At 58.6% G+C, this 112,467-nt stretch carries 102 protein-coding genes, 2 tRNA genes and 6 pseudogenes (2 of these 110 cut by a window edge); 47 read left to right on the top strand and 63 right to left on the bottom strand.

Features of this window, described 5'->3' with window-relative positions:
- The 3 genes from AC1ROI_RS02030 to AC1ROI_RS02020 all read right to left on the bottom strand — a co-directional run.
- Positions 1–363 carry the 5' portion of a TRAP transporter small permease gene (locus tag AC1ROI_RS02030; protein WP_102594151.1) on the bottom strand. The gene continues 270 nt to the left of window position 1, outside the view, so 363 of the gene's 633 nt are visible here — the first part of the coding sequence; the start codon lies at positions 361–363; its stop codon lies beyond the left edge, outside the window.
- A 67-nt stretch (positions 364–430) separates the two neighbouring features.
- Positions 431–1,426 (bottom strand): C4-dicarboxylate TRAP substrate-binding protein DctP, encoded by a 996-nt coding sequence (gene dctP, locus AC1ROI_RS02025; RefSeq protein WP_010460763.1) that lies wholly within the window; start codon positions 1,424–1,426, stop codon positions 431–433.
- A 259-nt stretch (positions 1,427–1,685) separates the two neighbouring features.
- Positions 1,686–2,156 carry a hypothetical protein gene (locus tag AC1ROI_RS02020; RefSeq protein ID WP_146012974.1) on the bottom strand — a complete coding sequence of 157 codons (471 nt, stop codon included), beginning with the start codon at positions 2,154–2,156 and terminating at the stop codon, positions 1,686–1,688.
- Positions 2,157–2,494: 338 nt separating this feature from the next.
- Between AC1ROI_RS02020 and AC1ROI_RS02015 the strand changes: the two are divergent.
- Positions 2,495–3,256 (top strand): annotated as a pseudogene (locus AC1ROI_RS02015) (sensor histidine kinase); the annotation flags it as partial.
- A 10-nt stretch (positions 3,257–3,266) separates the two neighbouring features.
- On the opposite strand, the gene AC1ROI_RS02010 reads toward AC1ROI_RS02015, so the two are convergent.
- The 3 genes and pseudogenes from AC1ROI_RS02010 to AC1ROI_RS02000 all read right to left on the bottom strand — a co-directional run bounded on the left by AC1ROI_RS02010 (position 3,267) and on the right by AC1ROI_RS02000 (position 7,750).
- Positions 3,267–5,465: an LTA synthase family protein gene (locus tag AC1ROI_RS02010; RefSeq protein ID WP_102594153.1), complete on the bottom strand. Its 2,199-nt coding sequence runs from the start codon at positions 5,463–5,465 to the stop codon at positions 3,267–3,269.
- A 326-nt stretch (positions 5,466–5,791) separates the two neighbouring features.
- Positions 5,792–6,026, bottom strand: a pseudogene (locus AC1ROI_RS02005) (methyl-accepting chemotaxis protein); the annotation flags it as partial.
- 128 nt (positions 6,027–6,154) lie between these two features.
- Positions 6,155–7,750 carry a lactate dehydrogenase gene (locus AC1ROI_RS02000; RefSeq protein ID WP_102594154.1) on the bottom strand — a complete coding sequence of 532 codons (1,596 nt, stop codon included), beginning with the start codon at positions 7,748–7,750 and terminating at the stop codon, positions 6,155–6,157.
- A gap of 376 nt (positions 7,751–8,126) precedes the next feature.
- On the opposite strand from AC1ROI_RS02000, the gene AC1ROI_RS01995 reads away from it, so the two are divergent.
- Both AC1ROI_RS01995 and AC1ROI_RS01990 read left to right on the top strand, forming a co-directional pair.
- Positions 8,127–8,200 (top strand) — tRNA-Cys (locus AC1ROI_RS01995).
- A 162-nt stretch (positions 8,201–8,362) separates the two neighbouring features.
- Positions 8,363–8,449: transfer RNA gene (locus AC1ROI_RS01990), tRNA-Leu, on the top strand.
- A gap of 86 nt (positions 8,450–8,535) precedes the next feature.
- Here AC1ROI_RS01990 and AC1ROI_RS01985 read toward each other — a convergent pair.
- Positions 8,536–9,372, bottom strand: a complete 837-nt coding sequence (locus AC1ROI_RS01985; RefSeq protein ID WP_102594155.1) for an NAD(P)H-binding protein — start codon at positions 9,370–9,372, stop codon at positions 8,536–8,538.
- Between the two features lie 155 nt (positions 9,373–9,527).
- Here AC1ROI_RS01985 and AC1ROI_RS01980 point away from each other — a divergent pair, with 155 nt between their 5' ends.
- Positions 9,528–10,247 (top strand): TetR/AcrR family transcriptional regulator, encoded by a 720-nt coding sequence (locus AC1ROI_RS01980; protein ID WP_102594156.1) that lies wholly within the window; start codon positions 9,528–9,530, stop codon positions 10,245–10,247.
- Positions 10,248–10,354: 107 nt separating this feature from the next.
- Here the strand turns inward: AC1ROI_RS01980 and AC1ROI_RS01975 are convergent, their stop codons facing one another.
- From AC1ROI_RS01975 to AC1ROI_RS01940, 8 genes are all read right to left on the bottom strand, one after another.
- Positions 10,355–10,639: a hypothetical protein gene (locus tag AC1ROI_RS01975; protein ID WP_010460748.1), complete on the bottom strand. Its 285-nt coding sequence runs from the start codon at positions 10,637–10,639 to the stop codon at positions 10,355–10,357.
- A 304-nt stretch (positions 10,640–10,943) separates the two neighbouring features.
- Complete coding sequence (locus AC1ROI_RS01970) at positions 10,944–11,174, bottom strand: hypothetical protein (protein ID WP_010460746.1); 231 nt, start codon at positions 11,172–11,174, stop codon at positions 10,944–10,946.
- 115 nt (positions 11,175–11,289) lie between these two features.
- On the bottom strand, positions 11,290–11,511 hold the full coding sequence (locus tag AC1ROI_RS01965) for a hypothetical protein (protein ID WP_010460745.1): 222 nt from the start codon (positions 11,509–11,511) through the stop codon (positions 11,290–11,292).
- Between the two features lie 72 nt (positions 11,512–11,583).
- Positions 11,584–12,624: a DNA topoisomerase IB gene (locus tag AC1ROI_RS01960; RefSeq protein WP_102594157.1), complete on the bottom strand. Its 1,041-nt coding sequence runs from the start codon at positions 12,622–12,624 to the stop codon at positions 11,584–11,586.
- 78 nt (positions 12,625–12,702) lie between these two features.
- Positions 12,703–13,782, bottom strand: a complete 1,080-nt coding sequence (gene modC / locus AC1ROI_RS01955) for a molybdenum ABC transporter ATP-binding protein (protein WP_010460742.1) — start codon at positions 13,780–13,782, stop codon at positions 12,703–12,705.
- Between the two features lie 3 nt (positions 13,783–13,785).
- The gene (modB, locus tag AC1ROI_RS01950; RefSeq protein ID WP_077747734.1) at positions 13,786–14,466 is read right to left on the bottom strand and encodes a molybdate ABC transporter permease subunit; all 681 of its coding nucleotides are present in this window, start codon (positions 14,464–14,466) and stop codon (positions 13,786–13,788) included.
- Positions 14,467–15,234, bottom strand: coding sequence for a molybdate ABC transporter substrate-binding protein (gene modA, locus AC1ROI_RS01945; RefSeq protein WP_102594158.1), 768 nt, complete (start codon positions 15,232–15,234; stop codon positions 14,467–14,469).
- 145 nt (positions 15,235–15,379) lie between these two features.
- Entirely contained in the window at positions 15,380–16,444 is a 1,065-nt protein-coding gene (locus AC1ROI_RS01940; RefSeq protein WP_083376631.1) for an NAD(P)H-dependent flavin oxidoreductase, read from the bottom strand.
- A gap of 237 nt (positions 16,445–16,681) precedes the next feature.
- Between AC1ROI_RS01940 and acuI the strand changes: the two genes are divergently transcribed.
- The gene (gene acuI, locus AC1ROI_RS01935; RefSeq protein WP_102594166.1) at positions 16,682–17,665 is read left to right on the top strand and encodes an acrylyl-CoA reductase (NADPH); all 984 of its coding nucleotides are present in this window, start codon (positions 16,682–16,684) and stop codon (positions 17,663–17,665) included.
- Here acuI and ada read toward each other — a convergent pair whose 3' ends face one another.
- The 6 genes from ada to AC1ROI_RS01905 all read right to left on the bottom strand — a co-directional run bounded on the left by ada (position 17,666) and on the right by AC1ROI_RS01905 (position 21,342).
- On the bottom strand, positions 17,666–18,730 hold the full coding sequence (gene ada, locus AC1ROI_RS01930) for a bifunctional DNA-binding transcriptional regulator/O6-methylguanine-DNA methyltransferase Ada (RefSeq protein WP_083376632.1): 1,065 nt from the start codon (positions 18,728–18,730) through the stop codon (positions 17,666–17,668).
- A gap of 88 nt (positions 18,731–18,818) precedes the next feature.
- Positions 18,819–19,499: a DNA oxidative demethylase AlkB gene (gene alkB, locus AC1ROI_RS01925; RefSeq protein WP_102594159.1), complete on the bottom strand. Its 681-nt coding sequence runs from the start codon at positions 19,497–19,499 to the stop codon at positions 18,819–18,821.
- A complete protein-coding gene (locus AC1ROI_RS01920; RefSeq protein WP_102594160.1) occupies positions 19,489–20,193 on the bottom strand; it encodes a 2OG-Fe(II) oxygenase in 705 nt (234 codons plus the stop codon). The genes alkB and AC1ROI_RS01920 overlap by 11 nt, the downstream gene beginning before the upstream one ends.
- A complete protein-coding gene (locus AC1ROI_RS01915; RefSeq protein ID WP_102594161.1) occupies positions 20,190–20,696 on the bottom strand; it encodes a methylated-DNA--[protein]-cysteine S-methyltransferase in 507 nt (168 codons plus the stop codon). Before AC1ROI_RS01915 ends, AC1ROI_RS01920 begins: the two co-directional genes overlap by 4 nt.
- Before the next feature lie 137 nt (positions 20,697–20,833).
- A complete protein-coding gene (locus tag AC1ROI_RS01910) occupies positions 20,834–21,010 on the bottom strand; it encodes a hypothetical protein (RefSeq protein WP_010460725.1) in 177 nt (58 codons plus the stop codon).
- A 29-nt stretch (positions 21,011–21,039) separates the two neighbouring features.
- Entirely contained in the window at positions 21,040–21,342 is a 303-nt protein-coding gene (locus AC1ROI_RS01905; protein ID WP_007946189.1) for a DUF1883 domain-containing protein, read from the bottom strand.
- Between the two features lie 212 nt (positions 21,343–21,554).
- Here AC1ROI_RS01905 and AC1ROI_RS01900 point away from each other — a divergent pair, with 212 nt between their 5' ends.
- Entirely contained in the window at positions 21,555–21,911 is a 357-nt protein-coding gene (locus AC1ROI_RS01900) for a hypothetical protein (RefSeq protein ID WP_083376633.1), read from the top strand.
- Between the two features lie 72 nt (positions 21,912–21,983).
- Positions 21,984–22,214 carry a hypothetical protein gene (locus AC1ROI_RS01895; RefSeq protein WP_010460721.1) on the top strand — a complete coding sequence of 77 codons (231 nt, stop codon included), beginning with the start codon at positions 21,984–21,986 and terminating at the stop codon, positions 22,212–22,214.
- A gap of 11 nt (positions 22,215–22,225) precedes the next feature.
- Here AC1ROI_RS01895 and AC1ROI_RS01890 read toward each other — a convergent pair whose 3' ends face one another.
- Positions 22,226–22,507, bottom strand: coding sequence for a hypothetical protein (locus AC1ROI_RS01890; RefSeq protein ID WP_010460719.1), 282 nt, complete (start codon positions 22,505–22,507; stop codon positions 22,226–22,228).
- A 139-nt stretch (positions 22,508–22,646) separates the two neighbouring features.
- Positions 22,647–22,835 (bottom strand): hypothetical protein, encoded by a 189-nt coding sequence (locus AC1ROI_RS01885; protein ID WP_102594162.1) that lies wholly within the window; start codon positions 22,833–22,835, stop codon positions 22,647–22,649.
- Between the two features lie 258 nt (positions 22,836–23,093).
- Here AC1ROI_RS01885 and galU point away from each other — a divergent pair, with 258 nt between their 5' ends.
- Both galU and gorA read left to right on the top strand, forming a co-directional pair.
- Positions 23,094–23,933, top strand: coding sequence for a UTP--glucose-1-phosphate uridylyltransferase GalU (gene galU, locus AC1ROI_RS01880; protein WP_010460715.1), 840 nt, complete (start codon positions 23,094–23,096; stop codon positions 23,931–23,933).
- Between the two features lie 132 nt (positions 23,934–24,065).
- The gene (gene gorA, locus AC1ROI_RS01875) at positions 24,066–25,424 is read left to right on the top strand and encodes a glutathione-disulfide reductase (protein WP_102594163.1); all 1,359 of its coding nucleotides are present in this window, start codon (positions 24,066–24,068) and stop codon (positions 25,422–25,424) included.
- Here gorA and AC1ROI_RS01870 read toward each other — a convergent pair.
- Positions 25,421–26,440, bottom strand: coding sequence for a DNA-binding protein (locus AC1ROI_RS01870; protein WP_102594164.1), 1,020 nt, complete (start codon positions 26,438–26,440; stop codon positions 25,421–25,423). The genes gorA and AC1ROI_RS01870 overlap by 4 nt on opposite strands.
- A gap of 178 nt (positions 26,441–26,618) precedes the next feature.
- Here AC1ROI_RS01870 and AC1ROI_RS01865 point away from each other — a divergent pair, with 178 nt between their 5' ends.
- The 3 genes from AC1ROI_RS01865 to ahpF all read left to right on the top strand — a co-directional run bounded on the left by AC1ROI_RS01865 (position 26,619) and on the right by ahpF (position 29,956).
- A complete protein-coding gene (locus tag AC1ROI_RS01865) occupies positions 26,619–27,557 on the top strand; it encodes a site-specific integrase (RefSeq protein ID WP_102594165.1) in 939 nt (312 codons plus the stop codon).
- Between the two features lie 150 nt (positions 27,558–27,707).
- The gene (gene ahpC, locus AC1ROI_RS01860) at positions 27,708–28,271 is read left to right on the top strand and encodes an alkyl hydroperoxide reductase subunit C (protein WP_010460707.1); all 564 of its coding nucleotides are present in this window, start codon (positions 27,708–27,710) and stop codon (positions 28,269–28,271) included.
- Positions 28,272–28,393: 122 nt separating this feature from the next.
- Complete coding sequence (ahpF, locus tag AC1ROI_RS01855; RefSeq protein ID WP_083376636.1) at positions 28,394–29,956, top strand: alkyl hydroperoxide reductase subunit F; 1,563 nt, start codon at positions 28,394–28,396, stop codon at positions 29,954–29,956.
- A 130-nt stretch (positions 29,957–30,086) separates the two neighbouring features.
- On the opposite strand, the gene gloA is transcribed toward ahpF, so the two are convergent.
- Positions 30,087–30,608, bottom strand: coding sequence for a lactoylglutathione lyase (gene gloA, locus AC1ROI_RS01850; protein ID WP_010460703.1), 522 nt, complete (start codon positions 30,606–30,608; stop codon positions 30,087–30,089).
- Between the two features lie 145 nt (positions 30,609–30,753).
- Here gloA and AC1ROI_RS01845 point away from each other — a divergent pair, with 145 nt between their 5' ends.
- Entirely contained in the window at positions 30,754–31,278 is a 525-nt protein-coding gene (locus AC1ROI_RS01845; protein WP_077747746.1) for a DUF4946 domain-containing protein, read from the top strand.
- A 176-nt stretch (positions 31,279–31,454) separates the two neighbouring features.
- Here the strand turns inward: AC1ROI_RS01845 and AC1ROI_RS01840 are convergent, their stop codons facing one another.
- The 3 genes from AC1ROI_RS01840 to AC1ROI_RS01830 form a co-directional block, all read right to left on the bottom strand.
- Positions 31,455–31,817 (bottom strand): histone-like nucleoid-structuring protein, MvaT/MvaU family, encoded by a 363-nt coding sequence (locus tag AC1ROI_RS01840; RefSeq protein ID WP_077747869.1) that lies wholly within the window; start codon positions 31,815–31,817, stop codon positions 31,455–31,457.
- A 232-nt stretch (positions 31,818–32,049) separates the two neighbouring features.
- Complete coding sequence (locus tag AC1ROI_RS01835; protein WP_102599419.1) at positions 32,050–33,582, bottom strand: EAL domain-containing protein; 1,533 nt, start codon at positions 33,580–33,582, stop codon at positions 32,050–32,052.
- A 116-nt stretch (positions 33,583–33,698) separates the two neighbouring features.
- Positions 33,699–34,571: a LysR family transcriptional regulator gene (locus tag AC1ROI_RS01830; RefSeq protein ID WP_102595495.1), complete on the bottom strand. Its 873-nt coding sequence runs from the start codon at positions 34,569–34,571 to the stop codon at positions 33,699–33,701.
- Between the two features lie 78 nt (positions 34,572–34,649).
- On the opposite strand from AC1ROI_RS01830, the gene AC1ROI_RS01825 reads away from it, so the two are divergent.
- Both AC1ROI_RS01825 and hppD read left to right on the top strand, forming a co-directional pair.
- Positions 34,650–35,588 (top strand): DMT family transporter, encoded by a 939-nt coding sequence (locus tag AC1ROI_RS01825; RefSeq protein WP_102595496.1) that lies wholly within the window; start codon positions 34,650–34,652, stop codon positions 35,586–35,588.
- Between the two features lie 249 nt (positions 35,589–35,837).
- On the top strand, positions 35,838–36,914 hold the full coding sequence (gene hppD, locus AC1ROI_RS01820; protein ID WP_010460695.1) for a 4-hydroxyphenylpyruvate dioxygenase: 1,077 nt from the start codon (positions 35,838–35,840) through the stop codon (positions 36,912–36,914).
- Positions 36,915–37,041: 127 nt separating this feature from the next.
- On the opposite strand, the gene rarD is transcribed toward hppD, so the two are convergent.
- The 11 genes and pseudogenes from rarD to AC1ROI_RS01765 all read right to left on the bottom strand — a co-directional run bounded on the left by rarD (position 37,042) and on the right by AC1ROI_RS01765 (position 47,280).
- The gene (rarD, locus tag AC1ROI_RS01815) at positions 37,042–37,923 is read right to left on the bottom strand and encodes an EamA family transporter RarD (RefSeq protein WP_010460694.1); all 882 of its coding nucleotides are present in this window, start codon (positions 37,921–37,923) and stop codon (positions 37,042–37,044) included.
- Between the two features lie 102 nt (positions 37,924–38,025).
- Positions 38,026–38,979, bottom strand: coding sequence for a D-2-hydroxyacid dehydrogenase family protein (locus AC1ROI_RS01810; RefSeq protein ID WP_102595497.1), 954 nt, complete (start codon positions 38,977–38,979; stop codon positions 38,026–38,028).
- A 13-nt stretch (positions 38,980–38,992) separates the two neighbouring features.
- The gene (locus AC1ROI_RS01805; RefSeq protein ID WP_010460690.1) at positions 38,993–40,018 is read right to left on the bottom strand and encodes an alpha/beta fold hydrolase; all 1,026 of its coding nucleotides are present in this window, start codon (positions 40,016–40,018) and stop codon (positions 38,993–38,995) included.
- 85 nt (positions 40,019–40,103) lie between these two features.
- The gene (locus AC1ROI_RS01800) at positions 40,104–40,538 is read right to left on the bottom strand and encodes a YqaA family protein (RefSeq protein ID WP_077747751.1); all 435 of its coding nucleotides are present in this window, start codon (positions 40,536–40,538) and stop codon (positions 40,104–40,106) included.
- On the bottom strand, positions 40,538–40,984 hold the full coding sequence (locus tag AC1ROI_RS01795; RefSeq protein ID WP_102595498.1) for a DUF411 domain-containing protein: 447 nt from the start codon (positions 40,982–40,984) through the stop codon (positions 40,538–40,540). The genes AC1ROI_RS01800 and AC1ROI_RS01795 overlap by 1 nt, the downstream gene beginning before the upstream one ends.
- Positions 40,985–41,176: 192 nt before the next feature.
- A pseudogene (locus tag AC1ROI_RS01790) lies at positions 41,177–41,596 on the bottom strand (methyl-accepting chemotaxis protein); the annotation flags it as partial.
- Positions 41,590–42,024: pseudogene (locus AC1ROI_RS01785) on the bottom strand (phenylacetate--CoA ligase family protein); the annotation flags it as partial. The pseudogenes AC1ROI_RS01785 and AC1ROI_RS01790, both read right to left, overlap by 7 nt.
- A 53-nt stretch (positions 42,025–42,077) precedes the next feature.
- Positions 42,078–44,480, bottom strand: a complete 2,403-nt coding sequence (locus tag AC1ROI_RS01780) for an aldehyde dehydrogenase family protein (protein WP_102595499.1) — start codon at positions 44,478–44,480, stop codon at positions 42,078–42,080.
- A 1-nt stretch (position 44,481) separates the two neighbouring features.
- Positions 44,482–45,612, bottom strand: coding sequence for a LuxE/PaaK family acyltransferase (locus AC1ROI_RS01775; RefSeq protein WP_102595500.1), 1,131 nt, complete (start codon positions 45,610–45,612; stop codon positions 44,482–44,484).
- A 21-nt stretch (positions 45,613–45,633) separates the two neighbouring features.
- Positions 45,634–46,875 carry an MdfA family multidrug efflux MFS transporter gene (locus AC1ROI_RS01770; RefSeq protein WP_083376647.1) on the bottom strand — a complete coding sequence of 414 codons (1,242 nt, stop codon included), beginning with the start codon at positions 46,873–46,875 and terminating at the stop codon, positions 45,634–45,636.
- 267 nt (positions 46,876–47,142) lie between these two features.
- Complete coding sequence (locus AC1ROI_RS01765; protein ID WP_010460667.1) at positions 47,143–47,280, bottom strand: hypothetical protein; 138 nt, start codon at positions 47,278–47,280, stop codon at positions 47,143–47,145.
- 157 nt (positions 47,281–47,437) lie between these two features.
- On the opposite strand from AC1ROI_RS01765, the gene AC1ROI_RS01760 reads away from it, so the two are divergent.
- Positions 47,438–47,626 carry a hypothetical protein gene (locus AC1ROI_RS01760; RefSeq protein WP_010460665.1) on the top strand — a complete coding sequence of 63 codons (189 nt, stop codon included), beginning with the start codon at positions 47,438–47,440 and terminating at the stop codon, positions 47,624–47,626.
- Between the two features lie 19 nt (positions 47,627–47,645).
- Here the strand turns inward: AC1ROI_RS01760 and AC1ROI_RS01755 are convergent, their stop codons facing one another.
- Positions 47,646–48,017 (bottom strand): hypothetical protein, encoded by a 372-nt coding sequence (locus tag AC1ROI_RS01755; RefSeq protein WP_010460662.1) that lies wholly within the window; start codon positions 48,015–48,017, stop codon positions 47,646–47,648.
- A gap of 244 nt (positions 48,018–48,261) precedes the next feature.
- Here AC1ROI_RS01755 and pvdQ point away from each other — a divergent pair, with 244 nt between their 5' ends.
- A complete protein-coding gene (pvdQ, locus tag AC1ROI_RS01750) occupies positions 48,262–50,607 on the top strand; it encodes a bifunctional acylase PvdQ (protein WP_102595501.1) in 2,346 nt (781 codons plus the stop codon).
- Positions 50,608–50,661: 54 nt separating this feature from the next.
- On the opposite strand, the gene AC1ROI_RS01745 is transcribed toward pvdQ, so the two are convergent.
- Both AC1ROI_RS01745 and AC1ROI_RS01740 read right to left on the bottom strand, forming a co-directional pair.
- On the bottom strand, positions 50,662–51,663 hold the full coding sequence (locus AC1ROI_RS01745; protein ID WP_010460659.1) for a FecR family protein: 1,002 nt from the start codon (positions 51,661–51,663) through the stop codon (positions 50,662–50,664).
- 96 nt (positions 51,664–51,759) lie between these two features.
- On the bottom strand, positions 51,760–56,598 hold the full coding sequence (locus AC1ROI_RS01740) for a dermonecrotic toxin domain-containing protein (RefSeq protein ID WP_102595502.1): 4,839 nt from the start codon (positions 56,596–56,598) through the stop codon (positions 51,760–51,762).
- A gap of 227 nt (positions 56,599–56,825) precedes the next feature.
- Here AC1ROI_RS01740 and AC1ROI_RS01735 point away from each other — a divergent pair, with 227 nt between their 5' ends.
- Positions 56,826–57,866, top strand: coding sequence for an Ldh family oxidoreductase (locus AC1ROI_RS01735; protein ID WP_102595503.1), 1,041 nt, complete (start codon positions 56,826–56,828; stop codon positions 57,864–57,866).
- Positions 57,867–57,962: 96 nt separating this feature from the next.
- Here the strand turns inward: AC1ROI_RS01735 and AC1ROI_RS01730 are convergent, their stop codons facing one another.
- Positions 57,963–58,280 (bottom strand): ElaB/YgaM/YqjD family protein, encoded by a 318-nt coding sequence (locus AC1ROI_RS01730; protein WP_010460652.1) that lies wholly within the window; start codon positions 58,278–58,280, stop codon positions 57,963–57,965.
- Positions 58,281–58,444: 164 nt separating this feature from the next.
- On the opposite strand from AC1ROI_RS01730, the gene AC1ROI_RS01725 reads away from it, so the two are divergent.
- The gene (locus tag AC1ROI_RS01725) at positions 58,445–58,696 is read left to right on the top strand and encodes a hypothetical protein (RefSeq protein WP_010460650.1); all 252 of its coding nucleotides are present in this window, start codon (positions 58,445–58,447) and stop codon (positions 58,694–58,696) included.
- Between the two features lie 9 nt (positions 58,697–58,705).
- On the opposite strand, the gene AC1ROI_RS01720 is transcribed toward AC1ROI_RS01725, so the two are convergent.
- The gene (locus AC1ROI_RS01720) at positions 58,706–59,614 is read right to left on the bottom strand and encodes a LysR family transcriptional regulator (RefSeq protein ID WP_042932031.1); all 909 of its coding nucleotides are present in this window, start codon (positions 59,612–59,614) and stop codon (positions 58,706–58,708) included.
- 85 nt (positions 59,615–59,699) lie between these two features.
- On the opposite strand from AC1ROI_RS01720, the gene AC1ROI_RS01715 reads away from it, so the two are divergent.
- Positions 59,700–60,623, top strand: coding sequence for a carbon-nitrogen hydrolase family protein (locus AC1ROI_RS01715; protein WP_010460647.1), 924 nt, complete (start codon positions 59,700–59,702; stop codon positions 60,621–60,623).
- A 155-nt stretch (positions 60,624–60,778) separates the two neighbouring features.
- Here AC1ROI_RS01715 and AC1ROI_RS01710 read toward each other — a convergent pair.
- The 3 genes and pseudogenes from AC1ROI_RS01710 to AC1ROI_RS01700 all read right to left on the bottom strand — a co-directional run.
- Positions 60,779–61,009, bottom strand: a pseudogene (locus AC1ROI_RS01710) (LEA type 2 family protein); the annotation flags it as partial.
- 29 nt (positions 61,010–61,038) lie between these two features.
- Positions 61,039–61,272, bottom strand: a complete 234-nt coding sequence (locus AC1ROI_RS01705; protein ID WP_010460643.1) for a hypothetical protein — start codon at positions 61,270–61,272, stop codon at positions 61,039–61,041.
- Between the two features lie 88 nt (positions 61,273–61,360).
- A complete protein-coding gene (locus tag AC1ROI_RS01700; RefSeq protein WP_010460640.1) occupies positions 61,361–61,858 on the bottom strand; it encodes a BCAM0308 family protein in 498 nt (165 codons plus the stop codon).
- A gap of 318 nt (positions 61,859–62,176) precedes the next feature.
- Here AC1ROI_RS01700 and groL point away from each other — a divergent pair.
- Positions 62,177–63,793 (top strand): annotated as a pseudogene (groL, locus tag AC1ROI_RS01695) (chaperonin GroEL).
- Positions 63,794–63,813: 20 nt separating this feature from the next.
- On the opposite strand, the gene AC1ROI_RS01690 reads toward groL, so the two are convergent.
- Positions 63,814–64,866 carry a phosphotransferase gene (locus AC1ROI_RS01690; protein WP_102595239.1) on the bottom strand — a complete coding sequence of 351 codons (1,053 nt, stop codon included), beginning with the start codon at positions 64,864–64,866 and terminating at the stop codon, positions 63,814–63,816.
- Positions 64,867–65,125: 259 nt separating this feature from the next.
- On the opposite strand from AC1ROI_RS01690, the gene AC1ROI_RS01685 reads away from it, so the two are divergent.
- The 8 genes from AC1ROI_RS01685 (at position 65,126) to polX (ending at position 73,970) form a co-directional block, all read left to right on the top strand.
- Positions 65,126–66,013 carry a universal stress protein gene (locus tag AC1ROI_RS01685; protein WP_102595240.1) on the top strand — a complete coding sequence of 296 codons (888 nt, stop codon included), beginning with the start codon at positions 65,126–65,128 and terminating at the stop codon, positions 66,011–66,013.
- Between the two features lie 32 nt (positions 66,014–66,045).
- Positions 66,046–67,809 (top strand): acetate--CoA ligase, encoded by a 1,764-nt coding sequence (gene acsA, locus AC1ROI_RS01680; RefSeq protein ID WP_102595241.1) that lies wholly within the window; start codon positions 66,046–66,048, stop codon positions 67,807–67,809.
- Complete coding sequence (gene pdhA, locus AC1ROI_RS01675; protein ID WP_102595242.1) at positions 67,806–68,789, top strand: pyruvate dehydrogenase (acetyl-transferring) E1 component subunit alpha; 984 nt, start codon at positions 67,806–67,808, stop codon at positions 68,787–68,789. Before acsA ends, pdhA begins: the two co-directional genes overlap by 4 nt.
- The gene (locus AC1ROI_RS01670; RefSeq protein ID WP_042932032.1) at positions 68,786–69,772 is read left to right on the top strand and encodes an alpha-ketoacid dehydrogenase subunit beta; all 987 of its coding nucleotides are present in this window, start codon (positions 68,786–68,788) and stop codon (positions 69,770–69,772) included. The genes pdhA and AC1ROI_RS01670 overlap by 4 nt, the downstream gene beginning before the upstream one ends.
- 46 nt (positions 69,773–69,818) lie before the next feature.
- Positions 69,819–70,937, top strand: coding sequence for a dihydrolipoamide acetyltransferase family protein (locus AC1ROI_RS01665; protein ID WP_102595243.1), 1,119 nt, complete (start codon positions 69,819–69,821; stop codon positions 70,935–70,937).
- An 11-nt stretch (positions 70,938–70,948) separates the two neighbouring features.
- Positions 70,949–71,227: an acyl carrier protein gene (locus AC1ROI_RS01660; protein ID WP_010460623.1), complete on the top strand. Its 279-nt coding sequence runs from the start codon at positions 70,949–70,951 to the stop codon at positions 71,225–71,227.
- A gap of 161 nt (positions 71,228–71,388) precedes the next feature.
- Positions 71,389–71,949: a nitroreductase family protein gene (locus tag AC1ROI_RS01655; protein WP_102595244.1), complete on the top strand. Its 561-nt coding sequence runs from the start codon at positions 71,389–71,391 to the stop codon at positions 71,947–71,949.
- 200 nt (positions 71,950–72,149) lie between these two features.
- Entirely contained in the window at positions 72,150–73,970 is a 1,821-nt protein-coding gene (polX, locus tag AC1ROI_RS01650) for a DNA polymerase/3'-5' exonuclease PolX (protein WP_102595245.1), read from the top strand.
- Positions 73,971–74,105: 135 nt separating this feature from the next.
- Here polX and AC1ROI_RS01645 read toward each other — a convergent pair whose 3' ends face one another.
- Positions 74,106–75,341 (bottom strand): acetate/propionate family kinase, encoded by a 1,236-nt coding sequence (locus AC1ROI_RS01645; protein ID WP_102595246.1) that lies wholly within the window; start codon positions 75,339–75,341, stop codon positions 74,106–74,108.
- A complete protein-coding gene (locus AC1ROI_RS01640; protein ID WP_256580115.1) occupies positions 75,338–76,648 on the bottom strand; it encodes a bifunctional enoyl-CoA hydratase/phosphate acetyltransferase in 1,311 nt (436 codons plus the stop codon). Before AC1ROI_RS01640 ends, AC1ROI_RS01645 begins: the two co-directional genes overlap by 4 nt.
- Before the next feature lie 413 nt (positions 76,649–77,061).
- Between AC1ROI_RS01640 and ppsA the strand changes: the two genes are divergently transcribed.
- Positions 77,062–79,488 (top strand): phosphoenolpyruvate synthase, encoded by a 2,427-nt coding sequence (gene ppsA, locus AC1ROI_RS01635; protein WP_102595247.1) that lies wholly within the window; start codon positions 77,062–77,064, stop codon positions 79,486–79,488.
- A gap of 65 nt (positions 79,489–79,553) precedes the next feature.
- Positions 79,554–82,055, top strand: coding sequence for an alpha-glucan family phosphorylase (gene glgP / locus AC1ROI_RS01630; RefSeq protein ID WP_102595248.1), 2,502 nt, complete (start codon positions 79,554–79,556; stop codon positions 82,053–82,055).
- A gap of 135 nt (positions 82,056–82,190) precedes the next feature.
- On the opposite strand, the gene AC1ROI_RS01625 is transcribed toward glgP, so the two are convergent.
- Genes AC1ROI_RS01625 through AC1ROI_RS01615 form a run of 3 tightly spaced genes read right to left on the bottom strand, consistent with a single transcriptional unit; the run spans position 82,191 to position 84,362 of the window.
- Positions 82,191–82,739, bottom strand: a complete 549-nt coding sequence (locus tag AC1ROI_RS01625) for a flavin reductase family protein (RefSeq protein WP_197678990.1) — start codon at positions 82,737–82,739, stop codon at positions 82,191–82,193.
- 52 nt (positions 82,740–82,791) lie between these two features.
- Positions 82,792–83,757 (bottom strand): ribose-phosphate diphosphokinase, encoded by a 966-nt coding sequence (locus AC1ROI_RS01620; protein WP_102595249.1) that lies wholly within the window; start codon positions 83,755–83,757, stop codon positions 82,792–82,794.
- A gap of 38 nt (positions 83,758–83,795) precedes the next feature.
- Complete coding sequence (locus AC1ROI_RS01615; protein ID WP_102595250.1) at positions 83,796–84,362, bottom strand: phosphoribosyltransferase family protein; 567 nt, start codon at positions 84,360–84,362, stop codon at positions 83,796–83,798.
- A gap of 347 nt (positions 84,363–84,709) precedes the next feature.
- On the opposite strand from AC1ROI_RS01615, the gene AC1ROI_RS01610 reads away from it, so the two are divergent.
- From AC1ROI_RS01610 to AC1ROI_RS01600, 3 genes are read left to right on the top strand one after another with little or no spacing between them, the layout of a single operon-like run.
- Positions 84,710–85,594 (top strand): universal stress protein, encoded by an 885-nt coding sequence (locus tag AC1ROI_RS01610; RefSeq protein WP_102595251.1) that lies wholly within the window; start codon positions 84,710–84,712, stop codon positions 85,592–85,594.
- Between the two features lie 57 nt (positions 85,595–85,651).
- Positions 85,652–86,359: a phosphoribosyltransferase gene (locus tag AC1ROI_RS01605; protein ID WP_077747781.1), complete on the top strand. Its 708-nt coding sequence runs from the start codon at positions 85,652–85,654 to the stop codon at positions 86,357–86,359.
- Entirely contained in the window at positions 86,352–87,008 is a 657-nt protein-coding gene (locus tag AC1ROI_RS01600) for a dienelactone hydrolase family protein (RefSeq protein WP_083376669.1), read from the top strand. Before AC1ROI_RS01605 ends, AC1ROI_RS01600 begins: the two co-directional genes overlap by 8 nt.
- Before the next feature lie 16 nt (positions 87,009–87,024).
- Here the strand turns inward: AC1ROI_RS01600 and AC1ROI_RS01595 are convergent, their stop codons facing one another.
- Together AC1ROI_RS01595 and AC1ROI_RS01590 are read right to left on the bottom strand one after the other, a co-directional pair.
- Entirely contained in the window at positions 87,025–88,392 is a 1,368-nt protein-coding gene (locus AC1ROI_RS01595) for an erythromycin esterase family protein (protein ID WP_042932034.1), read from the bottom strand.
- Positions 88,393–88,682: 290 nt separating this feature from the next.
- On the bottom strand, positions 88,683–89,213 hold the full coding sequence (locus tag AC1ROI_RS01590; RefSeq protein ID WP_083376670.1) for a GNAT family N-acetyltransferase: 531 nt from the start codon (positions 89,211–89,213) through the stop codon (positions 88,683–88,685).
- A gap of 224 nt (positions 89,214–89,437) precedes the next feature.
- Here AC1ROI_RS01590 and AC1ROI_RS01585 point away from each other — a divergent pair, with 224 nt between their 5' ends.
- Together AC1ROI_RS01585 and AC1ROI_RS01580 are read left to right on the top strand one after the other, a co-directional pair.
- On the top strand, positions 89,438–90,364 hold the full coding sequence (locus AC1ROI_RS01585; protein ID WP_102595252.1) for a universal stress protein: 927 nt from the start codon (positions 89,438–89,440) through the stop codon (positions 90,362–90,364).
- Positions 90,365–90,588: 224 nt separating this feature from the next.
- Positions 90,589–92,871, top strand: coding sequence for a heavy metal translocating P-type ATPase (locus AC1ROI_RS01580; RefSeq protein ID WP_102595253.1), 2,283 nt, complete (start codon positions 90,589–90,591; stop codon positions 92,869–92,871).
- Positions 92,872–93,068: 197 nt separating this feature from the next.
- Here the strand turns inward: AC1ROI_RS01580 and AC1ROI_RS01575 are convergent, their stop codons facing one another.
- From AC1ROI_RS01575 to AC1ROI_RS01565, 3 genes are all read right to left on the bottom strand, one after another.
- The gene (locus AC1ROI_RS01575) at positions 93,069–93,554 is read right to left on the bottom strand and encodes an LEA/WHy family protein (RefSeq protein WP_102599418.1); all 486 of its coding nucleotides are present in this window, start codon (positions 93,552–93,554) and stop codon (positions 93,069–93,071) included.
- A 57-nt stretch (positions 93,555–93,611) separates the two neighbouring features.
- Positions 93,612–95,084, bottom strand: a complete 1,473-nt coding sequence (locus tag AC1ROI_RS01570; protein ID WP_083376673.1) for a nucleobase:cation symporter-2 family protein — start codon at positions 95,082–95,084, stop codon at positions 93,612–93,614.
- 219 nt (positions 95,085–95,303) lie between these two features.
- Complete coding sequence (locus AC1ROI_RS01565; RefSeq protein WP_102595625.1) at positions 95,304–96,197, bottom strand: LysR family transcriptional regulator; 894 nt, start codon at positions 96,195–96,197, stop codon at positions 95,304–95,306.
- Positions 96,198–96,298: 101 nt separating this feature from the next.
- On the opposite strand from AC1ROI_RS01565, the gene AC1ROI_RS01560 reads away from it, so the two are divergent.
- Positions 96,299–97,390, top strand: a complete 1,092-nt coding sequence (locus tag AC1ROI_RS01560) for a polyamine ABC transporter substrate-binding protein (RefSeq protein WP_083376674.1) — start codon at positions 96,299–96,301, stop codon at positions 97,388–97,390.
- Positions 97,391–97,406: 16 nt separating this feature from the next.
- On the top strand, positions 97,407–98,366 hold the full coding sequence (speB, locus tag AC1ROI_RS01555; RefSeq protein ID WP_083376675.1) for an agmatinase: 960 nt from the start codon (positions 97,407–97,409) through the stop codon (positions 98,364–98,366).
- 76 nt (positions 98,367–98,442) lie between these two features.
- On the opposite strand, the gene AC1ROI_RS01550 is transcribed toward speB, so the two are convergent.
- A complete protein-coding gene (locus AC1ROI_RS01550) occupies positions 98,443–99,495 on the bottom strand; it encodes an aldo/keto reductase (protein ID WP_102595626.1) in 1,053 nt (350 codons plus the stop codon).
- Positions 99,496–99,695: 200 nt separating this feature from the next.
- Here AC1ROI_RS01550 and AC1ROI_RS01545 point away from each other — a divergent pair, with 200 nt between their 5' ends.
- The 6 genes from AC1ROI_RS01545 to chrA all read left to right on the top strand — a co-directional run bounded on the left by AC1ROI_RS01545 (position 99,696) and on the right by chrA (position 104,361).
- A complete protein-coding gene (locus AC1ROI_RS01545) occupies positions 99,696–100,412 on the top strand; it encodes a helix-turn-helix transcriptional regulator (RefSeq protein WP_010460583.1) in 717 nt (238 codons plus the stop codon).
- A 52-nt stretch (positions 100,413–100,464) separates the two neighbouring features.
- Positions 100,465–100,806, top strand: a complete 342-nt coding sequence (locus AC1ROI_RS01540) for a nuclear transport factor 2 family protein (RefSeq protein ID WP_010460581.1) — start codon at positions 100,465–100,467, stop codon at positions 100,804–100,806.
- Positions 100,807–100,833: 27 nt separating this feature from the next.
- Positions 100,834–101,952, top strand: coding sequence for a cell division protein ZapE (gene zapE / locus AC1ROI_RS01535; RefSeq protein WP_010460579.1), 1,119 nt, complete (start codon positions 100,834–100,836; stop codon positions 101,950–101,952).
- A gap of 18 nt (positions 101,953–101,970) precedes the next feature.
- Positions 101,971–102,552, top strand: a complete 582-nt coding sequence (locus AC1ROI_RS01530) for a DinB family protein (RefSeq protein ID WP_102595627.1) — start codon at positions 101,971–101,973, stop codon at positions 102,550–102,552.
- Positions 102,553–102,654: 102 nt separating this feature from the next.
- Entirely contained in the window at positions 102,655–103,146 is a 492-nt protein-coding gene (locus AC1ROI_RS01525) for a GNAT family N-acetyltransferase (protein ID WP_077747791.1), read from the top strand.
- Between the two features lie 6 nt (positions 103,147–103,152).
- Positions 103,153–104,361 carry a chromate efflux transporter gene (chrA, locus tag AC1ROI_RS01520; protein WP_102595628.1) on the top strand — a complete coding sequence of 403 codons (1,209 nt, stop codon included), beginning with the start codon at positions 103,153–103,155 and terminating at the stop codon, positions 104,359–104,361.
- 56 nt (positions 104,362–104,417) lie between these two features.
- Here the strand turns inward: chrA and AC1ROI_RS01515 are convergent, their stop codons facing one another.
- The 4 genes from AC1ROI_RS01515 to AC1ROI_RS01500 all read right to left on the bottom strand — a co-directional run bounded on the left by AC1ROI_RS01515 (position 104,418) and on the right by AC1ROI_RS01500 (position 109,301).
- On the bottom strand, positions 104,418–104,627 hold the full coding sequence (locus AC1ROI_RS01515; RefSeq protein WP_010460570.1) for a hypothetical protein: 210 nt from the start codon (positions 104,625–104,627) through the stop codon (positions 104,418–104,420).
- A gap of 96 nt (positions 104,628–104,723) precedes the next feature.
- On the bottom strand, positions 104,724–106,961 hold the full coding sequence (locus AC1ROI_RS01510; RefSeq protein WP_102595629.1) for a TonB-dependent siderophore receptor: 2,238 nt from the start codon (positions 106,959–106,961) through the stop codon (positions 104,724–104,726).
- Positions 106,962–107,163: 202 nt separating this feature from the next.
- The gene (locus tag AC1ROI_RS01505) at positions 107,164–108,909 is read right to left on the bottom strand and encodes a phosphoethanolamine transferase CptA (protein WP_083376679.1); all 1,746 of its coding nucleotides are present in this window, start codon (positions 108,907–108,909) and stop codon (positions 107,164–107,166) included.
- 209 nt (positions 108,910–109,118) lie between these two features.
- Positions 109,119–109,301, bottom strand: coding sequence for a DUF6026 family protein (locus AC1ROI_RS01500; protein WP_077747795.1), 183 nt, complete (start codon positions 109,299–109,301; stop codon positions 109,119–109,121).
- Between the two features lie 272 nt (positions 109,302–109,573).
- Between AC1ROI_RS01500 and gnd the strand changes: the two genes are divergently transcribed.
- The 3 genes in view from gnd to AC1ROI_RS01485 are tightly spaced (each overlapping or abutting the next) and all read left to right on the top strand, a layout consistent with a single transcriptional unit that may run on beyond the window.
- Positions 109,574–110,554: a phosphogluconate dehydrogenase (NAD(+)-dependent, decarboxylating) gene (gene gnd, locus AC1ROI_RS01495; RefSeq protein ID WP_102595630.1), complete on the top strand. Its 981-nt coding sequence runs from the start codon at positions 109,574–109,576 to the stop codon at positions 110,552–110,554.
- Complete coding sequence (gene zwf, locus AC1ROI_RS01490; RefSeq protein ID WP_102595631.1) at positions 110,551–112,074, top strand: glucose-6-phosphate dehydrogenase; 1,524 nt, start codon at positions 110,551–110,553, stop codon at positions 112,072–112,074. The genes gnd and zwf overlap by 4 nt, the downstream gene beginning before the upstream one ends.
- Positions 112,071–112,467, top strand: the beginning of a protein-coding gene (locus AC1ROI_RS01485) for an HAD family hydrolase (RefSeq protein WP_102595632.1). It continues 428 nt past the right edge of the window; 397 of the gene's 825 nt are visible here — the first part of the coding sequence; it begins with the start codon at positions 112,071–112,073; the stop codon falls past the right edge of the window. The genes zwf and AC1ROI_RS01485 overlap by 4 nt, the downstream gene beginning before the upstream one ends.

Below are 112,467 nucleotides of genomic sequence, written 5' to 3'. Positions count from 1 at the left end.
GAAAAGGCAGGCGATAATGCCAATGAACCGTTGCACCGGTTTACTGGCCAACTTGACCAGGGCGTCGACGCCGATATGGCCCGCGGTGCGCACGCCGTACGACAGCCCGAAAAATATCAGCCAGCCAAACAGGGCCTTGGTCAGTGAGGTGCTCCAGGTCATGGCTTGCGCCATACCCATGACGCCGTCGCCGATGGCGAACAGCGATTCGCTGGCGCTTTCCCAGCTCTCGGCGAGACGGTAGAACAGGGTGTAGAGGTTGTTGAGGACAACGTAGACGAATGTTACCAACGTCATGGCCGCCAGAAGGAAGACGATGAAGCCTTCCTCGAAGTGTTCCCAGATGCGCCGAAGAGCATTCATGGATGGCATCTCCTGTAGCGGATGGCAGGCAGGTGCTGCCAAGGCGGCAACACCTGTCGTCCACCGATCATTGGGCCTGGTTGGCAGCTTCAGCCGCGGTGATCAGCTCGGCGCCGATATCGCCTTCGAACTTCTTCCACACGGGCTTCATCGCAACGCGCCATTGGTCGCGCTGCTCAGGCGTCAGGATGATGATCTCGGTGGTCTTGGCCGCAATGATGCTCTGCTTGGCGTTCTGATTCAGCTGCTCGGCCTCTTTGTTCACATGGGCGGTGACTTCGACGAGGATCTTGTCCAGCTCGCCACGAAGCTCTGGCGATAAACCATTCCAGAATTTGGTGTTGGTGATCAGCATGTAGTCCAGTACACCGTGGTTGGATTCGGTGATGTACTTCTGTACTTCATGCATTTTCTGGCTGTAAATGTTCGAGTAAGGATTCTCCGCTCCGTTGACAACACCGGTCTGCAAGCCTTGATAAACCTCGGCGAAGCTCATCTTGCGTGGATTGGCGCGTATGACCTTGAACTGTTCCTCTAGCACGGCAGAGGCCTGCACCCGGAACTTCAACCCACGGGCATCACCCGGCACTCGGAGCGCTTTGTTCGCGGACAGTTGTTTCATCCCGTTGTGCCAATAGGCCAGTCCTGTGATGTTTTTGTCTTCCATGGACTTGAGCAGTCCCTGGCCCTGCGGGCTCAGCTGAAAGCGGTCAACGGCGGAGATGTCATCAAACAGGAAAGGCAGGTCGAACAGTTGAACGGTCTTGGTGTAGTGCTCGAACTTGGCCAGCGACGGTGCAATCATCTGTACGTCCCCGAGCAGTAAGGCTTCCATCTCTTTGCCATCGCCAAACAACGAAGAGTTGGGGTAGACCTCTACTTTGACCTTGCCGGGCAAGCGTTCTTCCACCAGTTTCTTGAACAGCAGGGCGCCTTGGCCTTTGGGAGTCTGCTCTGCAACGACGTGGGAGAATTTTATAATCACCGGATCAGCAGCCATGACCGTGCTCATGGTGCCAAGGGCAAGGGCGCAGGCGAGTGCTTTCCACATGGGTTTGAACATGGGGGGAATTCCTCTTGTTTTAGTTTTTCGTGCGATTCCATGCTCTGAAAAGCATGCGCACGGCGGACAAGAGCAAGTCTAGGCAGAAAACCGCGATTTGAAAGGCGATGACTGAATGTAGTTAGAAATCTTGTCTGTAAGAGGGTGTCGCCTTCGGAAACACTCTCTTACAATATTAACGCTTGGCGTGAATGCGCTAAGGGTTAGCGGCGTGTCGTGTTTAATCGGTTTCGGTGATTTCGGCGTTTTTATCCGGCGTTTATTGCATGGTCAACGTCAACTGATATGCCCCCTGGGCCCGGTTAGTACGGATGACCGTCACGACGCCACTGCCCATTTCAAGTTGCACGTTCTCGCCTTTCAGTATCGATTCGTCAATCTTATGCGGTATTGATAAGCCCAGCGCTCTCACCGAGAGGCGCTTGGTGGCTTTGATCATTTCACGCTTGGCATCATCGGCGAGAGAGGGCGACGCGATATCGATGATCAGACTGAGATGTTCAGGTATGTGGTCGGCGCCTTGAGCAACAAATCTAATAGTATTGCCGCTAGTACTGTCGGCGCGGATATCCCGTACAGGACTCGAACAACCTTCCGTCCCATCCGCGCTGGTCGACCATGTATTCGCGCGCAGTCGAGTATCGCTGTCAGGGCCCGAAAACACAGTATCTTTCGCAATCCAGCTAGGCGGACCAGCGAATCCAAAATTCGCTATCGCAACAATAGCCAATAGCCAATAGCCAATAGCATGGGCAGAAATTTTATAGCGTTTTCTCCAATGCAAATATATGGGCTAAGACATCCCTCCACGGAACAGATTTATTGTCCGCTGAAAATAGCATTTAATGGCTTCTACGATCGGTTGCCTGACTAACCTCTTAGTGTGACCAGGTAACACCTAAGAATAATTACTCGGCTTGTCTAAGCGCTTCGATAACGAAGGTGACAGCTGCAATTGTGCGCAGTGCCTTTGTATGGCGAAATTATACAAACGCTGTGAATTGTCATGGTTCAATGAGGCGATAGGAGCGCCGAATCTTTATGAGGGCCGCTCATTGAGCAAATGCCCAGTCGCAAGAAAACGCTTGTCAAAGCGAACAGCGTTATCGCAATGTCCAGGTGGAATTGGCGCACGCTAACCGTGTCGCGACGATGGGCCAACTGGCAGCTTCGATAGCCCATGAAGTCAGCCAGCCTATTGCCGCCACCGTTATGGGGGCTCACGCTGCGCTGCGTTGGATGGGCGCCCAGCCACCTAATCTTGGCGAGATAAAACAGGTACTCGACAACGTGATTAAGGATGCTCATCGCGCGGCCGAGGTTCTGGATCGGATCCGGGGGCATATCCGCAAGGCCCCGCCACAAAAGGGACCCGTAGACATCGCGAAAATCATCGGCGAAATGGTCGAATTCACTCGCAGTCAGGCAACCAGTAATGGTGCTTCGGTGCATACAGACATCGCGCAAGATTTGCCGTTAGTACACGGCGATCGTGTAGAACTGCAACAGGTGTTGCTGAATTTGATTTTTAACGCTTTAGAGGCAATGAGCAGCGTCAACGGCGGCGAGAGACAGTTACAGATCAACGCCGAGATGGAAGAGCAGGGCAGCGAGCTGGTGCAGGTGAGCGACAGCGGCCCAGGGTTCGCTGCAGGTGAAACCGAGCGGGTGTTCACCGCTTTCTATACGACCAAGGCGACCGGCCTGGGCAAGGGGCTGTCAATCTGACATTCGATCATAGAGGCGCATGGCGGTCGATTATGGGCAAGTTCGAATCAGCCCCGGGGAGCGATGATTCAATTCTCTCTGCCGCCTCATACGCCTGCCTGATCGGTCGCGACTAGCCCTCTGCCTTGTCGATATTCGTGGGTAGGTCGTCCTGCCCCGGTAACTCAGTAATTACACTGAAGTCACTCACCTCAACGGCCCCCAACCCGTAGCCCAGCAAGTGAAAAGAGAACGCCTTGCGCGGCTGCGGATTGTCGAAACTGAAGTGCATCTCCAATGGCTGATCCGCAGTGACAATCATTTCTGCGGGGAGGCCCAATGGGACATCCTGTTCCCGCTCCTTGGCCTTGAGCAGAATGTAGGCATCCTGTTGTGGATCTACCGAGCGCACGGTCAGACGCACGCGAGTGAGTGAGCCCTTTGGCATTTCCAGGTACTGCGCACCAATGAGGTTATCGGCCCAGTCATCCTTGATCGCTGTCTGAAGAGGGATGATGGCGGAACTGCCGAACTGGTAGTGCTGGTTCAAGGGTGTGCGCAGCAGCGAATGATCCAGCGCCGTCGCTCTGGCTGCGATTTGGCGGGCGCGCTTGCCTCCGTACTGACCAGTCAAGGTCGCATGTTCCGCGATGAAGCCTGGGCTGGCGTAATTCCGGCAGCGCTGTTGAAAGTCACACTCGGTCAAGGTGCCCTGACCATTGTGATAGCGCAACTTGTCGTTGGTGTACGACATGATTTCGCGGCCCGTTTCATAGTCGCGAAACAGGGAGCGACCGCTCAAGGCTGGGGGGAAGGGCAAGGCGAAATAGTCAAGTATCGAGGCACTCAGATCGACATGCCCGTAAACCCCGGACTTCACCTTGGGCAACTGATCCTGCTCGGGCGCGAGCATTAGATTGAAGCCCCAAGAGGACGCCAGGCGCACTCCATCGATACCGTGGGATTCATCCGAGGTGATCACCACCAGGGTGTCTTTCAACATTCCCTGACGTTCCAGGCCGTTGAGGAATTGCCCAAGCGCATCATCCAGATACCCGACGGCGGCCTGCTTGGGTGTGTCGTAGCGCTCCAGGTAGTCTTCAGGAGCCGAATAGGGCTGGTGGGTGCCAACGGTCAGTAGCGTCAGCATCCACGGTTTTTTCTGTTTTTTCAGCTGGCCAACGTACTCAAGGGCTCCTTCGAAGAAGGCCTTGTCGTCCTTGCCCCAAGGGAATTCCAGGTAGTTGCTGTTGGTGAACCATTCCAGTCCATGAGTGGCATCGAAACCGATGTGCGGCATGATTTTGTCTTTTGCCATGAAACGCAGGCCCGCACCCTGGAGATAGTGCGTGGCGAATCCGTTCTGGTGTAACTGGGCTGGCAGGCACGCTTGATTGCGTTCGCTCTGGGTCAACATTTCCACCCCCTTCGGCGTGCCGTTGTCCAGTTTGTCGTAATCGCCACACAGCATTGCATACAGACCGCGAATGGTTTGGTGGCTGTGAAGGACGTAGTCCGGCGTATTCATGCCGCGCTCTGCCCATCGACTGAGATTGGGCATGAGATTTTCCTGATAGCTGCTGTGCAAGGCTTCGCGATTCACACCCACGTAGGCGCCGGGAATACCTTCCAGTGCGATGATCAACACATTCCGCGCCCGCCCGGGAGCGGCGAGCAGTTTCTGTCCTTCCAGATCGAGTTGGGTGAGTCCCGCCATTTCTGGAGGGACATCGACAACATCACCTGCCAACCATTCTTCAGCACTTGACTGAACGTCTCCAACGCTCGCGGACAGTAACTGATGCGGGAGGTTGAACAAGCGCCAGGGGTCTTCGTCGGTGGGGTAGAGGTGTTGGGCACCCCAGTGGCCGATCAACAGCAGCAACGGTGCTGCCCACACACTGCGTGGTAAGGCTGGAGTAGGTTTGGAGCGGCCCATCCACTGCGTGATCAACCAGATCGCCAGTCCAAAGCACAGGGTGGCTGCCAGCCATGGCTGGGCGAAACCACCGCCGGCAGAGTTTTCCAGAAATTGAGGGTCAATCAAGTACTGCAGGTCTGTGGCGTTTGGAAACCTCCCGACCGCGCTGACGAGTTCAGCAGTCGCCAACGTCATAATTCCCCAAACCAGCAACACCGGCAGCGCTAACCACCAGGGACGACGATGCAGGGTGACGATGAGAAGACTGGCAATTCCCAGATCTGAAAGGTAGCCGAGTGGACTCGACCAACCCAGTGCCGCACGCAGGCATAGAGGCAAGATCAGGACCAATCCGATCAGCGCGACGAGGCGCGCATAGGGTTGTCGTAACCAATGACGGATAACGTTCACAAAAAGACCTTCCAGACATTAAAGCTTCATACAAGTGTGCTGAATGGTATCAAGCGATGGCAGGACTGGTCGGGACATTCGAATAGGAGGAGGGGTACTGAAACGGTGGGTAGCCTGGATATTGGCCTGCCGGCTAAAAGCTTCAGCTCTTAACCCCCGTTCCAGAGCCCTGAATGAAGGATATTAATGCCGGGTGATGGCCGTGAACATTAACTGTTTCAGGCTGTTTAACGTGTTCCGTCCGATTGCGGGCGGACGTGCGCACGGCCACAATGCAGGGTGACGAGAACGTTGTAATTCGCCACACTTTTGGCATTTTTCCGTGGTTAAACTATAAATCGAGTCACCATTCCACTTAGATCAACAGCCAGCCGTGACAACTCATTACTGGCCGCACTGGTTTGATTGGCACCTGCTGCAGACTGAGTCGACCAGATTACGATCAACCTCTCTAGATACTTGTGCCTGCTCCTCCGAAGCGCTTGCAATGACCAGATTTCGCTCGTTGCTCTGAGAAATAGACTCGGTTATCTGTGTTAAAGAATCACCCGCGGCATTTGCCAGGTATTTCTCCGCACCGTCCCGCTCAACAAGTTGGCTCATCGTGCATGCCGTCGGTAATAACAAGGGCAGGTCATAAATCTGCCCCAGACCTGGTATGAGTGACTCTCTCTCGCTCGGTTGACGGGTCAATCCTTGATTTCACTCGGATCGCTGACCAACATTACTTTGTCCTGGATAGCGGCCAAGGTGTATTCGAGAAATGACCTGCCTCGTCCCAGATTCGCCGCCTTATCCTGCTGCAGTGCCTGTTGCAGAACGACGAGAAGATTCTGCGTCTTCGAGGATGAGGCAGGCGTCAAATTGTCTTCTTCCAAATTCCCCTTTACGTATTTGGCAATGCGAGTGGACTGGCTTGCCGAATGGCTGATGGAAGCCTCGACCAACTCACCTTCGGCATAACCGATGCGGCTCGTGCTGCTGGCCTGATCGTTGATCTGGTAGTACAGGTAATTCTGCGATTCCGAGTCCGTCGTCAGTTCCAGCTTTTGCCCGGCATACAGAGGCTTATGGTACTGGGCTGTCAGATGGGATTGCTGATCCTGAACAAGCGTGCGATTGAGCCGATTCGCACCTTTGGATTGCGTGGATTGGGACACGTCATAGCTGAATGAATCAAGTTCGGCAGGCCGCGCAGGATTGCCGTTTACAGTCTTCTCGGTGACCGTCGCACTGAAATCGGCCAGGCCGGTAAGCATGCTGCGGTCGGTGTCTGTCAGGTAGTTCGAGCCTGGGGGCTGCCGCACGGTTGCGGCGAGGCTTTCCGAGTAATTTGTGTGAACGGCCTTAAATGCACTATCGAACATCGACAGCAGGTGTCGGTCGCCGTCGCCTCGGTCGCGCGCCGCTTCTATTTGACGGATGTACCCCTCAAGCGCCTTGGCCTTCTGAGTGCTGTTGCCCAGAATCGCAGCATTTTTCAAGTCCACGGCTATGTTGAGATCGCCCGATGCGCCCTTCATGCTTACCCGGCGCTGGCTTGCATCGGCATGCAGCTCAAGGGTCTGCGTGCTGTCATCGCTGAGCTTGAATCGTGTCACCAGATCGACCGAGGAAAACACCTTGGAGTCGAACTGAATCAAGGTGTCCAGTTTGAGTTGCGGAGGCACCGCAGTGAGCCCTTGAATGGCCGACTCAAATCCGTCTGCCATTGCGCCCAGCGCAGCAAGTTCTTCTTTGCTGAGATCACCACCCTCGACCTGCGCCTGTACCGCCAGCGCATTGTCCTGACTGGAGAGGGTCAGTTGGATAGTTTTGCCACTCGCTGTATTCAGCGTGAGGCTGATGGAGTTATCTGCGATGCCACTATGGAGTTTGGCTTGGGCAGCCGCCAGCTCGCCAGCTTCGAGAGGCCTTCCAGTCGATGAGCGAAGGACTGACTGGGAAATGTTCTTGTTGGTCTCAGCCAGTTGCAAAAGCAGCGATGCGCCCAGATTTTGGAACCGGCCGGCCGTCGACGAACTTCCGAAATTGCCCCTCATGTGCAAGGACACTTTGTCATGCTGCGTGTATTCCCAGGAAAGCGGTGCGTCAAGCTGCGCTATCCCGCCCCGGGAGGTATACGTCAGTGCATCGACGGCTTTGTTATCTTGCAGCAAGGTGACTATCGACGAGGGCGAATCAGTGACGGCTGTTGATTCGATGGGATTGCCGATGGGCACGGTGGCCACCACTTTAGCGATTGCCAGTGGCTGGGGGGCGGAGATTGAAGATATCAGGGTCACGGCAGCTCCATGCTCATTAAGTTCCTACCTCACTAGTCGGCGGTGATAGTGACAACTTGAGGTCCGATCCCGGAGGTACTACCGGAAAACGACAACCTTGCAGGGATCAGATACCAAGCCAGTCACCTTATGATCAGTCTCTTGTTGCCTGGCAGGGCACAAACACCCGGGGGCCAACAAAACTTGCTGCCAGAATTTTTTTTGAAATCAAGGGGTTGCCAGCCTCAGGAAATGAGTACATAATTCACGCCATCGAAAGCACAGACGGCTGAAAAAGCTCAATGTTTTCAAGGAGATAGAGCGTGAATCATAAGCTCGTTTCCTGTTCCAGGTTTGTACACATTTGATGTTGCGCTACATGACATCAGATGTTTGAGGCCGAGTAGCAAAATGGTTATGCAGTGGATTGCAAATCCACCTACGCCGGTTCGATTCCGACCTCGGCCTCCACTATAAACAAGCTCCGTAGATCTATGATTTACGGAGCTTTTTTATTTGCGCTACCTTGCAAGATTTTGTCTTGAAAAGGGGATCTGCGAACTTGCTTCACCGGGGCGGGATGTATATATTTCGTCCTCTGTTGCACAAGCCAGACAGCTTCACCGCGCTACCGCCCGAATGGCGAAACTGGTAGACGCATGGGACTTAAAATCCCCCGCTCGTAAGGGCGTGCCGGTTCGATTCCGGCTTCGGGCACCATACATATCAAAGGCCTGCATGAGGAAACTCATGCAGGCCTTTGTCGTTTCTGCTCCGCAATTCTTGATAGATGATCCTCGTCAACCTCAAACCTGGTTCTGCCAGATTTTTGTAGCAGCGGTGCGCCGAACATAATCGCTGAAGTCGCGCGCGGGCCGGCCAAGTGCGCGCTGAACGCCATTGGCTAACGGCGTGTTGCGACCGTCGAGCACCGTGGTGAAGAGATAAAGCACCAGGTCAATCGACTGCGCAGGAAGTTGTGCCTGCTCCAGTGCCTGACGATATGCATCCGGCGGTACGGCGACGAAACTGATCTCGCGCCCGGTCCCTTGAGCAATCTCATCGACCGCTTGGGCAAAAGTCAGTGCCCGTGGCCCGGTCAATTCATAGAGTTGGCGTGAATGCCCCGGTTGGGTCAGTGCCTGGACTGCAATTTCGGCAATGTCCTCCACATCGACGAAGGGCTCCGCGATATTGCCGACGGGAAGGGCCAGTTCTCCTTCAAGAATGGGCTCCAGAAAATGCGCCTCGCTGAAGTTCTGGAAGAACCAGCTGGCCCGCAGGATCGTCCAGTCGACACCGCTGTTTTGAATGACGCGTTCGGCTTGTTCCGCTTCAACCTCGCCACGTCCGGACAGCAGAACCAATTTGCCGACGCCACGTTTGACGGCCAGGTTGGTAAACGCCTGGATAGTATCGAGGGCACCCGGAATGGCGAGGTCCGGTTGATAGGAAATGTAAACAGCGTGAACGCCATCAAGCGCCGCATCCCAGGTCCGTCGATTTTCCCAGTCAAAGGGAGGATTCGCGCCGCGAGAACCCAAGCGCACAGGCAATCCTGCGGCCTGGAGATGCTGGGTGATCCTGCGCCCTGTTTTACCGGTAGCACCGAGAACGAGGAGGGTGTCCTGAGTGGTTTTCATCGCGTTCGTCTCCATCGGGTTAATGTGAGGAATGCTCACGTTAAGAAGATGATAAACGCTCATGTTCTACCGTCAATCAATGTTAAGGAGGAAACCGACATACGGATGCAACCACTTGGGAGCGTTCGCGGGTGGTGCTAAGGTGAGTGCTTGTCATGTTATTGATCGGAATCACGCCAGTGCCAAAGAAAGCTGCCACCGGGCTCGAGCAACCTGTTACGGAGCCGACCCGCCGCAATCCCACGCAACAACGCAGTCGCGAGCGGCAGGAGCTAATCCTGGCGGTGGCGACGCAACTGATCGCAACCAAGGGCAGCGACCAGGTAAAAATGAGCGAAATTGCCGAATGCTCGGAGATCTCGATCGGATCGCTTTATCAGTACTTCCCTGACAAGAGCTCGGTCATTCGCACACTGGCCGAGCGCTATAACGCGGCAAGCCGTCGTTGTATCGAAGAGGCGCTGGTGACGGTGCAAGATGCGCAAGGGTTGGCGGATGCCTATTCGGACCTGCTGGATCAGTATTACGAGATCGTTCAGGCCGAACCTGCGATGCGTGATATTTGGTCAGGCATGCAGGCAGACAAGCAGTTGCTGGCGTTGGAGCTGGAGGAGAGTCGTGTGGCGGGCGGCTTGCTGGCCGATGCGATGCTGCGGGTGTTTCCAGGCAGCGATGCGCAGCGGGTTGCTGATTCTGCCTTTCTGATCTGGCAGCTAGGTGAAGCGACTATGCGACTGGCCATTTCTTGTGCGCCCGAAGAGGGCCGGCGCTTGTTTGAAGCCTTCAAGCGCATGTCGCTCGCTGAAATCATGGAGCCGGCGAACTTGAACACGTGCGACTCATCAACAGACCTGTCAGGGCCAATCCCCCGGTGAGAGCGAGCCGGCTCGCGATGGTTGAAGGTCAGTCACATCAATGTTGAATGTGCTGCCCTCATCGCGAGCAGGTTCTCTCCCGCATGAGATCTTTCCTGGCGCAGTTTTTAAACGAAAGGCTGGCCGGTAAAACCACGGGGTAACCTTTGCAGTCCGGCCATGGCGGTCAACCGTTGTACCCAGGCGGCGCGCCAGTCATTGGCGGTGTGAGTAACTTTGGCCTTACGCGCAGCACGGCGTGCTGCGTTACGTTCGGCTTTGCGCGCGTCCTTGAACGCGTCGGTGTTGCGGCAGCTTCTGCACTTTACGCGGGTCAATTCGCTGGTTGATGTGAGATTGCTGCCTTTGTGACCGCAGGCCAGATGCCCGCTGACTTTGAAGTGAGTGACCATGGGACGTCTCCTTCGTGACGTGTGACTGTTTGACCTCCAGCTAATGAAGACGTTCGTTGGCTGCCCAGCGGGCAAAAAAATGGCCTGCATGCGGGCAGGCCAAGGGGTTCATCAAAGGAGTGAACCCACTGTAGGGTGTGTGTTGTGAACGTTACGTGAAAAGAAGTCACAAAAAATCCCGGCGTCAGGCCAGGTAGGGTGTGGAGAAAAAGATAATCAGACAGGCAAGGACGCGCTGACGATCAAGTCGCCGTTCACACGTCCTGGATCAGGCCCTGTTCTTGAATCGCGCGCCCAGATCGAATCATCTGAACCGTGGAAGAGGCGGGTCGACAGGTTTTAACGAAGACAGAGTGTTTCGAATCAGTGGCGCGTCTTTTTCAATGTCGTTCAGGCGGTCACGAATTCTGAGGGCTGTCGGATGCCCTCCTTGATGGTCTACCCAATCGGCAATCTCCTTGCACGCAGCGGCAAGTCGAGCCTGGCGGGAGTCGAGCAGGGTAAGCAGGGTGGTGATGGACTCTTTTTCGGACATGGCAAACACCTCCGTTCAAGAAACCTGACAAATAGCAGCAAAAAGCCCGCTGGGTGCGAGCTTTCTGCCGATGGGGTCGCTGGTCCTTCAGCTGATTTCAGTATAGACCCGGACTTCAGGCTTGTCGGGCCGTCACTTGTGACCTGGTATTGAGCTGCCGGCATTCACGTTGGGCATCTTCTTCAAGATCGAAGCCGTCACCGATAAAGCCACGGGTGCGGGTATCTTCAATGCGATACCAGACGGCGGCGTCGGGTGGCGGGTGGCCGGATTCTCCGGCCCGGCGGCCATGAATGATGATCTTGTTGCAACGCTTCACAACGAAAATGTCTTCCATGGCGTCACCGCAGCTGATTCATGTCCACATCAACTATAGAAGCTCTTTGCAATCGTGCAAAAAATGGACGGGTCATTTTGTCGATTCTGCCTCAGCGATCATTTTCTCCAGATACATGGCGAGCCCGACTTCTTCTGCCCTGAGACCTTTACGCAGTCTCGGCCGCGGCAGTTGGGCCAAGGCGCCGAGCATAAAACCTTCGAGCACCGCCGGGTGGATGTAGCACTTGCGGCACACGGCCGGGGTGTTACCGAGTTGCCTGGCAACGTTCTTGACCATCTCGACCACATGCCGTTTCGCGTCCGACTCAGGCTCCCACTGCAACTCACGCAGCACCGACAACGCCAGGACGCTCCCAGCCCATGTCCGATAATCCTTGGCCGTGAAGTCGGCGCCGGTGAGGGTTTGCAGGTAAGCATTGACATCTGAGGAGCTAACGGTGTGTCGCTCGCCATTTTCGTCCAGGTATTGGAAAAGGTCTTGTCCGGGAATCTCCAGGCAGCGCTTGATAATTCGCGCGAGGCGTCGGTCTTTCACGGTGATCTGGTGTTCGACACCACTCTTGCCGCGAAACTGGAACAGGATCGCGCTGCCGTTGACCTCGACGTGACGGCTTCGCAGGGTGGTCAGGCCATAGGAGCGATTTTCCCGGGCGTATTGCGTGTTGCCGACCCGAATCAGCGTCGCATCGAGCAAGGTAATCACGGTGGCCATGACTTTATCTCGGCTGAAACCCGGAGCGTCCAGCAGCGTTTCAAGCTGTTTGCGCAGCTTCGGCAGTGCCAGGCCAAAGTCCCGCAGGCGTGAGTATTTATCGGCATCGCGCACTTCGCGCCAACGCGCGTGATAACGGTATTGCTTGCGACCGCGAGCGTCTCGGCCGGTGGCTTGCAAATGACCACGTGGGTCGGCGCAGATCCACACATTGGTATAGGCCGGCGGCACGGCAAGGGCGTTGAGGCGCCTGATTTCGTCGGGATCGGTAATGCACTGGCCCGAAGGATCGAAGTAGCAGAATTTGCCGCGCAAGCGTTTGCGGGTGATTCCAGGCTGCGTGTCGTCGACGTAGTGCAGGTCGGGTGGCAGCACATCGGGCAGCGCGGTATCGGGCATGGCAAAAAATCCTTGGCGACGAAGTCAGGGGGCCTGTACAGCCATTGACCGCGTCCATTCGCCGTGGTGCCGACGAATTTACGCCAGCACGGCCACCGCTTTGATCTGCGCCCAGAGTTGCTGGCCGGGGTGCACGCCCAGTTGGTCCCGGGAGTAGCGGGTGATGCGTGCCAGCAGCGGTGTGCCGGCCGCATTCAGGCGGATCAGCACGTGGGCGGCGTTATCGGCGCCGATTTCGCTGATCACCGTCACCGGCAAGCGATTGAGGATGCTGCTGTGCTCGACGCCTTGCAGGCTCAGGCTGACATCCCGCGCCTGGACCTTGCAACGCAGCGCCTGGCCTTGGGTCATCGGAGCGTGCGCCACGCGAATGCTCAGATCGGTATCGGGCAGCTGCAGCGTCAGCAACTGATAGTGCGGGTCATAGGCGCTGACATGGCCTTCAATCACCACGCCCGCATCGTCGCCCAGCGCCAGGGGCAAATCGAGACGCGCCAGGGTTTCACCGATTGGTCCGCTGGCCAGCGCCTTGCCGTCGCTGAGCAGGACGATGTGGTCGGCCAGTCGGGCGACCTCATCCTGTGAATGGCTGACGTACAGCACCGGGATATCGAGTTCATCGTGCAGGCGTTGCAGATAAGGCAGGATTTCGTTTTTGCGCTGGCTATCCAGCGCCGCCAGCGGTTCGTCCATCAGCAACAGTTTGGGGCTGGTGAGCAGCGCGCGGGCGATGCCGATTCGTTGCCGTTCGCCTCCGGACAGGTGCTGCGGATGGCGGTCCAGCAGATGACCAATGCCCAACAGTTCAGTGGCATGCGCCATGTCAACCCGGCGTTGCTGCTTGGGGATGCGCTTCAGCCCGAACTCCAGATTGGCCAGCACCGAAAGGTGAGGAAACAGGCTGGCCTCCTGAAAAACATACCCAAGCGCACGTTTATGCGGCGGTACGAAAATCTTCTTGTCACTGTCCTGCCAGACTTCATCGTTGACCTGAATAAAGCCCTGTTCGGCCTGCTCCAGACCGGCGATACAGCGCAGGCACGTGGTCTTGCCTGACCCGGAATGGCCGTAAAGTGCCGTTACTCCGCGGCCGGGCAATTGCAGATCCACCTCCAGGGCGAATCCTGAATAAGTCAGTTTAAGGCGCATATGAATCATCGATCAGCTCCAGCCCGCTTTGGTTTTACGGCTGGAATAGAGCGCCAGCAATACGGCAAAGGAGAACACCAGCATTGCCCCGGCGAGCCAATGGGCCTGGGCATATTCCATGGCTTCAACGTGATCATAGATCTGCACCGAGACCACGCGGGTCTTGTCGGGAATGTTGCCGCCGATCATCAGCACCACGCCGAACTCGCCGACAGTGTGGGCGAAACCGAGAATGGCCGCGGTGATGAAGCCGGGGCGAGCCAGCGGCAGAATCACGCTGAAAAAGGTGTCCCATGGATTGGCGCGCAAGGTGGCGGCCACTTCCAGCGGGCGGGTGCCAATGGCGGAAAAGGCGTTTTGCAGCGGCTGGACCACGAACGGCATCGAGTACAGCACCGAACCGATCACCAGTCCCGCAAAACTGAATGTGAGCGTGCCGAGCCCCAATGACTGGGTGAATTGGCCGACAAAACCGTTAGGGCCGAGCGCCAACAACAAATAAAAGCCAATCACCGTGGGCGGCAGGACCAGGGGCAGGGCGACAATTGCCCCGACCGGGCCGCGCAACCACGAGCGGGTGCGCGACAGCCATAACGCAATCGGAGTGCCGATGATCAACAGGATAACCGTCGTCAGGGACGCCAGTTTCAGGGTCAGCCAGATGGCGGAAAAGTCGGCACTCGTCAGCGTCATTTAGAGTTGGTAACCGTAGGACTTGATAATGGCGGCGGCTTTGGGCCCCTTGAGGTAGTCAGCCAGTGCCTTGGCGGCCGGGTTGTCCTTGCCCTTGTTGAGGATCACCGCGTCTTGTTTGATCGGGTCGTGCATGTCGGCCGGGACGATCCAGGCCGAACCGCCGGTGACTTTGCCGTCTTTGTAGATCTGCGACAAGGCCACGAAGCCGAGTTCAGCGTTGCCGGTGGAAACGAACTGATAGGCCTGGGTGATGTTCTGGCCTTCAACGAGCTTGTCTTTGACCTTGTCGGTCAGGCCCAGTTTGGCGAGCACCTGAGTGGCGGCAAGGCCATAAGGCGCGGCTTTCGGGTTGGCGATGGAAAGGTGCTTGTATTCGTTCCTTTTCAACACATCGCCCTTGGCATCGACGTAATCCTCCTTGGCTGACCACAGTGCCAGCGTGCCTACGGCGTAGGTGAAGCGCGAACCCTTGACGGTGTCGCCTTCAGCTTCGAGTTTTTGCGGGGTGGTGTCGTCGGCAGAGAGGAACACTTCGAACGGCGCGCCATTCTTGATCTGGGCGTAGAACTGACCGGTTGCACCAACGGAGGTGACCAGTTTATGCCCGGTGTCTTTTTCGAAATCGGCGGCGATGGCCTGGATCGGCGCGGTGAAGTTGGCGGCGACGGCCACCTGGACTTCGCCTGCCTGAGCGGAGCCGAACGCGAAGACGGCGAGCAGGCTTGCGAGGCAGGTCGGGGCAAAACGTGAGGCACGCATGGGCATGAAACGGCTCCGTGATAGGCGAATGCAACGTGGGGGTGAAACGCTATATATCGAAATATATAGCGTAATGCCCGCAAACGGAATGTGTTGGAGCCGAGTCTGTGAAATTGCGTGATCCTGGAGCAGCAGGCTACAGCAGCGTGCTTCAGCGACGGAGCAACTTGGCCAGACCTTCCTCCGCCAAACGCCGAGTCAGCTCTGCCGTACTCACTTCAACGCCCAACGTGAATGCCTGCCCAGCCCAGAGATTGCTGAAATCCGCTTCGCCCTTGGCCCGCAACGGCATCAACGCACCACCGGCCAACGGGAAGGCCGGGGCTTTATCGCTCATGGGGCCGAGTTCGCGCATCACCCGATTGAGGATTCCTCGTGCTGGGCGGCCGGTGAAAAGATTGGTCACCGCCGTCTCGCTTTCCTTGGCCGTGCGCAGCGCCTTGTGGTGAGACGCGCTGACCTTGGCCTCTGGCGTGAACAGGTAAGCCGTCCCCACCTGCACCGCCGAAGCGCCCAACAGAAAAGCTGCCGCCACCCCCCGCGCATCACTGATCCCGCCCGCTGCAATCACCGGCACTTTCACCGCATCGACGACCTGAGGCACGAGGGCGAATGTGCCGACCTGACTGCTCAAGTCATCGCTGAGGAACATTCCCCGATGTCCGCCTGCCTCGTAGCCCATGGCGATGATCGCGTCGCAGCCATGTTGTTCCAGCCAGACGGCTTCTTCGACGGTGGTCGCCGAGGAAAGAATTTTCGCCCCGGTGGCTTTTACCCGATCCAGCAGTGATTGTTCCGGCAGGCCGAAGTGAAAACTCACGACTTCGGGACGGAATTCTTCGAGCACTTCGCAGGCGGCGTTATCGAACGGCGCGCGATTGGATACCGGTGTGGGGGCCTCGAAATCGACGCCCAGTTCCCGATAATACGGTTCCAGCAGGTTTTTCCATTCCCGAGCCCGTTGCTCATCGGCGGCCGGGGTCTGATGGCAAAAATAGTTGATATTGAACGGACGCTGGCTCTGTTGGCGGATCGTCTTCAGCTCTTCGCGCAACTGCTCGATGCTCAGCATCGCCGCGGGCATCGAGCCCAGGCCGCCAGCGTTACTCGCGGCGATAACCATGGCCGAGCCGGTAGCGCCGGCCATAGGTGCCTGGATGATCGGCAGTTCGATGCCGAGCAGGTCAAGAATACGGGTGTCTGGCCATTGGCTCATTTCAATGATTCTCCGGCGGATGGAACCGGTTTTTTACCAGCAATGGTTGATGCAGAGCCAGTCGACTTTTGTATCCGGGACGTTTTCCGTTATTCAAGGGCCTTAAAAAAAGGCGTAACCGCACGTCATGGTAGCGCTCGGTGCATCGTAGGTTTGGCTAAAGTCTTGTACGGCGAGATGTTTCTTTGTGGTATTTCAATGCCCCCACAACCGGATCGATTGCATTGAGAGGCAATGATGTTCAAAGGTATTTTGATCGACAAAGACGACAGCGGTTACCGGGCCACACTGCAAGAGATCAATGACGATCAACTGCCCGAGGGCGATGTGACGGTGCGGGTCGCGTACAGCACCTTGAACTTCAAGGATGGCCTGGCGATCACCGGCAGCAGCCCGGTGGTCAGGAAATTCCCCATGGTGCCGGGAATCGACCTGGCCGGTACGGTCGAAGTCAGCGAGCATCCGGACTACAAGGTCGGTGACCAGGTCTTGCTCAATGGGTGGGGCGTAGGCGAAGGGCATTGGGGCGGGCTCGCACAAAAAGCACGTCTGAAGGGCGACTGGCTGATCCCGCTGCCCAAGGAATTCACCGCGGCTCAAGCCATGGCAATCGGCACGGCCGGTTACACGGCGATGCTGTGCATCCTGGCGCTGGAACATAATGGTGTCACGCCTGAGCAGGGCGAAGTCCTGGTCACCGGGGCCAACGGCGGCGTAGGCAGTTTCGCCATCGCGCTGCTGAGCAAGCTTGGCTATAAAGTCGTAGCGTCCACGGGCCGCACCGCCGAGCACGATTACCTCAAGCAACTGGGCGCCAGCGAGATCATTGATCGCGTCACTCTGTCCGAGCCGGGCAAACCGCTGGCCAAGGAACGCTGGGCGGCGGTGATCGACTCGGTCGGCAGCCACACGCTGGCCAACGCCTGCGCCAGCACCAAGGCCAATGGCACGGTCGCCGCCTGTGGTCTTGCACAAGGCATGGATTTCCCGGCCTCCGTCGCGCCGTTCATTTTGCGTGGCGTGACGTTGGCCGGGATCAACAGCGTGACCCAGCCCAAAGCCAAGCGGATGGAAGCCTGGAATCGGCTGGCCAAGGATCTGGACTTCGCATTGCTGCCACTGATCAGCCATGAAATCGGCTTGAGCGCAGCCATCGACGCCGCACCGCGCTTGCTCGCCGGGCAATTGCGCGGGCGGGTGGTGGTCGATGTGAATCGCTGATTATACGGTTTCGCGTTCCAGCAACTGACGCTTGCGCTCGACGCCCCAGCGATAGCCCGAGAGGTTGCCGTCGCTGCGTACCACGCGGTGGCACGGGATCGCCACTGCAATACTGTTCGCGCCGCAGGCCTGAGCCACGGCGCGCACGGCTTTGGGCGCGCCGATACGCTGAGCGATATCGGCGTAGCTGGCGGTGCTGCCTGCAGGAATCTCCCGCAGCGCCTGCCAGACCCGCTCTTGAAAAGCGGTGCCGCGCACGTCCAGCGGCAAATCCAGGCCAATTGCCGGGGCTTCGATAAAACCGACAACCTTGGCAATCAACTGCTCGAACGCGTGATCGGCGCCAATCAGATTCGCACGCCGAAACTTGTCCTGCAGGTCGCAAACCAGTTGATGCGGATCATCCCCCAGCAGGATCGCGCAAACACCGCGTTCACTTTGCGCCACCAGAATGGCCCCCAGGGAACACTGGCCAACGGCAAAACGAATGTCGTTGTTCTGGCCCGCCGCGCGGTAATCCCCCGGCTTCATGCCCAGCAGTTTATCGGCCGATTCATAGAAGCGGCTGTTGGAGTTGAAACCGGCGTCATACAGGGCGTCGGTGACTGAGCCGCCGTCGGCCAGGCGTTCGCGCACTTTGCGGGAACGATGGGCGGTGGCGTACCCCTTGGGTGTCAGCCCGGTCACGGCTTTGAATACGCGGTGGAAATGGAAGCTGCTTAGGCCTGCTGCCTGCGCCAGCTCATTTAACGCAGGCGGATTTTCGGCGGATTCGATGTGGCGGCAGGCGACAGCGACGGTTGCTGCGTGTTGTGCGGCGACATCGCTTTGATCCTTCGTGGCCCGTTTGCTGGGACGATAGCCCGCCGCCAGGGCTTGTTCTGCCGTGTCGAAAAATTCGACATTCTGCGGTTTCGGCAAGCGCGCCAGGCTGCTGGGGCGGCAATAGATTCCGGTGGTTTTCACGGCGTAGACAAACTGCCCGTCGGCACCGGGATCCCGTGCAACGACGGCGGCCCAGCGAGGATCGTCCTCGGTGGCAATCCTGGTCGAATGAGTTGTCATGGTTTCATGTCCGTTGACCCGTTTTTTTTCAGATTAACAAGCCCCCGACACCACAGCACTCCGAGTCTTGCGGTTGAATTCGAGGGCTTCATCCGGCGGTTCGAAAGGTGAAGTTGATCCGTTGTTCACCCAGGCGTGGGTGATGGCCGTCCTTGATCGGCAGCACGCCGTGATAACGCAAACGATCGACGCCACCCCAGACCACGATATCGCCATGCAGCAACGGTACACGCTGGCTTTTATCGCTTCGTTCAAACCCGCCGAACAGGAACATGGCCGGCAATCCCAATGACACCGACACGATCGGTGCGGCGTAGGAACCTTCGTTCTTGTCTTGGTGCAATGACATCTTGGCCCCGGGGACATAGCGGTTGATCAGGCAGGAGTCAGGGACAAACCCGGCAAATCCCGCTTCGCGTGCCGCCGCTTGTGCCAGTTCGAAAAACACGTCGGGCATCTCGGGCCAGGGGCGTCCGGTCTGTGGGTCATTGCGCGTATACCGGTAGCCGCTGTGGTCGGTGGTCCAGCCCCAGGTGCCGCAACTGCTCAAGGCCACCGACATGGTAAAGCCGCCGGGGGTGACCATCTGCCGAAACGGAGCGGCCGCCAGAACCGCTTCAAGTGCTGGCAACAATCGATCGAGCCGGGGCAGGGCAAAGCCGCGCAAGACGAAGGACTGTTCACCGATCTGCTCACGTCTGGGCTCCTGCTCGGGTTCGGCATCGGCAAAAAGATCGAAAGTGGTCGGGCTCATGGGGTCATAACGCATCGTGAAAGATGATTCCAAGGGTATGCCGTTTTCCGCTGTGCAGGCGACTCACGCCGTGACGCATGGTCACTCGGTAATAGCCGCGAACGCCTTTGACCGGTCGCTGACTCACGGCAAAGATCAGACCATCGCCTTTCTTCAGGCGGATCACCTGCGGGCGTGACTGCATCCGCGGGCGTTGTTCAGTTAGTACAAACTCGCCGCCGGTAAAGTCTTCGTCCGGTTCCGACAGAAGAATCGCCACCTGCAGCGGGAACACGTGTTCGCCGTACAGATCCTGATGCAAACAGTTGTAGTCCTGCGGGCCATATTGCAGCAATAACGGAGTCGGGCGTTCCTGACCGGCGGCATGGCAGCGTTGCAGGAACGCTTCGTGGGTTGCGGGGAAACGGGTCGGCAAGTCCATGCATTCATACCAGCGGTTGGCGATCGGCACCAGTCGAGGGTAGAGCGCACTGCGCAAGCGGGCGACTGTGTCCGGCAAGGGGTAGTTGAAATACTTGTACTCGCCACGGCCAAAACCGTGTCGCGCCATGATCACTTGAGAGCGGAAGGGCGCTGACTGGGCATAGAGCGCGCTGACGTCATCGCACGCCTGCGCACTCAACAGCGACTTGATGACAGCGCAGCCATCCTGATCGATTTGTTGCCCCAGGGCTGCCCAGTCCAGCGCATCGAAGGTTTGCTCGCTCATCGCTGAGCCTCGCGATCCAGCAACTGCCGTTTGCGCTCCAGTCCCCAGCGATAACCGCCGAGGCTGCCGTCCTGGCGCAGCACCCGATGGCAAGGCACGATAACGGCCACCGGGTTGGCTCCACAGGCATTCGCTACCGCCCGGGAAGCGCTGGGCTGACCCAGACGCTGGGCGATATCACGGTAGCTGGCGGTTTCACCGACGGGGATTTTCCGCAGGACTTCCCAGACTCCCCGTTGAAATACGCTGCCGCTCAGGTGCAGTGGGAGATCGAGTGCGGTGTGTGGGTTTTCGAGGTGGCGCAGGGTTTGCTCCAGGGCCGGCATCAAACCTTCATCGCGCTGCGGCGGTGGCGGGCCAGGGAAACGCCGCGCCAGATCGCGTTCGAGCGTGATCAAGTCCTCACCGAGCAGCAACGCGCACAGGCCCTCGGCGCTGAACGCCAGCAACAAGACGCCTAGGCTGGAAGTGCCGCTGATGTAGCGAATCGGGGAGGTAGACATGTTCTGACTCCTTAACCAAAGGTCGAGGAGGCCAGTTTAAGGGGCGCCAAGGGAGTGAACACTCCGGCGCTTGCGGTCGAATTCAAGACGGGCGCGGAGCATGACGTCCATGTTGTCGCTCCGGGTGCCGGGTCGCGTTACAGTGCTTTGCTGACGGCAATGTCGCTGATGACGTCGTCGCTCGAACCATGAATGGCGTCCAGCGCGGCTTTGGCTTCTTCTTCAGTGCCTTTTTCGAGCTGGGCAAATTCGAAGCGGCGTTCGCCGTTGAGTTTGTATTTGATGACGTACTTGGTCGTTTGGGCCACGGTCATACCTGCTTTTATTCGTGTGGGAGCGTCACTCAGCTCAGTTTCGTGCTGGAGCGACGGATGATCTTGATCGAGTGCGTCAGGGTCGGTTTGCGGGTCACGCTGATCGGACGGCGGTTGACCGTGTCGATGGTGATGTTCCAGAAACCGGTGCTCGGTGCAGTAATCCGGGCCGGGAAAGTATCGAACGCACCGCCGTGGTAAGTGTGACGGCCGCCGTTCTTGAAGCTGCGGAAGTTGGCGTCGTTCATCAAGCGGATGTTGCATGTTTGGGAGCACTGGATGACGACGATGTCGTCTTCGTTGAGGTGCTCGCGCTGGTGGATAAATTTCATGAGGCGCCTCCAGAAGGGCTTTTTCTACAAAATCAAAACGATAGCATGGGCGATTGGCGCAGTTTATCAGCCCGAACAGGTTATTATCCGGTCGTCGAGGTTCGCTTTGACAATTAAAAACAGTTATTCGGAATTCTATGAGCGATAAACGCAGCGAGCCTCGGAGAAAATCAGCATTTGTGCTGTCGGAGGGTCTTTATCGGAGGTTTTGTATGAAGTGGGGTGTGTTGGCCTTGCCGTTGGCATTGGTGATGAGTGGCTGTGCGAATGTCTCGGAGATTAATGAGACGTTGCCTACCATGAACGTGATCTCAGGCAAAAAGCCCAATGAATACGCGCAATGCCTGGTCGAAAAACTGGCCGACAGTCGTGGCGCCCTGCAACTGGAGTCAACCAAGGACGGGATGCGCGTCATCGTGCCGGCGAAATTTTCATCGGCCCCGGCAGCCGTGTTCGACATCGAAGACCGTTCGGGTGGCAGTGGTATAAAGCTGCATGAGCGTATGTCCAATGTGCCGGTGCGTCCTAAAGACGTGCAGAAAGCCGCCAACGCCTGCATTTCCGGCTGATAGACTAGCCACCGTTCACACCGATGCCGTCAAAGTCATGCTTTGGCGGCATTGTCTTTTCTGGAGTCGAGCATGAAGCGAGAGCAGGTACAGGAACGCCATGCAGAGGGACTGATCTCTGCCACCCACGTCATTCAAAATCCCGCGAACCCGGGGGAATGGATCGTGTTTTTCAAGAAGAGCGCCGGGCGCAGCTATTTTCTGGTGGATGATAACGATGAGGTCGAGTCGTTTGCTCGTCTCGACGATTTGATCGAGACCGTGCGTGGTCTCGGAATCAAATTTGCGGAAATTCACATGTAGGGCAGGGCGCCCTACTTGCAGACCACCACGACACTGCGGTTCTTGAAGTTGCCGACATCGACCCCCAGGGTTTTGTCGCTTTCCTTGGTGGAAGGCGATCCGTCGGTGCCGACGATCCGGTAGCCGGTCCCCGCGCAAGAGGCATCGGCTTTTTCATAGCACGTGGCCCAGGAGTTGGCTTCGCCGGAGCAGTCGATTGCCAGGCCTTGCTCTCCGTTGTTCAGGTACATTTTCTCGGAAGTGGCGCAGCCGCTCAGGGCCAGGATTGCAATCAGGGGCAAAAATTTAGTCATGTCGTTGTCGTCGTCAGGATGATGGGGCTAAGCCTGTGACAGCGCAGGCAGCAAAAGGTTATAGCGAATGGCCACTTGTTTGTACCTGACCACAAAAAAGCCCTGCTCAATGGCAGGGCTCTGCGAGTGCCGCAGGATATCAGTCCTGACTCTTGCCGCGTCGCTTCGGCGCGGGGTGGGTGTAGTCGAACACCGACGCCACTTCAATCGCCATCGCTTCGCTGGGTAACGGCCCGGAAACATCTTCGCCATTGGCGGCGGTAATGCGCCACTGGCCATCTTTTCCTTTGTCGACCGTGTACCCGTTGATGATTTTTGCTACGGTCATCTATCTGTCTCGTTCACTGGTTCAAAGTTGCCATGATACCGGCAAATGCTCGCATTGGGGGACGATAAGCGTATGGTGGTCGAGTTTGTCGGCCTCTTTGAGCTACGCTGATTTGACCGCGTGAAAATGCGGATTGAACTATCCGCGGGAATATTTCTCTATGATGGCATCGGTTAGCCAGCGCGGGGCATTGTAAGGTGCACTCCGCCTGATTAGACTGCGCCGAAACTCGTACACACAGCCCTTTCAAGGACTTATATGATCAAGAAATGCTTGTTCCCAGCAGCCGGTTACGGTACTCGCTTCCTGCCAGCGACTAAAGCCATGCCCAAAGAAATGCTGCCGGTGGTAAACAAGCCACTGATCCAGTACGGCGTCGAAGAAGCACTGGACGCTGGTTTGACTGAAATCTCCATCGTCACCGGTCGTGGCAAACGCGCCCTGGAAGACCACTTCGACATCAGCTACGAGCTGGAAAACCAGATCAAGGGCACCGACAAAGAGAAGTACCTGGTCGGCATCCGCAAGCTGCTCGACAACTGCTCGTTCTCCTACACCCGCCAGACCGAAATGAAAGGCCTGGGCCACGCGATTCTGACCGGTCGCCCACTGATCGGCGACGAACCGTTCGCCGTGGTGCTGGCGGATGACTTGTGCGTCAACCTCGAAGGCGACGGCGTACTGACCCAGATGGTCAAACTGTACAAGCAGTTCCGCTGCTCGATCGTTGCCATCCAGGAAGTCGATCCGCAAGAAACTCACAAGTACGGCGTGATTGCCGGTGAGATGATCCGCGATGACATCTACCGTGTTCACAGCATGGTCGAGAAGCCAAAGCCTGAAGATGCACCGTCGAACCTGGCGATCATCGGTCGTTACATCCTGACGCCGGACATCTTCGACCTGATCGAACAAACCGAGCCAGGCAAGGGTGGTGAAATCCAGATCACCGACGCCCTGATGAAGCAAGCCCAGAACGGCTGCGTCATGGCTTACAAGTTCAAAGGCAAGCGTTTCGACTGCGGTGGCGCTGAAGGCTACATCGACGCGACCAACTTCTGCTTCGAGAACTTCTACAAGACTGGCAAGGCTTACTGATAGCGCTTGACCTGCTTGTATTGAAAAGCCACCTTCGGGTGGCTTTTTCATTTGCCGCCCCCCGATATCGCTTGCAGCGCTTGCCCAACGGACGTCTGCGGGTATGCTGGTTGCCTGCCGAGGAGATTGAAAATGGCCTACGATTTTGACCTTTATGTAATTGGCGCCGGTTCCGGCGGTGTACGGGCTGCGCGTTTCGCTGCCGGTTTTGGCGCGAAAGTGGCTGTGGCTGAAAGTCGTTACCTGGGTGGTACGTGCGTGAACGTCGGCTGCGTGCCCAAGAAATTGCTGGTCTACGGCGCGCACTTCGCTGAAGACTTCGAGCAGTCTTCGGGCTTTGGCTGGACGTTGGGTGAAGCGAAGTTTGACTGGGCGACGCTGATCGCCAACAAGGATCGCGAGATCAATCGCCTGAATGGCATTTACCGCAACTTGCTGGTCAACAGCGGTGTGACCTTGCATGAAGGCCACGCCAAGATCGTCGACCCGAACACCGTCGAAATCAATGGCGAGCGTCACACCGCTAAAAACATCCTGATTGCGACCGGTGGCTGGCCGCAGATCCCGGAGATTCCGGGGCATGAACACGCGATCAGTTCCAACCAGGCGTTCTTCCTCAAAGAGTTGCCCAAGCGCGTTCTGGTGGTGGGCGGCGGTTACATCGCTGTCGAATTCGCCGGGATCTTCCACGGGCTGGGCGCCGACACTACGTTGTTGTATCGCGGCGAGCTGTTCCTGCGCGGCTTCGACGGTGCGGTACGCAAGCATTTGCAGGAGGAGCTGACCAAGCGCGGCATGAACCTGCAATTCAACGCCGACATCGAGCGCATCGATAAACAGTCCGATGGCAGCCTGAAGGTGACGCTCAAGGATGGTCGCGAGCTGGAAGCGGATTGTGTGTTCTACGCCACCGGTCGCCGGCCGATGCTCGACAACCTCGGGCTGGAAAATACCGGCGTCAAACTCGACAAGAAAGGTTTCATCGCGGTCGATGATCAGTATCAGACTGCGGAGCCGTCGATTCTGGCGCTTGGCGATGTGATCGGCCGTGTCCAGCTGACCCCCGTCGCGTTGGCTGAAGGCATGGCCGTGGCGCGTCGCTTGTTCAAGCCTGAGCAATATCGTCCGGTGGATTACAAGATGATCCCGACCGCCGTGTTCAGCTTGCCAAACATTGGCACTGTCGGCTTGAGCGAGGAAGATGCGCGCGAAGCGGGCCACGAGGTGCAGATTTTCGAAAGCCGTTTCCGGCCGATGAAGCTGACCCTGACCGAGTGCCAGGAGCGCACGCTGATGAAGCTGGTGGTCGATGCCAAGACCGACAAGGTTTTGGGTTGCCACATGGTCGGGCCGGATGCCGGTGAGATCGTTCAGGGCTTGGCGATTGCCTTGAAGGCTGGTGCGACCAAGCGCGATTTCGACGAAACCATCGGCGTGCATCCTACTGCCGCCGAAGAGTTCGTCACCATGCGCACGCCGGTTGCCGGTTAATCGCTCTTTTCACTCTCTGATGCGTCTGGCGCTGTTGCAATGACAGCGGCCAGGCGCAGGCTTTCGTCGAGGCTCGCCTGAGTCTTGAGCAAATCGATTTCCAGCGCTTTGTTTATCTGCGACTGCTCGTCGACGCTTTGCTTGAGCGACTGACTTTCCAACAGCGCGGCACGCAAGCGTTCCTGGAGGAGGGTGCGCTCACTGTCGATGCGGTTGACCTGCTCCAGCAGTTGATCCTGGCGGCTGTGGGTGTGTTTGAGTTGCTCCTGTAGCAGCCCAAGTTCGCGTAGCGTTCCACGGTTCTCAGTGAGCAGGCGCTCGTTGTCGCGGTGCAATTGAGTGATTTCGTCCTGACGCACCAATGCGCTTTGCTGGGCCTGGCGCAATTCCATCTGAATCTGTTGCAACTGGCCTTCGTGGCGGCTCTGTTCCTGCTCGCGCTGTTCCTTGATGGCGTTGCGGTAGTGTTCCAGTGCATCGCGTGCGTGCAGGTGCTTTTCTTCCAGTGAGCGGATCTGCACATCCTTGTCTTGCAAGCGTAAATCGAAATCGGCCAGTGCCTGGTTCAATCCGGCGTTGCGGGTTTGCTCGGTCTGCAGCATGGCGCGGGTTTCGTGCAGCGCTTCGGATTCTTGAGTCAGGGCCAGGCTTTGAATTTCGTATTGCTGGTGCAGTTCAGTGTTGGCTTGCCGGGCTTCAGTCAGCTGGATTTCCAGTTCCTTCCGTTGCTGATCGAATTGCGCGCGTGCCTGGTCGATGGGCTCTTGCGCCTGCTCCTTGAGGCGCTGCGCCAGACGCGCGACCAAGCCTGCGAGCTCATCATCGATGGGTTCAGAGGGAGTTTCGGCGCGCTCGCTGCCATCGTCCAGCTCCTTCAAATAGCGGTGAATGGTGGTTTTTGAGCCGGTATTGCCCATCTCGATCCGTACTGCATCGATGCTGGGGTTTTCGCCACGGGCAAGGATTGCCAAACGTGCCGCCTGCACCACCGCTTTGTTTACGCCGCCACGAGCCATTTCTTCTCCTACGATTTCGTACTGTGGTACATGCCACTAAAGTACGCAGTGTACCATCATCAACAAAAAGATAAAAAATGTAAGTTGTTGAGGCGGGATATACTGGTATTACCCTGCGTGATACGCCGTGTTACACGTTTTACTTCACCAAAGCGGTACGTTTTCGAGAGATAAGCCCATGACCGATCTGGATCGCTACCTGCAAGCCGCCACCCGCGACAACACGCGTCGCAGCTACCGGGCGGCCATCGAGCATTTCGAAGTCAGTTGGGGTGGTTTCCTGCCTGCGACGAGCGACAGCGTGGCGCGTTATCTGGTGGCCCATGCGGGCGTGCTGTCGATCAATACGTTGAAGTTGCGTTTGTCAGCGCTGGCGCAGTGGCATAACAGCCAAGGATTCGCCGACCCCACCAAGTCGCCGGTGGTGCGCAAGGTCTTCAAGGGCATACGGGCGCTGCACCCGGCCCAGGAGAAACAGGCCGAGCCATTGCAGCTTCAACATTTGGAGCAAGTGGTGGCATGGCTGGAACAGGAGGCCAAAACCGCCAAGGCGCAAAACGATCAGCCAGGATTGCTTCGCGCCAAACGTGACACCGCGCTGATCTTGCTGGGCTTCTGGCGTGGCTTTCGCAGTGATGAATTGTGCCGCGTACAAATCGAACACGTGCAGGCGATCGCCAGTTCAGGCATCACCCTCTACCTGCCCCGCAGCAAAAGCGATCGCGAGAACGTCGGCAAGACTTACCAGACCCCGGCCCTGCAGCGCCTCTGCCCAGTGAACGCCTACATTCAATGGATCACGGAAGCTGCGCTGGTCCGCGGGCCGGTGTTTCGCGGAATCGACCGCTGGGGTCACTTGAGCGAGGAGGGCTTGCACGCCAACAGCGTGATCCCTTTGTTGCGTCAGGCCCTGGAACGTGCCGGCATTTCGGCGGACCACTACACCAGCCATTCCCTGCGCCGCGGCTTTGCCAGTTGGGCCCATCAGAGTGGTTGGGATCTGAAATCGTTGATGAGTTATGTGGGTTGGAAGGATGTGAAGTCAGCCATGCGCTATGTTGAAGTCAGCCCGTTTCTCGGGATGGCGCGAGTCGCTGAAAAGCCATTGGTGAGCTAGATACCGTTTTCTTCTATTAATACTGTCCGCTAATAGCGAAAACCAATCAGCAGCATGAGCTTTGCCAATGAGCCAGGCGGCGATCGAGTGGGTAGGATTCACCCCATCAACTTCTCAACCAAACTTTTCAACCCTGACGGAGAGTCATCGATGCCTATCATCAACAGCCAAGTTAAACCGTTCAAAGCTGACGCCTTCAAAAATGGCGACTTCGTAAAAGTGTCGGACGCTGACCTGAAAGGCAAGTGGTCTGTCGTGTTCTTCTACCCAGCCGACTTCACCTTCGTTTGCCCGACCGAACTGGAAGACCTGGCTGACAACTACGACGCGTTCCAGAAACTGGGCGTCGAGATCTACAGCGTTTCCACCGACACCCATTTTGCCCACGCTGCCTGGCACAACACTTCGCCAGCCATCGGCAAAATCCAGTACACCATGATCGGCGACCCGACTCACGCTATCTCCCGCAACTTCGACGTGCTGATCGAAGACGCTGGCCTGGCTGACCGTGGCACCTTCGTGATCAACCCTGAAGGCCAGATCAAAATCGTTGAACTGAACGATGGCGGCGTTGGCCGTGACGCTTCCGAGCTGCTGCGCAAAATCAAGGCTGCCCAGTACGTCGCTGCTCACCCAGGCCAGGTTTGCCCAGCCAAGTGGAAAGAAGGCGAGGCCACTCTGGCTCCGTCCCTGGACCTGGTCGGCAAGATCTAAGTCTGTGAAAGCACTATCAGGGCGGGTTTCCGCACCTCAGTAAGCTGCAACCGCCCTCAAAAACGCCCGGGCGAGATTCGCTCGGGCGTTTTTTTCGTCTCAAGTAAAAGGAAATCGCCCGTATGTTGGACGCCAATCTTAAAGCCCAGTTGAAATCGTACCTGGAACGGGTCACCCAGCCGATCGAGATCATTGCTTCCCTCGACGACGGTGCGAAATCCCAGGAAATGCTCGAACTCCTGAAAGACGTTGCCAGTCTTTCCAGCCAGATTACGTTGTTAGATAACGGTGACGATGCACGCAAGCCATCGTTCTCGATCAATCGCCCGGGTGCCGATATCAGCCTGCGTTTTGCCGGCATCCCGATGGGCCATGAATTCACTTCGTTGGTGTTGGCCTTGCTGCAAGTGGGCGGCCACCCTTCGAAGGCCAGTGTTGAAGTGATCGAACAGATCCGTTCGCTCAAAGGCGATTTCAGCTTCGAGACCTACTTTTCGCTGTCCTGCCAGAACTGCCCGGACGTGGTCCAGGCGCTGAACCTGATGGCGGTACTGAACCCGAACATCCGCCACGTCGCCATCGACGGGGCGTTGTTCCAGGCCGAAGTCGATGATCGTCAGATCATGGCCGTGCCAAGCATTTACCTCAACGGCGTGAACTTCGGCCAGGGCCGCATGGGCCTGGAAGAAATCCTCGCCAAGATCGACACCAGCGGCATCGAGCGCCAGGCCGAGAAAATCAGCGCCAAGGAAGCCTTTGACGTATTGGTCGTCGGCGGTGGCCCGGCCGGTGCTTCGGCAGCGATCTACGCTGCTCGTAAAGGCATTCGCACCGGTGTGGCGGCTGAGCGTTTTGGTGGACAGGTGCTCGACACCATGGCCATCGAGAACTTCATCTCCGTGCAGGAAACCGAAGGCCCGAAACTGGCAGTAGCGCTGGAAGAACACGTCAAGCAATACGACGTCGACATCATGAACCTGCAACGTGCCGACAAACTGGTGCCGGGCAAGAACGGTGAGTTGCACGAGGTCCATTTCGCCAGTGGCGCGACCCTGAAAGCCAGGACCGTGATCCTCGCGACCGGTGCGCGGTGGCGTGAAATGAACGTCCCGGGCGAGCAGCAATACCGCAACAAAGGCGTGGCGTACTGCCCGCACTGTGATGGTCCGCTGTTCAAAGGCAAGCGCGTGGCGGTGATTGGCGGCGGTAACTCCGGCGTCGAAGCGGCCATCGATCTGGCGGGCATCGTGTCTCATGTCACGTTGCTGGAGTTTGACGTACAACTGCGCGCCGACGCGGTCTTGCAACGCAAGTTGCACAGCCTGCCGAACGTCACCGTGATCACCAGTGCGCAAACCACTGAAGTGTTGGGCGACGGTCAGAAGGTCAATGGCCTGCGTTACAAGGATCGTCAGTCTGACGAGCTGCGTAACGTAGAGCTGGAAGGGATCTTCGTGCAGATCGGTTTGCTGCCTAACACCGATTGGCTCAAAGGCACCATCGAGCTGTCGCCTCGCGGCGAGATCATCGTCGATGCCCGTGGTGAAACGTCGATGCCGGGCGTGTTCGCTGCCGGTGACGTCACCACCGTGCCGTACAAGCAGATCGTGATTGCAGTGGGCGAGGGCGCCAAGGCTTCGCTGAGCGCATTCGATCACCTGATCCGCACCTCCGCGCCGGCTTAAACACCAACGCTGAAACACAAAACCCCATGAGCGATCATGGGGTTTTTGTGTGCGTGATACTGATCGTTCCCACGCTCTGCGTGGCTGAATTCCACGCAGAGCGTGGGAACGATCAGTGGCAGCGAATTTTTTACATCGGTGCCGGTTGGATGATCTCGACCCAGTACGCATCCGGGTCTTTGATAAAGGCCAGGCTCTTCATGCGCCCGTCGTTCAGGCGTTTCTGGAAATCGCAGCCCAGCGCTTCGAAACGTTCGCACGCCGCACGGATGTCCGGCACGGAGATGCAGATATGGCCGAAGCCGCGCGGGTCGGTGTTGCCGTTGTGGTAGGCGAAATCCGCGTCGTTTTCGGTGCCGTGGTTGTGGGTCAGTTCGAGAATGCCAGGGATCGATTTCATCCATTCGGTACGGGCGGCGGCGTCAGCCGGAATCTGGTTTTTATCAACCAGCGCCAGGAAATACAGACTGAACTCGGCTTCCGGGAAGTCGCGTTTTTCCACCAGCGAAAAACCCAGGATGCGCGTGTAGAAATCCAGGGACTTGGTGATGTCCTTGACCCGTAGCATGGTGTGGTTGAAGACGAACTTCTGGGTGGCGGTGTCAGGTTGAGCAGTCACGCCGGGGAAAGTGTTCAATTCGTGCAGGCTCATGGGCCCTCCGGAAAATAAGTGGGGCTAACGAATGGCGACAATGATACGCAAGGGCTGGGACATCACCAAACGCTAAGAGTCTGCTATTGCCTGACGGACGGGTGAGGCTCAGACTTTACGGTTCAATCCGTGAGTGCTCATTGCAATGATCCGATTCTGTAAATCGACGTGGGTCCTGATTTTCCTGTTGTCAGGTGTCGCCAGCGCTCAAGCGGATGCACCGGTGGTGACTTGGCCGAAGGGCTGGGAGGTGGAAGCCGTTCCGCAAGATGATGCCAAACCAGGGGTTTCCCGACAGCGCGCGGTGAAAGTCGACCAAGGCGGCACGCCGGTAATGGTGATGGAATTGACCATGACTCAAGTAGAAAGCGGTCATCAGGTCAATCTGGAGGGTGTGCTGCTGGAAATGCGCAAGTCGGTGCAGAAGGACTTCTTTCAAGGCGGCTATCAAAGTGTCTGCAACAAAATTCATCCGGCGACCTTGAGCCGCTTATCGGGATTGGAAACTACCTGCACGATTACGCAGAATGGTCGACATGTGCTGTCGCAAACATTGGTCGCAGCGGTGGATGCCGATAAGGCCTATGTTCTTTCCTACGCGGGGCAGGCCGAGGCTTATAAGGCAAGTGAGGATGAAATTGCGGCGGCTCGTAACAGCTTGAAACTTTAGTTGCGGGTTTGCGTGACTGCAGATTTCAGCGCGATCTGAAATCTTTAGATACCCTAACGGATTAAGCATAAAGTTTAGTCGGCAAGTAGCGAGTTGAACGACTCCCCTCGTTGCATTGAGAGGCCGGCCATAAAAAAAGCCCTGCATTGGCAGGGCTTGTTTATCACCGCGAGCGCTTAGCCTCGCAGCCAGGAATCTACGGTGGCGGCACCGTATTGTTCCTTCCAGGCTTTCAGGCCACGGTGGTTGCCGCCCTTGGTTTCAATCAGCTCACCGGTATGCGGGTTGTGATAAACCTTGACCACACGGGCGCGACGGGTTTTAGGGGCTGCTGCCTGCAGACCGGATTTTGCCGGGTTCGGATCGAGGATGGCGATGATGTCGCGCAGGCTTTTGCCGTAGGTTTTCATCAGCCCCTGGAGCTTTTCTTCGAATTCGATTTCTTTCTTGAGCCCGGCATCATTCTTCAGCGATTCCAGCTGCTTGAGCTGTTCTTGAAGGGCCTTCTCAGCGGCACGAAATTCAGCGAGTCTGGACAAATTCATTACTCCAATAGTGTGTTTGGCTGATACCAACCGCAAACAAAGCTATAAGCCAAGAGCCTTGAAGCGACTCGGTGATAGTGGCTCACCTGCCAATCTTGCGCAGGCATGAAAAATTGTAGTAGTTAATTGGCCAAGAGTAAATCCTGTCTTTTTCTTCATGTAACTACAGTAGTCTTTTGATTCAATTTGGTGCGCTGCTTCGTTTCCTCGTCGCTTAAACCGCAGGTTAATGGTGCCTTAATGCATTAATGAATTCGGCTCCTGGCATCGGTCGACCGAACAAATAACCTTGCAGAAAGTTCACGCCGTGTGCGGCCAGATAGTCACTTTGCTCCTCGGTTTCCACGCCTTCGGCGACGATGCCCAGATCAAGCTTGGCCGACAATTCGATAATGCTGTCCAGAATGTGCCGGGAAAGCGCGTCAACGCCGATCATCGCGACAAAACTCTGATCGATTTTCAGAAAGTCCACATTGAACTGACGCAGATAACCGAGGCTTGAGTGACCTGTGCCAAAGTCATCGATAGCGATCATTACGCCCAAGGTGCGAAGCCGCTCGAACAGTAGGTGCGTAATGGCCGTTGGTTCAATCAGTTCGCGCTCGGTCAATTCCAGCACCAGGTGGATGGCCCCTGGTGCGAAGGCACTAAGAAACTCCCGGCAGTCTTCGACCAGGTCCAAGTCCTTGCAATGACTGGCGGTGATGTTGATGCCAATGTGAAATGGCCCATCGAACGAAGCAGCGGCAGGCGCCAACAGCGCCGCGGTGTGTCGCATCAACGAGCGGGTCATTGGCACGATCAACCCGGAATGCTCGGCAAAAGGAATGAACAGGTCCGGGCGTACCAGGCCTTCCTTCGGGTGATTCCAGCGCATCAACACCTCGGCGCCGGACCAGGTTTTAGTATCGCCATGCACCACGGGCTGAAAGTACGGAACAAACTCACCTGCCTCCAGCGCACGCTGCATTTCATGGCTGGGGGACGACGAGCGTTTTTGCAGGACATGTCCGATTGCGCCCGAGACCACGCCGAAGAAGATCAGCAAACTGAACAGCGGTGGGTACTCGCTGTTCATGTAGCGCCAGGTTTCACCCTCGGGGAAACCGGCTGCGACCGTAAAGCCATAACGCGTGGACGTCAGTTTGCTTTCGGCTACGGGCGGGACGGGAAGGGCGACATCGTGAACCTTGCCGTCGGCGGATAACCAGTTGGGACCGACTTGCAGCAACAGGATCGTCTTGCGACCAATCATGCGCAGCACGTTGCTCAGGTGATAACCGTCCAGCGTACTTAAAGCTCCCTGTTTTCCTTCGCCCAGTCGATACACCAGTATCGCAGTGTCAGGCGTGACCAGGTTGCCTTTCATCAGTAGCAACCGGCCTTTGGAGTAGTCGCCGGCACTGAGCTTTTCGTGGTAGTCACCGAACAAAGAACTGCAATAAATGCTGTCGTCCCACACCAGATTCGTCGCGCGCACGAATGGACCGCGGGTGACCTGTTCACGCAGGGCCAATTTGACGTCTTTGCAGCTTTGGCCGGCCAGCGGCAGCAGTTCTCGTGCCGCCTGGGCGTTACGGTCGAGCATCAGTTCGAATTGGCGGATGGCTTCTTCGGCCGTCAGCTCGGTGCTCTGCTTGAGCGCACGCTCGGCCTGCATATAGAGAATGACAACCCCCAACAGCACCGGGAGTAACCCGCTCAAAACGGTTACAGCCATTCGTTTGCCGCGTTTGTGGGTCTTGGCGTTCAGTGGCATTCACAAAGCCTGTGACGAAGGGATACGGCTCTCAAATGCAGGGAGGACAACGGCACGCCTCCCAAAAAAGAGTTCAGGTAGTGGGCATGATAGATGGCTGTCAGTACTTATGCCGGTCAACGATAGTCAAGGTTTGAAGCCATTTGGATAAACGCCAGCGTTGCGGGCGACGACTGACGCTGGTCGAGCACCGCCAGACCTACCTGCCGATTGACGGATGGAGACAGCGGTTTTTTCACGTAGCGGCTGTCGTTGTCGTCGGGCAACGATCCTTCGGCGACCACGGTCACGGCATCGCCTCGGCCTACGGTGTCGAGGGTGCTGAGCAGCTGCGAGCAGCGATAACGGATGTTCGGTGTCAGCCGGGCAGCCGTGAACAGCCGTGAAACCAGCTCCGAAGACCCGGCTTCGGTCAGCACGAACGGGTCGTGACACAAGTCGCGCAAACTCAGGCTGTCGCGACCGGTCAGCGGGTGATCGGAGGGCAACAGCGCGACCATCCGGTCTTCGATCAACGAGAAGGTATCGAAGCGATCTTCGGGCAGCACCACGAAACCGATATCGATTCGTCGTTCTTCCAGCCACTGGATAATCTGCCGGTCCGGACCTTCGTCGATGTGCACTTCGATACCGGGGTGAGCGGCGCGGTAGTGCGCCAGGATCTGTGGCAGCAGTTTGATCGATGAGGTGGGGCCGAACGAGCCGATGCGCAGGGTGCCGCGCTTCATCCCGCGAGCGTCGGCGGCTTCCTGGCGCAAGGTGTCGGCCAACCCGAGCATGGCCCGGGCGCGCGACAAGAGCTGTAGACCGATGTCGCTCGGCTCGACTTGGGACTGGTGGCGCCGGAACAACTCGACACCCAATTCCTGTTCCAGCGACTTCAAGGCATGCGACACCGCCGATTGGGAGATCCCCAGCCGATTGGCCGCCGCCGTGAACCCGCGCAGTTCGGCGACCAGCGAAAAAATCTCGAGTTGTGTCAGGGTCATGAGTCTTTACTCATTTTACGATGATCATGCATTAGTCGAATGATACGTCATCTTCCCTGACTGAAGTCCTTGCACCTCATGAATGCTTACGCGCAAACAACCTCATCGGATGTACCGGTTTATTTGAAACTCGCCGCCGTTACCATGATCTGGGGCGGGACGTTCGTGGCTGGCCGGTTTCTCGCGGACAGCCTCAGCCCATTGTTCGCCGCCAGCCTCAGATTCCTCCTGGCCAGCGTGGCATTGCTGCTGTTTTTGCTGCTGGCCCGCGTACCACTGGCGAAGCCGAGCCCCGGGCAGTGGCTGCAACTGGCGCTCCTGGGGTTCTTCGGCATCTTCTTCTACAACCTGTGCTTCTTTTATGGACTGCATTACATCAATGCATCGCGAGCGTCATTGATTGTGGTGCTGAATCCCGCCGTGATCGGACTGGCGTCGTGGCTGCTGTTCAAGGAGCGCTTGAGTCGGGCGAAGGTTATCGGGATCGCGATCTGTATCGCCGGGGCGAGCCTGGTGATCGTCAGTCGCAACCCGCAGTTACTGGTCGACAACGCCGACGCGTGGATCGGTGACCTGCTGATTTTCGGCTGCGTGCTCGGCTGGGGGATTTACTCGCTGTTCTCCAAAGAACTGAACCACTCCCTGGGGCCGGTGCAGACGGTGGCGTATTCGATTCTGCTCGGCACCCTGATGCTGTGGGTGGCAAGTGCGATACGGGGTGAACTGAGTGTCAGCGCGCTCATGAGCCTCGGTCCGCAGCAATGGATGAGCCTGATGTACCTGGGTGTATTGGGCTCGGCGCTGGCCTACATCGGCTATTACGATGGCATTCGCCAAATCGGCGCGACACGTTCGGGGGTGTTCATTGCCCTGAATCCGCTGACGGCGGTGATCCTCGGCGCGTTACTGTTGGGCGAGCAGTTGACGCTGGCGATGTGCCTGGGAGGCGGGCTGATTCTCGCGGGGATTTTCCTGTGCAACAAACCCCTTGCGCGAGCAGGGAAAAAGGGGATTTGATACAGAAGGCGGACAAACCTATTTACGCTGTGTAGAATCGGGTTACGCATACAATAATAATCGTCTTCTGCCAGCAGAAGCCTCGCCCGCATCAGCCTTGGGTCGACAATGAAAAGTTTTGGGTTTCAATTGATCTACGGTGACTTCCTCGCCCGCAGCGTGCGGGGCATCTCCTGCGCGCCACCCGCCGGCTTCAGCATTCTTAGCAACTAACGTTCCGTTAATTCTAAAAAATGATGAGGCGCCAAAATGGCAGATTTATACGAAAACCCAATGGGCCTGATGGGCTTTGAGTTCATCGAGTTCGCATCGCCGACCCCGAACACCCTGGAGCCGATCTTCGAGATCATGGGCTTCACCAAGGTCGCGACCCACCGCTCCAAAGACGTGCACCTGTATCGCCAGGGCCAGATCAACCTGATCCTTAACAACGAACCGCACAGCGTTGCTTCGTACTTCGCGGCCGAGCACGGCCCATCGGTGTGCGGCATGGCGTTCCGCGTCAAGGATTCGCAACTGGCCTACAAGCGCGCGCTGGAAATCGGCGCCCAGCCGATCCACATCGAAACCGGGCCGATGGAACTGAACCTGCCGGCGATCAAAGGCATTGGCGGCGCGCCGCTGTACCTGATCGACCGTTTTGGTGAAGGCAGCTCGATCTACGACATCGACTTCGTGTTCATCGAAGGTGTTGACCGCAACCCGGTCGGCGCCGGTCTGAAAATCATCGATCACCTGACCCACAACGTGTATCGCGGTCGCATGGCGTATTGGGCCAACTTCTACGAGAAGCTGTTCAACTTCCGTGAGATCCGTTACTTCGACATCAAGGGCGAATACACCGGCCTGACCTCCAAGGCCATGACCGCGCCGGACGGCATGATCCGCATCCCGCTGAACGAAGAATCGTCCAAGGGCGCCGGGCAGATCGAAGAGTTCCTGATGCAGTTCAACGGTGAGGGCATCCAGCACGTGGCCTTCCTCAGCGATGATCTGATCAAGACCTGGGATCACCTGAAAAGCATCGGCATGCGCTTCATGACCGCGCCACCGGAAACCTACTACGAAATGCTCGAAGGCCGCCTGCCGAACCACGGCGAGCCGGTCGATCAGCTGCAATCGCGTGGGATCCTGCTGGACGGTTCGTCCGAGTCGGGCGACAAGCGTCTGTTGCTGCAGATTTTCTCGGAAACCCTGATGGGGCCGGTGTTCTTCGAATTCATCCAGCGTAAAGGCGACGACGGTTTCGGTGAAGGCAACTTCAAGGCACTGTTCGAATCGATCGAGCGTGATCAGGTTCGCCGCGGTGTACTCGCCACCGATTAAGCCGCTTCACCGTTAAAACTGCAGGAGTGAGCCTGCTCGCGATAGCGTCGTCAAATTCAACATCATTGTTGACTGACAGATAGCTATCGCGGGCAGGCTCACTCCTGCATTTGGTTTTGTGTAGGGCTTAAGGTTTGCGATGCCGAACCAGGTGCTTGAACCCTTCAAACACCAGCACTACCACCGCCAGCCAGATCGGAATATAAGTCAACCATTCCCCGGGCTTGATGCTTTCCCCAAGCAGCAATGCAACGCCCAGCAGCAACACCGGCTCTACATAACTCAACAGCCCGAACAGACTGAACGGCAACAACCGGCTGGCGATGATGTAGACCACCAGCGCCGACGCGCTGATCACTCCGAGTATCGGGATTAGCAGCGACAACCACGGGTGTTGATCAAACACGCCGAAACCCTGTTCGCCACTCTGCACGAACCAGAACGCCACCGGCAGCGTCAACGCCATGTCCAGCCATAAACCGCCAAGGTTGTCGGCGGCCAGGCGCTTGCGCAGGATGAAATACAAGGGATAGCCGATGCAGACCAGCAAGGTTGCCCAGGAAAAACCACCGACCTGATACACCTCGTTGATCACCCCAAGGCAGGCCAGCACCACGGCGATTTTTTGCAGATACGAGAGGCGCTCGCCATAGGCGATCCGCCCGGTCAGGACCATGGTCAGCGGCAACAGAAAATAGCCGAGCGACACATCCAGGCTGTAGCCGTTGAGCGGCGCCCACATGAACAGCCAAAGCTGCACGCCGAGCAGGGCAGAGGAGGCGATCAGGCCGGCGATCAGTTTGCGATTCCCGGCGATACGCCGAAAAATCTCGACCACGCGTTTCCATTCGCCGGAAACCATCATGAACACGGTCATGCACGGCACGGTCAGCAGCATGCGCCAGCCGAAAATCTCCACGCCGCTCAAGGGGGTGAGCAGCGAGGTGTAGTAATACATGACGGCAAACAGCACCGAGGCCGAGACCGATAAAGCGATACCTTTAGACAAACTGCCCTCGCGAGGTTGAACGTGAAACGGGCGCAGAGGATACGTGGTTTTCACGTTCAGTATTGACCAACATCGATCGAGTGCGAGAGCGGCGCTTCGGTCCTAGCTCAGAAGGCGAATCGGCTCACCCGCCGACCACGCTTGAATGTCCTCGATCATTTGCGAAAAGAACTGATGGTAGTTCTGTTGGCTGACGTACCCGACATGCGGCGTTGCCAACACGTTGTCCAGCGTTCTGAACGGATGATTCACCGGCAATGGCTCGATGTCGAACACATCCAGTGCCGCCCCCGCGAGTCGATTCTTTTGCAAGGCCTTGATCAGCGCAGCCTCATCGACAATCGGTCCGCGGGCGGTGTTGACGAGCAGCGCCGAGGGTTTCATCCAGTCCAGCGCCTGGGCGTCGACCAATCCGCGGCTGCGATCACTGAGCACCAGATGAACCGACAGCACATCGGCCTGCTCGAACAGTTCCTGCTTGCTGACATAGGTCACGCCCACTTCAGCGGCACGTTCGGCCGTGAGGTTTTCGCTCCACGCGATCACCCGCATTCCGAACACCTGACCGAACTGCGCGACCCGTTGGCCGATGCTGCCAAGGCCGAGGATCGCCAGTGTCTTGCCGTGCAAGTCGCCGCCCAGGCCTTGCTGCCATTTCCCGGCGCGCAAGGCATTGGCTTCGGCCACGAGATTGCGGGTCGCGGCCATTATCAACGCCCAGGTCAGTTCTGGAGCGGCGTGTTTGTAGCTGTCGGTGCCACTGACCTGGATACCCAGTGCCGCAGCGGCCTTGAGATCCAGCGCAGCATTACGCATACCACCGGTGACCAGCAGCTTGAGTGTCGGCAATTGGCGCAGAAGGTCTTCATCGAAGCGGGTGCGTTCGCGCATTACGCAGATCACTTCGAATTTACCCAGGCGCTCCGCCAGGGTTGCGTTGTCGGCGGGGTAATCATGGATAAAACTCACCTCGCCGAGGCAGTCCAGCACTGACCAGTCGACCACGTCACGGGCCACGTCCTGCCAATCATCGATCACCGCAATCTGCACCGCCATCAGCCTTACCTCATTAACGCACGGGATTGGTTTTGTTCAGCCAGTCGAGCAATGCCTGGTGGAATTGCGCCGGTTCTTCCATCTGCGGCGCGTGGCCCATGCCGGGGAATTCAACCAGTGTGGACTGCGGAATCAACTTTGCCACTTGCTTGCCGAGCACGTCGTAATGACCGAGCCTGGCCTTGACCTCCGGGGAGGCAATGTCACTGCCGATGGCCGTGGTGTCGGACGTGCCGATCAGCAACAGCGTCGGCATCTTCAGGTCCTTGAACTCGTAGTACACCGGCTGGGTGAAGATCATGTCGTAGATCAACGCCGAGTTCCAGGCCACCTGTGTGTGCCCCGGGCCTTTGTTCAAGCCGGCAAGCATATCGACCCAGCGATCGAATTCAGGCTTCCAGCGGCCACCGTAATAGGTGTTGCGTTCATAGGTGCGGATGCCGTCGGCGCTAAGCTTGAGTTCGCGCTCGTACCACTGATCGACGGTGCGATAGGGCACGCCAAGGGCTTTCCAGTCTTCCAGGCCAATGGGATTGACCAGCGCCAGTTGCTCGACCTGATCGGGGTATTGCAACGCATAGCGTGTGGCGAGCATGCCGCCGGTGGAGTGCCCGAGCACGCTGGACTTCTGGATGCCAAGGGCTTTGAGCAGTTGCTGGGTATTGGTCGCCAGTTGCTGGAATGTGTACTGATAGTTATCCGGTTTACTGGAGGTGCAGAAACCGATCTGGTCCGGCGCAATCACCCGGTAACCGGCTTCGCTCAGGGCTTTGATCGAACTGTCCCAAGTGGCGCCGCAGAAGTTTTTACCATGCATCAACACCACGCTGCGCCCGTTGGCCTTGCCGTGGGCGGCGACGTCCATGTAACCCATCTGCAAGGATTTGCCTTGGGACTCGAACGAGAAGTGCTTGACCGTATAGGGGTACTCGAACCCTTGCAGTTCCGGCCCGTATTCCGGGCCTTCGGCGTGAGCCAGAACAGGCAGTGCAGCGGTCAGAAACAGGCCGGGCAGCCAACGGGAGAGGGGAAGGGACATGGGTGAGCTCCATAGAAAACCCGCCGATGCTGGATCGGCATGATTAGGGCGACATTAAAGACAGGCAATCGCCGCCGCCGATCGTTCAACCGATCCAGCCGAGCGTGGCCAGGGCCAGCACGCCATAACGAGCACCTTTGGCGAGGGTCACGATCAGCAGGAACCGCCCAAGCGGCTCGCGCATGACGCCGGCCACCAACGTCAGCGGGTCACCGATGATTGGCACCCAACTCAGCAGCAATGACCAATGACCATAGCGTTGATAGTGTTTTCGGGCCTGTTCCAGATGGCGCGGGCTGACCGGAAACCAGCGCCGGTCGCGAAACCGCTCGATGCGACAGCCGAGCCACCAATTCACCACCGAACCGAGGACATTACCCAGCGTCGCGACGGCCAGCAGCAACCATAGCCAATACTGTTCGCTGAGCAACAGCCCCACGAGCAGCGCTTCGGATTGCAACGGCAGCAAGGTCGCGGCACCGAACGCCGCGAAGAACAGCCCGATGTAGGCGCCACCCATCAATGGGCCGGGTAGTCCGCCACCACCACATCAGTGCCGTCCTTTTTCAGGCCGATCACTTGATAGGCATCGCTCATGCCGTCCATTTCCATGCCCGGCGAACCCATAGGCATGCCCGGTGCCGCAACACCCAGCAGGTCATTGCGTTTGCTAAAGGCCAGGACTTGATCCGCAGGCACATGGCCTTCGACGAATTTGCCGTTGATCAGGCCGGTGTGGCAGGACGCCAGGCGTGGAGGCACGCCGTGCTGCTGCTTGAATTCGCTCATGTTGGATTCGACGTGGTCTTCAACCTTGAAGCCGTTGGCCTCGAGGTGGCTGATCCATTTTTTGCAGCAGCCGCAGTTGGCGTCACGGTGGACTTCGATCGGGACCAGGTCGGCGGCCTGGGCCATGGAGGAGATAAAAAGGGCGCTCAGGGCGACCAGACGCAGGTGGATTCGCATGGGGGATCTCGTCTCGGGTTGCGGCCAAAAAGATGCATTTTGACCATTTTTTGCCGGGAAGAGATACGAGGTTGTTTCGAAGTAATACAGGTACGCCAAGCTGTCGTGGCGAGGGGGCACGCCCCCTCGCCACAAAGATCCTCACCAGACCCAACTCCCCGGCCCCAGGGAGCATGTGTAATTCAGCAGCGATCAACGAACCTTGAACCGCCCCATGATCGAGCTGACACGCGCGTTGGCTTGCAGCAGTTGTTGGGTATTAAGTTCGCTGGCCTGGCCGCTTTTCACCAGCTCATCCACCATGTGACGGATCTGCACCATGCTGCGGTTGATCTCTTCGGTCACCGCGCTTTGCTGCTCGGCGGCGGTGGCGATCTGCGTACTCAGGCTGTTGATGTGGCTGACCGAGCCGGCCATTTCATCCAGGCCCGTGTTGACCCGCGCCGTGGCGTCGGCGGCAGACTGGCAACTGGCCTGGGTATTTTCCATCGCAGTTACAGACGAACTCACGCCTTGGGTCAGGCGCTTGAGCATTTCATTGATTTGCGAAGTGCTGGCTTGCGTGCGGGCGGCGAGGGCGCGGACTTCATCGGCGACGACCGCGAAACTTCGCCGGTGAACGGAAACTCACAGATGGACCTTTTGACGTGCGCCAGCGAGTCGTGGATGAACAGAAAACTGGCGTAGAGATCGCCGGAAAAGAACAGGTTGGCGACCCTGTCACCGTCCTTCAGTTGAGAGGAAACACTGTTTCCAAACGTACTGACCAAGGCTTGCCACTCGCGGGTCGAGTAAACCGTCAGTTTGCCCTGACTGGTGGATCCGCCGGTTTTAAACACCAGCGCGTCTTCGATGTTGCCGGTCAGCACAGGCCAATGATTCAGGTCGTTACTGTCAGCCCAATAGTCGGCCACATTGGTCAGCGGCAGGTCTTTTAAAGTAATACCTTCTGCCGGTAAGTGTTGCAGGTGTTTGCGATAGAAGTTTGAGTGTTGCCTTATATAAGGCAAGAGTTGTTCAAGCGAATAAGTTGTTTTCACTGGGTTCTCTTTTTTTTATCAGGCGTTGTGAGATTAAAAGACAAACGAGATGTTTAATGTCTGTTGTCGATAACCAACGGTGTTTTTCCGCTGTGTTTGTTTTTGGTGAATTCGGATTCAGCACACTCGTGAACTTCTACCGTGATCAGCGCGGCATTCACGGCATTGGTCAGTGCGGCGTGGGTCAATAACTTTTCATACGCCTTTTCGGCCTCCAGGTTCACTAAAACCTTCAACCGCTCGCTGCCATCGCAGGCGTGGTCCAGCACAAGTTGAACGGGCAGGCCGAGGCTGTCCTGCAGCGCCGACGGTGAAATGAATTCCGTGCCCATCCGTATCAGCTTGCCGTGGCGCTGCAGCAATTCGAATCGCGGTGAGTCGAGCCCGCAAGGGCAGGCTCCGGATATCCAGCGACCGGTGTCCCCCACGTCATACCGGCGCACGGCCTGGCCTTGCCGGGCCCGAGAGGTGAACAGCAGCCGGCCGATCTCATCGGCTTGCACCGGAGAATCGTGTTCGAGATGCACGATTTCCAGATGCTGGGTATCGCACATCAAATGAAAGACGCCGTCTGCCGTTGCCGCGCAGGCATGCCCCAGCGGACCGGCATCGACCGAGCCATAAATCGCGGAGCGAATCGTCGAGACTCCGCAGCTTTCCATCAGGCGCAGGCTGGCCTGGCCTGGGTGCTCGCCGCCGAGGAACACTTTGCTGATGCCCGAGTACGCGCGAAGCTGGCTTTGTTCGTTGAAAAACAAGCGATGTAACGTACTCGGCATGCCGATCAGCACGGTGATGCGATGATCCACGATCATTCGGGCCATTTCGCTGAAGTCATCATCGTGCGGCGCCCCCATGGGGAAATGTGTAACGCCCATCAATTCCAGAACCTTGGTGAAGCTGGAGAATCCCCCATACAGGCTGCCGCCGTAAAACAGGTTCATCACCCGATCCGTTGACGGGTCGAGACCGGCGGCGAACAGGCCGTCTGCCGCCGCGCGCATCTGCCGTTGAAAGTCCTGATAGCTGAACCCGGCCAGGGCTGGCGTGCCGCTGCTGCCCCCAGAGCGGAAAAACAGCTGGGCCATGGCGTTGATCGGCTGGGTCATGAATGTGTTTTTGTTCATGATCGGCTCATGACGTGTATCCGCAGCGGTTGGCAGCGCGTCGAGTGTTGCCCGGCCAGGCACGGCCTCAGGCGACAGACTCACCGAGAGGCGGCGACTGAAGCGCGACAGCGCGTAGACGCCGTCATGGGGTTCCCCAGGGTAGCCGTCATGAATCAGCCCGCACGGGGCAATACGCGTAACGCCGGCATTGACCAGCGAGCGCACCAACCCGGGCGTCTGCACCGCAGAACACATCAGCACGCAGCTTTGCAGGACGGTGCGCCAAGGCAATAGCGTCTCGGCGATCAAGTGTTGCGGCACCGGTTTGAGCAGCAGTGTACGAAACAGCGGCGAGGGCGCGAGCGTCTGATGGTGATCCCAGATGACCCTCCATCCCGGGCCGGTCCAGACCTGACCAGTCTGCTGCGCAAAGCAGTGTTCCAGCCTCGCCATCGCGGTACGGGTGGTGATTTCCGAAGCCTCCTGGTCGGTAGGAACCAACGCCGGCCAATGTGAGGAACGACATGTAAAGGCTTTGGCCAGACGTTCACCCAGGTCCAGCAAAACCGCCGGATCGTTGCTGTCTACCAGCAGCCATTGCGGGCTGGAGCATGCTTGCTGATCCAGACTGCACACTTCATCCACCAGCGCGTCCAGCGTCGAATCGCTCGCCGCCTCGGGCGACAGATAAGCGAAGCTGATCCTGTGGCCCCAATCGATCCAGCGACACCCGGCCGGGATCTGCTGACGAATCGCTTTTAGCGCGTTTACACCACCCCAGGCGGCGACGCCATCGGCGCGGGTGCAGAGTTGCGCTATCTGAGCCGTGCTGACCGGCAGCACCGCGATGAAATCAGCCAACTGGCCACTGGTGTCGCAATGCACCAGCGCGGCGAGTAACCGGGCGGTCAATCCTTGATCGCTGGAGCTGGGGCGCAGCCAGTTGATGTTGCCGGCCAACAGACTTTCCAGGACCGCGCAGAACGCCAGCATCGGCGCATTGCCCGGCGTGATGTGCACCACCAGCCCCAGCGGATGCCAGCTTTCAAAACAGGCTTGCCGGTAATCAATACGCCGTAACGAACGCGGTTGCACACCCAACTCACGTTCAAGCTTGGTGGTGAGGTGGCTGCGTTGGCAGAAGTCGACAAGCCCCAATCGTTGATCGTTGTCGAGGGGCACATCCAGTCGGCCAGCTTGCAATTGCAGGGCAAATCGGGCCGCTGCGTCGATGACGGTGTCGCTGTCGATCGGTGCATTCAACCGCTGTGGCAATTGTGGATACAGTTGCTCGAGGGCTGTCTCGAGGGTGATATCGTCCCGCAGTTCACCATTGATCAAGTACATGTCAGGCTCCTTCAATCAGTTCAGACGCGGCCATTGCGCAGCTGCGGCTGGCGGTCGTGCCGGCGCGTCCATGCAGTTCAAACCAGTCGGTCTGCAAGCCGCATCCGCAGCTGGCAGCGGGGTGCAGCGTCGCCAGGTCGCCCATGACAACGGCGTGCGCGGGGCTGGACGAAATGTACGGCGACACGAACTCCAACAAGCCGCGCTGACCGTAGGGTTGAACAGTGAAACTGGATGGGTTGCGCACGAAGACCTTCGAATACACCGGCACATGGAAATGCTGCCGAGCACACTGGATGTAGGGCACGGCATGCTCGACAGCGCCGTAACCGTCCCGGCAGCGGGACAGGTCGATGCCCAATTGGCGGTGGATGCGTTGATACAACTGCGACAAAGGAATTTCCTGTGCGGCCTGGGTTTTCCAACCCCCCCCGAGAAACACCAGGGACTCGGCCGCTAGCTTGAGATCCGCGACGCCAGTGTCTTCCATGTGCTGCAACGCGTGGGAGAGGAACGCCGGGAAGCCGAGAATGCGCACCGGCAATCCTTCTTCGGCGAATTCCTGCAAGGCGCGGATCACCCCAAAAACATCGAACGCGTGACCGTTGCCCGTCAGGCGCAATCCATAAGCGATGCGGTTGACCGGCGCATAGCTGCACAGAAACTGGTCGGTGTACGCAGTGCCCAAGGTGATCGCAGCCTTGGGTTCATAGCTCAGTAGCAAGTAGTTGCAGGGACTGTCCGGAGTGTCCCAGCCGTAATGGCGAAAAATGTGGCTCACCATGCCCTGGGCGGCCGCCATGCTGCGCTGGTCATAGCGCAGGCGACTTTTCTGGCCGCTGGTGCCGGACGATGTCAGCTCCAGTGCGCCTTCGCCCGTAGGGCCGAACAACAGGTGACGTTTGAAATAGTGAGCGAAAATCGGCGGTAGTCTTGACCAGTCATCCAGTGTCGCCAGGTCTTGAGCGACCAGCCCGTTGCTGTTGAGCCAGCGCTCATAGCCAGGCGTGTGGTGACAATGAAACAGGCTGACTTCCCCCATGGCCCGGTCGAACAGGCCTTCAGGCACGGAATCCAGGCAATAGGGTTGCGTTAACGCGCAAAGCGCATCGGTGTGGGGTAAATGGATCATCGAAGGACCTTTCGGGTGGAGTCAGGCAGCAAGCGGGAGGTGAGAACGCCGCAGAAAAAGGCGCAAGGGCAGCAGGCACATGAGCCCTGCAATAGCCGCCATCAGGGCGAAGGATTCGTGGTTGTCACCGGCACCGGCCGCCGCAATCAGCGAGCCGCCGCCGCCCATGACGGCGATCGAGATCATGCCGATCATGGCCGAGACCAGGCCTTTGCTGTCGTCGCTTGAAAACAGCGCGAGCCGGTACAGGGCGGCGTTGCTCATGCCAAGGCCGATGGCATAAACGGCCAGGGCGCTGATGAGCAAAGGCGTAGACGCCCCGTAGAAACTGCTGGCGAGCAAGGCGAGGAGTCCGCCGCAAAACGGCCACAACGCGTATCGAATCAGTTGCGGCAATTCAGTGTCGGCGATCAATCGATTGAGTATCAGGTTGCCGAGAATGACGGCCGCAAACACCGGGATCTGCCACAGGCCGTACTGCAAGGGTGAAAGTCCCTGATTGTGAATCAGCAGGAGCGGAGCCAGCCCGATCCACGCAATCAAGGGCAGGCTCATGACCCCCAGCGCGACCGAGGCGCTGAGGAATCGCGGGTTGCCGAGCAACGCGGCATAACGGCGCACGGTGCCGCGCCATTCGAACGGCACCGCCGCCAGTCGCTGACCGTCATGACGCGAGGTACCCACGGTTTCCGGCATGAACAGGTAAAGCCCGAGCCAGACCAACAGGCCGCCGATACCCAGCAGTAAAAACAGCTGCCGCCAGGACAACCACTCCAGCAGCAGGCTGCCGAGCAAAGGCCCCAGCAGCGGAGAGAGCAATGCAACGTTGCCCAGCAACGCCATGATTTTTACTGCGTCGGCTTCGCAGAACACTTCTTGCAAGGCTGGATAGCTGACCGCGATGACAAATCCCAGCCCCATGCCCTGAATCACCCGCAAGCCGTTGAATGCATAAATGCTGTGCACGCTGAACGCGGCGGCACAGGACAGGGCGAATAAACCGCAACCGATGAGCAACATCGGTCGGCGACCGAACTGATCCGACAGCGGACCAATAAGCCATTGCAGAAGAATGCCGCCCGCCAGATAAAGATTGAAGGCGTAGGGGACATGTCTCCCGCTGGCATTCAGATCATGAGTGACGGTCAACATGGCGGGCATGATCATGTCGCTGGCCATATACGTCAGAAGTTCAAAAAAAGTAATGGCAAGGCAAAAGCCGAACACCTGATAGGGGCTAATATTTATGAGCGGTTTGTGCATGGCATCCCTGTTCTTCGTCGTGAAGTTAAATAGTGGGTCTTATTGCGATGCGCCAAGATTAATCAAGCGGGTATGAATACCTCAAACGGACTATTAAGACTGAAAGCTTCAATAGTTTTCGCCAGGTTTCGATGGGGGGAGGGCAGTAAAAAAAGAAGGGAAAGTGTATGTACGAAAAATGCCCGCAACGGGGCGGGCATTGGTTCAGCAATCACGGGATATCCGCTTTTCTTACAAGCGGATGTTCAATTACTTACGCGTCATACGTTATCGATGCTGGTAATAACCCGGTCCACCGCGATCGTAATGGTGGTCGCCGTGCCGGCCACCGTGGGGGAAAACGATGCAGCCGCTCAGCATCAGCAGCGCGAGCAGGGGAATCAGCCGTGTGATTCGACGGAACATTTGAAAATCCTCATGGTTATCGCCGTAATAAAGCCAAATCTCTTCATCGGCTGTAACATGAGACCCCGTTTGCAGCGTCCCATTCCTGCACAAAGGTAGGGGCTTGGCATGCTTTCGGATACAAACCGGACACATTTTTCAGGTTCAGGAATTCGCAATGACTCAGTCGCAACGTTTGAAATACTCGATTCTGATCTCCCTGGTGGTGTTGGGGATCATGTTCGGCCTTTCGTATCTGCAAAACGCAGGCGTCATCAGCGAGAAGCTGTTTCAGTACATCGCCATCGGCGTCGCGGTGATCGTGGTGGTGGTCAATGGTGTGATGCGTCGCAAGGTCAAGCCTTGAGCGACGCACCTTGACCTGATCAGTCGCGATGGAGCATGGCTACAGCGTGCGGATGCAGGCTGTAGCTTTTGTCGGCATTGAGGGTGATCACGCCTTCGCTGCACAAGCGTTTCAACACTTCTCGCACACTCAGAAAGGACAGGGGAATATCCAGGTCCAGCAAATGGCCGTGCACGCCTCGCACGCCCAGGCTGCGCTCGCTTTCGGCGGCGGTCAGCAAGGCGTCGATGACCTTGAGGCGAATCAGGCTGGTTCGCAGGCCGAAGCTTTTGAGCAGCAATCTGATCCGCTCGTTACCATTACGCTCGCCTCGTTGACTGAAGACCCCGGAGTCCATGGCTGAACGCTTGGGCGCGTGACTACCGTCCGTTGGCAGTTGCGAGTTGTACATGCAAAAACTCCTTTTCCGAGCCGGCCAGGAAATGTGATGGGTGCTCTCATTCAATAAGACGTATGAGCACGGCAAATAATGAAGGATCGAATGTAGAAAATTCGTCACCGTCACGTCAGCGTCCTGTGAGCAGGCTGGTTAAAGCGCCTTTCAGGGCCTAAATTTTTGTCGTGGGTTTCGTTCCTAGGGGAAGGCGCGATGCGTGTTTGACGCAGGGTGTTTGTCTTTTCGATCAGGAGCGAGCGTGATTATTTCCAGGCAATTTACCAGGTTGAGCCTTGCGGGCATGTTGGTAGGGCTGAGTCTTGCGGCAAATGCACGCAATGCGCCGGAGCAGGCCAGCGCCGACATTCGCCGCACCAGTTTTGGTGTGCCGCATATTCGTGCCGAAGACGAGCGTGGACTCGGTTATGGCATCGGTTACGCCTATGCGCAGGACAATCTGTGCTTGCTGGCCAATGAGATTGTCACCGTCAATGGCGAGCGCTCACGCTATTTCGGCCCGGATCAGCTGACGGTCGAGGAGCGCGAGAACCAGGTCAGCGACCTGTTCTTCACCTGGCTCAATACCCCAGAAGCCGTCGCCGGGTTCTGGAAGGCGCAAACTCAGCCAGTGCGTGATCTGGTCGACGGTTATGTGGCCGGATACAACCGCTCGCTGACCGAGCGTCGTGAACAGGGTTTGCCGCAGCAGTGCCAGGGCGAATGGGTGCGCGACATCACCTCGCAGGACCTGGTCAAGTTGACCCGCCGCCTGTTGGTCGAAGGTGGAGCAGGGCAGTTCGCCGAAGCGTTGGCGGGGGCGACGCCACCCAAGGCCGTTGCTCAGGCCGCGGGCGAAGGGTCGTCATTTCAGCTGGCGGCCACGCGCATGCAGCGGTTCGCGCTGGATCGCGGCAGCAACGCGGTGGCGGTCGGCAGCGAACGTTCGTTCAACGGCCGTGGGATGTTGCTGGCCAACCCGCATTTCCCGTGGATTGGCGGGATGCGCTTCTACCAGATGCACCTGACCATTCCCGGCAAGCTGGACGTGATGGGCGCGGCGTTGCCGGGGTTGCCGATGATCAATATCGGTTTCAACCAACACCTGGCGTGGACCCATACGGTGGACACGTCCAAGCACTTCACCCTGTATCGCCTGCAACTTGATCCCAAGGATTCGACCCGTTATCTGCTCGACGGCCAGTCACTGCCGATGAACAAGCAGACCGTGACGGTGAACGTGAAACAGCCCGACGGCCAGACCAAAGCGGTGTCCCATGTGGTCTACAGCTCGCAGTTCGGTCCGATCGTGCAGTGGCCCGGAAAACTCGACTGGGACAATCAGTACGCCTACAGCCTGCGCGATGCCAACCTGGAAAACGACCGGGTGTTGCAGCAGTGGTACGCCATGAACCAGGCCTCCAGCCTCAAGGATCTACAGACCTCGGTCCACAAGATTCAGGGTATCCCGTGGGTCAATACCCTGGCGGTGGATGATCAGGGGCAGACGCTGTACATGAACCTGTCGGTGGTGCCGAACGTCAGTGCCGACAAACTCGCCAAGTGCAGCGACCCGCGCGTCGGGTTGCAGTTGATCGTGCTCGATGGTTCAAACAGCGCCTGTGCCTGGGACATCGACCCGAACGCCGCGCAAAAAGGCATTTATGCGGCGGACAAGTTGCCGCAACTGCAACGCAGGGACTACGTCCAACACTCCAACGATTCGGCGTGGATGGCCAACCCGGCGCAACCGCTCACCGGTTTCTCGCCCCTGATCAGTCAGGAAGGCCAGCCGCTGGGGCTGCGCTCGCGGTTCGCTCTGGACCGGTTGAGCACGCTGAGCAAGGCCGGTCCGGTCTCGGCGGCGGATCTGCAACGGATGGTGATGGACGATCAGGTGTACCAGGCCGGGCAAGTGATGCCGGACCTGCTGCAATTTTGCGCCAACGATCTGGGTGCCGATGCAGCAACGCTCGCTCCGATGTGCGCGAGCCTGAAGACCTGGGACCGCAGTGCGAATCTGGACAGCGGACTCGGCTTTGTACACTTCCAGAATGTCATGGAACCGTTGCAGCAAGTCCCGGATATCTGGCGAGTGGCGTTCGACCCGAAAGATCCGCAGCACACGCCCCGTGGCCTGGCGCTCGATAATTCGCAGGTCACCCAGGCGATTCGCGAGGCGATGCTGGCGTCGGTGGAACAGGTGGAAAAACTGGGGCTCAAGGATGACAGCCGTTGGGGTGATATTCAGGTGGTCAGCAGCGGTGGGCAACAGACGCCGATCCACGGCGGCCCAGGCACGCTTGGCGTGTACAACGCCATCCAGAGTGTTCCGAGAACCGACGGCAAACTTGAAGTCATCAGCGGCACCAGCTATTTGCAAGTGGTGACCTTTGATGACAAGGGGCCGCACGCCCAAGGCCTGCTGGCTTTCTCGTTGTCCAGCGACCCGACGTCGAAGTACTCACGGGATCAGACCGTTGCCTTTTCGAAGAAGCAGTTGAGCCCGCTGCCGTTTACCGAGCAGCAGATAACCTCAGATCCGCAGTATCAGGCGCAGACGATCCGCGAGCAGGATGAAAAAGCCGGGAAGGTCGCCGCTCAGTAAGAGGGCGATTCAAGCAGTAAAAAAGGCCACACCCCCTTGAGGGTTGCGGCCTTTTCAGCTTTTAGGGGTTTGTTGCGGGATCGAATTGAGTACCGGATTACCTTCCTTGTTACGGGTCAGGTAGACCGGCAGCACCTTGGGCAGGGACGCCACCAGGTTGTTCAATTCCTTGATGTTGTAGATGCCACCCAGGCGAATCGTGCCGGTGCTGTGGTCAGCGACCATGACCGGTTTGCTCAGGTAACGGTTGATCAACGGCAGGGCATCGTTCAGCGCCAGATCATCGATCACCAGTTTGCCACTGCGCCACGCCAGGGAATTGTCGTTGGGGTAGGTCTGATTGATCTGCGGCGTGAAGTCGCCGTGTTTATAACGCGCCTGCATCGCCGGCCCCAGGCGCAAGCCATCCCCCGGAAGGTCATCGTTGCTGCTCACCAGCACCGAGCCTTCAATCAGGTTCACGCGTACCTGATCCTCGTACATCCAGACGTTGAACTTGGTCCCGGTGACGCGAATCCTGCCGTCCGCTGCCCTGACAACAAAAGGGTGAGCCAGATCGTGGCTGACGCTGAAGAAGGCCTCGCCTTTTTCCAGCGTGACCCGGCGCTGATCCTTGTAGTTGCTGAAGATCAGTTCGCTGCCGAGGTTCAGCTCCACCTGGCTGCCATCGCTCAGGGTGACCTGACGGACCGTGTCACTCGCTTCGAAATGCTGATACGAATTCGGTAGCCAGCCCATGTTCCAGCCGCTGTACGCCGCCAGCGGCAACGCCAAGGCGCACACGGCGGCGGCGATGCCGACCGTGCGCCAAGGAGCGGCCTGTTTGAAGCGAGCTACCGATGTAACGGCTTCGGGACGCGGCAAATCCCCCGCGACTTCCCAGATCTCGAGCATGGCTTCGTACTCGAACGCATGCAGCGGATGAACATCACGCCAATGTTCGAAGGCGATCCGCTCTTCGGCGGTGCAGTCGACGGCGTGCAGACGCATGCACCAGTGCGCAGCGGCATCGGTGATGGCGTCATATTCGGCTTGCGAGAGAGAATTGTCGGTCATTGACTCATCCTGATTTCGTGCATTCTAACCTTGAGGGGAAGTCTGCGAGAACAGCCGTCATGGCAATTAACCATCAAATGAGAATTATTTTTGACATCAGGGCGTACTGACGTGCAGTTCACGGCCCAGATGACTGACCAGCCAGGCCACACTGTCGGCGTTGCCCAACTGTACGGTCAGCCTGACCAGCGGGTTTTTCTTGAACGTTTCGCGGGCTCCGCTGAGGTTTTCTGCGCCAGTCAACGCCAGGATATGGTCCTTCACCCGATCGGATTCCTTGTCGGAGTTACTGCCCAGATCTTCCCACACACCGGTATCAGGATCTTGGGTCATGAACAGCCGGGTATAAGGGGTCTGGATCGAAAGCGCCGTTTTCTGCACGTGGGTCAACGCACGTTTGAGCTCTGTGGCCAGCGGGGTGGCTGTTCCAATCAGGTCGGTGAACGGCCTGCCGGGATCGAGATAGGAAATGTCCTCGGTTTGACAGGCCATGTGCGACAACTCATGTATCAACGTCACCGCCCGTGCATGGGTGTCGATCGGGAAGGCCGCGTCGGTCAGGTGTTGACGGTAGTGATCGAATCTAAGGTCGAAGAATCTTTCTGCAAGGTGGATTCTGCGGTTTTTGTCTTTGGCGACAATGAAGGCAAACGTGTTTTGGGCGTCTTCGGTCAGCCTGCCGACGGCAAAACGACTGGACTTCGGTTTTCTCAGTGACGGCTCCAGCAACGCTGCGAAAACGTCGCCAATGACTTTTTCAAGCTGCTCGACATGTGCGGGCAGCACATGCTGCACACCGAGGAAATCCATGATGAGCTGATGCACGGGCGTGACGGTCTCGTCGGAGGATTTGAGTTGTTGCAGGTTTCGGTAGCTGTTCCAGGCGTAGGTCGTTGCCAGGTCCAGCGCTTCGTCAATCTGACGGGCCTTCTGTGGAAACAATCGTCGGATACGGGACATGCCCGAGGCATCGACGTTCATGCCATCAAACACCGATCTCGCAGTCTCCAGGCGTCCGAACAGACTGAAGCGAGGCGCCGACTCTCGTCCATCAAGCAACCATTGCTTCGATTCGTTCTGGCGCAGATGAGGGCCCAGCTCGCGTGTGTCGCCGATGCGCCATCGGCTGCCGCGCTTGATGACCGGATACACCTTTCCTTCAACCGGCCCGTAGTGTTGTTTTGTCGTTGGGTGGGTGTAGAGCCCAAGCGTGGCGTCTGAAGTCAGCGAACCCAGATCAACGTTCATGCTTTCGTGGCGCGCGAGTTTCGTGCGTTCGGGGCCCGTGACATCGATGTCCTGCCATTTGAGCCGGGTATCGGGTTTTTCCGGTGCCGGTAGGGCCGGTGTCGACGACCGCAGCGTTGAATCCCCCAGTGTCTGGCGCAGCGTGGAAAGTTCGGCCACGCCGCTGATGAACGCTTTTACGGCGGCTCCCCACCGATGGGTTTGCAGGTCTTCGGCAGATTGCTTGATGTCGCGGTAACTGCGCCACACCGTCTCCGGGTAGGCGAGCTTGCCCATGAAAAATGTATAGGCCTCGTGCAGGTCTTCGCCCAGTACATGCTTGATGGTTGCCCATTCGCCTTGTTTTCGCTCATCGGACTGGCAACCGAGCAATCGGCCCAACAAGGCGACGTTGTCATTGAGCAGGTGTTTGAACAGGTTCCCCTTGATCGGTTGGGAAGCCAGCGTGGTGATGTTCGACGACGTGGCTCTGGCAACGCGGTGATGGGGGGTCGCCATCCGGGTTTCCAGCAGCGTCCGGTCAGGGTTCTGCAGATTCAGGAGTAGCCAGTCGAGCAGCGGTCCGCGGGTCTTCAGTTCTGTCAGCAGCTGGGCTTCGTTTTCATATTCTTTCATCCCGTGCCCAGGGCTGTGAGGCGCAATCAGCACCTGCGCTCCAGTGCGATCCGCCGTCGAGCCGATCAGATAGACACCGGGCACTTTGATCGATTGGGCCTGCCTGATACCCAGGAACTCAAGCGGACGGATGATTGCGTGGGCACCGTCGACCGCCGCGCGGGCGAGGGCGTCGGGCATGTCCATGACTTGCCGGATCAGATCAAACCCGGTCTCGCTCAGGCGCTCCTGAAGTTTTTCCGCGTGGGCGTAATGCATTAATTGCCAGGGCAATTGTGTGTAGAAGCGCTTGCGGCGCTCTGCGTTTGCCGGGGTGTCGGCCAGGGCGTCGTTCACTATTTTCTGTTGATGGTCGCCCGGTTTCAGGTTGCGGATCAGCTCTTTGATGTAGCGCTCGTTCATCCCCTCGGGAATCACGGTGCTATCAAGCGATACCAGTTTGAAATGGAGTGGGTCCAGCGACTTGAGATGAGTCAAGGCAAAGTCGGTCAGGGTTTGGGTGTGGGCCGTCGATGTCGGGCGGGCGTTGATTTGCACCCGGACAGTGTCAGGGTCGATGTTGAAGCCGTCCGCCTTGAGTTGTTTCTCAAGGCCATGGTGCGCCGTGCGTTGCAGTGACCGCAGGCCGGTCAGGTAATCCTGGTCGTCTTTCACATTATCGACGTATTGCTGAAGCAGCTCGGCATGCACAATCAGCTCTTTGACGGATGCCTGGGCCAGCCATGCCGGCAGTTTTTGCCGGGTGGTCAGGGATTGTGCAATGTCCATCGGACGGTCAAGCCCTGTCATCGGTTTACGCAGCGAGACAAGATCCAGGAGATGGGTCAGTGGCGTCGCGGAGAGCTTTGTTGCCAGCGCATCGGTCAGGCACGGCTCATCGAGGTGCACATAAGGTTTTTGCAGGTAATCAAGAAAATGCCCATAGACCCGCTGCAGAGGCGCCAACGTGTAAGTCCGGCCAGGCAAACGCTCGCTGCGACCAAGGTTCTCCAGCAGCATTGAGCGATGGTTGACGTCGGCGAGGCGTCGACCGAGTTCGGTCAGCAACGGCGTCAGCCCTTTGAACGCTTCAAACCCCAACGCAGGTGTCCACACAATCGCCTTGCCCGAATGCACCGGATCCTGGCCGCCTCGTTCAGTCAGGACAAAACAGCTGGCCAGCTTCAACGGATCCGCTGCATCGCCGGCCTTGAGCACCAGGGAAAACACGTCCGGCAGAAAGCCGTTCAATGCCGCTCGCTGCAGGTGTATCGGGCTGTCGAGCACGGTTTTGATGATTGCCTGCTCCGTTGTACTCAAGGTGCGGGTGACGGCACGCAGCTTCAGTTCACTGCGCAATGCCGTTGACAACGTATGAGAAAACGTCGATTGCAAGCTGGCCACGGAGTCACTCAGGACGCGCTCAGCGTCAGTGATCGAGCGGGTCGCCGTGGAGATGGCCGGGTGTTTATCCAGAAGTTGATCGAGCGCCTGTTCGACGGAATCGAGCCGCGACAACTCCTCCTTGGCCGACTCGGCGCGGACGGTGGCCGGTTGCGCGCCAAGGCGCCGGTCCACGCGTGTACTCCAGCGTCCTGAAGGGTCGGAGGCCAGCAGACGGTCATCGATCAATCCCCGGACATCCAGTGCGCTGTCGAGCAAGGCATGGGGGTCGAGCGTACCTTCACTTTTGCGCAAGCGGCTCAGCGCATGAGACAGGTTGTCCCGTTGCTTGCCGAGGATGTCGGCCATTAAGTGATTGAACACCGGACCAACGATCGGTTTGCCCTCAACCACACGCTCAACCGGCTCCAAAGCAAGAAAGGTGGCGCGTTCGTCCAGCGACATGAAGTTGAGCAAGGTGTCTTCATGCCCTTCGGTTTTCATCATCTCCAGCACGATGTTTTTGACTGCCGGCAGATTGTTCGTCGCTTCGATGCCTCGGGAAGGGGAGTACAGAAAACCCAGGGTGTTGGTGCCTCCGATCATCAAGGTCGAGGCCAGCTCCGCAAAATGCCTGAAGGGTGCGGTCACTCGTATTTTCTCGATGCGAAGAGGGTCGTGTGCGTCAGGCGGAAGGCTGACGTTCATCAGTCGCAGGTATTCCTGCGTGGTCAAACCACCGTTCTGGCGCTGGTGCAGCAGTTTCAGGTGAAAGGTGTCACGCAGGCCCTCGGTGAAAAACGCCAAGCGTGAAAGGCCTGTGCTCATGGATGTGTTCCAGAACAAGGCGAGCAGGCTGTGCAAGTGCGGCGTGAAGCTCTGCGCGATTTCTTTCACCGCGCTTTCCCACGTCAGGTTATCCGCGTCGTTGCTGACGCTGTGCTCGGGATTGGCGAAGACTCTTGAATCGCCGGTGGGCCACTGGTTGGTCAGATAGAAGTGCAGAAGTGCATCGCTCAAAGGGATCGAGGAAATTGTGTGCAGGTCTTCGTTGCCGTCGAAGGCTGAAACGGTCTTCACGAAGCTCTTGAGCCGGGTCAGACGCTGGTCCAGCGCGGGAAATGCCTTGTGCAACGCGTGCTTGAGGGTGTCATCGAGCATCGATTGCAGGGTTGGCGTCTTCAGCAGCTCAGCCTTCATCGCTTTGATGTTCTGTTCCTGATTGTGATCGAGGGTCAGTTGCTGATCCTGGAACACCGCGTCTTCGATGTCTTTCGTGGCAATGTCGGGAACGGTGGCGGCGGGTAAAGCGCTGCGTTGTTCGATGGAGAGAAAGCGCAACAGCTCGCGTTTGCCTGTGGCCTGCGTCAGCCATTCCTTGAGTTTGCTTTTGAGGTCGGCCATATCGGCAAACTTGATCAAGCCTTTCCACGGTGTGTAAAGGATGACCTCTCCATTTTCGGGCCGGCTCAGGGCAAAGGCTCCGGCCAATGGAATGTCTGTTTTGCCGGTTACTTTCAACAACAGTTGGCAGGCCTGCATGGGCTCTTTTTGCGCGACGCGAGCAGCGTGGGTGGCCAAATACACGTGCTTCAGCCATTTCAGGTCGTCGAGGGTGAAGTTCAGCGTGTTTTCGCGTTCACCGGGTTGTCTGGCATTGGCTGCGCGTTCAGCCTCGTCGAAAAAATAGGGCTCAGCGGGGGTGGTCATGGATGTTCCTCATTGGCTGCGATCAGTGGCCATCGCAGGCTATTGGTTGAGGAAAAACATTACGGTCAGCGGAGTGCTTCGGTGCGGTACATATTGCTTGAGCCGATCAGGTGCTCGAGACTTGACAGGACGCCGGTACAACAGCGCTTAATCGACGTCTGCTGTTGGTTGCCGAGCAACCTCGTTTCCCCTGGTGCCCGTATTCAATAATAAAACTGGAGCTTCAGATGACCGCAACGCCCGAAGTGGCCGTCAGTTCGACCACCCCATCGCTCGATTTCGACGCGCTTGTTGTATTGCTTGAGCAAATTTTCCTGCGCCATGGCACCTCCGCCGATGTCGCCAGGACCCTGGCGCTGAACTGCGCCGGCGCTGAACGCGATGGCGCCCACAGCCATGGCGTGTTTCGTATTCCAGGTTATGTCTCGACACTCAAGAGCGGCTGGGTCAACGGCCAGGCCGTGCCCGTGGTCGAGGACGTCGCCTCGGGGTTTGTCCGGGTCGACGCGGCTAACGGTTTTGCCCAACCCGCGCTTGCGGCCGCCCGGGCTCTGCTGGTGGAAAAGGCCCGCAGCGCCGGGATTGCGGTGTTGGCGATCCGCAACTCCCATCATTTCGCGGCACTGTGGCCGGATGTCGAGCCGTTTGCCTATGAAGGGCTGGTGGCGCTGAGCGTAGTGAACAGCATGACGTGCGTGGTGCCCCACGGCGCCGACCGGCCGCTGTTCGGCACCAACCCGATCGCCTTCGCCGCACCCCGGGCTGACGGTGAGCCGATTGTCTTTGACCTGGCCACCAGCGCCATCGCCCATGGGGATGTGCAGATTGCCGCGCAAAAAGGTGAACGCTTGCCGGCAGGCATGGGCGTGGACAGCCTTGGCCAGCCGACTGAGGATCCGAAGGCGATTCTGGAGGGGGGCGCGCTGCTGCCGTTTGGTGGGCACAAAGGTTCAGCGCTGTCGATGATGGTCGAATTGTTGGCGGCGGCCCTGACCGGCGGCAATTTCTCCTTCGAGTTCGACTGGAAGAACCATCCGGGAGCCAAAACGCCATGGACCGGCCAACTGCTGATCGTGATCGATCCGAGCAAGGCTGCCGGGCAGAATTTCGCCGAACGCAGCCAGGAACTGGTGCGTCAGATGCACAGCGTAGGGCTCAAGCGCCTGCCGGGTGATCGACGTCACCACCAGCGAGCTCAGTCCAACGCTCAAGGCATTCAGCTGAACGCTCAGACGCTGGCAAACCTGCGAGAACTGGCAGGGCTCTGAAACGTTTTTTTGTAGGAGCCAGGCTTGCCGGCGAAGGCGATTTCAAATACGCCTTCGCCGGCAAGCCTGGGTCCTGCAGTTTCGATGTATTTCTGTTTAACGGCGGCCCAGCAGCAACCCGACCACCAGGCCGAACCCGGCGGAGATGGCCACGGTTTGCCATGGATGGCCACCGATGTAGGTCTCCGTCGCGTCGACCACCGGTTTGGTGCGGTCACGAACACTGGTGACCGAGTCCCGGGCCTGCTGGAGTTTCTGAGAGATTTGCCCGCGAAGGGTCTCGGCTTCCTCACCCACCAGAGAAGCGCTGCTTTTGAGCAGTTTTTCCGATTCTTCGATCAGTGCCTGAAGTTCGCTGAATGCCTGATCCTTGATCTGGTCTTCGGCGGTTTGTGCGGCGGTTTTCCGGGCCATTGGGTACTCCTTGCAGGTAAATGGGCAGTGAACAATGGAGTCTGCGGCAACTGAAAAAGTTGCAGCGACTTTGCGCATTGACTGTACGCCAAGGAAAAATCCCGAGTCGGATATTTCGTCCTACAGTGTAAGATGTCGCCTATTTTACGCAGCAGGTAACTCCCATGAGCTTCAATCTGGCCGACAAACCCCTGGCTGAGCGCGCAGCGCTTGAAGATGAGAAATCCCGTCTGTTCGACCTCTGGCAAAGCAACCTTGGCAAATCCAAGGGCGAGGCCGCGCGGTTGTTTGGCGAACGCGCCAAGCGCAAAGGCAAATGGGCTGAATGGGTTCGTGCCGAACTTGATGCCATGTCGCCCCCGGAGTTCGCCAATATGGTGCGCAGTGAAGTGAATCGCTTGATGGCCGCCAAGTAAGGCCTGCCTTCACGCAAAACTCGCGACAATGGCCTCGCGCACTTTCAACACCACCGGATCGAGCTGCGTGCTGGTGCGCCAGCCCAGTTCGATCGGGTAGCGCGGTAACGCCAAAGGGCAGGGCAGCAGCGCCAGACCGCAGAGCGTCGCGATGCTTTGAGCGGCGTGGGCCGGAATGGTCGCCACCGCCTGACTGCCCTTGAGCAAGTGTGGCAACGCCGCAAAGTGGGTGGTCGAGGCGCATACCCGCCGACTCAGCCCCAGCGCCGCCAGCCCCTCATCGGTGATCCCGATAAAGCCGCCGGACGACACCAGAATGTGCTCGCGGGCGACGAACTCCTCAAGCGTGAGAGTCTGTTGCCCCGGGGTCAGGCTGAGCGGATCCACCAGGCACGAATAACCGCCTTCACCCAGCACCTGACGACTGAGCAACCGCTCACTGAACCCGCCCGCGGTGATCGCCAGATCAATGCTGCGTTCCATCAATGCCTGGGCGACGATCTGGCTGTGGGTTTGCCGAAAAATCAGGCGCAACTTCGGCGCGCTGCGCGCAATGGCCTCGATCAATCGCCGGCCGTAGGCCACCTCGAAATCATCCGATAACCCCACCGTGACCGAGCGCCCGTCGTAATGATTGGCCGCCGGATCGACCATTGCCAGGCTCTGACGGCATTTGTTCAGCGCATCGCTCACCACCGGTTTTAACTGATTGGCCTTGAGCGTCGGTGCCAGGCCACGGCCGGTGCGCACGAACAATTGATCGCCATACAGCTCGCGCAGTCGCCGCAACGCCGCGCTGACGGCCGATTGCGTCACGCCCAGACGCAACGCCGCGCGGCTGGCGCTGGACTCTTCATGCAGCGCTTCGAAAACTTTGAGCAGGTTGAGGTCAACAGTGGCGATATTCATTTGGCTCATATCATTCAGCAGTGAGTCGGGCTTTATTCATGATCCCGTGGCGCATGAGAATGGGCAACACCTCAACGCTTTCGGAGAGATCGCCATGCCAAAATCCATTGTCGCAGCGTTGCAAATCGGCGCCTTGCCCGGCGGCAAGACCGAGACCCTGGAACAGATTCTTGCCTGGGAAAACGCGATTATCGAATCCGGCGCCGCGCTGGTGGTGATGCCCGAAGCGTTGCTCGGGGGTTATCCCAAAGGCGAGACGTTCGGCACTCAGCTGGGCTACCGACTGCCGGAAGGTCGCGAAGCGTTTGCCCGCTATTTTGCCAACGCCATCGACGTGCCCGGGGCCGAAACCGACGCCCTGGCCGGGTTGTCGGCGCGCACCGGGGCCAACCTGGTCATCGGCGTGATCGAGCGCGCCGGGAGCACGTTGCATTGCACGGCGCTGTATTTCGATCCGCAGGCCGGCCTGGTCGCCAAGCACCGCAAACTGATGCCCACGGGCTCTGAGCGATTGATCTGGGGCAAGGGCGATGGCTCGACGTTGCCGGTGATCGACAGCCAGGTCGGGCGAATCGGCGCGGTGGTGTGCTGGGAAAACATGATGCCGCTGCTGCGCACGGCGATGTACGCCAAAGGCATCGAGGTCTGGTGCGCGCCCACCGTGGATGAGCGCGAGATGTGGCAGGTCAGCATGCGCCACATCGCCCATGAAGGCCGTTGTTTTGTGGTCAGCGCTTGCCAGGTTCAGGATTCACCGCAAGCCCTGGGCGTGGAGATTGCCAACTGGCCAGCGGATCGGCCGCTGATTGCGGGCGGCAGTGTGATCGTCGGGCCCATGGGCGACATTCTGGCGGGGCCGTTGCGTGACGGGGCCGGGTTGCTCACCGCCGAAATCGACACCGACGACCTGGTCCGCGCGCGTTATGACTACGACGTGGTCGGTCACTACGCGCGCCCGGATGTGTTCGAGTTGAGCGTCGATGAGCGCGCCAGGCCCGGCGTCCGTTTCACCGCATAACCGTCACTGGTTGAACAGCATCACCCCTGTAGGAGCGAGCCTGCTCGCGAATGCGGTGTGTCGGAAAACCGTGTATTGACTGACACTCCGTCTTCGCGAGCAGGCTCCCTCCCACAGGGGATATTCATTGTCGGTATGACCGAGTTCCGGGCTGTCGACCTCGGCAAGCGCAGTTTTCCGGTGTCGACGAAGCGCACCGTTCCAAACAAGCCGCCCGCCAGTTTGCCGCGTAACACGTAGGGAAGATTATTCAGTGTCTGCGTCTGGCTCAGCCCCAACGTCCGGCGTAACAACGAGAACGCCGAAACGCTCAGCACGGTTTCGGAAAAGCGTGCAATCGAGCCCGACTGATCGCTGACGCCGGACGCCATGCCACGGCTGGCTACGCTGCTGACCCAACAGCATTCACGTGCTGTCATCGGTTGTTCTTGTCCCTGGTATGCAACCATTCCTGCCAGGCTTGTCGGTATTTTTCATCCGCCCGTTTTTTTGCGTCAGAAAACTTATGGATGGTCTGCGCCGAAACGGGCTCGTTCAAAAATGCATAGGCTTGATCGTTCAAACGGTCGGCTTCAAAAAACAACGCCCTGCTATGGCTGATCGATTTAAGGTTGGTTGCATGCGGCGAGGCTGATTCATTGGTGGCCATGGTCGTACTCCTTCTGGAAGCACAAGAAGGTGAGCTCGGTGTCCTGATCCCCCCTCAACTTTCCATATTGAGACAACCGCGCCCGGTTCTATTCGTCACGTGTCCAGTTGACGCTCAAGCCATACTTATCATCGCCGTACCGGTAATCAGAGTTCCCTTTGAACGCGGCTTCCAGTGCATGGCCCAGGCGATTCGCGAGATGGATGCCGGTCGTGGTCACGATTAGAGCAGCCGCTGAGTCGGTAAGGCCGATGATGCGCTCCAGGGCATGCTCGGCTTTTTCCTTTTTTTCGGTGTTTTTGATCAGGTTGATGATTTCATTTCGATGCTTGAGCAAGAAGCTGCCCGATAACGTGAGCGTCCCCGCTGGCATGTTGTCATCGATGCGTCGGCAGGCTGGGCACGTCACTGTTTGCGCATCATGAATGACCGTGTTTTCAGGGTGTTTCCAAGTCCAGTTCCCGGCTTGATAGACCGCATCACACTGCGGGCAGATGGCTGAACCTTCAACCCGCTGCGAGCAATAGGGGTCATGAGTGGATGTTTTGAACAGCTTGCTTTTTTGACTCTGCTGAAACTTGTCCATGGCTTTTCTCCTCGCGCATCAAATGGGAAAAGATCTCACCTGTAACCGTGAAACCGTGACTGAAAAACAGATCCCTTCTGCTTTCAGCCTGCTGAACACACGCCCTCATTTGGACTCTGTTTCTTGCTGCGCGAATTGATCTTTGTCAATTCCGGGACGTGAACTGACAGTCGGTCATCCCGACGGTGCGCGCATTGTTCGGGCCGTCTGGGGCGCGGTGGCGTTGTGAGTTTGTTGATAAAAGTCAACGTCGCCCGGGCCAGTTCATAGAAGCTGCCAAAACGCACTTGTTGTAAAACTGGCCAGGAGAACACCCTGATGGCTCACACTAAAATCGTGTTTCGTGCTGCAGCCCGCGAGAAAATCCTGAGTGGCGCCACACAGTTGGCAGACGCCGTGCGAGTGACGTTGGGGCCAAAATCAAAATCGGTACTGATCCAGAGTAAATGGGGCAATCCGACGGTCTGCAATGATGGCGTCACGATCGCCAAACGCATTGACTTGCTCGACCCCGAGGAAAACCTGGGCGCGCAAATGCTGCGTCAGGCGGCCGAACGCACAGGCGATGCGGTAGGGGACGGGACCAGTACGTCAACGGTGCTGGCCCATGCAATCCTGGCCGATGGCATCCGTAACGTCGTCGCGGGCGCCAGTGCAATCGACCTCAAGCGCGGCCTGGATCGCGGGCTGTTGTTGGTCGTCGAATCCCTGGCCGCCCAGTCACGTCCGGTCAGCACCCCCAAGGAAAAGGCCCAGGTCGCCACGCTGTCGGCGCATAACGATGCCGTCATCGGTCAGCTGGTGGCAGACGCCCTGGAAAAGGTCGGCGTTGAAGGCGTCGTCAGTGTCGAGGAATCCAAGACCACCGAAACAGTGGTCGAAGTCATGGAAGGCATGCGGTTTGACCGGGGTTATGTCTCACCCTATTTCGTCACCGATGCCGAGAAGATGCAGGTCGAACTCGATGACGCCTACTTGCTGCTTTGTGACCATAAGATCGGTGCACTCAAAGACTTGCTGCCCTTGCTTGAACTCGTGGCTAAAAGCGGGCAACCACTGGTTTTGATCGCGGACGATATCGAGGGTGAGGCGTTGACCACGCTAGTCGTCAACCAGATACGCGGTGTTCTGCGAGCGGTGGCGATCAAGGCTCCGGGCTTTGGTGATCGGCGCAAGGAAATGCTGCAGGACATGGCCGTTCTGACAGGGGCAACGGTGGTTTCCAGCGAACTGGGCGTCACTCTGGAACAGGTGGAACTGAACCAGTTGGGACGTGCACATCGAGTCGTGGTGCAAAAAGACAGCACGGCGCTGATAGGGGGCGCCGGTACGCGCGAGGCCATCGAGGCGCGTTTGCAGCAGATCCGTGCGCAACTAGACAGTACCACCAGCGATTACGACCGTGAAAAGCTTCAGGAACGACTGGCAAGGCTGTCTGGCGGAGTTGCGGTGATCCGGGTCGGGGCGCCTTCCGAAGCTGAAATGAAGGCGCGCAAGGATGCGCTGGATGATGCCATCTCAGCGACCCGGGCGGCGATCGCCGAAGGCATTGTGCCGGGGGGTGGTCTTGCGTTGCTCAAGGCCGTCCCGATTATCGCGGCCGAAGAGGCCCAATATGAGGGCGATGCCAGGACCGGCTTGCAGATTCTTCGCCGGGCGCTGGAAGCTCCGGCCAGACTGATCGCTGAAAATTCGGCGGTGGATGCCGGCGTCGTGGTTGCGCGCATGCTCGCCGAGCCAGGGAACATTGGCTTCGATGCGTCTGCCAATTGCTATGTCGACATGTAAGAAGCCGGCATCATTGACCCGACCAAGGTGGTGCGTATTGCCCTCGAAAATGCTGTTTCAGTCGCCAGTATCTTGCTGCTGACCGAGGCGACCATGACGGATATTCCGGAAAAGGAATCACTGGCCCAGGCTCCTTTCCCTGAATGAAACGCCCATCGTGGATAACGTCATGTATAGGAGGCCGCCTCAGACATCGCCAGGTGATTGAGAATCGGGTTTTCGCCGTGCAAGTAACTCAGTGCCTGGTGCATCAACTGGACAGCTTTTTCTTTTTTCTCGTATCGCTTGGCCGGATCGGCATGACGTAGCGCTGCACCCGCAAGGGAGAAGCTGCGCGTGGCAGCCCGCAAAGAAAGGAAAAACGCCAAGGGTTTGCAGTCTTCCTGCACATCACTGTGGTTGAGGTAACTGGACAACAGCCGAGCACCTAACCTGTTCAGGCCATGGTGTTGCAGGTCCATCAGCACAAAAGCCAGGTCGTAGAGCACATCGATGCAGGCAAGCCGCTCACTGAACTCGATGCCATCGAAGAGGGTGGGCTGACCGTCGAGCAGGCAGATATTGGCCAAGCGCATATCACCATGGCAACGGCGAACGCGGCCCTCACGGCGGCGATCTTCGAGGCAGCCGGTCAACGACTCCAACAGGGTCCGGGAGGTATGAGCAATCGCGGTGACTGTCGCGAAATCGAGGATGGGTGGGTAGCGAGACATTTCCCGATGGTTTTTCTCGATTTCTTCATACAGGTCCGGGATGTGACCGTAAGAAGGAGTGATGGGCGCATTGGCATGAAAGCGGGCGATCTCAGCCCCCAACTGTTCCATCATCGGTTCAGTCAGACGTCCTTCAACGGCCATACGGTCAAACAGCCGATCCTGAGCGAAGCGGCGCATCACCACGAGCCAGTCAACCGCTGGTCCGCAACCGTTGAGCGCCAACTGGCCATTCGCCTGGCGATTGATCGGACACAGGCTCAAATACAGCGTCGGCGCAGTCCGTCGATTGAGCAGTAACTCTGCCTCACAGGCGTTTTTGCGGCTTTCCAGGCTGAGGAAATCCAGCTCGGCAAACGCCACGGCGCGTTTGAGTTTGTAGGCGCGGTTGGCATGCAGAAAAATCACCGAACCATGGGTCTCGATACGCTCCACGGGCTGGTTTGACGTGCCGTAGCTGGACGGCCTGGAGAGAAAGGCTATGACCTCGTCTTGCAGGGTGTGCATTCTCGCCTCCACGTCGTCTGCGGACTTTTCGGCAGTGTGAAGAAGGGAAGGCCCGCTCCGATTGATATTGATCAAGTACGGTGGAATGAAAGGCTGCTCCTCTTATGGGGGCTCACGTCGGTAGTTGATATTTATCAACGTCAGGCACTTTCCGGCGGAGCAACCTGAATCAGCGCTGGTGCTTGGTCCGGCGTGGACGCAACGGCTGAGCCCTACGAGGCCAACGGCAGGCGTTGAACCCTCTGCCTGGAGTCAGACCATGAGCCAGTATCAACAACTGTTACTCATCCTCCACCTGGCCCTGCGCCATTCTCCGGCAATCGACCATGCAGCAGCGCTCGCCAGGGCCAGCGGTGCACGTTTGCATATTGCGACGTTGATTCCTGCGTTGAAACTGTTGTCGCTGCTCGAAGAAGGCGACCGGAAAAAGGCTCGGGAGCGTTACCTGCAGGACCATCACGATTGGCTGGAGGACCAGTCCAAACTTCTGCGTGGCAGAGGGATCGAGGTGACCACCGAGGTGGTGTGGGCTGATGACATGGAGCAAGACATCCTGGATCACGTCAAGGAATTGCAGCCCGACCTGTTGATTAAGGAAATCCAGCAAGAATCAGCGCTCAAGCGCACGTTTTTCACCCCGTTGGACTGGCACTTGCTGCGCCACTGTCCGGTACCGGTTTATCTGGTGGGCGAGGCTCACCATGTCCTGCCGCGCAGGATTGTGGCGGCGGTTGATGCTTCGGCGGGTGGGCCTGAGAACAGTGAGTTGAATGACCGCATTATCCACCAGGCTTCCAGCCTCGCCATACAGTGTGATGCCGAGTTGCACCTGCTGTATGCCTATGACATTACGGAAGACTACCTGGAGGAATTGGGCGGTGGCTTGAAACTGTCGGAGCTGACCAAGGGGCTGCGCAAAGAGCTGGAACAATCGTTTCTGAAACTCGCCGGTCGGTACGGTGTGCCTGCTAACCGTCGACATTTCATTCTGGGACATCCCGTTTCGGCGCTGAGCGAGTTCGCCAACAAGCACAACATAGATGTGATCGTGATGGGCAGAGTCCAGTACCACGGGGTGGAGAAACTGCTGGGCAGCACGACCGAACATATTCTGTATCAGGTGCCCTGCAGTGTCCTGGCGGTCTAGGGACGGACCAAAGACGACTCAAGGTGGCGATCATGCATCCAGCGATCATTAAGAAAACCCTGGCCAACTTGCCGTTAGCGCCGAATTGGCTCGATAGCGTGCAAGCTCGGGAGGCCTTTTCCTGGCAGGTGGAAGCCAATGCGCTGGCCGGTTTGCCGGGCGGCGGTTTGAACCTGGCGTATGAAGCCGTGGATCGCCATGCGCAGGGTGCGCATCGACGGCATACGGCATTGCGCATTCTTGATCGCAACGGGGGGAGTTGCGACATCAGTTACGCCCAACTGAGCATCCTGACCAACCGGTTTGCCAATGTATTGAAAAAGCTGGGCGTGATGCCCGGTGATCGACTATTTGTACTCTGTGGCCGAGGGCTGGAACTGTATCTGGGGGTGCTCGGGGGCCTGAAACTCGGTTGCGTGGTGTCGCCATTGTTCTGTGCCTTCGGCCCGGAGCCCATCGAAACCCGTATGCGTCTTGGCGAAGGCAGTGTGTTGCTGACCAGCGAAACCCTCTACCGGCGCAAGGTCGCGGCCATACGCGAGCGTTTGCCGGCCCTCAAACATGTGCTGCTGTACGACGAAAACGGTGGCGATACGGCGCAGATCGAGGGGACGCTCAATCTGCATCAGCTGCTGGCGCAGGCAGAGGAAGCCTTCACCGTTGCCAATACGACCGCCGACAGCCCCGCACTTTTACACTTCACCAGCGGCACGACAGGCACTCCGAAAGGCGTGTTGCATGCCCATGGCGCGGCGCTGACCCATCGCGTCACCGGGAAATACGCCTTGGACTTGCACCCCGAAGATGTCTATTGGTGCAGCGCCGATCCGGGTTGGGTGACAGGTACTTCCTACGGGATATTTGCCCCGTTGTTGCTGGGCGTCACCAGTGTGGTCGAGGGCAATGAATTCGATGCCGAGCGTTGGTACCGGATACTTGAGAAGCAACAGGTGACGGTCTGGTATACCGCCCCGACGGCCATTCGCCTGCTGATGAAAGCGGGGGCGGAGTTGGCGCGCGGCCATCGTTTTCCGAGTCTGCGGTTTATCGCCAGCGTCGGCGAGCCGCTTAATCCCGAGGCTGTCTGGTGGGGCAAAGAGGTGCTTGGGCTGCCGATCCACGACAATTGGTGGCAGACCGAAACCGGCGGCATCATGATTGCCAACACGGTTGCCATGCCCATCAAGCCAGGCTCCATGGGTAAGCCGCTGCCGGGTGTCGAGGCGGCCATCGTCGTTCGAGGAGAAGAGGGCGGACTGGTGTTTCTGGGTGACAACGAGGTCGGTGACCTTGCCTTGAAACAGCCATGGCCTGCCATGTTCCGTACCTACCTGGGGCAGGAGGAGCGTTATCGTCACTGCTTTGTCGGTGAGTGGTACCTGAGCGGCGATCTCGTGCGTCGCGATGCCGATGGTTACTACTGGTTTATTGGTCGCAGCGACGATGTCATCAAGTCGGCGGGTCACCTGATCGGTCCGTTCGAAGTTGAAAGCTCCCTCATGGAACACCCGGCCGTAGCCGAGGCCGCGGTGATCGGCAAGCCCGACCCGCTGTTGGGTGAAACCGTGAAAGCCTTTGTTTCACTCAAGCGTGGTTTCACTGCCAGCCAGGCCCTGCACGACGAGTTGCTCGGTCATGGACGCAAGCGCCTCGGGGCGGTCGTTGCGCCCAAGGAACTGGAATTTGTGGAAGTGCTTCCGCACACCCGTAGCGGAAAACTCATGCGGCGTCTGCTCAAGGCCCGGGAACTGGGTTTGCCTGAAGGCGACACTTCCAGCATGGAGAGCCCGCCATGAGCCTCCCACCGCGGTCCCAGGACATTGCTCTCGACCTGCTGCGGGACATGGTGCGTATCCGTCGTCTTGAGGAGCGCGCTGGCGAGTTGTACGGGGAGGGCAAGATTCGTGGCTTTCTGCACCTGTACATCGGTGAAGAAGCGGTCGCCGTCGGCGTACTGCATGCACTGGCAGCCAACGATGCGGTGGTCGCGACGTATCGCGAACATGGCCACGCCCTGATCAAGGGCGTCCCCATGAAAGCAATCATGGCCGAAATGTATGGGCACCAGGAAGGATGCTCGCGAGGGCGCGGCGGCTCAATGCACCTGTTTGATGCCACGACACGATTCTTCGGGGGCAATGCCATTGTCGCGGGTGGCTTGCCACTGACGGTGGGTCTGGCACTCGCTGAACGTATGCAAGGTGGAGCGCGTCTTTCAGCCTGTTTTTTTGGTGAAGGCGCGATGGCGGAAGGGGCTTTCCACGAGTCCATCAACCTGGCCGCATTGTGGCAACTGCCGATGCTGTTTTGCTGTGAAAACAACCTCTATGCGATGGGGACTGCCCTGGACCGTTCGCAGTCGCAAACGGACCTGTGTGTGAAAGCCTCGGCCTACAAAGTCGATACCCGGTCCGTCGATGGCATGGACGTGATCGCGGTGTATGACGCCGCTCGTGATGCGGTTGAACACATCCGTGCGGGGCGTGGGCCTTTTTTTCTGGAGTTTCGCACCTATCGGTTTCGCGCCCATTCGATGTTCGACCCACAGCTGTATCGTGACAAGGACGAGGTGGAGCAATGGAAGACCCATGGGCCGATCCATACGTACAGTGCACAGCTTAAGGCCGAGGGTCTTTTGGACGAACCCGGATTTCTGGCGATCCTCAACCAGGTGGACGCTGAAGTGGAAGCCGCCGTTACTTATGCCGAAAGCGGCAGCCTGGAGCCGCTCGAGGATTTGTCTCGCGATGTCTACACCCCAAGGGCGGCGCCATGAGCATTCGTATGAGCTATCGCGAGGCGCTGCGCGAGGCAATACGTGAGGCGCTGCAGCGGGACCCACGGGTATTTCTGATGGGCGAAGACGTCGGTCGCTACGGTGGCAGTTATGCCGTGTCCCTGGGGTTGCTTGAGGCGTTTGGCCCCGAGCGCATTCGAGACGCGCCATTGTCCGAGCTGGGTTTCGTGGGAGCCGGAATAGGGGCGGCTTTGGGGGGCATGCGGCCGATTGTCGAAATCATGACCGTGAACTTCAGTCTGCTCGCACTCGATCCGTTGATGAATACGGCTGCTGCCTTGAGGCACATGTCCGGTGGACAGTTCTCCGTGCCCCTGGTTGTGCGCATGGCGACAGGCGCCGGACGCCAGCTTGCGGCGCAACACTCGCACAGCCTGGAGGGCTGGTACGCCCATATTCCCGGGCTGAAAATCCTGGCGCCGGCGACCATCGAAGATGCACGCGGCATGCTCTGGCCAGCGCTACTGGATCCGGACCCGGTGCTGATATTCGAACATGCCCAGCTCTACAACCTGGAGGGTGATGCGGGCGAGTGGGAGACGGTGGACATCAGCTCCGCCAAGGTCCGCCGAACCGGCAAGGACCTGACCCTGATCACTTACGGCGGCACACTCGGCAAGACCTTGGAGGCTGCGCAGGTACTGGCCGGGGAGGGCATTGATTGCGAAGTTATCGACCTGCGTGTCCTGCGCCCTCTGGATGACAAGACTTTGATGGCTTCTGTCTGCAAGACCCGTCGGGCCCTGGTGGTCGATGAGGGATGGCGCAGCGGCAGTCTATCCGCCGAGATCATTACACGGATCATAGAACAAGGCTTTTTCGAGCTGGATGCACCGCCGGCACGGGTGTGCAGCGCTGAAGTGCCGATACCTTATCCCCGGCATCTGGAAGAGGCAGCCCTGCCACAAGTGTCGACGATCGTCGCGGCCGCTCATGAACTGTGCCGGGGGACATCAGGGTGAGCGCAATGACGTGGCGTATTCAAGTATCAGGCCAGGAAGGTAAACGATGATCGAATTCAAATTGCCCTCTCTGGGGGCTGATATGGATGAAGGCACGTTGCTGGAGTGGAAAGTCCATCCGGGCGATGTGGTCAAGCCGGGCCAGGTGATTGCCGTCGTCGATACCGCCAAGGCCGCCATCGATGTCGAGTGCTGGCATGAGGGCACGGTGTCGCAACTGCTGATCGATATCGGCGCCAAAGTCCCGGTCGGTACCACCATCGCCTGGTTGTTGGAACCGGGCGAAGATCCGCACAGTGCGCGACGAACAACGACGGCGGCGCCGCTGCTGATCGAAGAGCAGGCATCGTCCGGCAGACGCCCGCGGATATCTCCCGCGGCGCGCAAGCGTGCTGCCGAGCTAGGCGTCAGCACCGCTGATGTGAAAGGCCATGGGCCACAGGGAGTCGTTACCCTGGAGGACATCGAGGCAGCCGCTCATGTGGCGCACCCGCCGGACCCCGACCAGGCCATGCGGCATGCCATTGCGGCGGCCATGACTCGTTCAAAACGCGAGATTCCCCATTACTACCTCAGCGAAACCATCGCCTTGGATAAAGCCATGGCCTGGCTGCAGGCACACAATGCGCAAAGCACACTTCAAGAGCGCCTGCTGCCCAGCGTCTTGCTGCTCAAAGCAGTGGCGCTGGCCTTGCGCGACTATCCGCAGCTCAATGGTTTCTGGCTGGATAACGCCTTCAAGCCCGCACTCGATACCGACCTTGGGGTGGCAATCACCTTGCGCCAGGGTGGCCTGGTCGCCCCGGTGCTGCATCATGTGGCGGACACATCCTTGACTCATTTGATGAGTGAACTGGCCAGCCTGGTCGAGCGCGCCCGCAGCGGATCCCTGCGCAGCTCCGAGCTGGGAGGCGCCGGCATGACGGTCACTCAACTCGGCGATCAGGGCGTGGACAGCGTATTGGGGGTGATCTATCCGCCCCAGGTTGCCTTGGTCGGTTTCGGTCGTATCAGTGAGCGGCCCTGGGTGAAAGAGGGCCAGCTGTGTGTCATGCCCACTGTCATTAGCAGTTTGTCCGCCGATCATCGAGTCAGCGACGGTCACTACGGCGCACGTTTTCTGGGCGAAGTTCGTCGTTTGCTGCAGACGCCAGAGGCGCTTTGAGGAGAGGGCATATGAACCCGCAAATGATCCGCGATGAAGTATTGAAAGCCTTGAAAGGCATTGCCCCGGAACTTGAAATCGAGCAGTTGCGATCTGATCGGTCACTGCGCGAAGAGGTTGATCTGGATTCCATGGATTGGCTTCGTGTCATCGAGGCTCTGAATCGGAGCCTGGGAATAGCAATTCCTGAAAGCGATTACCAACACGTGGACACCCTGGACAAGCTCATCGCCTATCTGGGGCAAAAGGCGAAATCCGGCGAAGCCGAGCCTTCGATCCGCAAGGGGTGAAGGTACTGGGCAGTAGTGCCGTCACGCATTGTTTGCCACTCAAACGGTGAGCCGATCGAATCGTCGGTTGCCACCGGTTCCGCCCTGATCTGATTTAAATCAGCAGCAGGTCTGCGTGAGTGGACGACTTTATGAAATGACCTACCTTGAGGTATGCACTCATGAACATCGACAAGGCAATCTCCGGCCGGCGCTCCACGCGTGAATACACGACAGAAGCCGTTGATGAAAATGTCATTCGTCGTTTGATCAATGCCGCTGCCCAAGCGCCCAGCGCGGTCAACCAACAACCGTGGACGTTCACGGTGATCCGAGACCAAGCAGTGCTGGATCGGATCTCGCGAGAAGCAAAGGCCTACATGCTCAAGACGATGCCCGCTGGCCCCCATTCCGCGCACTTCCATTCGCTACTCAATGACGAAAACTTTCACATCTTCTACCACGCGCCAGTACTCATCCTTATTTCGGGGAACGCGCCAGGTCAGTGGATCGTCGAAGACTGCGCATTGGCCGCCGAAAACCTGATGCTCGCCGCGTACGCTGACGGGCTGGGTACCTGCTGGATCGGTTTCGCCCAACGTTTTCTTGATACGCCACAGGGGAAGCATGCACTGGGCCTTCCTGCCGAGTGGACGCCAGTGGCGCCCATTATCGTTGGCCATCCGAAATCGGTGCCTGCACCGGTCTCGCACAAGGCGCCGGAGATTCGCTGGGTCGGCTGATCGCAAAACACGCACAGCATGTGCCTCACCGGCATTTAGCGCTGAACTCGGCTACCGTGGCGAGCTTACATATTGCCGCTTTCGTAAAATCGTCACTGCTTGAGGAATCGCGCGGGAAAAGCCCGACCTGTTAGTCAAGGACGTGCAATACGAATCAACGCTCAAACGCGCGTTCTTCATTTCACTGGACGGGCACTGCCATGAAGCTCACCGCCGTACCGCCTCAGGAACCGTTACCAGACTGGCTATCGGCCTCGTTCAAGGACAGGCGGCTGATTGGCAATGATCAAATTGCCGAGGTTTTTGACGAAATCGCTGATCTGCTGGAAATCGATGACGCCAACCCCTTCCGGATCCGGGCCTACCGTAATGCGGCGCGCACCTTGAGAGCGTTGACCTTTGAGCTGGCAGAGATCATCGCGCGTGGCGAACCACTGCCCAAACTGACCGGTATTGGAGTTGATCTGGCAGGCAAGATCAACGAAATCGTTACCACCGGAAATTGCGCTTTGCGCCAGCGGTTGCGTTCGACCTTGCCGCCCGGATTGGTTGAACTGTTGTCCATCGCCGGATTGGGTCCCAAACGCGTCAGGCACCTGTATCACGATCTGGGGATCGAAACCGCGCAGCAGTTATGCGAGGCTGCTCGACAGGGGCGCATTCGCCATCTGCCCGGTTTCGGTGAAAAGATGGAAACGCGGCTGTTGAGCGCCGCGCAGAAGGGGATTGGAAGCGATCGCCGTTTGCCGCTGGCGTTTGTCGAGCCCGTGGCGCACCGTCTGATCGAATACTTGCAGCAGCTTGCGGGTATCGAGGAAGCGACGGTGGCCGGAAGCCTGCGTCGCATGCGCGACACTGTCGGTGATGTCGACCTCCTCGTGGCCGCAGCGCCTTCTGTGAATGTCACGGCACACTTGCTCAAGCACCCGGAGATTTCCACCGTGTTGGTTAAAGGGCGCACGCGTGCCAGCGTCGTGCTGGGCTCAGGCCTGCAAGTGGATATGCGCATTGTAAAGCCGGCGCAATTTGGCGCCGCTCTGGTGTATTTCACTGGCAGCAAGGCGCATAACATCGCGATTCGCCAGAGGGCCCGGACGCTGGGGCTCAAACTCAACGAATATGGGGTGTTCAAGGCCGAAGAATGCGTGGCCCGTGCCACCGAGGTGGCGGTTTATCAGGCCTTGGGGTTGGTCTGGATCACGCCGGAACTGCGCGAAGATCGCGGTGAAGTCGAGGCGGCACTGACAGGTCGTTTACCGAGGCTGATTGAGTTGAGCGACCTCAAAGGTGACTTGCATGCTCATACCCGTGACTCGGATGGAGGCAATAGCCTGGAAGAGATGGCATTTGCGGCGCAGCACGCCGGACTGGAATACCTGGCGATTACCGACCACTCCCGGTCCCTCAGGGTGGCCCATGGCCTGGACACTGATCGATTGTTGAAGCAAATCGACCAGATCGATGCGCTCAACGCCCGCTTGCAAGGCATGACCTTGCTCAAGGGCGTTGAGGTCGACATTCTCGAAGACGGTCGCCTGGATCTGCCAGATGACATTCTGGGGCGCCTGGACCTGGTGGTGGGCGCCGTCCACAGTCATTTCGGCTTGACGCTGCATCAACAAACCCAACGCCTGCTCAGGGCTATGGATCATCGCTACTTCAGCGTACTGGCACATCCCCTATGTCGGTTGATCAATGAACGCGCGCCCCTGAACATGGACCTGCCTGCAATCATCAAGGCAGCCTCAGAGCGTGGTTGCTGCCTGGAACTCAACTCGCAGCCCCAGCGCATGGATCTGTTTGACCTTCAGTGCCAATACGCCAAGGATCAAGGCGTGCTCATCAGCATCAATTCGGACGCCCATCGCGCCGCGGATTTTTCCTATTTGCGCTACGGCGTCGCTCAGGCGCGTCGAGCCTGGCTGGAAAAACACGATGTGCTCAATACCCGTTCGCTGACCTCACTCAAGAAGTTTTTACGCGATGGCGGTGGCGGTCGACCTCAAAGCGCACAAAACTGATGTCAGGCCGTTGAGCGCCTTGTTGTCCGGGGCAGCCCCACGATCGGCACCTCATTTGAGCTCAAACGATCACCGTCGGCGGGTTGACCGGGGTGCCGGTGCTTTACAGCACTTGTCGGCGAGCCATCGAATCCTTCAGGGGATTAGGCGCGGGGCGGATCGACCTTGCTGATTGGCTGGCTCTGTCAGGCGCAGGGCATCGAGCGCCGTGACCCATTCTTCGTTGGTGGCTTCGACCACCACCTTGACTCGGCTGGCCGGGGTCGAGATCACTGAGGCATTGGCCCGGTTCGCCGTTTCGTTCAGTTCGACGCCCAGATACTGCAGGCCAGCGCACATACGAGAGCGAATCGCCGCGTTGTGTTCGCCAATACCTGCCGTGAACACCAGCATGTCCAGACCACCCAGTGCCGCGACAAGGGCACCGGCTTCGTGGATGAAGCGGCGCAGGTACAACGCAAGGGCCATGGCCGCGCGAGGCTCAGTGGCTTCGACTTTGAGCAATTCGCGCGGGTCGCTGGAAATGCCGGAAACTCCCAGCAGGCCAGACTCGTGATACAGAATATGGCTGACCCGCTCCAGGCTCAGCTTCCAGATTTCCATCAGGAAAATCACCGCGCCAGGGTCCAGCGCCCCGCAGCGGGAGCCCATCATCAAACCGTCCAGCGCTGAGAAACCCATGGTGGTGGCGACGCTTTTCAAGTCCCGCATACCGCACAGGCTGGCACCGCTGCCCAGGTGCGCGACCAGCGTCCGGCCGCGCGCCTGATCGCCATAACGTTCGGCCAGCGCAATGGATTGATAGCAATAGGAAAGTCCGTGAAACCCGTAACGGCGCAAGCCGCTTTCCCAGGCCGACCAAGGCAGCGGCAGGATTTTCTCCACGTCTGGCAGGGTCTGGTGGAAGGCGGTATCGAAACACACCACTTGTGGCAGGTCGGGGTGGGTTTGCAGCAGCGTTTCGATGGCCTCCAGTGCGAAGGGCTGATGCAGAGGGGCTAGCGGGATGTAGCTTTTAAGGTCGGCCAGCACCTGCGTGTCGATCAATACCGGTTTGGAGTATTTAATCCCTCCATGCACGACGCGGTGGGCGATGGCCCTGATCGAACGGCCTACCAGTTGAGTTCGCAACCGCTCACGAATATACCCAAGGGCATCGTGATAAGGATGTTTTGCATCGAGGGTCAGTGGCTGATCGTCGCCGCCGTTTTCGCTGACCACCGAGTTTGGCCCCGTGATGCCGTCGACCTCTGCGCGCCACAGTGGTGTGCGAGCCAAAGGGCTGCAGGTGGCGTCGAACAGGGCGAACTTGATGCTCGACGACCCCGCATTGAGGACCAGTATCACTTCACCGTTATCCGTGTCGTTCATGGCGGGGTGACCCGATAGTGATGGGCGACCAGCGCGGCGATGGCGCAGGACGCGATGCGCGATTCAACGGAGTCGGCGCGGCTGGTCAGGACAATCGGCACTTTGGCGCCAAGCACGATACCCGCGCTGGAGGCACCGCCCAGGTATTCCAGTTGCTTGACGAGCATATTGCCGCTTTCCAGATCAGGCACGACGAGAATGTCGGCTTTACCGGAAACAGCTGAGTGAATGCCCTTGATACGCGCCGCTGCCAGGGAGATGGCGTTGTCGAACGCCAGCGGCCCGTCAAGGACCGCGCCAGTGATCTGGCCGCGATCAGCCATTTTGCACAGCGCTGCGGCATCAAGGGTGGCGGGCATGTTGGCATTCACCGTTTCCACGGCAGCGAGAATCGCCACGTGGGGATTACTGACGCCGAGGATATGTGCCAGATCGATGGCGTTACGCACGATGTCCACTTTGTCGACCAACGCTGGCGCGATATTGATCGCTGCATCGGTGATGATGAAGGGGCGCGGATAAAAAGGCGTCTGCATCACGAAGCAGTGGGTGATGCGCCGCTTGGTACGCAGTAGCGCCGACGACGGCACCACGGCGGACATCAATTCGTCGGTGTGAAGGCTACCTTTCATCAACGCTTCGACTAGACCATCACGGGCCATTTGCGCACCGCGCAGGGCGGCAGCATGGCTGTGGGGCACGTATTCAATGGTGAGACCGCAAAGGTCGTGGCCGCCCTTGGCCGCCAAGGCTTCGAGTCTGGCTCTTGGGCCAATCAGGATCGGATCGATCAACCCAGCATCGCGGGCCTCAAGGGCCGCCTCGAAACTCACCTCGTCGCAAGGATGTACCACCGCAACGCGGATCGGTTCCAGCGTCTGGCAGGCTTGCAACAAACGATTCAGACCGTCGGCGCTGTGGCGCAGCTCTATGCCCGGCAGGCTGGCTCGGTGCACATCGATATGCTCGCCGGCCGCGTGGACCAGGGATTCACCTTCCAGCACGACCACGCCTTCCTGATTGATGCCGGTACAGGCCAGCGTGAGCAGATACCGCGCTACGTCGCGAGCAGTAACCGTCACCGAGACCGTCAGTGTGTCACCGATGCGTACCGGGGCAAGGAACTTGAGGGTTTGCCCCAAGGGCACCGAACCGGGCCCTGGCAACTGCGTACCAATCAACGCCGAAATCAACGCTCCCCCCCACATGCCATGGGCGAAAACAGTGTTGAAGTGGGTGGTGGCAGCAAATTCCGGATCGACGTACAGCGGGTTCACATCGCCCGAGACCAGTGCGAACAGCTGAATGTCTTGAGCTGTCAGGGTGCGCTCCAGAGAGGCGGACTCGCCGATGACGATTTCCTCGACGATCGATTATGCAGTCGCTCCAGATCGTCGGCGTTTACAGGAACAGAACGGGTCATGGGTTTGATCCTGAATAGGATGGCGGACAGCTCGGCTACATCATTCAACGCTCAATCGGCGCAGGTGACCAGAGCCGGCTGCCATTGCAGACGGTGAGGTCTTGGTAGCGGCGGTACTTCTCGTCCAGCTACGCCCTCTGCATACATCAAAAAGCGGGCTGATACTCCCGGCTATTGCTGCTCAAAGGGCGCTCATTGATCTAAATCAACACACGCAGGCGGCATCAAGCCATAAAGCTCTATATCAAGTAGAAGCGGCCGACAAAGTCTCCCCCCATCAAAAGGAGAAATATCGTGATGCATTCACATATCCGCTGGTTCAAAGAGCTGGGTATCAACGATGTATCGCTGGTCGGTGGCAAGAACGCCTCGCTGGGTGAGATGTACCAGAACCTCACGACTGAGGGTGTATGCATCCCCAACGGTTTTGCCATCACCGTTGAGGCGTATCGTTATGTGCTTGATCACAATAGCGCCTGGCAGCCTCTGCATGCGGCACTTGACGGACTCGACCCCGACAACATCAAGGATTTGCAGGCGCGGGGGGCAAAGGCGAGGGCGATCGTATATGGCTGTTCATTGCCGGAAGATCTAAAGACGGCGATTTTGCAAAGTTATGCCCAACTCAAACAGGAATACGGCGAAAACATTTCATTGGCGGTACGTTCCTCGGCGACCGCCGAGGATTCGCCGCAGGCCTCATTTGCCGGGCAGAACGATACCTATCTCAACATCGCCACTGACGGTGATCTGCTCGATGCCTACAAACGTTGCCTGGCGTCCAACTTTACCGACCGCTCCATCCACTACAAATACGACAATGGCTTTGATTACTACAAGGTCTATCTCGCCGTCGTGGTCATGAAGATGGTGCGTAGCGATATAGGGGCCAGTGGCGTGATGTTTTCGCTGGACACGGAAACAGGCTTCAGGGATGTCGTCTTCATCAATGCCGCGCTGGGGCTCGGCGAGAATGTCGTGCAGGGCACGATAGACCCCGACAGTTTCTATGTGCACAAACCCAGCTTTCTGCAGGGTTATCGTGCTGTCTTGAAGCGCAGCCTGGGTAGCAAAGCAAAGAAGATGATTTTTGCCGGCGAGCTCAATACCGGCAATATCGCGGTGGAATACACCAAGAATATTGACACGCCCCGCGAAGAACGAACCCGCTTCTGCATCACTGATGCGGATGTGATGGTGCTGGCCGACTATGCCATCAAGGTTGAAAACCACTATTCGGGCAAAGCCGGTTTTAACAAACCCATGGATATGGAATGGGCCAAAGACGGCATCGATGGCCGGTTATATATAGTGCAGGCGCGACCGGAAACGGTGGAGTCGCAAAAGAAAGGCAGCGTGCTTGAGATTTACCATCTCAAGCAAAGATCGACAGTGCTGCTTAAGGGCAGGGCGGTCGGCACCAGAATTGGCGCCGGCAAGGCGCGCGTCATCAACGATGCCAAGCATCTCAGTGATTTTCAACCGGGCGAGGTGCTGGTCTCAGATACCACGGCACCCGACTGGGAACCTGTCATGAAGACTGCCGCGGCTATCGTGACGAGCAGGGGCGGACGTACTTGTCACGCCGCCATCGTCTCGCGTGAACTGGGCATTCCCGCCATCGTGGGAACCGCAAACGCGGCAGACAAAATAGAAACCGGCACACCGATCACCATTAGCTGCGCCGAAGGCGAAACCGGAAATGTCTATGAAGGCATTCTGGGTTTTGACATTCAGCACACCGATCTCAGCGAGCTGGGACATCCAAAAACAAAGATTATGATGAACCTGGGCAATCCTGATCAGGCCTTTAGTCTTGCCTCGCTACCGGTGGATGGCATTGGTCTGGCGCGTATGGAATTCATTATTAATGAATACATCAAGGTGCATCCGATGGCACTCGTACACCCGGAAAAGGTGGATGACGCAACACGTGAAAAGATCGCAGCCCTGAGTGTTGCTTACAATGATCCTGCGGATTTTTTCGTCAAGACCTTGGCCGAAGGCGTCGCCACAATTGCGGCGGCGGTGTATCCAAAACCCTGCGTAGTGCGCATGAGCGACTTCAAAAGCAACGAATACGCGACCCTGCTGGGCGGTCAGTATTTCGAGCCGGAAGAAGATAACCCGATGATCGGTTTTCGTGGGGCGTCCCGTTATACCCATAGTGCCTATGCCGAAGGTTTTGCGCTGGAATGCGCAGCAATGAAGCGGGTACGGGACGAGATAGGCCTGACTAACGTCAAATTGATGATCCCTTTTTGCCGCAGAGTGGAGGAGGGCGAAAAGGTGCTGGCAGCGATGGCCAGCCATGGCCTCAAGCGCGGAGAAAACGGACTGGAGGTCTACGTCATGTGCGAGATCCCCAACAACGTCATCCTGATCGACGCCTTCGCCAAACTGTTCGACGGATTCTCCATCGGCTCCAATGACTTGACCCAGCTGACGCTCGGCGTGGATCGCGATTCGGAAATCGTCGCCTTCGATTTCGATGAACGCGATCCGGGGGTTAAACAGATGATTCGCCTGGCGGTGGAGGGAGCAAAACGTAACGGCCGCCACTCCGGTATTTGCGGACAGGCGCCGTCTGACTATCCTGAGATGGCTGAATTTCTGGTGGAAATTGGCATCGACTCGATAAGCCTGAATCCGGATGCAGTGCTCGCCACGACCCGGCATGTTCTGGCGGTGGAAAAGCGCCTGTCACTTAATCGCACACCGTAAAACCGTTGCCTCATGGCACGCCTGATCAAGATCCGCAAAACTGCCGATTACATTGAGGTGTCGACGTGTATGCCTTCTTGCCACGTGAGTTGCCGGAGCAACTCTGCGCACTGACCGACCTCGCGCTTAACCTGCGCTGGACCTGGAATCATGCACTCGACGACCTGTGGAAATCGATTGACCCAGAACTTTGGGTGCGTACCCATAATCCGTGGATGATTCTGCAGAATGCTTCGCAGCAGCGTCTTGACGAACTCTGCCGAGATCCTGACTTCTCGCAGAAACTGGCGCACGCCATCGCAGAGCATCGGCGTTATCTCGACGACTCAGGCTGGTATGCACAGCAGCAAGGGGCCAGGGATTCGGCGCGGATCGCCTATTTCAGCATGGAGTACGGTTTGAGTGAGGCCTTTCCGCTCTACGCCGGAGGACTCGGTGTGCTTGCAGGAGATTACCTGAAGACGGCGAGCGACATGGGCGTTCCGATACTTGGGGTGGGTTTGCTCTATCAGGAAGGCTATTTTCGGCAATACATCGACGCGCAAGGCAGGCAGCATGAGGCCTATCCTTACAACGACGCCACCAGCCTGCCGATTCAGCCAACGATCGGAAATGACGGCGCCTGGCTGAAAATCGTGCTGCAACTTCCCGGTCGCACTTTGTATTTGCGTATATGGCAGGCCATTGTCGGACGTACGCGCCTGTATCTGCTGGACAGTAACGATCTGCGCAATGGGCCCGCCGACCGCGGTATCACCTCTAAGTTGTATGGCGGCGGCTCGGAAATGCGTTTGCTCCAGGAAGTGGTGCTCGGCATTGGTGGCTGGGCGGTACTCGACGCACTGGGTATCGACGTTGACGTGTGCCACCTTAACGAAGGTCACGCCGCACTGCTTGTGCTGGAACGTGCCCGTCGTTTTATGCACAAGATGGGAACATCGTTCTGGGAGGCATGGTGGGCAACGCGTGCAGGTAACGTATTCACAACGCATACGCCAGTGGCTGTGGGTTTCGACTTTTTTCCACCCTCGCTCATTTACAAGTACGCGCGTGAGTATCTCGAAGACTGTCGCATTTCATTGCGCGAGCTGCTTGCGTTGGGCCGGCGTGATCCGGCGGACGACGATGAGCCGTTCAACATGGCTTTTCTGGCATTGCGTGGGTGCGCCCAGTGCAATGCCGTGAGTCGTTTGCATGGCGAAGTCAGCCGTCAATTGTTCAGTGATCTTTATCCACGCTGGCCGCTTCAAGAGATACCTGTAGGGCACATTACCAACGGCGTCCATGTGCCATCCTGGGATTCGGTGTGGTCTGATCACCTTTGGACTAGCACCTGTGGCAAGGAACGTTGGCTCGGCACGGTGGAGTCTCTCTCAGGGACGGTCTCCCACAGTGATGACAGGGCCTTGTGGACGATGGCCGCCGAGCAACGCCGCGATCTGGTGCATTACACGCGTCACCGTTTGGCATGGCACCTTGGACAGCGTGGCGAGTCACCTCAGCGGGTCGAAGAAGCCGCGCAGGTGCTCGATCCCAATTGCCTTACGCTCGGCTTCGCGCGGCGATTCACCGACTATAAGCGACCGAATCTGTTGCTGCATGACCCGGAGCGCCTGAGCCGCCTGCTAACCGATGAGCATCGACCGGTCCAACTGATCATCGCCGGTAAAGCCCATCCCAGTGACGAGCAGGGCAAGCAGCTGATCCAGGCATGGATGGAGTTTGTTCATCGTCCAAATCTGCGAAGGCATGTCGTGTTCCTGGAGGATTACGACATTGAACAGGCCCAACATCTGGTGCAAGGCGTCGATGTCTGGATCAATACACCGCGACGACCATGGGAAGCCTGTGGCACCAGTGGGATGAAGGTTCTGGTCAATGGCGGACTTAACCTGTCCCAACTGGACGGTTGGTGGGCGGAGGCGTACCAGCCCACCTGCGGTTGGGCAATCGGCGACGACGCCCCCAGCGACGATGTAGCCGACGCCGAGTGCTTGTACCGCCTGCTCGAAGAAGAAGTAGTGCCCACCTTTTACACACGCGACACGCAGGGAATTCCACGAGACTGGGTGCAACGCATGCGCGCCAGCATGTCGCAACTGGGGCCGCAATTCAGTAGCAATCGCATGCTGCTCGAATACCTGGATTGTTGTTACCAACCGGCGATCCAGGCGTTCCGACGCCGTAGCAAGGATAAGGCCGAACTCGCACGTGGGCTTCATGCCTGGCACAAGGCGGTTGCCTTGGGATGGGACAACATACATTTCGGCACGGTCGATGCGAAACACGACGGCGAGTGGCTGTACATCAGCGTACCGGTCTATCTGGGGGAGATCGCACCGGAGTGGGTAAGGGTGGAACTCTATGCCGCCCCGTGCGATGGACATCCGGCAGAATGCCTGCCGATGAACGCTGTCGGACCCATACCCGGCGCCATCCAAGGCTATATCTTTTCCATCTCGGTCGCTGCCACGCGGCCCGTGGATGGCTACACTCCACGGGTACGCGCCTGGCACTCAGACGCCTTTCTGCCAGCGGAAAATGCACTTATTGCGTGGCAACGTTGACGCTGGCTCGCCTTCACCTGACAGGTCTCAACGTATTACCCGGAAGGCTTTTATTAACGCTCGGGAACGCACCAGGTCAGTGACTCGTCGATGACTGTTCATTGCCTGCCAAGTGGACGCCGGTGGCGCTCATTATCATTGACTAACCACCTGGACACCCTCTGGTAGCTTCGACTGCATCATTTCTCTTCTATCCAGTTTGCGTCCGTCCACGACAAAGGAACCATCACCCACCGAATGAAGGGTTCGTGTCTCTTTGCGTGACTCATCGATGTAGGCGGCGAGGCCTTCGAGGACAACAATATTGTGTTTCTCGATGATATCGACAACCTTGCATTCGATATTGGCCAGGCATTCCTTAATCAAGGGTGACCTGACATGTTTGCCTTTCACGGGCGTCAATCCGAAGGTTGCAAACTTGTCTGTGTCGGCACCAGAACAGGTTCCCACACCAATAACGCAATCGATCAAATCGACAGTGGGGATTGAAATGACGCACTCCTTGGTTTTCAGAAGCGCGGCGTACGAATAGTTCCAGGGCCCGGTGGTGATGGCAAAAATCGGCGTGAAGCCCATCACCATGGTCCACGAGATGGTCATGATGTTGTTCTTGCGGCCATCATTTGTGGTGACGAAGACCACCGGGCCTGGCTCCATCAGTGTGAATGCTGTGTTGATTTTCATCTTTTTCAACGTCAGGCACTCCCCATTGTCTTTGATCGGCCTCTTCATCTGCTCAAACGGTATCGAATGCTCCATTTTCAGCCAGCAAGGTGGCTATCAGGGCGGTGCTGTCGATTACGTGCACGTGCTGCGTCACGCACTCGGGGGACAGGCGAAATGGAGGCACGCTGTCAGAGATCGCAATGTGCTCGAAAAGCGGCTTGTCGAACAGATGGCTGCCCGCCGTGAACAAACCATGGGTCGCCGCGGCAAACAATCGGCTGGCTCCACCCTTTTGACAGGCAAGGCCCGCATGCTTCAGCGTTTCACCGGTACTGATCAGATCGTCGAAAACAATGGCTGTCTTACCCGATACGTCGCCCACCAACAGGGCGCCTGTCAGCGTCGCGTGAGCACGGTGCTTTTCCATCAGCGCACTGCCCACTGAGCGTCCCAGATGTCGTTCGAGGGCCTGACGAAACTGTTCGGCGCGCTTGGCACCACCGGAATCCGGGGACACCGCCACCACGTCGGTGTCGCCGACGAACCTGGCGAAATGCTCGGCGAATATTTCTGTGCACTGCACGTTCCACGTCGGAATGCGAAAGGCATTGTCGAACGCGGCCGGATTATGCACCTCCAGGGCAACCAGACGATCAACGTGGCAGGCTTCAATCATGGCCGCCAGGTAGCGGGTGATCGTGGGGTCTTGAAGTTGGCTGCGACGATCTTTGCGTCCGTAACAGAGATAGGGTGTTACGACTTGCACATGGCGAGCGCCGGCATCCTTGAGTGCTCCGCAAAAGAACAACAGGCGACACAACTTATCGTTAGCGCTCTGCCGGTCATCCCCATACAAGGCATGGAACACCACGACCTCGCGACCGTTAACCGACGCCAACGGTCGGCATTTATGTTCGCCATCTTCATAGTCGCGCTCTTCGTGCAGGGCCAGTTGGCAGCCAAGCCGCTGCGCGACGCGGGTAGCATAGTGCTCACTGCCTTGCAGGGCAAAAAGAAGCGGGCGGTCGGTGAGCATGCATTGGCTCCTTTGAGGCTTATCGAACAGTTGCGCCATCATCGGGCAGCACCATGACGCAACACTTCAATGCAGAACTCCATTTCGTAGGGCGGGACGTTGCATTCGACGATGTCATGGGCGGCAACTTGCAGGTGCACGCCGACAATGTTGGCACGGATCGGTTGCTGGCAAACATGCCGGTCAACCAATACCGCAGTGTAGACCCGACGGGCCCCCAGCTGCGCCAAATAGGCACAGGTGCGCAGAAGGGAGTGGCCTTCAAAAAGCACATCGTCGACAACAAGCAGGGTGGTATTGGCAAGGTCCAGCTCGCCCAGAAGTGGGTTCTCAGTCAATTCCGTGTGTGTATGCAGGACCTTGAGGTCATCGGCATAACGCTTGACCTTCAGGGGGTAAAGCGGCAGTTCTGGCTGGCCGGTCTGACGCGAAAGATGCTGCTGTAAGCGCTGTGCCAGCGGCTCGCCGCGACGCTGGATGCCAATCAGTGCCGATTGAGCGGGCGGCAACAATATCGCCGCTTGGCGCGCCATCGCCTGCAGCACACCATCGAGTTCATCGCTGTCGTACAAGCGCAACCGCTGACTCGCAAGTTGGGTCGACATTGCCGTCTCCTGTCGAAAGCCGGTGCGGTGGAGGCATCACACCATCAAGGAACCGGCAAGCATCAAAGTCCTGAGCACAGCATAAATGCCGTCCCATTTTGCCAACGTAATCCTGCTCGGCCCGGCCCTGTTGATATTGATCAAGTACGGCGAAATGAAAGCCCGATCCATGACCCGCATTGGTCCAATGAACGGCGTTACGTGGGGATTTGATATAAATCAACGCCAGGGCGACATCAACAGAGGACGCTGAATCAACGCGGGTGCCTGATCCGGCGCAGGCGTTACGACTAGTCTCAGCAATGGGGCAGCGATGGACGTCGAGTCCCCCTGTATGGAGTCAGATCATGAGCCAATATCAACGCTTGTTACTCATCATCAACCCGGCCCTGCGCCATTCCCCAGCGATAAACCATGCGGCCGCTCTGGCCAAGGCCAGCGGCGCGGGCTTGCATATTGCTGCGCTTGTAAAGCCGTTGGAGATACTGTCACTGCTTGACGAAGGCGTGCAGGAAAAAGCCCGGGAAAGCTACCTTCAGGACCATCGCGACTGGCTGAAAAACCAGGCAACCAATCTCAACGCGCTGGGGCTCAAAGTGACGACAGAGGTAATGTGGGCCGACGACATGAAGCAAGACATTCTTGATCACGTCACGGAAATGCAGCCCGACCTGCTGATCAAGGAAGTGCAGCACGAATCAGCGCTCAAACGCGCATTCTTCACCCCGTTGGATTGGCATTTGTTGCGCCACTGCCCGATACCGGTCTATCTGGTGGGCGGCGGTGGTCATGCCTTGCCGCGCAAGGTCGTGGCGGCGGTTGACGCGTCGGATGCGGCGCCTGCGGACAGCGAGCTGAACGAGCGGATCATTCAGCAAGCCACCAATCTGGCGTTGCAGTGCGATGCCGAGCTGCACCTGCTGTATGCCTGCGATCTTTCAGGGGTCTATCTGGCAGACATGGGGGGGCTGGCGCTTCCAGACATCACCAAAGAGTTGCGCACCACCGAGGAACAATCGTTCAGCAAATTGGCCGGTCGGTACGGCGTCCCCTCTGACCGTCGGCATTTTGTTCTCGGACATCCGGTCGCGGCGTTGAGCGATTTTGCCAACGAGCAGCAGGTGGATGTGATCGTGATGGGCCGAGTCCAGTACCACGGCCTGGAGAAGCTGCTGGGCAGCACGACCGAACATATTCTGTACCAGGTGCCTTGCAGTGTTCTGGCGGTCTAGCCGGACAAGGCCATGGTGTAACGAAACGACAGGCGTCATCGCCTGAGGAGGTTTTTCATGAGTCAAAGCCCCTCATTACAAACCACATTGGAGGACCGGGCAGAAGCCGGTCGACGTCTGGTGGAACCGTTGCTCAAATACGCCCATCGACCCGATGTCATCGTCCTCGCCTTGCCCCGTGGCGGCGTTCCGGTTGCCTATGAAGTGGTCAAGGCCCTGGACGTGCGCCTGGACCTGATGCTGGTGCGCAAACTGGGCGTGCCGTCCAACCCCGAGTTCGCCATGGGCGCCATCGCCAGTGGCGGTATCCAGATCCGAAATGAAGAAGCGCTGCGGGCTCACCCGATTTCCCCGGCCGCATTCGACGCCGTGGTCGCGCGTGAAACACGGGAATTGCAGCGGCGGGAGCACCTGTACCGGGGCGCCCGGCCACCCTTGCAGCTCAAGGGGCAGGTGGTGATTCTGGTGGATGACGGCCTGGCGACGGGCGCCTCGATGATGGCGGCGATCCGCGCGGTGCGTATGCAGGCACCTGCTCGTACAGTCGTTGCCGTACCGGTTGCGCCGCGGGAAACGGTGGACACGCTGAGCTTCGAAGTCGATGAGGTGATCTGCCCACTCATACCTGAATGGATGATGTCGATCGGGTATTGGTACTTGAGTTTCCCCCAGACCTCGGACGAAGAAGTCATTGATTTGTTGCAACGGGCCTGGCAGCGAGAAGCCGCCACGGATTCCGCCTCGCGGGAGCCTTTCGATGATTAAGCCTCAATCTCGACAGCTGGAATTGCGTGAGGTTGAGTTATCGGCCGATCTGCGTCTGCCGCTGCAGACTGACGGTCTGGTGATCTTCGTGCACGGTAGCGGCAGTGGCCGTCTGAGCCCACGCAATCAGTTTGTCGCAGAGTCCTTGGCCAAGCGGGGGCTGGCGTCGCTGCTGTTCGACCTGCTCACGGAGCCAGAGCAACGCCTGGACAACCTCACCGGGGAGCTGCGTTTCGATATTGCCTTGCTCGCCAGGCGACTGGTGGACGTCATCGACTGGGTCGGTCGGGACGTGGAGTTGCACTCGCTGCGAATCGGTCTGTTCGGCGCAAGCACCGGTGCTGCGGCGGCGTTGTTGGCGGCGGCCGTGCGCCCGGAGGTGGTGCATGCGGTGGTCAGCCGCGGAGGGCGCACCGACCTGGCGGGGGCTGCATTGTCGCAGGTGAGGGCACCCACTCTGCAGATCGTAGGCGCCCAGGACCCGGTGGTGCTCGAACTGAATGATCAAAGCAGTCAGGCCTTGCGGTGTGAGCAGCAGCTGGAAATTGTGGCGGGCGCGACTCATCTTTTCGAAGAACCTGGAGCCCTTGAAGAAGTCGCCAGACTCGCTGGCGACTGGTTCGAGAAGTATTTGCACGACCCCGCCTGACAACGCCTGATCGGCCTCACACGCCAAACGGATAGGTTTCGTCTTCCGGTTCGAGTCTCTGGCTTTTCGGTAGCGCCAGTGCTGTCACGGGTTGGGTCTGTTCAATCCAGATCATGGCGTCGAACTGTTCGGCCAGCGTCGCTTCGAAGTAGTGACTGCCACGCTCGGTTTCAGGGCGGTAAATCACCCCGATGGCCCGTTCCAGCAACGGTTTGGACAGCACACGGCGCAGCTCTTTGCGCGTTGGGTCTCGCCAGTCGGTCAATGACGCCGGCACACCCGCCTTGAGGAACTGGTGCTCCCAACTGTCCGGGCGAGAGGGCCGGATGTCCTTGATGAGCATGTCGCCGTCCCAGTCATCGGCTGCGGCCACCTGGCCACGGTCGGTGCTCATACCGATCAGTACGGCATCGCGCCCATAAGCACTGCGGCACAGCTGACCGATGTTGAACTGACCCTTCCAGCCCATTTCCGTCGCAGCCGCGTTGCCGATATGAGAATTGTGCGCCCAGACCACGGCTTTGGCTTGTGGACCCCGGTGCTCAAGCAGTGCCCGAAGTGTGTCGAACATGTGCCGGTCACGCAGGTTCCATGAGGCGGTCGACCCTCGATAAATCGCACGGTAATACTGTTCCGCCGCCTGCACCACCCGAGCGTTTTGTGCCGCATTGAAGAAGGCCTCGTCGTTCTGGATGAGCCCGGCCAGTTGTTCGGCCAGCATGGCGTCGAGCTGTTCAATCACCGGTTGCTCACAAGGCATCAAGCCGGCACGTTCGACGAAGTGACCATACAACGCGGGATCATCCTGCCAAGGGGTCAGACAGCCATAGCGCCGCCGGGCCTCGTGGGCCAGCTGTGGGTCGACCCGGTCCAGATAACTCAGCACCTCATGGATGGAGTTGCGCAAGCTGTAGACGTCCAGCCCGCGGAACTCGACGCGACGTTCCGTGGCGAGGGTGTGGTTGTAGAGATGCAGCCAGTGGGCGAATGCTCTCACGTCGGTGTTGCGCCACATCCAGGTCGGGAATCGGCTGAAGATGTGACGTTTCCACGCCGAGTGTGCCAACCCCCGGACATACTGGTCGACATGGCCGGCGTCCGGCCAGTCGGCTTCTACGGCCACAATGTTGAACCCGTGTTGCTCGATCAGCCTTTGGGTGATCGCTGCCCGGGTTCGATAAAAATCACTGGTGCCATGACTGGCCTCACCAATCATCACCACCCGCGCATCCGCATAGCGATCGAACATTTCACCAAAGGCGGATGAGTCCAGCGCCGGCAGAGGCTCAGCGTATTGGCGCAAAAGCGGTGCGATGGCAGCCTGGTCAATGTGCCGAGGTGAGCCATACAGGTTATCCAGCATGTCTTGGGAGGGTGTGTTCATGACCGTCGTCCCCGTAAGGGTGGGTTACCGCCAGCGGTATTGCGCTTGCGCACAACCGCCGGAGATCGATCCGCAGGTCCTCGACACATTGTGGTTAAACGCGAACTTTTGTGTCGATTCATCACCTGTTTGATTATTCCTACGCCTTGCTCCAGATGAACAATTGAGTTTCGTCAATAAAGGGTGCAAAGGCTTGAGAGAAGGTGTCGGGGGCCAGATTCCTCGCCTGGCGGGTCAATAGGCCGCTTATATGAGTCGCCGGATCAAGGTGCTTCAACAGACCCGTTGTTTTACAGGTACAGGCAGTGAATCACCTGACGGGTATCGTAGGGATCGTCGCGCGTCTCGAAGCCCAGTGATCTGGCCAGGTCGCGCATCGGGGCATTGCTGGAGGCGTCGAGCGCATACATCTGGTGAAAACCATTCTTGCGCGCGGCCGTGATCAAATGTTCCAGCAATAGCGTACCCAAACCCAGACGCTTCCATTGATCGGCGACTGTCACCGTACATTCACACTTGTATTCGCCCGTGGCGACATACCGGCTGACGCCGATCTCGATCAATTGGCCATTTTCGTGGACCAGTGCGATGTATGCCAGGCACTGCTTGTTGCCGGGTTCGTTGCTCTGCATGAGAAAGCGCATGTGCCGGGACTCCGGGCACAGATGTTTGATGAAGCGGTACTCTCGCTCGCGGTCTTTTTCCGTCAGTTGCCGGATCAACACGTGACGACCATCCTTGAGCGCTTCGATCCAGTATTTCCCAGTGACTTTGGAATAGGCTTCAGAGGCCCGATCATTATGGTCTTTGACAGTGAGCATGATGCGATCCTCCAGCCGTCTTCATAGGTTGGCGCGCAGTGGCAAATCTCGCGATTCACTTCTTTCTACTCCGCTGACTGCGCCTGAATATGATCTGGATCAGATCTCTTGTGACAGTGCACTTAATTGCCTGGATTTGATGTAAATCAAACAGGCATAGGGCGCAACGAGCGCAGTCTTTGAACATGGCCACGCTTTGGGCCGGTGTATAGAGGAAGTGTGTCATGGCCCACTATCAACGCTTGCTGCTGATCGCCAACCCAAACCTCAAAGAGGCCCCAGCCTTGCTGCGTGCCATCGCCCTGGCCAGGGCCAGTGGAGCCATGCTGGATGTACGAGCTTTTATCGAACCCGCGCCCATGGCGCATGTGTGGGAAGGGAACAAAGACGAGGAGGGGGATCAGCGATATCAGCGCCATTATCTCCACTGGAGGGACCTGACGCTTCAGCGTCTCAATGCACAGGGATTGGAGGTGAACGTGCAAGTTGTCTTCACCTGCGATCCACTGCTCGACATCTTGAAATGTGTAGAAGAGCTCAAGCCCGACCTGGTCATCAAGGATGTCACGGTGGACCCGGTACTTGGACGGGTGTTCGTCACACCTCTGGATTACCATTTGCTGCGCGGGTGTCCCGTTGCGTTGCACCTGGTCAACCAGGTCCATCATGAGTTGCCTCATCAGATCGTTGCCGCTGTGGACCTGTTTGATACGGTCACACAAATCCGTGATGTGAACGATTCCATTATTCAGGCAGCTCATACGCTGGCCGTGCAATGCGACGCATCGCTGCACCTGCTTTACGCCTATGATTTATCGCCTGCATTCAATGGCGATACGCCGCTGATCACCGGCTGCTGGAATGTGGCCTTCATGGATGAGTTGCGAGCGTCCCTTCATCAGGCCTTCAACACCCTGGCTGAGCGCTATGGCATTGCTCCAGAGCGCCGGCATTTTTTCATGGGGCTGCCGATGTCGGTGATCAGTGCATTTGTCGATGATTACCAGGCTGACGTCGTGGTGATGGGCACCTTGCATCGGGTGGGTACTAATCGATTCATCGGCAGCACTATGGAGCGCGCGCTGTATTCGTTGCAGGGCAGCATTCTGGCGGTCAGACAATCAGATTCGTGTGTCGAAGAGAACATGTGATCGCAGCGTTAATGCACGTCTTGCTTCAGCCTTTTGCACTGTCCAGTCCTGAAATAGGTTTACACCTGGTTCGTCCGGGCACAACCGTGACTTCTATTGTGTCCAGCGCCGAAATTGCGGCGCGCCGGGGACACGAAAGACATTCGAGTCCTAAGCTATACCTCGATGAGCGACAGCTGTTTTTACAGCGAGGCCTGCAAATCGCTTTTGAGGAACTCACTTCGATGCTCAGTAAGTGGCTGGACCCTGTTCTGTTGCTGCTCACCGCACTGACGCTGCTGGCCGGTGGCATTGCGTATGTTGCGCAAGCACCTGATTGGGCATCGAGGTGCTGGGCCGCCGGAAGTCTGGTGATGGCTGCGGTACTGCTTCTTGAAATCGTCAGGCGCCTGGCCCGGCGCGAGGCCGGTGTCGACCTGATCGCGCTGCTGTCGATCACTGCCGCCCTGGTCTTTGATCAGACACTGGTGGCAGCGGTGATTGCCTTAATGCTGGCGACCGGACGGACCCTGGAGTTTTTCACCAAGCAACGCGCCGACCGTGAGCTTCGTGCGCTCATCGACCGGGCGCCACGTTTTGCCTGGCTGCAGGAGGAGGGCGGCTTGCGCGAGATCCCCGTTGAGCAGGTCCAGCTGAATCAGACATTGCTGGTGCGGCTGGGGGAGGTGATACCGGTCGACGGTCGGTTGCTAAGTCCTGCGGCCATTCTGGACGAATCGGCGCTCAGCGGTGAGTCGTTGCCCGTCACCCGTCGAGAAGGAGAGCAACTGCCCAGCGGCGTTTCCAATGTCGGTGCGCCCATCCTGATAATCGCCACGCGAACGGCCGCGCAGAGTACCTATGCCGGCATAGTGCGGCTGGCCGAGGAGGCACGTCGTTCACGCGCACCTTTCGTGCGCCTGGCCGACCGCTATGCATTGTTCTTCATCCCGCTGACGTTGCTGATTGCCGGATTGGCCTGGCAATTGAGTGGTGATCCTTTGCGAGCGCTGGCGGTACTGGTGGTGGCCACACCTTGCCCTTTGATTCTGGCCGTACCGATTGCCATCATGTCGGGGATTTCCAGGGCAGCGCGGCGCGGGATACTGATCAAGGACGGCGTGACCCTGGAAGCGTTGGCCGGAGTCAAGCAGGTGTTCCTCGACAAGACCGGCACGCTGACCAGCGGCCATGCCCGTCTGCAGTCGATAGAGGTCAACGGACTGGTCGATCCGCAGCGCCTGCTTGGCCTGGCCGCTTCGCTGGCGCAGGCCTCGACGCACCCTGTCTCCCAGGCCATCGTTGAGGCGGCGCATCAGCGTCAATTGCCTCTGAGCGTCCCACAGGAAGTAGAAGAAAGCCCAGGCTCCGGACTTTGTGGGCAAGTCGATGGCGTGCAGGTGCGTTTCGGCTCGTTGTCTTTTGCTCACAAAGACGCCCCTGAAACTGACTGGGTCGCCGCCATGCTGCGCCACATGGATTACCTGGCGTGCAGTGGAAGCTTCATCGACGTGGATGGGCAACTCGCGGGCCTGCTGGTTTTCTCGGACAAGGTTCGGCGCGAAACGCCACAGACTCTGCATCGACTGCGTAATCGGGGCATCGAAAAGATCGTCATGCTCACCGGGGATCGCCTGGAAACCGCCGAGATGATTGCGCTATCTGCCGGGATTGACGAGCTGCGTGCCGGGTTGACCCCTGAGGATAAAGTGCGTGCTGTACAGGAAGGTTGCCTGCGCACCAGCACACTGATGGTCGGTGATGGCATCAACGATGCCCCGGCCCTGGCGGCGGCCACCGTCGGCGTAGCCATGGGGGCCAGCGGTGCCACTGCTTCTGCACAAGCCGCAGGTGTTGTGCTGCTGGTGGATCGTCTGGATCGTCTGGTCGAGGCGCTGGACATTGCCCGACGCACCCGCTACATCGCCCGCCAGGGTGTTCTGGTCGGCATGGGGATGTCGTTGCTGGCCATGGCGGTGGCAGCCCTCGGTTACCTGCCGCCGCTGATTGGCGCCGTGGTGCAGGAGGGTATCGACGTGGTGATTATCCTTAACGCCTTGCGGGCACTGGGGCCGTTGTGGGTGCTGAGGAAACGAAAGCTTGCCGCAGAACATATCGATCGCCTGCAAGATGAACACCAGCAACTCTCCACCGTACTGAGCGATCTGCACCAACTGGCCAATGACTTCGCCCGGCGCCCACTGGCGCAAGCACAGACCGACTTGGCGCAACTGGTCAACAAGCTGCAAACATCACTGGCGCAGCATGAACACGAAGATGAAAACATACTGTACCCGCTGCTGACGCGAAGCATGCCGGGCGAGGACCCGATGTCGGCTATGAGCCACGCTCATCGGGAGATTTTTCGCCTTATCCATTTACTGACGCGCATGAGTAACGACTTCAGTTCCGACCCCGCAACGGCATCTGCTGATGAGATCCAGCATCAGTTGATTCGTCTGGATACCCTCGTGCGACTGCACTTTGATCAGGAGGAGGAACTGTTTCGTTATCTGGATTGGCGCTAGAAGATCAAGTCGCGCGCGTTATGACTACGACGGGATCGGTCACTACGCGCGCCCGGCCCGGCGTCCGTTTAGCCGTCACTGGTTGAACAGCATCACCCCTGTGGGAGCGAGCCTGCTCGCGAAGGCGGTGTGTCAGACAACACATGCATTGACTGACACTCCGTCTTCGCGAGCAGGCTCGCTCCCACAGGGGATATTCATTGTCGGTATGACCGAGTTCCGGCTGTCGACCCCGGCAAGCTCAGCTTCCCGGTGTCCACGAAGCGCACCGTTCCAAACAAGCCGCCCGCCAGTTTGCCGCGTAACACGTAGGGAAGATTATTCAGTGTCTGCGTCTGGCTCAGCCCCAACGTCTGGCGTAACACCGAGAACGCCGAAACGCTCACCGGCACGCTCAGCACGGTTTCGGAAAAGCGTGCAATCGAGCCCGACTGATCGCTGACGCCGGACGCCAGTGGCTGGCCATTGACTTCCAGATCCAGCGCCACGCCGTTGTAGTCGATCGGCGTTTCGTTGGGGTTCTGTACCCGGATCTTTACGGCAAAGCGCACTTCCATATCCTGGCTTTGCAGCGGCTCGATGCCGACCACGTTGATGTTCAACGGATCGCGATGGGGGAAGAGGGCGCAGGCGCTCATGGAGAGCAACAGCAGAGAAAGGATGACGGCGTGGACGCTGCGCATGTAGACACTCTCATAAAGAAAAGGGCTGAGCCGCCACGGGCTCAGCCCTCGAGCTTTCTAGCGGTTCAACTGTGCGACTGCCGCAGGCCTTGGGGGTTCACCTTTGGCCGGGACATCGGGGTTTTCCATAACCTGCAAGATCGACGCTTCAGGATCGAAATCGTCCTCTTCCAGCTCGATGAATTCCTCGGGCAGGAAGATGTTCAGCACGATAGCGCACAACGCCCCAACGGTGATCGGTGATTCGAAGATGTTGTGCAGCGCCTTGGGCAGCTCGCGCAGCACTTCGGGCACCGCTGCGACCCCCAGGCCCATGCCGATGGAAATCGCCACGATCAGCATGTTGCGCCGATGCAGACCGGCCTCGGCGAGGATCTTGATGCCGGCCACCGCCACGGTGCCGAACATCACCAGTTCCGCGCCGCCGAGCACCGGTTTGGGCATCAATTGCAGCACCGCGCCAATCATCGGGAACAGCCCCAGCAACACCAGCAGGCCGGCGATGAAGAACGCCACGTAACGGCTGGCCACGCCGGTGAGCTGGATCACTCCGTTGTTTTGCGCGAAGGTCACCATCGGCATGCTGTTGAACACCGCCGCCATGGCCGAGTTCAGGCCGTCAGCCAGCAGGCCGGACTTGATCCGGCGGATGTAAATCGGACCCTTGACCGGTTGCCGGGAAATCATCGAGTTGGCGGTCAGGTCACCGGCGGCTTCCAGCGGCGACACCAGGAAAATCACCGCCACCGGTACAAACGCCACCCAGTCAAAATTGAAGCCGTACTTGAACGGCACCGGCACGCTCATCAGCGGCACGTCGGGCAGGCTGGCGAAATTGACGTCGCCCATCAGCCAGGCCACGACGTAACCGAGGGTCAGGCCAATGACAATCGCCCCCAGGCGCAGGAACGGCACATCGACCCGGTTCAGCACCACGATCGTGCCGAGCACCAACGCCGCCAACCCCAGATGACTGGCCGCGCCAAGGTCCGCCGCGCCAAAGCCGCCGGCGATGTCGGTCATCGCGACCTTGATCAGCGAAAGCCCCATCAGGGTAATGATGGTGCCGGTCACCACGGGTGTGATCAGCATTCGCAGCTTGCCGATGAACTGGCTCAACACCACTTCGATAAATGCCGCGAAAAAGCACACGCCGAAAATCGTCGAGAGGATTTCATCGGTGCCGCCACCCCGGGCCTTGACCATGAACCCGGCGCTGAGAATCACGCTGATGAACGAGAAACTGGTGCCTTGCAGGCACAACAGGCCGGAACCGATCGGGCCGAACCGACGCGCCTGAACAAAGGTGCCCAGGCCCGAGACAAACAGCGCCATGCTGATCAGGTACGGCACTTCGCTTTGCAGGCCCAGAGCACCGCCCATGATCAGGGTGGGCGTGATGATGCCGACAAAACTCGCCAGCACATGCTGCAAGGCGGCGAAGACCGTGGCGGTGAGGTGTGGGCGGTCGTTGAGGCCGTAGATCAGGTCGGAACGGGGCTGGGGTTTTGCGTGTTCGGAAGAGGTCACGAGGAAAGCGCCAGGGGCCAGGTCAAAAAATGGAGGCGCAGGATGCCAGCAGCGGGCACCGAGGGCAAACGATACACACGGAGCTGTGGCGAGGGAGCTTGCTCCCGTTGGGCTGCGTAGCGGCCCCCGGCATTCCTTCAACCACACCTTGTGTGCAGATCTTGCGACGTCTGCGCCGCCGAACGGGAGCAAGCTCCCTCGCCACAGGTCCGTGCGTGTTCATTCAAACGCGGCGAGCAGGTCTTCTTCAAAGGCTTTCTGCGCATCCCCCGGCACCTGGGCACGATGGCGCGCCAGATGAAACGCCACATCAAAACTCAGGTCATCCCGGCGCACGGCGCGCAGCAAACCTTTGTCTTCCCAGCTGCGGGAAAAATGTTCCGGCAAATAGCCGACATGCTTGCCGGACAGGATGAAGGCGAGGGTGCCTTCGACCTGCTCGGACCGTGCCGAACATAATTTGCCTTGAAACGGCTCGTCACTGCGCAGAAAACGATAGGGATGATCGACCCGGTCGCACGCCTGCAACGCCAGATCGTCCGGCGCGTCGTCGGTGAACAACGGATGACCCGGGGCGCAGTACAGGTGCTGGGTTTCGCTAAACAGTTCGCGGTAGTCAAACGCGCTTTGCACTTGGGAGAAATAGCCGATCGCCAGGTCCAGCCGTTGTTGCAGCAACAGGCGTTCCATTTCACCGGGCATGGCGCTCATCAACTCGATGCGCACCGATTCGTCCCGTTCACGAAAGCGACGGATGGCATCGGCGACTTTTTGCAGCACCGATTGATCAAGCGCTTCGGACAAACCCAGGCGCACTTCGCCGATCAACCGACCCGCCACACCGTTGGATTGATGACGGAACGCTTCGATGGACTCAAACAGCCCGCGCGTCGCGCTCAGCAACTGTTCGCCCTTGGGCGTGACCCGGAATCCACCCTTGCCGCGACTGCACAAACGATAGCCGAGCCGGGTTTCGAGTCTGGCCATTTGCTGGCTGATGCTCGACTGGCTCAACCCCAGTTCACCTTGCGCTGCGCTGAACCCGCCGCATTCCACCACGCGGACAAACAGGCGCAGCAGTTGCAGGTCGAGGTCGTGGAGTTGACCGAGCATCAAACATTACTCCGCAATAAAGTCAGGTTAACAAACTTGGTATTTCGCCAATGTATCCGAGGGCGCACGCTGCAACCACTTCCTCTGGTCAGGTGTTCGTCATGGCTCCCGTATTCAAACTGGGTTTACCCGCGCTCTTTCTCGCCATGGCCGCGTCGGCCCAGGCAGAGGAAAAAACCCTCAACCTCTACAGTTGGGCCGATTACGTGCCGCCTGAAACCCTGCAGCATTTCGAAAAGGAAACCGGCATTCATGTGCGTTACGACACGTTCGATTCTTCGGAAGTGCTGGAAACCAAACTGCTCACCGGCGGCAGCGGTTATGACGTGGTGGTGCCGTCCTCCAGCGTGCTGGCCCGTGGTCTGGCGGCCGGTGCGCTGAAGGAGATTCCCCACGAAGGGCTCAAGGGCTACGCCAACCTCGACCCGGACCTGCTGGAAAAACTGGCGGCTGTCGACCCCGGCAATCGTTATGGCGTGCCGTATACCTGGGGCACGCTGGGGCTGGGGATGAACGTCGAGGCGGTGCAAAAACGCTTGCCCGGTGTGCCGCTCAACAGCCTCGATCTGCTGTTCAAACCGCAATACGCCGGCAAGCTGAAGGATTGCGGCATTGCGATTCTCGATTCGCCCCAGGAAGTGATTGGCCTGGCGTTGCACTATCTCGGTAAAGATCCCTACAGCACCGACAAGGCAGATCTGACCGCCGCCGAGGCGTTGTTGCATCAGTTGCAGCCCAATGTGCTGTACGTCGCCACCGGGCGGCAGATCAGCGATCTGGCCAATGGCAGCGTGTGCCTGGCCTTGACCTATAACGGCGACGCCAGCATGGCCGCCGACCAGGCGCGCAAGGCCAACAAACCGTTCGAGGTGGCCTACCGGATTCCGAAGGAAGGCACGCTGGTCTGGCAGGACAACCTGGCGATACCCAAGGACGCGCCGCACCCCGAAGCGGCTCGGGCATTCATTGAATTCATGTTGCGCCCCGAGTCCGTCGCGGCGCTGACCAACACGCTGTTCTTTGCCACGGCCAACCGTGCAGCGACGCCACTGGTGGACGAAGCCGTGCGGACCGACCCGGACATCTACCCCCTGGCCGACACCCGCGAACGGCTGTACGCCGACCGCAGCATGAGCCTCAAGGACATGCGCTCGCGCACTCGCCTGTGGACCACTTTCCGTAGCCGCCAATAAATAATAAGGAGATCCCATGGACGTCCCGATGCAAAACGATCAGGCCCTGACCCGCGACAGCCTCTTTGGTACTGCCGCCGAAAGTACTTACGCCGGTATCACCAGTTTCATGCGTCGTCGCTATAGCCGTGATTTGCGCGGCGTCGACGTGGTGGTCAGCGGTGTGCCGTTCGACACCGCCACCAGCAACCGTCCCGGTGCGCGCTTCGGCCCGCGCGGCATTCGCGCCGCATCGACCGGGATTGCCTGGGAACGCCACTGGCCGTGGACCTTTGACCCGTTCGATCATCTGGCTGTGATCGACTACGGTGATTGCGCCTTCGATTACGGCTCGCCGCACTCGGTGCCGGAAAGCATCGAGGCCCACGCCGAGCAGATCCTGAACGGCGGTTGCGCGATGTTGACGTTCGGCGGCGATCACTTCATCAGCTACCCGCTGCTCAAGGCCCATGCGCGCAAACATGGTTCGCTGTCGCTGATTCACTTCGACGCGCACAGCGACACCTGGCCGGACGAAGAGGGCAAGCGCGTCGATCACGGGACGATGTTCTGGCACGCGGCCAAGGAAGGTTTGGTGGATCCGTCGCGCTCGGTGCAGATCGGCTTGCGCACCACCAATGATGATCACCAGGGCTTCCAGGTGCTGGATGCGCGGCAGGTGCATCGGCAAGGGTGTGAGGCGATTGTCGAGGCGATTCGTGCGCGGGTGGGGGATAACCCGGTGTACCTGACGTTCGATATCGATTGCCTCGACCCGGCGTTCGCACCGGGCACCGGAACGCCGGTGTGTGGAGGCTTGAGCACGGTGCAGGCGCTGGAAATTCTCGGCGGGTTGCGCGGGATCAATCTGGTGGGGATGGACGTGGTGGAAGTCGCGCCGGCCTACGACCATGCGGACATTACGTCACTGGCGGCGGCGACATTGGCGATGGAGATGCTGTGCCTGTATGCGGCCAGGCACAAAATAGACCGGTAAGACGCTTTCTTGTGGCGAACACAAAGTCTGTGAACGCCACAAATCTGTAGGAGCGAGGCTTGCCCGCGAAGCTTTTTCATGCCACCGGAATGATTGGCAGGTCAAGGGTTTCAGCCCCTGTATACCGCGCCGCCGAACCGGTAATCGTTTCATGTGGCACGCCCTTCGGCACGTTGCTGACCCCATCAAGCCGCGACAATTGCTCCGGGCTCAATTGCACCGTCAACGCGCCCAATGTTGCATCCAGTTGCTCACGAGTGCGCGAACCCAGAATCGGAATCAGCGCCGTCGTCGAACGCTTGGCCTTTTCCCGCAGCCAGGCAATGGCCACATGAGTCGGCGTGGCTTCAAGCTCCGCTGCCACTGCGAGCAAGGTGTCGAGCAGGGCGGTTTCGTGGGCGCTTTTCTCGGTGTGGACCAGCATGCCGAGTTTGGCGGCGCGGTTGTTGTCATCATTGCTGCGGTACTTGCCCGTGAGAAACCCGCCACCCAGCGGCGACCAGATCGTAGCCGCCAGCCCGAGCGCTTCGGCCATCGGCAGCAACTCACGTTCGGCGGTGCGTTCGGCCAGGCTGTATTCGGCCTGAATCGCTGCAATCGGCGCGAAACTGCGTACTTCGGCCAGGACATCGGCGCGAGCAATGCGCCAGGCCGGGAAATTCGACAGCCCGGCGTAGTGAATCTTGCCGGCGCGCACCAGGTCGTCGAAGCCGCGCAGGATCTCTTCCATCGGCGTCACGCCGTCACTGATGTGCGCCCAGAACAGGTCGATGTGATCGGTGTTGAGCCGTTTCAGGCTTTCTTCCACGGCACGAACCATGTTCTTGCGGCTGTTGCCGGTGTGGGAAATGCCCGCGGCTGGCGTGGTACCCATGGTGTATTTGGTGGCGATAACCAGGTGATCGCGTTCCGGTGCGATGAACTCGCTGAGCATGGCTTCCGACTGGCCGGCCTGATAACCGTTGGCGGTGTCGATGAAGTTGCCGCCGGCTTCCAGGTAACCGTCGAAAATGCGCTTGGCTTCGTCACGCTCGGCGCCATGCCCCCAGCCGGTGCCGAAGTTACCGGCGCCCAGCGCCAGTTCCGAAACCCGCAAGCCGGTTTTGCGGCCGAAGACTGTGTAATGCATGAGGTAACTCCTGAGGAACGACGCCGGGGGCAATTTAAATGACTAGCAACATGTATTTAATATGATGCGAGTAATATGGCTCGTCAAGGCGCTTTTCCAGGCAGGGCAAAACAGCTGACCACCAGGGCGGCGCTCCTGCCAACTTCTGACAGCGGCCTCTGCTAAGCTCCGACGACTTTTCAGGAAAGAGCCTGCCGATCGTGTCGCGTACCACTCGTTTACTCACGTTGTTGCAAGTACTGCGGGGTAAAAGTCGTCCGGCCACGGCCGCGACGCTCGCCGGGGAATTGCAGATTTCCGAACGCACGTTGTACCGCGACATCGCCGAGTTGACCGCGCTGGGCGCACCCATCTTCGGCGAAGCAGGGGTCGGCTACGTGTTGCGCAGCGGGTTGTTCCTGCCGCCTCTGATGCTCAATGCCGACGAAACTGAAGCCATCGTGCTCGGATTGCGTTACGTCGATCAGCGTGGCGACGAGGTGTTGAGCAAAGCCGCGGCCGATGCCCTGGCGAAGATTGCCGCCGTGTTGGCGCCTGAAGCTCAGGATGCTTTGCGCAACCCGACGGTGTTGCCGGGCCCGCGTGGTTATGGGTATCCGCAAAACGCCGTGCCGTTGAACGTGTTTCGTCAGGCGATTCGCGATCAATCCAAGCTGAACATCGATTATGCAGACGCTCAACAGGTGCCCAGTCAGCGGCTGATCTGGCCATTGGCGCTGGGTTTTCTCAATGAGGTGCGGATCATTGTCGCCTGGTGCGAATTGCGCAGTGCCTACCGCACGTTTCGTACCGACCGGATCTCGGCCGCTCACGAGCAGGGCGAGCGCTATCCGGGGCGACGCAGCGACCTGTTGCGCACCTGGCACAAGCAGATGCAACTGGATGACGCCGGGCGTTTCACTCCTGACAAGAATTGACACAGACCTGTTCTAGCATGGCTCCAGAATCAAACAACAAGGAGCCGCACCCATGTCCAATCCAGCCTCTTCACTGGCACCCGCCATCGCCGCCTACATTGCCGCCGCCAATGCCCGCGACACCTCGCGGGTCGGCAGTTTTTTTGCTGAGGACGCCAACGTGTTCGATGAGGGCCAACACCGGATCGGCACGCAAGCCATCGCCCAATGGATGCAAGACACCGCGCAGCGTTATGAACCACGGGTCGAAGTGCTCGACGTTCAGCAACGTACCGGCAAAGTCCTGGTGCACAACCTGATTTCCGGGACCTTTCCCGGCAGCCCGCTGGAACTGCGCTACATGTTCCGCCTCAACGAGCAGGGCAAGATCGCCCGGCTGGACATCTCTGTGTAAACCCGAGCGCATGGCATACTGCCGCGCATGAATGTCGACTCTCCCCTAAGCGCCTGGCAACACGCCATTGAACAGAAGGGCTTCGTCCAGGACGAAGCCCAGGAACATGCCGTGTGGGCGCTGCAAAAATGCCACGAAGCCCTGCATGAAGGCCGCACGCCGATCACCGGCGTTTACCTCTGGGGGCCGGTCGGACGGGGCAAGACCTGGTTGATGGATCAGTTCTACCAAAACCTCAAGGTCCCGGCCCGACGCCAACACTTTCACCATTTCATGGGCTGGGTGCATCAGCGCTCGTTCCAGCTGACCGGCACCGCCGACCCGTTGAAGGCGCTGGCCCGTGAGTTGAGCCAGGAAGTGCGGGTGCTGTGTTTCGATGAACTGTTCGTCAACGACATCGGCGACGCGATCATTCTCGGGCGTTTGTTTCAGGTGATGTTCGAGCAGGGCGTGGTGGTGGTCTGCACCTCCAATCAACCGCCGGACCAGCTATACGCCGATGGCTTCAACCGCGACCGTTTCGTGCCCGCCATCGAAGCGATCAAAAAACACATGCAGGTGATCGCGGTGGATGGCGGCGAAGACCATCGCCTGCATCCCGGCGCGGGTCTGCAACGGTATTGGGTGGCGGCGCCCGGGCAGCCGAGCGCGCTCGGTGAGGTGTTCAACGGGTTGACCGCAGGCCAGCCCACGTCCAGCGATCCGATCACGGTTGGTTACCGCTCGGTCACTGTGGTGCAGGCCAGTTCGACAGTACTCTGGTGCCGCTACGCCGACCTGTGCGAACAACCGTTCGCCGCCATGGACTTCATGGCGCTGTGCGACACCTTCAGCGCTATTCTGTTGAGTGAAGTGCCAAATCTGAGCGCACAGAAACGTGAAGGACGCATCGCCCGAGGCACGGAGGACGGTGCCGAACGGGTCGTGGCCGGTGATCGCGAGCTGCCGCAATTGTCGGTGCATGACGACGGTGTCCGGCGTTTCATTGCCCTGGTGGACGAGTGCTACGACCGCAAGGTGCCGCTGTACCTCGAAGCGCAGGTGCCGATGGCGGCGTTGTACACCGAGGGTTATCTGGAATTCCCGTTCCGCCGCACGTTAAGCCGTTTACAGGAAATGCAGTTGCAACGTTTCGCCGAAGCCTGATGGCCGGGAGCCGCGAATATGAATCAGCCTCTGTCTCACCATTTGCTGACCATGGCCTATCAGAATGCCTGGGCCAATTACCGACTCGCCAAGGCCTGGACTCAGCTGAGCCCGACCGAACTGGCGGCACCGCGAGTGAGCTTCTTCCCCAGCCTGATCGCCACCCTCAACCACATCCTGACGTGCGACTGGTTTTACGTGGATGCGCTGGAGCGGGAACTGCGCGGGGACGATCCGCATCCTGATTGCTATGTGTTCTTTGCCAAAGACGAGCCGTTCGCTGCGGCTGCCGACTTGCAGCGTGAACAAGCGCATGTGGACCGTCGCCTGATTGCCTATTGCGAACAATTGCGCGACGCCGATCTGGGACGCATCGTGACCATCGCCCGGGACACGCCGCAACATGACAGCCGTCTGCGCCTGCTGTCGCATTTGTTCGAACACCAGCTGCATCATCGCGGCCAGGTCCACGCGATGCTCAGCGGCACCTCGGTCACGCCGCCGCAGCTGGACGAGTTTTTCTGCGCCGGGGAATCGCACCTGAGGGCTGAGGATTTTGCCGAGTTGGGCTGGACCGAAACGCTGATCTGGGGCGTTTGAAACAGGTTCGGGTTGCCGCCGAATGCACCTCGCGATAATGTCCGTCGACCTCCCGGCGCGAGCGACGCGCTGGGCCAATTTGACGGGACGTTGACGATGGAAATGGAATCCGCAGACATTCTGGTGCTTCAGGCCAGCTACACCAATGGGCTGCATGCCGAGGCGATCGGTGTGGTGCTCAATGCCTACGCCGAAGACCCGATGGGCGGCGGGCACCCACTGCCCGAAGACATCCTGCGGCAACTGCCGGGGGAACTGGCCAAGCGTCCCCATGCATTCAGCGTGCTGGCGTTTGTCGGTGGCGAACCGGCCGGGCTGGTCAATTGCTTCGAAGGTTTCTCGACGTTTGCCTGCCGGCCGCTGGTCAACGTGCACGATGTGGCGGTGATGCCCAGGTTTCGCGGCCTGGGGTTGAGCCAGAAGATGCTGCAAAAAGTTGAAGACATCGCCCGTCAGCGCGGCTGCTGCAAGATCACCCTGGAAGTCCTCGAGGGTAATGCCGTCGCGCAGGCGTCTTATGGCAAGTTCGGATTTGCCCCCGGCATGTTCGACCCGGCCCATGGCCGAATGCTGTTTTGGACCAAGGACCTTTAACGCCACATGAGCCGCCTCGATGACGCGCAAGGCAGGGCACCCGTGAAAACGGACAAGCCGTGGGCGATTTTCCTGATCTTTCTGCGCCTGGGGCTGACCTCGTTTGGCGGTCCTGTCGCCCATCTGGGCTATTTTCGTGACGAGTTCGTGGCGCGTCGGCGCTGGCTCGGCGAAGCCGCCTACGCCGAACTGATTGCCCTGTGCCAGTTTCTGCCGGGCCCGGCGAGCAGCCAGGTGGGCATGGCGCTGGGTTTGTCCCGCGCCGGCTATTGGGGGGCATTGGCGGCGTGGGCAGGGTTTACCTTGCCCTCGGCGCTGATCCTGACGCTGCTGGCATTGGGCATCACCCACGGTGGCTGGGCGTTGCCGGCCGGTTTGATTCACGGGCTGAAAATTGTCGCCGTCGCCGTGGTTGCCCAGGCCGTGTGGGGGATGGCCCGCACGTTATGCCGAGGTCCGGTGCAAGTGGGCATCACGTTGCTGGCGACTGCCGGGGTGTTGCTCTGGCCAACGATGGGCGGGCAACTGACGGTGATGGCCGTGGCGGCGCTGATCGGCCTGGTCTTGCTGCACAACGCCAATGCAGCGCCACGGGAGGGTTTGTCGATTCGGGTCAGTCGCGTGGCCGGCTGGCTGGCGATGGCTGTGTTCGTGACGTTGCTGTTGGGGTTGCCGTTGATTGCGCATTACTGGCCGGACTCGCTGACCAGCCTGTTCGACCGTTTCTACCGCACGGGGGCGCTGGTGTTTGGCGGCGGCCATGTGGTGTTGCCGCTGTTGCAAAGCCAGGTCGTGAGCACGGGATTGCTCGACAATGACGTGTTTCTCGCCGGTTACGCCGCCGCGCAAGCGATGCCAGGACCATTGTTCACGTTTGCGGCATTCCTTGGCGCGTCCATCAGCGGCTGGAGCGGCGCGCTGGTGTGCGTCCTGGCGATATTCCTGCCGTCGCTGTTGCTGGTGATCGGCGTCCTGCCGTTCTGGCAGCGCTTGCGTGGCATTGGCCGAGTGCAAGCGGCGCTGGCCGGGGTGAACGCCGGGGTGGTGGGGTTGTTGCTGGCTGCGTTGTATCAGCCATTGTGGACCACCTCGATCCTCGGGCCGCTGGATGTTCTGATGGCGGTCCTGGCATTGATGGCGCTGCTGTTCTGGCGGTGCCCGCCGTGGTTACTGGTGCTGCTGGGCGGGTTTTGCGGGGTGCTGCTGGGCGCGTGAAAACTGTCGAGCGGGCATAAAAAAGGGCGTCCCTCAGAACGCCCGTTTGCCATCGTTTATGTCGGCCGATAGGTTTCGGTCACTTGCGCGGTCTGATCGTTCGGAACCCTCAGCTCGATCGTCCTGGTCTCGATGCCGTTGGCCTGCTGTTGTTTGAAGTGCAGGGTTTCGAAGTAATACCTCATGCGCTCGGCGCCGCCTTCTGCAAAGGCTGCGGTCGAACCGAACATCATCAGACTGGCAAGAATCAACGCGGTACGTTTCATGGTGTGCCTCCTACTGCGGATAGGGTGCTCTTTCGTCCATGAACCAATGTTGCCAAGCCATTATCCGCCGATTCCGTCAGCTGGATATGATCTGCGTCAGAGCTTCCAGTCCAGGCTCAGGGTGACCGTGCGCGGGTCACCCCAGTAGACGCCGTTGTAGAAGCCGACGTTGTCGTAATACTTCTTGTCGAACAGGTTATCGACGTTCAGCGAAGCCGACAGGTGCTGATCAAATGCGTAGCGCGACATCAGTTTGACCACGGTGTAGGCCTCCTGACGGATGTGGGTGCTGGCGGTGATGATCTCGCCATCGGCGCCACGGCCGACCGGGCGTCTGGCGGCGCGGTAGACGTCGCTTTGCCAGTTCACGGCGCCGCCCACGGTCAGTGCCTGCCAGTCGCCGGGCAAGCGATAAGCCGTGGAGAAGCGGAACATGTTCAACGGCTGGTTGGTGTTGTTGCGCTGCTTCTCGCCATTGGCCGAGTGGGTGTAGGTGTAGCCGGCCGTCATGTTCCAGCCTGCCATCACTTCACCTGAGACCTCGGCTTCGAAACCCTGGACTTTGTTGCCTTTGCCGCCCGATTTGAAGAACTCCTCACCGGTGACCGGGTCCGGTGGCACCGAGTCGTCGAGTTCGGCCACGTTATCCTGCTTGCTCCAGAACACCGCGGTGGCGAGGTTCAGTCGCTCTTCGAGCAGGCTGCCCTTGAGCCCCAGTTCATAGTTGCTGCCGACCACTGGCTCGAGGTAGTTGTGATTGCTGTCACGCTCGTCCTGCGGCTTGAAAATATCGGTGTAGCTGACATAAGCGGTGTATTCAGGCGTGATGTCGTAGAGCAGCCCGGCGTACGGTGTCCACATGTCGTTGTGCTTCTGGCTGGTGGATTCGACACCGGTCAGTTGCAGATTGCCGTCGTATTGGTTGGCCTTTCTTGAAATTTCCCACGTGCCATAGCGACTGCCGAGTACCGCGTGCAGGTCGTCGGTCAGGGTCAGGCGCGTGGCCAGGTAACCGGCCTTTTGCCGGGTGCTTTCATCGGAGCCTTTCAGGCCGGTGACGGTGTCCGGGAATTTGGGAATGCCGCCCATGTACTTCCAGTCGGGGACTTTCTCGTAATCCGGCGACCGCGGGCTGTCTACCGTGTAAGGGTTGTCTTCGCTGCGTTCGGCTTCGCCATAGCCGATCATCATTTCGTGCTCACGCCCGAACAGCGAATAAGGGCCGGACACGTTGAAGTCATAGGCTTTCATTTTTTGCGTGCCGACCATGTGGCTGACGTTGGCGATCATGCCGCTGCGATCTGCCTCGGGGAAGCCGCCACCGCCGTAGTAGATCTTGCCGTCGGTGTCACTCTCACGGTGGGTGTAAGCGGCCTTGAGGTGCCAGCCGGCGCCCAGTTGCTGGTCCAGCGTGGCAAACGCGGTCTTGTCTTTCAGTGGCCAGGAACTCCACGGCGTGGCCATGTTGGTGGAGCGTCCGAGGTTGGCTTTGCTGCCGTCAGCATTCCAGTAGGGCACAGTGCCCCAAGAGGTGCCTTGCACCTGTTTGTTTTGGTAGTCGTATCCCACGGCCAGCACGGTGTCATCGGTCAGGTCGGCTTCGAGAATCCCGTAGCCGACTTCCCGTTGCAACGCGTACTTGTCTCGGTAGGAACCGCTGTCGCGATAAGCCAGCACACCGCGACCGCGCAGGCGGCCGTCGAAGGCCAGCGGTCCGCCGACATCGACGTAACTGTAGTAATCGTCATAGCTGCCGCCGCTGACACCGGTCTGGGCCTCCCATTGTGCGGTCGGCCGTTTGCGCACCATGTTGATCGTCGCGGAAGGATCGCCGGCGCCCGTGGTCAGGCCGGTCGCGCCGCGAACCACTTCGATGCGGTCGTAAATAATGGTGTCGGAATCGGACTTCATGTAGCTGAAGGTGTTGAGCATTCCATCGATCTGGAAATTGTTGATCGAGTAACCACGGGACGAATAGCTGACGCGGTCCGAATCGTTGTGCTGAACCACCACGCCGGTGGTCTGGCTCATGGCTTCGGAAAGCGTGCCGAGTTTGAAGTCGTCCATTTGCTGGCGGGTGACCACGGACACCGATTGCGGCGTTTCCTTGATCGAGAGGTTGAGCCGCGTAGCGGTGCTCATGGCACCGGTGGTGTATGACTCGGTGTTTTCGGTGGTGCTGCCCAATCCCTGGGCTGTCACATTGGTTGCACCCAGTTCAAGGGTGTGGCTCGGCTCTTGATCCGGGGCGGTTTCAGCCAGCAGGTCGGGGCTCAGCGCAGCACTGCACAGGCCCAGGGTAAAGGTCATGGAACGGGTGATAGGCGCGAACATCGCAGCCGACTCCTTGTCTTCGAGGGAAAAATTCCGTTTGTTCAAAGACGAAGGGGGGAGAGGGGATTTAGGTCTAAACGAGAATTATTGTTATTTTAAGATGTTTCGGAGAGGTTAAGACGGGGGCTGGTGTAACCCTGGGGGAGCAAGCTCCCGCAGGGTTCTCGACAGAGTGAAAGATCGGCGCCGATCCCTCAGGGCATCATTTCTGCGCGACTGCCGGATCGGTCGGCGTGCTTTTCGGTTTCATCAGGCTGAAGTCGATCAGCGGGCGCGACTGACGCTCATACGGATTGCCGATCATCAATGGACGCGGCGTGAAGCTGTCGCTGACCAGGCTCTTGCTGCGGTCCAGCTCATCAAAACTCAGACCCGCCAAGTCCGCCCAGGTGTGGATCAGTTGCGAGCTGCTGTAAGGCCGAGCCAGGTCACCGGCAAAACTCCAGTCGTGGGTTTCACGCCATTTCGGCGAAGCCCAGGCCATGAACGGAATGGTGTACATCGGCGCCGTCGGCTTTGCCTCGTTGCGTCCCAGCGTGCTGTGGCCCACGGAGTCGAAGACATCTTCGCCGTGGTCCGAGAGGTACATCAGGAAGCCGTTCGGATCTGACTTGGCGTAGTCCTTGATCAGGCTCGACACCACGAAGTCGTTGTACAGCACGGCGTTGTCATAGCTGTTGTACGTTGGTACCTGATCGTCACGCACGCCTTCCGGCACGCCTTTGCGATCGGTGAACTTGTTGAAGGTCGGTGGGTACCGGTACTGATAGCTCATGTGCGTGCCGAGCAAATGCACCACGATCAGCTTGCGCGGTGCGGCGTCTGCCAGGGCCTTGTTGAATGGCGCGATGACGTCGCCATCGTACTGCGCGGCGTTCTGGTTGCGGTTGTTGTTCAGGTACACCTGCTCGTCGGCCTGTTCGGAGAACGTGGTGAGCATGGTGTTGCGCTTGGTCATGGTTTGCTGGTTGGTGATCCAGAAGGTCTTGTAACCGGCCTGTTTCATCATGCTGACCAGGGACGGCGTGGACAGGTAAAGGTCCGGGTTTTCTTCGTCGGCGAACGTCAGCACCTGCTGCAACGCCTCGATGGTGTACGGGCGCGGGGTGATGACGTTGTCGAAGACCGCCATCTGATCCTTGAGCTTGTCCAGTTCCGGCGTGGTTTCACGCGGGTAGCCATAGAGGCTCATGCGCTGACGGTTGGTGGACTCGCCGATCACCAGCACCAGGGTCGCTGGCTGGTTGGCCATCGTGTCCTTGAGGTTCTTGAGCGGTGGAATCTTGCTCGCGCTGTCGAGCATGTCTTGCATGCCGGCCAGGGTGTCGAGGTAACGGTGATACGCCACAGCCATCTGCCAAGGCACCGCCGGCTCGATACGGGTTTCGAATTTCTCGAAGCCACCAGCCAGGCTGCCGGTACGCGCGGTTTGCTTGATCAGCGGGTAACCGACCACGGCCACCAGAATGGCGGTTGCAGCCACCAGCGCACGTCCACGGGGCATGTACACCGGGCGCAAGCGGGTCCACAGGAAATAAGCAAACAGCGTATGGGCGAGGAACGCCGCCACCATCCACCAGGCGAAATACTGGGTCATGTACTCGCCCGCTTCACTGATGTTCGATTCGAACATGATGAAGATGACGCTCTGGGAGAATTCCTGCTGATAGATGAAGAAGTAACCCAGGCTGGCCATCGAGCAGGCCCACAGCACCACGCCGATCACCGCGGCCATGACACGTGTCTGTCTAGGGAACAGCAGCATCGGTGCAAGCCAAATGGCGCTCATCACAAAGGCTTGGCGGAACCCGGTGAAGCCCGAAGTGCCCGTCAATTGAATGAGTAATTGGGTGATGCCGGAAAAATACCAGAAGAACAGGAACAACCAGAGAAATCCTGCCCAATCAAAACCTTTCGCAGTCGTATTGCTGCGTTTAAACACAGTCATTCAGCGCTCCAGCCAAAAATATCAAATCGCGTCGACCCGTCGGGAGCCTTCCATGTTGCCGACGAACGGAAACCGCGCGGATACCGAGCGGCCATAATGAGCCGGAGTATCAACACGTCGATGTGAAAACTTTGTGAGTTGCCGCAAACGGCAAGGCTGGGAAGCGGTGTCGGAAACAGCAGAAGGCTGTTTCCGAGTCAGGCGGGGGATCAGGCGTGTGGTGCGCGCGCGGTGACGGGCAAGGGCTGAGCCGAAGAGCTTTGTGTGAGTAAGCGCAGCTGCGCGAGCTCCTGCTTCAACAGGTCGCGCTCTTCTTTCAACTGGCGCAATTCATCACGACGGATCGTGACGTAAAGGGTTTGTGCTGGCCGTGCTGCTTGTACTGTGCCCATTGCTCACCTCGCAAATGGCGTGCATCAACTGTAAAACCGCCCCGACATCGGGTGCTGTATTACTATCGGCACCGATTTTGATTTCTTTTGCCCCTGAAGGGAACTTTTTTATTTTTCATGGTCGTTGTGTCTTGAGTTCGATTTCCGACGTTATCAGTCAGGATCGGGCACAATGCCCGGAAACTTCACGCCAACGCTCTGGACTAACCCTCATTGGTCGCGTTGGGCTATAACCTTTGACACACTTTATTTGTAGTAGGGAGCATCAGCACATGCAACTCGGGATTATTGGACTGGGCCGCATGGGCGGAAATATTGCGCGTCGCCTGATGCTCAACGGGCATACCACCGTTGTTTACGACCGCAATACCGCCTTCGTCGACACCCTGGCAGCAGAAGGCGCCAAGGGCGTCATCGACTTGCCGGCGCTGGTCGCAGGCCTGGCCAAGCCACGTGCGGTGTGGGTCATGCTGCCGGCCGGTGCGCCGACCGAAGACACCATCGACTCCCTGAGCACCTTGCTCGAAGCCGGCGACACCATCATCGACGGCGGCAACACCTTCTATAAGGACGACATCCGCCGGGCGAAAACCCTGTCGGAAAAAGGCCTGCACTACATCGATGTCGGCACATCCGGCGGCGTCTGGGGCCTGGAGCGCGGTTACTGCATGATGATCGGCGGCGAAGCCGAGGTGGTGAAACGCCTTGATCCGCTGTTCGACAGCCTGGCCCCCGGCATGGGCGACATCCCGCGTACCAAGGACCGCAAGTCGGAAGACGATCGCGCCGAGCGCGGTTACATCCACGCCGGCCCTGCAGGTTCTGGCCATTTCGTGAAGATGATCCACAACGGCATCGAGTACGGAATGATGCAGGCCTTTGCCGAAGGCTTCGACATCCTCAAGACCAAAGCCAGCGAAAACCTGCCGGAAGACCAACGTTTCGACCTGAACGTGGCCGACATCGCCGAAGTCTGGCGCCGTGGCAGCGTGGTGTCGTCGTGGTTGCTCGACCTGACCGCCGACGCACTGGCCAGCGATCCGAAACTCGACGGGTACTCCGGCTCCGTGGCTGACAGCGGTGAAGGCCGCTGGACCATCGAAGCCGCCATGGAGCAATCGGTGCCTGTACCGGTGCTGTCGAACTCGCTGTTCTCACGCTACCGTTCGCGCGGCCAAGGCACCTTTGGCGACAAGATCCTCTCGGCCCAGCGCTTCGGCTTCGGCGGCCACGTGGAGACTTCGAAAAAATGACCCGTCTGATCCGCAATAAATCGAAAGCAGAACCCGCACCACCGACCACGCTGTTTCTGTTCGGTGCCCATGGTGACCTGGTCAAGCGCTTGCTGATGCCGGCGCTGTACAACCTGAGTCGCGACGGTCTGCTAGGCGATGGACTGCGGATCATCGGCGTTGACCACAACGCCATCAGTGACGAAGCCTTTGCGCAGAAGCTTGAAGATTTCATCCGCACCGAAGCGGCCACCAAAGTCGGCAAGGGCGATGAAGCCCTTGACCCGGCGCTGTGGGCCAAACTGGCCAAAGGCATCAGCTACGTCCAGGGCGATTTCCTGGACGACAGCACATATCAAGCGCTGGCGGCGAAAATCGCCGCCAGCGGCACGGGCAATGCGGTGTTCTACCTGGCGACCGCGCCACGTTTCTTCAGTGAAGTGGTGCGCCGCCTCGGCGCCGCCGGCTTGCTGCAAGAGACACCCGAAGCGTTCAGAAGGGTGGTGATCGAAAAACCGTTCGGCTCCGATCTGCACACCGCCGAAGCGTTGAATGCATGTCTGCTCAAGGTGATGTCGGAAAACCAGATTTACCGGATCGATCACTACCTGGGCAAGGAAACCGTGCAGAACATTTTGATCAGCCGGTTCTCCAACAGCCTGTTCGAAGCGTTCTGGAACAACCATTACATCGACCACGTGCAGATCACCGCCGCCGAAACCGTCGGCGTGGAAACCCGTGGCAGTTTTTATGAACACACGGGCGCCTTGCGGGACATGGTGCCCAATCACCTGTTCCAGTTGCTGGCGATGGTCGCGATGGAACCGCCGGCAGCCTTTGGCGCCGATGCGGTCCGTGGCGAGAAAGCCAAAGTGGTCGGCGCGATACGTCCGTGGTCCACGGAAGAGGCGCGGGCCAACTCGGTGCGTGGCCAATACACGGCCGGCGAACTCGATGGCAAATCCTTGGCGGGTTATCGTGAGGAAGCCAACGTAGCGTCCGACAGCAACACTGAAACCTACGTCGCGCTCAAGGTCATGATCGACAACTGGCGTTGGGTCGGCGTGCCGTTTTACCTGCGCACCGGCAAACGCATGAGCGTGCGTGACACCGAGATCGTCATCTGCTTCAAACCTGCGCCCTACGCGCAGTTCCGCGATACCGAGGTCGATGAGCTGCAACCGACCTACCTGCGGATTCAGATTCAACCCAACGAAGGCATGTGGTTCGACCTGTTGGCCAAGCGGCCCGGGCCGGCCTTGAAAATGGCCAACATCGAGTTGGGTTTTGCCTACAAGGATTTCTTTGAAATGCAGCCGTCCACCGGCTACGAAACGCTGATCTACGATTGCCTGACGGGTGATCAGACGCTGTTCCAGCGCGCCGACAACATCGAGAACGGCTGGCGCGCCGTGCAGCCATTCCTCGATGCCTGGCAGCAGGACGCGAGCGTGCAGCGCTATCCGGCGGGCGAGAACGGCCCGGAGGCGGCTGATGAACTGCTGGCCCGCGACGGTCGCGTCTGGCACAGCCTCGGATGAGTGACGTCACGCCACAATCCATCCGTTTTCTGCTGAGCGACATGGACGGCACTTTGCTGCTGCCCGATCACAGCCTCAGTCAGCGCACCATCGAGGCCGTCCGTTCGTTACGTGAGGCCGGCGTGCTGTTCAGCCTGGCCACCGGGCGTCCACCGAAAGCCATGCTGCAGCAGATCGAAGCCCTCGGTGTCGACCTGCCGACGGCGGCATTCAATGGCGGCACGATCGTCCATCCGGACGGCAGCGTGCTGGTCGCGCATTATTTACCGGCCACGGCTGCGCTGACGGCGTTGGCGCTGTTTGCCGATCAGGCGGACGTGGAAATCTGGGTGTTCAGTGGCGGTGACTGGTTGCTGAAAGACCCGCACGGGCCGATGGTCCCACGCGAGCAGC

This window comes from Pseudomonas sp. GW823-FHT02C02, assembly GCF_058797635.1.
The sequence above is the reverse complement of the archived record's forward strand: the minus strand, read 5'-3'. Positions and strand labels throughout refer to the sequence as shown.

What these genes read in the sequence shown, in the direction of transcription:
- dctP (WP_010460763.1), bottom strand. Translation starts at nt 1,426, where the DNA reads ATGTTCAAACCCATGTGGAAAGCACTCGCCTGCGCCCTTGCCCTTGGC.
- AC1ROI_RS01985 (WP_102594155.1), bottom strand. Translation starts at nt 9,372, where the DNA reads ATGAAAACCACTCAGGACACCCTCCTCGTTCTCGGTGCTACCGGTAAA.
- AC1ROI_RS01980 (WP_102594156.1), top strand. Translation starts at nt 9,528, where the DNA reads ATGTTATTGATCGGAATCACGCCAGTGCCAAAGAAAGCTGCCACCGGG.
- AC1ROI_RS01975 (WP_010460748.1), bottom strand. Translation starts at nt 10,639, where the DNA reads ATGGTCACTCACTTCAAAGTCAGCGGGCATCTGGCCTGCGGTCACAAA.
- AC1ROI_RS01970 (WP_010460746.1), bottom strand. Translation starts at nt 11,174, where the DNA reads ATGTCCGAAAAAGAGTCCATCACCACCCTGCTTACCCTGCTCGACTCC.
- AC1ROI_RS01965 (WP_010460745.1), bottom strand. Translation starts at nt 11,511, where the DNA reads ATGGAAGACATTTTCGTTGTGAAGCGTTGCAACAAGATCATCATTCAT.
- AC1ROI_RS01960 (WP_102594157.1), bottom strand. Translation starts at nt 12,624, where the DNA reads ATGCCCGATACCGCGCTGCCCGATGTGCTGCCACCCGACCTGCACTAC.
- modC (WP_010460742.1), bottom strand. Translation starts at nt 13,782, where the DNA reads ATGATTCATATGCGCCTTAAACTGACTTATTCAGGATTCGCCCTGGAG.
- modB (WP_077747734.1), bottom strand. Translation starts at nt 14,466, where the DNA reads ATGACGCTGACGAGTGCCGACTTTTCCGCCATCTGGCTGACCCTGAAA.
- modA (WP_102594158.1), bottom strand. Translation starts at nt 15,234, where the DNA reads ATGCCCATGCGTGCCTCACGTTTTGCCCCGACCTGCCTCGCAAGCCTG.
- AC1ROI_RS01940 (WP_083376631.1), bottom strand. Translation starts at nt 16,444, where the DNA reads ATGAGCCAATGGCCAGACACCCGTATTCTTGACCTGCTCGGCATCGAA.
- acuI (WP_102594166.1), top strand. Translation starts at nt 16,682, where the DNA reads ATGTTCAAAGGTATTTTGATCGACAAAGACGACAGCGGTTACCGGGCC.
- ada (WP_083376632.1), bottom strand. Translation starts at nt 18,730, where the DNA reads ATGACAACTCATTCGACCAGGATTGCCACCGAGGACGATCCTCGCTGG.
- alkB (WP_102594159.1), bottom strand. Translation starts at nt 19,499, where the DNA reads ATGCGTTATGACCCCATGAGCCCGACCACTTTCGATCTTTTTGCCGAT.
- AC1ROI_RS01920 (WP_102594160.1), bottom strand. Translation starts at nt 20,193, where the DNA reads ATGAGCGAGCAAACCTTCGATGCGCTGGACTGGGCAGCCCTGGGGCAA.
- AC1ROI_RS01915 (WP_102594161.1), bottom strand. Translation starts at nt 20,696, where the DNA reads ATGTCTACCTCCCCGATTCGCTACATCAGCGGCACTTCCAGCCTAGGC.
- AC1ROI_RS01910 (WP_010460725.1), bottom strand. Translation starts at nt 21,010, where the DNA reads ATGACCGTGGCCCAAACGACCAAGTACGTCATCAAATACAAACTCAAC.
- AC1ROI_RS01905 (WP_007946189.1), bottom strand. Translation starts at nt 21,342, where the DNA reads ATGAAATTTATCCACCAGCGCGAGCACCTCAACGAAGACGACATCGTC.
- AC1ROI_RS01900 (WP_083376633.1), top strand. Translation starts at nt 21,555, where the DNA reads ATGAAGTGGGGTGTGTTGGCCTTGCCGTTGGCATTGGTGATGAGTGGC.
- AC1ROI_RS01895 (WP_010460721.1), top strand. Translation starts at nt 21,984, where the DNA reads ATGAAGCGAGAGCAGGTACAGGAACGCCATGCAGAGGGACTGATCTCT.
- AC1ROI_RS01890 (WP_010460719.1), bottom strand. Translation starts at nt 22,507, where the DNA reads ATGACTAAATTTTTGCCCCTGATTGCAATCCTGGCCCTGAGCGGCTGC.
- AC1ROI_RS01885 (WP_102594162.1), bottom strand. Translation starts at nt 22,835, where the DNA reads ATGACCGTAGCAAAAATCATCAACGGGTACACGGTCGACAAAGGAAAA.
- galU (WP_010460715.1), top strand. Translation starts at nt 23,094, where the DNA reads ATGATCAAGAAATGCTTGTTCCCAGCAGCCGGTTACGGTACTCGCTTC.
- gorA (WP_102594163.1), top strand. Translation starts at nt 24,066, where the DNA reads ATGGCCTACGATTTTGACCTTTATGTAATTGGCGCCGGTTCCGGCGGT.
- AC1ROI_RS01870 (WP_102594164.1), bottom strand. Translation starts at nt 26,440, where the DNA reads ATGGCTCGTGGCGGCGTAAACAAAGCGGTGGTGCAGGCGGCACGTTTG.
- AC1ROI_RS01865 (WP_102594165.1), top strand. Translation starts at nt 26,619, where the DNA reads ATGACCGATCTGGATCGCTACCTGCAAGCCGCCACCCGCGACAACACG.
- ahpC (WP_010460707.1), top strand. Translation starts at nt 27,708, where the DNA reads ATGCCTATCATCAACAGCCAAGTTAAACCGTTCAAAGCTGACGCCTTC.
- ahpF (WP_083376636.1), top strand. Translation starts at nt 28,394, where the DNA reads ATGTTGGACGCCAATCTTAAAGCCCAGTTGAAATCGTACCTGGAACGG.
- gloA (WP_010460703.1), bottom strand. Translation starts at nt 30,608, where the DNA reads ATGAGCCTGCACGAATTGAACACTTTCCCCGGCGTGACTGCTCAACCT.
- AC1ROI_RS01845 (WP_077747746.1), top strand. Translation starts at nt 30,754, where the DNA reads ATGATCCGATTCTGTAAATCGACGTGGGTCCTGATTTTCCTGTTGTCA.
- AC1ROI_RS01835 (WP_102599419.1), bottom strand. Translation starts at nt 33,582, where the DNA reads ATGCCACTGAACGCCAAGACCCACAAACGCGGCAAACGAATGGCTGTA.
- AC1ROI_RS01830 (WP_102595495.1), bottom strand. Translation starts at nt 34,571, where the DNA reads ATGACCCTGACACAACTCGAGATTTTTTCGCTGGTCGCCGAACTGCGC.
- AC1ROI_RS01825 (WP_102595496.1), top strand. Translation starts at nt 34,650, where the DNA reads ATGAATGCTTACGCGCAAACAACCTCATCGGATGTACCGGTTTATTTG.
- hppD (WP_010460695.1), top strand. Translation starts at nt 35,838, where the DNA reads ATGGCAGATTTATACGAAAACCCAATGGGCCTGATGGGCTTTGAGTTC.
- AC1ROI_RS01810 (WP_102595497.1), bottom strand. Translation starts at nt 38,979, where the DNA reads ATGGCGGTGCAGATTGCGGTGATCGATGATTGGCAGGACGTGGCCCGT.
- AC1ROI_RS01805 (WP_010460690.1), bottom strand. Translation starts at nt 40,018, where the DNA reads ATGTCCCTTCCCCTCTCCCGTTGGCTGCCCGGCCTGTTTCTGACCGCT.
- AC1ROI_RS01800 (WP_077747751.1), bottom strand. Translation starts at nt 40,538, where the DNA reads ATGGGTGGCGCCTACATCGGGCTGTTCTTCGCGGCGTTCGGTGCCGCG.
- AC1ROI_RS01795 (WP_102595498.1), bottom strand. Translation starts at nt 40,984, where the DNA reads ATGCGAATCCACCTGCGTCTGGTCGCCCTGAGCGCCCTTTTTATCTCC.
- AC1ROI_RS01780 (WP_102595499.1), bottom strand. Translation starts at nt 44,480, where the DNA reads ATGTACTTGATCAATGGTGAACTGCGGGACGATATCACCCTCGAGACA.
- AC1ROI_RS01775 (WP_102595500.1), bottom strand. Translation starts at nt 45,612, where the DNA reads ATGATCCATTTACCCCACACCGATGCGCTTTGCGCGTTAACGCAACCC.
- AC1ROI_RS01770 (WP_083376647.1), bottom strand. Translation starts at nt 46,875, where the DNA reads ATGCACAAACCGCTCATAAATATTAGCCCCTATCAGGTGTTCGGCTTT.
- AC1ROI_RS01765 (WP_010460667.1), bottom strand. Translation starts at nt 47,280, where the DNA reads ATGTTCCGTCGAATCACACGGCTGATTCCCCTGCTCGCGCTGCTGATG.
- AC1ROI_RS01760 (WP_010460665.1), top strand. Translation starts at nt 47,438, where the DNA reads ATGACTCAGTCGCAACGTTTGAAATACTCGATTCTGATCTCCCTGGTG.
- AC1ROI_RS01755 (WP_010460662.1), bottom strand. Translation starts at nt 48,017, where the DNA reads ATGTACAACTCGCAACTGCCAACGGACGGTAGTCACGCGCCCAAGCGT.
- AC1ROI_RS01745 (WP_010460659.1), bottom strand. Translation starts at nt 51,663, where the DNA reads ATGACCGACAATTCTCTCTCGCAAGCCGAATATGACGCCATCACCGAT.
- AC1ROI_RS01740 (WP_102595502.1), bottom strand. Translation starts at nt 56,598, where the DNA reads ATGACCACCCCCGCTGAGCCCTATTTTTTCGACGAGGCTGAACGCGCA.
- AC1ROI_RS01735 (WP_102595503.1), top strand. Translation starts at nt 56,826, where the DNA reads ATGACCGCAACGCCCGAAGTGGCCGTCAGTTCGACCACCCCATCGCTC.
- AC1ROI_RS01730 (WP_010460652.1), bottom strand. Translation starts at nt 58,280, where the DNA reads ATGGCCCGGAAAACCGCCGCACAAACCGCCGAAGACCAGATCAAGGAT.
- AC1ROI_RS01725 (WP_010460650.1), top strand. Translation starts at nt 58,445, where the DNA reads ATGAGCTTCAATCTGGCCGACAAACCCCTGGCTGAGCGCGCAGCGCTT.
- AC1ROI_RS01720 (WP_042932031.1), bottom strand. Translation starts at nt 59,614, where the DNA reads ATGAGCCAAATGAATATCGCCACTGTTGACCTCAACCTGCTCAAAGTT.
- AC1ROI_RS01715 (WP_010460647.1), top strand. Translation starts at nt 59,700, where the DNA reads ATGCCAAAATCCATTGTCGCAGCGTTGCAAATCGGCGCCTTGCCCGGC.
- AC1ROI_RS01705 (WP_010460643.1), bottom strand. Translation starts at nt 61,272, where the DNA reads ATGGCCACCAATGAATCAGCCTCGCCGCATGCAACCAACCTTAAATCG.
- AC1ROI_RS01700 (WP_010460640.1), bottom strand. Translation starts at nt 61,858, where the DNA reads ATGGACAAGTTTCAGCAGAGTCAAAAAAGCAAGCTGTTCAAAACATCC.
- AC1ROI_RS01690 (WP_102595239.1), bottom strand. Translation starts at nt 64,866, where the DNA reads ATGCACACCCTGCAAGACGAGGTCATAGCCTTTCTCTCCAGGCCGTCC.
- AC1ROI_RS01685 (WP_102595240.1), top strand. Translation starts at nt 65,126, where the DNA reads ATGAGCCAGTATCAACAACTGTTACTCATCCTCCACCTGGCCCTGCGC.
- acsA (WP_102595241.1), top strand. Translation starts at nt 66,046, where the DNA reads ATGCATCCAGCGATCATTAAGAAAACCCTGGCCAACTTGCCGTTAGCG.
- pdhA (WP_102595242.1), top strand. Translation starts at nt 67,806, where the DNA reads ATGAGCCTCCCACCGCGGTCCCAGGACATTGCTCTCGACCTGCTGCGG.
- AC1ROI_RS01670 (WP_042932032.1), top strand. Translation starts at nt 68,786, where the DNA reads ATGAGCATTCGTATGAGCTATCGCGAGGCGCTGCGCGAGGCAATACGT.
- AC1ROI_RS01665 (WP_102595243.1), top strand. Translation starts at nt 69,819, where the DNA reads ATGATCGAATTCAAATTGCCCTCTCTGGGGGCTGATATGGATGAAGGC.
- AC1ROI_RS01660 (WP_010460623.1), top strand. Translation starts at nt 70,949, where the DNA reads ATGAACCCGCAAATGATCCGCGATGAAGTATTGAAAGCCTTGAAAGGC.
- AC1ROI_RS01655 (WP_102595244.1), top strand. Translation starts at nt 71,389, where the DNA reads ATGAACATCGACAAGGCAATCTCCGGCCGGCGCTCCACGCGTGAATAC.
- polX (WP_102595245.1), top strand. Translation starts at nt 72,150, where the DNA reads ATGAAGCTCACCGCCGTACCGCCTCAGGAACCGTTACCAGACTGGCTA.
- AC1ROI_RS01645 (WP_102595246.1), bottom strand. Translation starts at nt 75,341, where the DNA reads ATGAACGACACGGATAACGGTGAAGTGATACTGGTCCTCAATGCGGGG.
- ppsA (WP_102595247.1), top strand. Translation starts at nt 77,062, where the DNA reads ATGCATTCACATATCCGCTGGTTCAAAGAGCTGGGTATCAACGATGTA.
- AC1ROI_RS01625 (WP_197678990.1), bottom strand. Translation starts at nt 82,739, where the DNA reads ATGAAAATCAACACAGCATTCACACTGATGGAGCCAGGCCCGGTGGTC.
- AC1ROI_RS01620 (WP_102595249.1), bottom strand. Translation starts at nt 83,757, where the DNA reads ATGCTCACCGACCGCCCGCTTCTTTTTGCCCTGCAAGGCAGTGAGCAC.
- AC1ROI_RS01615 (WP_102595250.1), bottom strand. Translation starts at nt 84,362, where the DNA reads ATGTCGACCCAACTTGCGAGTCAGCGGTTGCGCTTGTACGACAGCGAT.
- AC1ROI_RS01610 (WP_102595251.1), top strand. Translation starts at nt 84,710, where the DNA reads ATGAGCCAATATCAACGCTTGTTACTCATCATCAACCCGGCCCTGCGC.
- AC1ROI_RS01605 (WP_077747781.1), top strand. Translation starts at nt 85,652, where the DNA reads ATGAGTCAAAGCCCCTCATTACAAACCACATTGGAGGACCGGGCAGAA.
- AC1ROI_RS01600 (WP_083376669.1), top strand. Translation starts at nt 86,352, where the DNA reads ATGATTAAGCCTCAATCTCGACAGCTGGAATTGCGTGAGGTTGAGTTA.
- AC1ROI_RS01595 (WP_042932034.1), bottom strand. Translation starts at nt 88,392, where the DNA reads ATGAACACACCCTCCCAAGACATGCTGGATAACCTGTATGGCTCACCT.
- AC1ROI_RS01590 (WP_083376670.1), bottom strand. Translation starts at nt 89,213, where the DNA reads ATGCTCACTGTCAAAGACCATAATGATCGGGCCTCTGAAGCCTATTCC.
- AC1ROI_RS01585 (WP_102595252.1), top strand. Translation starts at nt 89,438, where the DNA reads ATGGCCCACTATCAACGCTTGCTGCTGATCGCCAACCCAAACCTCAAA.
- AC1ROI_RS01580 (WP_102595253.1), top strand. Translation starts at nt 90,589, where the DNA reads ATGCTCAGTAAGTGGCTGGACCCTGTTCTGTTGCTGCTCACCGCACTG.
- AC1ROI_RS01575 (WP_102599418.1), bottom strand. Translation starts at nt 93,554, where the DNA reads ATGCGCAGCGTCCACGCCGTCATCCTTTCTCTGCTGTTGCTCTCCATG.
- AC1ROI_RS01565 (WP_102595625.1), bottom strand. Translation starts at nt 96,197, where the DNA reads ATGCTCGGTCAACTCCACGACCTCGACCTGCAACTGCTGCGCCTGTTT.
- AC1ROI_RS01560 (WP_083376674.1), top strand. Translation starts at nt 96,299, where the DNA reads ATGGCTCCCGTATTCAAACTGGGTTTACCCGCGCTCTTTCTCGCCATG.
- speB (WP_083376675.1), top strand. Translation starts at nt 97,407, where the DNA reads ATGGACGTCCCGATGCAAAACGATCAGGCCCTGACCCGCGACAGCCTC.
- AC1ROI_RS01550 (WP_102595626.1), bottom strand. Translation starts at nt 99,495, where the DNA reads ATGCATTACACAGTCTTCGGCCGCAAAACCGGCTTGCGGGTTTCGGAA.
- AC1ROI_RS01540 (WP_010460581.1), top strand. Translation starts at nt 100,465, where the DNA reads ATGTCCAATCCAGCCTCTTCACTGGCACCCGCCATCGCCGCCTACATT.
- zapE (WP_010460579.1), top strand. Translation starts at nt 100,834, where the DNA reads ATGAATGTCGACTCTCCCCTAAGCGCCTGGCAACACGCCATTGAACAG.
- AC1ROI_RS01530 (WP_102595627.1), top strand. Translation starts at nt 101,971, where the DNA reads ATGAATCAGCCTCTGTCTCACCATTTGCTGACCATGGCCTATCAGAAT.
- AC1ROI_RS01525 (WP_077747791.1), top strand. Translation starts at nt 102,655, where the DNA reads ATGGAATCCGCAGACATTCTGGTGCTTCAGGCCAGCTACACCAATGGG.
- chrA (WP_102595628.1), top strand. Translation starts at nt 103,153, where the DNA reads ATGAGCCGCCTCGATGACGCGCAAGGCAGGGCACCCGTGAAAACGGAC.
- AC1ROI_RS01515 (WP_010460570.1), bottom strand. Translation starts at nt 104,627, where the DNA reads ATGAAACGTACCGCGTTGATTCTTGCCAGTCTGATGATGTTCGGTTCG.
- AC1ROI_RS01510 (WP_102595629.1), bottom strand. Translation starts at nt 106,961, where the DNA reads ATGTTCGCGCCTATCACCCGTTCCATGACCTTTACCCTGGGCCTGTGC.
- AC1ROI_RS01505 (WP_083376679.1), bottom strand. Translation starts at nt 108,909, where the DNA reads ATGACTGTGTTTAAACGCAGCAATACGACTGCGAAAGGTTTTGATTGG.
- AC1ROI_RS01500 (WP_077747795.1), bottom strand. Translation starts at nt 109,301, where the DNA reads ATGGGCACAGTACAAGCAGCACGGCCAGCACAAACCCTTTACGTCACG.
- gnd (WP_102595630.1), top strand. Translation starts at nt 109,574, where the DNA reads ATGCAACTCGGGATTATTGGACTGGGCCGCATGGGCGGAAATATTGCG.
- zwf (WP_102595631.1), top strand. Translation starts at nt 110,551, where the DNA reads ATGACCCGTCTGATCCGCAATAAATCGAAAGCAGAACCCGCACCACCG.